The organism is Streptomyces sp. NPDC005262 (genome assembly GCF_042872425.1).
Classification (GTDB): Bacteria; Actinomycetota; Actinomycetes; order Streptomycetales; family Streptomycetaceae; genus Streptomyces.
Genome location: NZ_JBIAKK010000017.1, coordinates 1 through 113,259, shown reverse-complemented (window position 1 = coordinate 113,259; position 113,259 = coordinate 1). Strand labels below are relative to the sequence as shown.

The window sequence follows — 113,259 nt, the reverse complement described above, 5'->3', positions numbered from 1 at the left end:
TCGGTGCGCTGGACCGTGGTGACGGCCACGTTCTCCGGCTGTCCGGCACGGGCCGCATCGAGGTCGGGGTGCTCACCGGCCGGGGCCCAGCGGGTCTCCACGAGGGCGAGGTTCCCGGAGGGCGAAGTGATGGAGCGCCGCCGCTCGGCGCGCCATGCCTCCCAGTCCGCGGCGGGGTCGGTCGGCTGGTCCGGGACGGCGGCGTGGGACACGGCTTTACTCATTCGCGTAGACGGTCGGCGGCTGCCACACGTCGAATATCACGCTGCGTGAAGTTCAGCCCAAAGGACCTTCTTTATCTTTCATAAGGCAAGCTAATGTCAAATTCGAGCCACTGGCCGAGATGGGTCTGCCTGTTCCGGCAGGTCGGAGCCCAGAAAGCGCACCGTGCCACCCCCGGAAGGAGCATCCCGGGTTGCTCGGCATGCGACACGCGGTGCTCCGGAGCACGCTGGTCCTGAAGCTGCCTGTCCGCCCGACCGGCAGTCGGCCAGGAAAGGGGTGGCAGCCATGTTCGCGAGGCTGAGCACCTACCAGGGTTCACCGGTTCCTGCAGAGGGAGACCTGACGGCGAACTGGGAAGCGACTCTCCAGCAGATCCAGGAGGCTTCAGGCTTCCGCGGCGTGTTCTACCTCGTCGACCGGGCCTCGGGGAAGGCTGCGTCACTGACTCTGTGGGAGGACGAGGAGGCCATGCAGGCCAGCGAGGACAGTGCCGCCCGGCTCCGCGAGGAGGTTGCGCACAGGGAAGGTCAGCGCGTCGCCTCGGTCGAGCATTTCGAGGTGGGCTTCGGTCAGGTGGAGCCGTCGTAGTCAGCGCGTCAGGCGCTGACTACGACGCAGGGTCGCCGGACCGCCCTCACACAGGCCGCGCCCTGGCCGGGTCCGCTCGCGGTCACTCGGGATCCACTACCTCGCCGACGCAGCCGGCAAGCGGGGCTGAGCCATTCGTGTTGTGATCGAAGACAGGGAAACACGCCGGTCGAGGACGGGAGGACATCATGTCCGAGAAGCTGCTGGCCCGAGACATCATGACCGGTGGCGTGCAGTGCGTCGGCGCACACGAGTCGTTGCTCGAGGTGGCGAAGACGATGCGTGATCTGGGTGTCGGCTGCCTTCCCATCTGCGGAGACAACAACAGGCTCACCGGCTTGATCACCGACCGGGACATCGTCGTCAAGTGCTGCGCCGAGGGCATCGACCCGGCAACCGTGCAGGCCGGATCCCTCAATGCCAAGATCCACTGGATCGATGCCGAAGCGGACGCCGCCGATGTCCTGACGACCATGGAGCAACATCAGATCAAGCGACTGCCGGTGATCGACGTGAAGGGCGGCCACCGACTGGTCGGCATGATCACGGAGGCCGATCTCGCGAAGAACCTGAGCGATGAACAGATCGCTGAATTCGTGAGCTGCGTGTACGCGACCGCTCAGACGTAGCAGCTCAACTGCCGCCGCACCACAGGCTTCTCATGACGCGGGCGGTGCGTATGCTCTGCGCATGATCCAGGCGGTATTGCTAGACCTCGACGCAACTCTGCTCGACTACGGCACGCCCGCTTGGAGGGCGACTGTGCGGGCGGTGTGCGACGTACTGGCCGGGTCCGCCCCCGACCTCGATACCGACGCGCTCGACGACGCCTATACACGCCGCTATCTCGACCACATGCGGTCGGGCGGGGAGGGGGCACAGCACCCGCCCGGCCGGATCCCGGATGCCGATTCCATCTGGAGGGAGTGCTGGGGGCAGGCACTCGACGAGTGCGGGCACACCGAACTCGCCGGTCCTGCGACCGATGAATACAAGCGGCAGCGTCGTCGGCGCTACGTCCTGTTCGAAGACGTGGTGAACACGCTGAGTGAGTTGCGCAGCGCCGCGTACCGGCTGGGGCTCGTCACCAACGGCCCTGGCGACGCGCAGCGGGACAAGATCATGGCGACCGGGCTGGACAGGTTCCTGGACCTCACCGTGATCTCGGGCGAGGTAGCCGTGTCCAAGCCCGATCCGAGGATTTTCGAGATCACTCTCGAACGCATGGGTCTCGAGCCCGCCGATGTCTGCCACGTGGGCGACAGTCTGGTGACCGATGTCGGCGGAGCCCTCAACGCGGGCCTGGGTGCCTCGATATGGCTGAACCGTTCCCGCGTGGCGCGCGACCCCGTGCTGAGCCCGCCGTCACACGAGATCACTTCCCTTCACGAACTTCCTGCCCTGCTTCGAAAGGGTTCCGCCTGAGGGCTGTCCCGTCAATCCCTCTCCGGGCGGCCATCGCCCGGAGAGGGAGCAGGGAGATCAGGCGTGCGCTGCGGGGCGGGTGGGGCGCAGACGGGACTTGACGCCCACGAGCACGGCCGACAGCACCGCCCAGAGGGCGAGCGTGAGCAGCGGCGCTCCTGCGTGGGCACCGTCGAAGTAACTCAGATCGCTCACCGCCCGTACCGCCGCGCCGGGCGGCAACAGGGCGGAGACGGCACGGGCCGCGGCCGGCAACAGGTCTGAGCTGATGGTGGCGCCGCTGGTGGAGTTGCCGATCGTAAGCAGAAGCAACGTCGCCACCGGGACGCCGATGGGGCCGAGGTAGGTGCCGAGCAGCTTCGTGGTGAAGGCCGCCGCGGCCGCCAGCAGCGCCAGCGTGGCCGCCAGCGGGAAGAACGGGGCGGGCACCGCGTTCAGGACAGGGCCTGCGATGATCGCGGCAACGGCGCCGACCGCCACCGAGACGCCCGTGAGCAGCCAGAACCGGTGCCGCAGGTGGAGCACGTTCGCCAGGCCCAGCGCGTTCTGGGCCAGGACGAATCCGGCGAGGGTGACGCCGAACGACACGTAGAACCCGGCGAGACCCCGCCCGTCGAAGGGAGCGAGCGGCACCACGTCGGTCGTCGTGACCTGCTGGCCGGATCCCGCGGCGTACGCGGACACCACGCTCTTGACCGCGCCCGTGGTGGAGAGGCCGTTCGCCCCGGCCACCTCCAGGCTCAGCTGTCCGGCACCGTGGGAGCTCAGGGCAGCCACCACGTCGTGCCGTTCCACGGCCTGGCGGGCCGCGGCCGCGCTCACCGCGGGGTGTACGTCGACGCTGTCGCGGAGCGACAGCTCCATCTTGTGCGCGAGGGTGCTGCCCACGACGGCAACCGGCAGCTGATGCGGCTTCGGGTCGCGTTGCAGCCCGACGTAACAACTGATGAAGGCCGAGACGAGGACCAGGGCGATCACCGCGGGCTGCAGCAGCGTCCGCAGCGGCGGCCGACTGCTCGGGCCCGGGTGGCGCGGCGCGGACGCCTCGCCGGGGACGGAGCCGGGCGGTGCGGTCACTTCCTCACTGCGGGCGGAAGCGGGACCGGCGGTGGGTGTCATGAGGTAACTCCGGAGTTCTGAAAGATGATGGACCGCGCGAGGCCGCAGGGGCCCAGCCGCGTCAGGCGGCGGCCGACGGCGTGGCCAGGCTCTGGCCGACCTGGCGGTCGAGGTCGTCGGCGCGGATCTCGGCGAGTCCGTGCCGCAGACCGTCCAGGGCCCGGGTGGCCATCCAGATCGGGTCGATCTTCTGACCGGCGGGGACGTGGTCGGCCACGTCCATGAGGCCGACGTGCAGGGTGGATGCGGCGATGCCGTGCGGAGCGAGCTCCCGGCCGACCGAGCCGGTCGGCACCCAGGAGGCGGCCTCGGCCGCGGAGTGGGCCCCTTGCCCGGGCGGGTGGCCGCCGGTGACGGAGTCCTTCGGTCCCATGCTTCTCCCTGCGACGGCCGCAGCGGCCACCCTTCGTGAGCGCTGCGGACCAAAATAGATTTCACTAACAATCTAAACAGGGTCGTACGATAGATTGCAACCGACATCCAAGTGGAGGAGGTGGCCCGATGGGCCGCGTGTCACAGGCACAGGCACAGGAGAACCGGAAGCGCGTGGTCGCCAACGCCTCCAGGCTGTTCCGGGAACAGGGCACCGGCGTCAGCGTCGCGGACCTGATGAAGTCGGCCGGGATGACCCAGGGCGGCTTCTACAAGCAGTTCGCGTCGAAGGACGCGCTGGTCGGCGAGGCCACCGTGCACGCCTTCGCCCAGCTGGAGGCGCGCCGTGCGGCAGAGCTCGATGCGCACGACGGGCGGCGTGACGGCGCCCGTCGAGGTCTGATCGACTACTACCTGTCGCCCCGGCACCGCGACAACGCCGGCGGCGGCTGTCCCGCCGCCGCGCTCGCCGCCGACATGGCCCGGGACGCGGGTGACGCCGCCCACGACGTCTACATCGAGGGAGTACGCGACTTCGGCCGGTGGCTCGCCACCGACGACGAAGACGGCCTGGCCCGCCTGGCCACCCTGGTGGGTGCCCTCCTGCTGGCCCGCGCGACCCACGGCTCCCCCCTGTCCGACGAGATCCTCCACGCGGCCCACGCGGCCCTGGCGGACGACAGCTGATCCGCCGGGCCCCTTCACCCACCGAGACGGCGTTCGTCAGGGCCCCTCACCCGGGCGCGACATTTCGAAAATGCGCGTAACGACGCTTGCGCCCCCATGCTGGATGGGTGTGCACATGGCCCGTACGGAGAGGGGTGCCCGAGATGATCCGCCGCAAGTGTTCGGCCCTCGGCGCAGCACTGCTGACCGCCGGGGCCCTGGCCACGACGACGCCCGGGGCGGCTGCCGCCGAGAAGACATGCCCCTACACGTCCTCCATCGATCGTCCCGCGCTCACGCACGTGAGCACCGGTCCTTCCGTGAAGCAGGCTCAGTGTCTGAGCAACGTGTGGGGCGGCGTTCCGAAAGTCGCGGTCGACGGGGTGTTCGGCACCGCCACGGCGAAGAAGATCATCTGGATTCAGGGGTGCCACGGCCTGAGCAGGACCGGGGTCGTCGACCGGGACACCTGGCGGGTGCTCTACCACCCCGCGCTGGACTGCTACGACCCGTATCCGACGTGACCTGCCCAGGTTCGGCCGCGACGGCCGGCGCGGAGAATCGCGCGTAAAAAAGGGAGCTGGGCCGTCGGCGTGGCCCGCACACATGACCGGCCGATGGCCTCTCGCGCACCTGGAAGGTCGCGGGGCAGCCACCGGCCGGCGCATACACACGGTTGTCACACCGTGGGGTCGATGTCCCCGCTGCTCGCCTGCTTGCTCTGCTGCTTGAGCTCGCGGGCCTTGTCCTTCAGCCGCTGACGCTCCTGCGGGTCGGAGATACGCTCTGCGGCCTGTTCCATCTCCTGTGCCTTCTGGAGAAGTTGCTGGGCACGGGCACCGGACTCGCCTGCAACGCTCATGATCACTCCTTGGTGTCTTCGGGGAAGAGCGGGCCACACCAGCGAAGCAGCGCGCCTGTACCCGCGCATCTCGAAGGCTCACCCACCGTTATCCGCGCAGGCCGCGTACGCACATGAGGGTTCGAACCCATCCGCCGCCGAGGCGCAAGCGGCCGCCCATGGAAGCGGGTTGATCAGTACGAACGACTGCGCCTGTACGCCGGGCAACCGTTCCTGGGGCACCCGGCAGCTCGGTGTCGATCCTGACCTGGCCGCTGAGGCGGCGGTACGCCGGTGAGGTCCTCCGAGTGCGACCCGTCGCAGGCCATGGGCCGGCGTCTCCGCTACTGGCGCGGACGGTCGAACCAGTCTCTGGCGTCCCGTTTGGTCGAGAGGACGATCACGAGAGCGCCGGCTACGACGTCAACGCCCCACGCGCCGTTGTGCAGCTTCGCGCTGATGGCGGTGCCGGCGGTGATCAATGAGCCGACGAGAATCAATGAGCCGATGCCAACTGCGCCGATACGGACGCGGTGGCCGCCGGTGGTGAACTTCGCGGCGCTGACGATCGCGGCTGCGGCAAGCGCTCCGAACGGGAGCGCCGCGAGGAGGAGCAGGCCGATCACCACCTGCCCCATGGCACCGGTCTGCAGGGTGGCAGCAGCCCATACGAGCCACAGGGCGGCGACGATGTTTCCCGCACCCACGACGAGGAGCAGGGCGCGGGCGGACTTGACGGTGCCGGACATCCGGCTCATGCGGGTTCCTTCGAACGGGCTCGCGTGGGTGGCGGCGCTCAGGCGTCAGTCGGAAGTGGATCACGTCGTGGTGGCGAGTTCGACGAGGTGCCGAGATGTGCCGGCAGGATCGACGATCTGATGGAGGTGTGCGCCGGGCAGGTGTGCCACACGCCAGCCGCGTTCGCGCGCCTCGGCGGCAAGTTCGTCGTACGGAGGGCCGAACAGCAAGTAGGAGCAGGGATGGTCGTCCCAGCCGTCGGGGACCGGGACGTGCTGCTCGTAGTAGGAAAGCGGCAGGGTGGGCTGCTCCTCGCTGAAGGTCTGTCGCATCGCCGGATCGGAGAACATGGGCGCGACGTCTTCCTCGTCCCACCAGTCGGTCCAACGTGGAAGCCTGCCGTTCACGGCCATCGGGCCGAGAAACTCCAGCAATTCTGGTGAGGCGACAGGGGTCGCCCCCACCAGGGCCGGCAACGCGGCATCGACGAAGATCGAGCTGGTCACCGGATGGTCGAGGCCCGAGCGGATCGCCGGGAGAAACAAGCCTGCATTGCTGTGTGCCACCAGCGTGACAGGGCTGCCGGCCGGTCCCTGCCGGAGGTCGTCCCGGACGGCATCGACGATCCGGGGCCAGAACGGCGGAGCACCGGCGCCGATGCGCAGCAAGGACGGCACCTGTACCTGGTATCCCGCCACCGTCAGGAGTTCGGCCACGGGGCGCCAGGTCGAGGGGCCCACGGACGGACTGTGCACGAGAACGAAGATCGGCTTCATGTGACGATCCGGCCGTCCATGCCATCGGGGCCGCGACGGTGTCGGCCGACAGCAGAACGCTCGGCCTCGAAGAAGTTCACGTGCCGCGACGTAGCCGTTGCGACTCGATACGACGTTCGACGCTGAACACCTTCGCAGTCCGACGCGCCCGACGGTGCAGTCCATGGTGCAGCGGATGACCTCACGACGGGTCTTCCCCTCGGCGAACGGGGCTCGTAACCGCGGTGGACGTCGGCGAGTCGGCCGGCATCGATCGTGCGGGCTCGCCCTGCTCGGGTCTGGCGCCCGGGACCTGCCCCGGCCGGGGGATGTGATCCAGATAGGTCACGGTCAGGAACTTGATCTGGCGTGCGCTCACCGACACCAGTTGGTGATCGGTGAGCGGTCGGGAGGGCGCCCCGGCGTGAGACCGGTATTGCAGGGGAGCGACCAGGGCCAATTCGCGGTCACCCGTCTCCTCGGCCTGGTGTGCGAAGTGCTTGAGCACGCCGGCCAGATACGATCCGTCGACGAGTTCGCAGCCGACGTACGTGCACTTCGCCCCGGTGAGTGCCGGGTAACGGCCGAACAGCAGCCACCACGACGACTCGACCGACAGCGGGCCCGGACCGCGCGGCAGCAGCTGGGCGGCGGCGAGCGCGGCAGCGGACGCAGCGACGAGCAGTGCGCAGGACCACAGCGTCAACTGCCCGTAGTCGTAGCGCACATAGGCCCAGCCCTCGCGCACGAGGCGTCCGGTGTCGGGGGTGGGGCCGGGTGCCGCCGTACGGATCAGCGCGAATACCGCGAGGGCGATCCCGTCGAAAGCGAGGCTGGCCAGCACGACGCGGGTGGTCTCGCGGAACGCGGACGAGGTGCGCTCGGGCAGGCGCACGTCGCGGGCTGCCGCATAGATGAATCCCGGGACCAGGCAGACGACGAAGAGAGCCAGTCCGAGAAGGGAACTGGGCATGGCTCCTCAGCTCTCCGCGTCGTCCGTACGGTGCTCCCCCTGCCGCCCGGCACCGTCTGCCGTCGTGCTGTCGGACGCGCCGGCCGGTGCGTCAGGGATGCCGGAAGCCGGTGCAGGCAGTCCCACGCCGGCGATCACGGCCTGGCCGCCATGCTTGGGGCCGTTGAGGAGCTCCTCGCGTGGGCTGGTGAGCGGCCGCCGTCCGCGCGGCTTCGGTGACGGGGTGGAAGTGGTGGCGCCGGCTCCCGCGTCATCGCCCACCATCAGTGCCTCCTTGCGCATCATGCGAACGTGCCTACCGATCCTCTTTTTCGGCTCGTGAGCCGCAGTGCAGACCGTTGGACCTCACGGGCCGGTGTGGATGAAGGGTGTCCAGATCGCCAGTTCCATACCCGGCTGGGCACGCAGCTCCCGCACAGCGTAGTGGAGTGCGAGCGCGCATTCCTCGGATGCCAACTCACCTTTACTGGAGAGGGAGTTGTACAGATGGTCGGCGACGAAACCAGCGTAGCGGCCGAGCACCGTCCACATCGTGGCCACCACGTGGCGGTATCCGGCGAACTGGAGCGCGGCGGCGATGTGGATCGCCTCGTCGGGCTGACCGTAGCCGGTGAGCGCCGTACTGCAGCTGGACAGGAAGGCGAACTCCGCGTCGTCCAGACGCAGTCGGCCCAGATCGGCGACGGTCAGCGTCCCGTCGTGCAGTCGCAACCCGCTGTGCGAAGGGTCGAGAGGGTCCAGGTCACCGTGGCAGGTGATGTGTGCCCAGCTGTGGTCGCCCAGCGCTCGGCGCACGGCATCCCGAGTGGCCTCGGGGCCGACCATGACGCTGGTCCGGTCGGGAAAGAAGGCGCTCACGGCCTCGACGTCCTCTTCCGCGTCCGGGAGGGGTGGCCGACCAGGTGTCTCCGGCATCGCCACAAGCAGCATCCGGCGCCGCCCGGGCCGGGAAGACGGGCGCGTACGGGCCTTGATCAGGGCGCGCAGTGTCGGTGTGTAGGAGGATACGACCCGGTCCAGTACGCAGGCCCCCGGCCGGGGTCCGGGGTGGTAGCGGCCCGCGGCGTGGAACGGCAGGAAGGTCAGCGGGCCCGCAGGGCACCACCACACCCGCGGCCAGGCGCCTTCGGTCGGCTCGCCGGTGTGGCCGAGCGCGTCCAGGACGGGTTCGACGGCATCGTCCCACAGCCAGTTCAGGACGTCCCTCATCATCAGGCCGAGCAGGTCGAGTTGTCCGTCCGCGTCGCGCTCCATGTCAAGAGCCAGCAGCAGATCCACGTATTCGTGCGATTCGAGAGCGCTCATGTACGTGGTCACGCGTTGCTGCACGACGTCCGGACTGAGCTGCGGCAGAGGGATCACCGTCAGCCCGTCCGGGGTCAGCGCCAGGGCATCGCTTCGGCGTTCGGCGACATTGATCAGGACGACTGTGCCGTTCCGGGCGGCGGTGCGCAGGTGGGCGAAGCCGGGCGGGAGCAGGAAGTCTCCGCATCCGGGGACATGTCGTACCTCCTCGCACAGCGCGTCCCAGTCGCGGGCCAGGTCCGTGCGCAGGTCCGCATGGTCACCTGGGGTGTTCAGGCTCTTCGGTCCGGCGTCCAGGGCAAGCAGGCGGGTGCGCACCTGGTCCAGCCGTTCGGCGAGTTCGGGCGCCGTCCGGCGTACCGCGTCCAGGTCGGGATCGATGTCGAGGGACTGCCTCCACAGGATGGCTCGGCCGTGCTCCAGCAGTTCGACGGCCCGTTCCGGACGGCCGGCGTCCAGGGCCACGGCGGCGGCCTCCTGGGTAAGGGGTCCGATCCGGGTCAGGTGCCGCTCGCGGTCACGACGGCCGAGGCCGTGCCAGGCGATCAGGGGGACACAGGCCATCGCCTGTTCGTAGGCGGCCAGGGCGAGGGACGGTTCGGGGGCCTGCTCAGCCAGCTCACGCAGTACTGTCATACGCAACAGGGGCGAAGCCGTCGCCGCCTCAGCGGCCTCCCGCAGCGTTTCGGAGGCGGATGCCCGGTCGGCTGCCGCGGCCGGCCCGGGGCGCGCGTCGACCCCCTTGAGCAGCAGCCGTGCCCGCAGGTGCAGAAGCTGAGCTCGCTCCGGCCGCCCCGTGGGGCACTCCTCCAGAGCGTCGGCGACGCTGGTGAGCGCCGCTCGATGGTCTGCCCACCGTGAGGTCGCCGAGAAGCGGGCCGCCAGGGCGTCCGCCAGGTTCGCCAGCAGGCCCGGGCGGAAGCGGTGTCCGACGGGAACGCCGTCAACCGCCTCACGCAACAGGCTGATCGACATGTCGATGTCGTACGTCAGCAAATCGGTCTCATCGGCCGACATGCTGTACGAGCCGTCCAGGTCGAGCGGGGAGGCCAGCTCATGGAATTGGTTGCTGTGAGCCAGTGCCAGGTTCGACAGATAGGCGGGGCGCAGCGTATGGCGGGGCGGTATCGCCCGCACGGCCTGTCCACCTGTCTCGATCGCCTCGGCCAGGTCCATCAGGTCGCCGAAGTGGTCGAAACGCAACCGCAGGGCGATCCCGGCCAGGTGCAGCGCGGTGTGCCGTTCGTGTTCCGGAGCGGCCTGTGCGGCATCGCGGCTCAGCGTGACCGCTTCGTCGAGATCGGCACGCCCGCCGCGACGCAGGAATCGGTCGAGCCGCGCGGTCGCGAACCCGGTGAGAACGAAGTGGTCGACGTCGGCCGCAGCGGCCTCACGGTACGCGGCGATCGAGGCGTCGAGGTCACCGACGTCCCCGGAGACCGCCGCACGGGCCCGCAGCGCGTTACCCAGCTCGGCGTGGGTGCGAGCGCGCATCGGTGCGTCGGCAGGAAGGAGGGCGAGGGCTTCGTCGAGGGCCTCGACGGCGTGGTCCATGTCCGATGGTGAACCGGATGCTTCCCCGCGAAGTGTGAGCGCGTAGCCGAGGACGAGCAGCTGGGACGCACATTCGGCCATGCTGCGACCGTCCTCGGCCGACCGCTCCACGCCGTCCTGTGCCGTCCGGACAGCGAGGTCGAGGTCATTCGGATCCGGCTCCAGACGGAACCTGTCGCACAGGGCCTGCGCCAGCGTCGGGCCGATGGCGGACTCCCATCGCACGGAGAGCGAGGCATCGGCGTCGGCTGCGGCTTCGAGGAGAATCTCGTCGGCGGTGGCGATGGCGGCATCCAACTCGTCGCGGTCCCCGGTGTGATGGTAAGCCGCGTAGTGCACCTCCGACCGGCGGACCAGAAGCCGCATACGCGCCTCTGTCCTGTCCTCACGCTCCAGACACTCGCCGACTGTCCGGGCGGCCTCCTCGAGGTACCGGCCTTCCCCGTCGACGCGGTACAGGTCGAGCAGCGTGGCCGCGAGCAGCTGAGCGACTTCGGCCCCCATCCGTGCGGCCCCGGGCGCGGACGACGACGTGCCGTAGGCGGCCCGCAGGCTGAGCACGCAGTCGTCGAGGTCCTGTCGACGATGGTGTCCGAGGTAAAGCGCTCGGCAGGCGCTGCCGAGCATGTGGTGCGTCTGTGCCGCCTCGGGACTGCCTTGAGGGTGGACGGTGAGCAGGCGCCGCAGAACGGCCGCCGCCTCCTCGTGGTGACCGGCCAGAAGCAGAGCGGCGCCGAGATTCTGGGCGGGCGCGACCCACTCGGGGTCGTCCGGACCGAGGGGGGCCAGCCCTCGGTGGGCCTGGCGCAGCTCGGCCGACGCCGCCTCCAGGTCCTCCGGCCGGCCGTGCAGTTGATGGCGTCGTAAGAGGGCCCGGCCCAGGTAACCGCGCATCACGGCCGCCGTCACCGGGTCGTCGGGGGCATGCCGCACCGCGTCGCTCAGATCGGCGACAGCTCCGTCCAGGTCCTCAGCCCGGCCGAGCACTTCGTACAGCGCGCACAGCTGATGACCGCGCAGGCACCGGTAGACCACGCGGTCGGCGTGCGCGCCGGCCTCGACGGCCAGCACCTCGGCCTCGGTCAGGACCGCGATCGCCCAATACATCGCGTCCGGATCCCGTCTGTGCGAGGCATCGCGTGCGAGCGCCGCTGCCAGGGCCGTGTCCAGCTCCCGGGCGGCGGAACGGGCCGCGTACTGCTGCTCCATGAGCGGGGGCAGCACCGCATCAGGATCCAGGTCGCGCACCCGGAAGAACAGTCGCACAGCGGCGCCTGTCGCCTCCTCGTGTGCGTGCCCGGCAACCTCCAGACGCAGATACCAGTAGAACCAGGCCAGTACGGCGGCCGCCTCCAGATCCAGTCGAGGTGCCTGGGCCAACAGTTCCTCGGCGGCGGTCACTGCCACCGGGTCGGTCACCGCGTCGCGCGCGCCCTGCTCGTACCGGACGATCCGGCGCCGCAGCGTGGTGAGCCGATTCAGTTCCTGCATTCGGTTCCCCCGTGTCCCGGAACTTCCCTCAGACGCTAGCACCGGACATGACAGGACCGGGGCCGTCGCCGGCATCGCCCTCCGCCGCTTCGCGTCGCACCCGGCCCACGCCGGCGATCGCCGCGAGATGCCGCCGGATGCGCGGCCGCCCGAGTTGCACTCGGCCCGGCCGAGCTGACCGGACGGACGACTGTCCGGCTCACATACTCGGTCGAAACGGCCGACCGGAAAGCAGCAACACCACTGACACCGCCTCACCTCCACGGGCCAGTGGGGTGGTCCGTGGCGACACGGGCGGTCCGGGTCCGGGGGACCGGCTCCGGATCCGCGTCTAATCACATCCGAGAACAGAAACGCCGGGCACGGAGAGCGCTGACGGGCGCAGATCCCCGGGCCACGCCCCACAGCGCTTGAGGGAGACTGCCATGAGCGGCACGACGGCTTTGCCGACACCGTCCGGTCCCTACCTGGATGCAGGGCTGCTGCCCGCCGACTTCTACGCCTACGAGGAACTGCTGTCGGACAGCGAGCGGGAGAAGGTCGAGTCCCTTCGCGCGTTCCTCCGCACGCAGGTCGCCCCGATCGTCGACGACTGCTGGGCCCGGGCCGAGTTCCCCTTCCAGCTGGTCGAGAGCTTCGGGAAGCTCGGCTTGATGGACTGGGCCGACCCGGACTCCCCGGAATCCAGGCCGAGCAACCTCCTCGCGGGCTTCATCGCGCTGGAGCTGGCGCATGTCGACGCGTCCGTGGCGACGTTCGCCGGCGTGCACACAGGTCTGGCCATGGGCACCATCCTCACCTGCGGTTCCGACGAACAGAAGCGGCGATGGCTGCCGGCGATGAGCCGCTTCGAGAAGATCGGCGCCTTCGGGTTGACCGAGCCGCACGGCGGCTCAGACGTCGCCGGCGGCCTGCGGACGACCGCGCGCCGCGACGGCGACGTATGGATCCTCGACGGCGCGAAGCGGTGGATCGGAAACGCGACCTTCGCCGACCTGGTCGTCATCTGGGCCCGCGACGTCGAGACGAAGCACGTGCTGGGCTTCGTCGTGGAGAAGGACACCCCCGGGTTCACCGCGACGAAGATCGAGAACAAGATGGCGCTGCGGATCGTGCAGAACGCCGACATCGTGCTCGACGGCTGCCGCGTCCCGGAGGCCAACCGGCTGCAGAACGCGAACTCGTTCAAGGACACCGCCAAGATCCTGCGCCAGACGCGCAGCGGCGTGGCGTGGGAGGCGGTGGGAGTGATGTTCGGCGCCTACGAGATCGCCCTGCAGTACGCGAAGGTGCGCGAGCAGTTCGGGCGCCCGATCGGGAGCTTCCAGCTCGTGCAGGACCTGCTGGTGAAGATGCTCGGCAATGCCACGGCCTCGTGCGGGATGATGGCGCGCCTGGCCCAGTTGCAGGACGCCGGCGTGTACCGGGACGAGCAGTCCGCCCTGGCGAAGGCCTACTGCACCGTGCGGATGCGCGAGAACGTGGGGTGGGCGCGGGAACTGCTGGCCGGCAACGGCATCATCCTCGACTACAAGATCGGCCGATTCGTCGCCGATGCCGAGGCCATCTACTCGTACGAGGGCACGCGGGAGATCCAGACCCTGATCGTCGGACGTGCCGTGACCGGCGGCCTGAGCGCCTTCGTGAGGTGAAGAAGATGACCACGGAATCCGTCTTCACCGGCCTCAAGGTCCTCGACGCGTCGAGCTTCATCGCGGGACCGGCCGCAGCCACCGTGCTCTCCGACTTCGGAGCGGACGTCATCAAGATCGAGCCGCCGGGGACGGGCGATCCCCAGCGGCGGCTGAGCTCCGTGCCGCCCAGTCCCCGGGCGCAGGCCAACTACAGCTGGCACCTCGCCAACCGCAACAAGCGCGGCATGGTGATCGACCTGAAGTCGCCGTCGGCCACCACGGTCCTCAAGCGCCTCGTCGAGTGGGCCGATGTGGTGATCACCAACTTCCCGCACGGCACACGCGAGAAGCTGCACCTCGGCTACGAGGAGGTCGCGGGCTGGAACCCGCGGGTCGTGTACGCCGACATCACCGGCTTCGGCGACAGCGGCCCCGACGCCGGGCAGCCGGGCTTCGACCTGACCGCCGCCTGGTCGCGCAGCGGACTGCTGGCCTCCACCCGGGACGCGGGAGCCCCGCCGACGGTGCCGGTCTGGGGCAGCGGTGACTACATGTCGGCGGTCGCGATCTACGCGGCGATCGCGACCGCCCTGTACCGCCGTGAGCGCACGGGGCAAGGAGCGAGTGTCGGGACGTCGCTGCTTGCTGCGGGCGTCTGGGCCACGGGAACGCTCGTGGCCGGCGCACTCGCCGGCGGCACGCCGTTCGAGTTGCACGACCGGAGCGCGCCGGCGAACCCGCTGATCAACCCCTACCGGACCGCGGACGACGAGTGGTTCATGCTGGTCGCCTCTCCCCCGCACTGGCCGGGACTGGCGCGGGCCATCGGTCACCCCGAGCTGCTCGAGGACCCCCGTTTCGCGGACATCGAGGGCTTCGTCAAGAACTCCGCGGCGCTGAGCGAGCTGCTCGATGCCGAGTTCCGCACGCAGCCCTTCGCCCACTGGAAGGACGCCCTGGGCCGGGAACGCGTCACCTACAGCCTCATTCAGACGCCGGAGCAGGCCGCGCAGGACCCACAGCTGCGCGCGAACGACATCGTGGTGCCGCTGGAGGGAGTCAGCGGGCTGGAGGAAACCATCAGCAGTCCGGTCAACGTCCGAGGGGTGCCGAAGGTGCCGGCGAAGCGAGCGCCCGATCTGGGCGAGCACAACGACGAGATCCTCGCCGAGCTGGGATTCGGCCCCGCCGAGATCGCCGAGCTGCGCACCCAGGGAACGATCCCCGGCACGGCAGAAGGCACGGCGTCGCCATGAGCACGGCATCCGAAGCGTCCGACACGGTGCTCCACGAGCGCCGCGGCGGCGTACTGACCATCACCCTCAACCGTCCGGCGCAGAAGAACGCTGTGGACCACGAGGTCGCGGTGGGGCTCGCGTCGGCCTTGGATCTGCTCGACGCGGACCCGGAACTGTCGGTCGGCGTACTCACGGGTGCGGGCGGGGTGTTCAGCGCCGGCATGGACCTGAAGGCATTCGCCAAAGGTGAGCTGCCGGTGATCCCAGGCCGGGGTTTCGGCGGGCTCACCGAAACGACGGTGCGCAAGCCGTTGATCGCCGCGGTCGAGGGCTGGGCACTCGGCGGCGGCTTCGAGATGGTGCTCGCCTGCGACCTGATCGTGGCCGCGGAAGACGCCCGGTTCGGGCTTCCCGAGGTCACGCGCGGTCTCGTGGCGGCAGCGGGTGGGCTGGTCAGGCTGCCGCGCCGCCTTCCGTACCACGTGGCCGCACGCGTACTGCTCACCGGCGAGCCGCTGACCGCGGCCGAAGGCAAGGAGTACGGCCTCGTCGATGAGCTGACCCCACCCGGCGCCGCGCTGGACGCGGCCCGCGAGCTGGCGGGGCGCGTCGCGCGGAACGCACCGCTGGCGCTGGCGGCCGTCAAGGAGGTTCTGCGTGAGACGCAGGGCTTGAACGAGAGGGACGCCTTCACCCGCCAGGACGAGCTCACGAGCGGGCTGTTCTCCAGCGAGGACGCGCGGGAGGGCGCACAGGCGTTCGCCGAGAAGCGCGCCCCTGTCTGGCACGGCCGCTGAATCCGGCCAGGTCAGCCGCCCGCCTCCCGCACAGCCCCCGTCCGACTCCCAGGAGCAGTGACCAGCCATGAATGCACACAGACCCGTCCACCGCGTGGCAATCGTCGGCACCGGCACCATCGGTGCGAGCTGGGCGACGCATTTTCTCGTCCGAGGCTTCGACGTGGCGGCGACCGACCCCGCCCCCACCGCGGAGGCGGCCCTGCGTGCGTACGTGGATGCGGCCTGGGACGCGGCGGCCTCGATCGGGCTGGCGCCCGGAGCCTCGCCCGATCGCCTGAGCTTCACCACGGACCTGCGGCAGGCCGTCGCGGACGCCGATTTCGTACAGGAGAACGCGCCGGAGCGCCCGGAGCTCAAGGTCCCGTTGTTCGCCGACATCGACGACGCCACGCCGCCGGGCGCGATCATCGCGTCGAGTTCGTCGGGCATCACTATGAGCGTCATCCAGGCCGGCTGCCGGCGTCCGGAGCGGACCGTCATCGGCCATCCCTTCAATCCCCCGCACATCGTCCCGTTGGTCGAGGTCGTCGGCGGCACGAAGACCGCCCCGGAGACGATCCGGGACGCGATGTCGTTCTACGCCGCGATCGGCAAGAGGCCGATCCACCTCAAGAAGGAGCTTCCCGGGCACGTCGCCAACCGCATCCAGGCCGCGCTGTACCGCGAGGTCGTCCACCTGGTCCAGGAGGGGGTGCTCGACGTGGCGGACTCCGACGACGCGGTGTCCTGGGGACCGGGGCTCAGATGGGGCGTCATGGGCCCTCATCTGTTGTGGCATCTCGGCGGTGGGGAGGGTGGCATCGATCACTTCATGGACACCCTCATGCCTCGAATGGTGGCGTCCTGGCAGGAACTGGGCACGCCCGAGTTCACGCCCGAGCTCAAACAGAAGATCGTGGGTGGCGTCCTGGAGGAGGCGGCCGGCCACTCGGTCGATGAACTGGCCGCTCGGCGCGACGCGATGCTTTCGGCCCTGCTGGCCGTGCGCGCCCGGTACGACCCGTCCGGCCCGCCGGGCGCCGCAGCCGGTCGTCCGGCGAAGGAGGGACCGTGACGGGGGGCCGGGAGAAGCTTTTCGTGCTCGAGGCCAGCAGTGGCGGTCGGCTGTTCTGCGTGAACCCCGACGGTTCCGACAAGAAGGTTGTCGTCAGCGGGTGCAGGATCCCCGACGGGGTCGCCGTCGATGTCGTGGCCGGGCACATCTACTGGACGAACATGGGTCTTCCACCGGAGAACGACGGCTCGATCGAACGCGTGGACCTGGACGGAGGCAACCGGACGACGGTCGTCCCCAGCGGCGTCACGCATACGCCCAAGCAACTCCACCTGGAGACCGCCGGGCGGAAGCTGTACTGGGGTGACCGTGAGGGCATGCGCGTGATGCGCTGCGACCTCGACGGCTCGAACGTCGAAACCCTCGTGCAGACGGGCCAGGGGGAGGACGACCGTCGCGACGAGACCAGATGGTGCGTGGGAGTCGCCGTCGACCCTGTGGGCGGACATCTCTACTGGACACAGAAGGGCCCGAGTGACGCGGGGCTCGGGAAGATCCTGCGGGCCGGCCTGGACCTGCCCGCCGGGCAGAGAGCGGCCGAACGCGGCGACATCGAGGTTCTGTTCGAGGGGCTGCCGGAGCCGATCGACCTCGAACTCGACCTCACGGAGCGCACGCTGTACTGGACGGATCGCGGGGACCCGCCGCGGGGGAACAGTGTGAACCGTTCGCCGATGGACCCGCCGGGCGGCCGGCGTACGCCCGAGATCCTGTCGACCCACCTGATGGAAGGCATCGGCCTCGCCCTCGATCCGGACGACGGACGCATGTACGTGACCGACCTGGCCGGGAACGTGTACGCGGCCGATCTCGACGGATCGAACCGCAGGGAGATCCTCGTCCTGCAGGGGAACCTCACCGGCATCGCCCGTGCCGTGTTGCCGACCGGCACGAGGCTCTGACGTGATCTCTGACCTGTGGGGCAAGGTCCGGGCGGGCCGAGCCGGGGTGTTCCCTCAATTGCGGGCTGCCGATCGGTCCTGTAGCGAGCGACTTGCGGTGTGACCGCTCTCCCGCGGGCCGCGGCCTGCACCGCTCCGGCCGACGCCTGTTCGACTCCATTGCGGATGAGGGCATCATGCGGTCCTGTTCAGGTCACGGACCAGGTCGAGGGCCCGGCCGAGCGTGGCCAGCCGGGCGTCCAGCGTCTCGCCGGCGGGGTAGAGGCGGACGGTGTCGACCCCGGCGTCGCGCCATACCCCCAGCCGCTCGCGCACCATGTCCTCGGTGCCGATCAGCGTGGTGCCCAGCACCATCTCATCGGTGACCAGTCCGGCCGCCCCCTGCCGGTCCCCTGCCTGCCAGCGCTTCCGGACCTCGGCGGCCACCTCTGCCCAGCCCTGACGGCTGTAGGCGTCGTTGTAGAAGTTCTTACCGACGGAACCCATCCCGCCCAGGCTGAAGGCCAGTTCCTTCTTGCGGCCGGCCACGATCGCGCGCAACGCCTCCTCGTCCTCGGCGAAGGCCACCTCGGCGCCCTGGCAGATGTCGAGGTCGGCGCGCGGGCGGCCGGCAGTGGCCAGGCCCGCGTCCAGATGATCGAAGTAGGCCTTCTTCGCCCCTTCCGGTACGAAGCTGGTGCCCATCCAGCCGTCGGCGATCTCGCCGGTCAGTCGCAGCATCTTCGGTGAGAGGGTCGCCAGGTAGATCGGGATGTCGTGCTCGGCGCGCATCGACAGGCGCATGGGCTTCGCGTCCCCACCCGGCAGCGGGATCTGGAATTCCTGCCCGTCGTGGGAGAGTTTCTCGCCTGCCATCGCCTTCCGCACGATCTCGACGGTCTCCCGCATGCGCGACAGCGGGCGGGCGAACGGGACACCGTGGAGGCCCTCGATCACCTGCGGCCCTGACGGTCCCAGTCCCAGCACGAACCGCCCCTGGGAGATCTGCGACAAGGTGATCGCTGCTCGGGCGATGGCCATCGGCGTGCGGGTGCCGAGCTGGATGATCCCGGAGCCGAGCAGCAGGCGATCCGTCCGCGCGGCCAGGTACCCCAGCGGTGACGGCGCTTCCGAGCCCCATGCCTCGGCCACCCAGCAGATGTCCAGGCCGAGCTTCTCGGCCTCGGTCACGAAGTCCACCGTCTCCGGCCAATTGCCCCCGGACGCCTCGATCGTGGTCGACGTGCGCATCACGCATCCGCCTTTCCGGGGGCTTCGGCCAGCTTCTTGATCGCGTCGACAGTGATGCCCATGTTGTCCTCGAACTCCCGCATCCGCACGAAGACGATCTTCTGTTCCTTGTCCGGCATCCGGTCGATCGCGAAGGACAGGCCGGACCTGGCCGGTCCCATCCGCATCCACTGGCGCAGGAGTGTGCCGCCGTCCTGCGGTTCGAGGCTGAACCGCCAGAGCGCCGTGGGGTGTTCGGGGTCCTCCACCGCCCAGGCGAACACCTGCGGCGGCTGGTACTCCACGATGTAGGAGGTGGTGGCCCACTCCCCCAGTGCATCGTGCTTGCTCCGGCCCACGAAACGGGCCCCCGGCTCGGGACCGGTCGCCCCGTCCAGCCACTCCACCGACTGCAGTTCCGAGCTCATGCGCGGCATCAGCGCGATGTCGGACACCAACTCCCACACCCGCTCCTGCGGGGCGGCGATCCAGGCCTGCACCTCGGCCGTGGGTGTGTCCGCATAGCGCGCGCCCGTCCACTCCATGGCGCGACAACTCCCTTGTCAGTACCGAAGATCCCTGCAAAGAAAAGGGCCTGACCTCCAAAGTTGCGTAGATAGACTTACCTGTCAAGGCTTGGCGCGGTCTCTGCGGATCGCTTTGTCAGTCCGTGAACCGTTCCTGCACGTCCGGCCGTTCCGCCAGGTGCGGCGGATAGCCCGGGCCCAGCCGAGGGTGGGTGTTATCGGCGGTCATCGGCTCACCGCAGGCGGCACAGACCACTTCGGCGTGGCTTTCCTGTCCGCAGACGTCGTGGAAATGCGTCACCGGCGGGCCCTGCTCGCCTGCCAGCCAGCGGTCCCCCCACCGGCTCATCGCCAGCAGCACGGTGTAGAAGTCGCGCCCCTTCTCGGTGAGCACATAGTCGTGGCGCACCGGGTCGGTCTGGTAGGGCTGCTTGACCAGCAACCCCTCGTCCACCAGCCGCCGCAACCTGTCGTTGAGCGTGTTGCGCGCGATTCCCAGCGACTCCTGGAACGCGTCGAATCGTCGGATCCCGTAGAACGCCTCCCGCAGCACCAGCGGCGTCCACCAGTCCCCGAGGAGATCCATCGTGCGGGCCACCGAGCAGGGCCAGTGGGCAAAGGATGTCCGCCTCATGGGTGCCAGCATACGGTTCGTCTCGAAATGAAACCCAGCAGGCGGGACCAGCCGTGGCCGCGTCCGTCCCGTCCCGTCCCGACCCGCCCCGCCCCGCCCCGCCCCGCCCCGGCGAGATCACAAACTGGACTTTGATCCAGTACCGCCGCACGGGGCCGTGTTCGGTGTCACGGATGCCCTCGAGGACGCCACCCTGGTGCACGATCGTCCTCACCGAGGCAAGGTTGTCGACTTCGTGACCGGCCGAGCTCCGGGCGAGGAACCCTGATCGAATCGCCCCGGGTGGAACGTCACCCGACGCCGCGCGAGCCCCGAGCCGGGCGGACCGGCCGGGCGGATACTCTCCGTCGACGGGATACGCGGGCACCCCGCGACAGGAGGTGCGCGAACGCATGCAGACACCTGGCCACATCCGGCGCGGGCAGCTCCTCGCGTGGTTGCGTACCCACGATCCGGAGTTGGCCGCCACCCGCCGGGCCGCACGCACTGCACTGGTGATGCCCGCGCTGTTCGCATTCTGCAGCCAGGTGCTCCACTCGCCGACGATGGCTACCTTTGCAGCCTTCGGCTCGTTCTCGATGCTGCTGCTGGTGGACTTCACCGGCCCGATGGTGCAGCGCCTGCGTGCTCACCTGGGCCTCGCGATGGCCTGGGCAGTACTCATCTGCCTGAGCACACTCGTGGCCGACGAGACCTGGCTCGCGGTCATCACCACCGTCGTGGTCGGCTTCCTGGTGCTCTTCTCCGGCGTGGTCAGCTCCGTCCTCGCGGAGGCGACGACCGCTCTGCTGTTGGCCTTCGTCCTGCCGGTGGCATCGCCCGCACCACTGTCCCAGCTGCCCGAGCGACTCGCCGGAGCTGGCCTTGCGTCGGTCGGCGCCATGCTCGCGATCTCCCTCCTGTGGCCCCGGCCCGCCACCGACCCGCTGGGTCCGCACGCCGCCCGTGTCTGCCGGGCCGCCGCGGCACAACTGCGCGCCGACACCCACCGGCTGAGCGGAGAGCCTGACGCACCGAGCATCCGGCAGTGCATGGACACCGCCGACCAGACCGTTGCAGCGGCAGCCGACCTCCGTACCGCCTTCGACGCCACCCCCTATCGGCCCACCGGACTGTCCACCAGCTCCCGCGCCCTGGTCCGCCTGGTCGACGAACTCACCTGGCTGAGCACCATCGTGGCCGAGAGCGGTCCCCCGCATCGCGTCCCCTCCGCCTGCGATCCCGAGGCACACGCGGTTCGACGGGGTGCCGCCGCGGTCCTGGACCGGACAGCCGACCTGCTCGACGCACCGTACGACGCACCCACCGCCCTCCGAACCGCCGCGGTCGACCTGCACGCGGCCATGACCGCCATGGAACGCAGCGCGACCACCCGGCTGCCCATGCAACCGCCTGAACCTGGTGCGGAGTGGGAGTCCCACTCCTTCATCGAGGCCCTGGACCTGTCATTCCGCGCCCAGGAACTGGGCTTCGCAACCCTCCAGGTCGCAAACAACGTGGACCTGGCAGCGGCGGCCCAACGACGCAGCTGGCCGGATCAGCTCCTCGGCCGCGAACCCGGCGCCCTGACGGGGCCGCTGGCCTCGGCCCGCGAGCGGGCAGCCGCCCATCTCCGGCCGAACTCGGTCTGGCTGCACAACAGCCTCCGGGGAACGGTCGGCCTGGGCGTCGCGGTCGCGCTGGCCGACCTGACGAGCGTTCAGCACTCGTTCTGGGTCCTCCTCGGGACCCTCTCGGTGCTGCGCTCGAACGCGCTCAACACCGGGCAGAACGCGGCCCGCGCCTTGGGCGGCACGATCGCGGGCTCGCTCATCGGGGCCGGACTGCTGCATCTCATCGGCCACCACGGCACCCTGCTCTGGTTCCTGCTGCCCCTCGCCGTACTGATCGCCGGCATCGCCCCCTCGGTCATTTCCTTCGCCGCCGGCCAGGCGGCCTTCACCATCACCCTGGTGATCATGTTCAACATCGGCCAGAACCCGGACTGGCACATCGCACTGCTGCGGATCCAGGACATCGGCATCGGCTGTGCGGTCAGCGTCCTGGTGGGCCTGTTCTTCTGGCCGCGCGGCGCCGCCGCCGCCGTCGACCAGGCCCTCGCCGAGGCGTACGCGGACAGCGCGCGCTATCTGGCCGGGGCGGTGGATTACGCGGTCGGCCTCTGCGGTTCCGGTCCCGCACCGGCCGACACTCCGCTGCCGGAGAAGAGCCAGGCGGCCGCCGCCGCCCGAAGACTCGACGACGCCTTCCGCAGCTACCTCGCCGAACGCGGGCCGAAACGTATGCCGCTGGCGGACATGACCACCCTGGTCACCGGCGTCGTCGGACTGCGCCTCGCCGCCGACGCCGTGCTCGGACTATGGCGACGCGGCAGCGAACAGCCCATCGAGGCGGACCGGGCCGAAGCTCGCCTGGTGCTCCTGGAGGTCGCCGGTCGAGTGTCCGGCTGGTACCGCGACCTGGCGATCAGCCTCGTTCGGCACACCTCGCTCCCGGATCCGCTGCCACGCGATCCTGCCGCCGAGGCCCGGCTGGTCGACGCCCTCCGCCGCGACCTGCGTGACGAGAGCGGGCCGGCCACAGCCACAGCCGTCCGCATCGTCTGGACCGTCGATCACCTCGGCGTCGCCCGCCGCCTCCAGCCGACACTCGCGGCTGCGGCAACGCCGGGCAGGCCGTCCTGACTCAGGGAAGCCTCGCTCCGACGGCCCTTCCGAGCAGGCCGCGGATCGCCAGGTCATACCGTGCCCGCCCGAACAACCGCTCCGTCACACACCCTCGATCAGGCCTCCAGGGACGAGCGGGACACATCTCTGGCATTGTCCCGGTAGTCACGGCGAGGTATGCACCGCTCCGGTGCAGGGACCGCAGGAGGGAGGGCCGGATGAGTGGCGTCGGTCGCGGACAGGTACTGGTGGTGGACGACGATCCGGCGATCCGGCGTTCGCTGGAGCGGGGACTGCGGTTGGCCGGTTTCGTGGTAGCCCTTGCCGGGGGCGGGCGGCCTGCTCTGGCTCATCTGCGCCGGGAGACGACCGATGTGGTCGTCCTCGACATCTCCATGCCTGATCTCGACGGAATCCAGGTGTGCCGCGCCTTGCGCGAGGACGGCAGCGACCTGCCCGTGCTGATGCTGTCGGCGCTGGACGAGACGGCGGACCGCATCGCCGGGCTGCAGGCGGGTGGCGACGACTACCTGATCAAGCCGTTCTCGCTGCAGGAGTTGGTGCTGCGGCTCGATGCTCTGCTGCGCCGACGGCCGCCCAGGAACACGGACACGGTCCGCGTCGGCCGTCTGGTGCTGGAACCGGCCTCGCGTGAAGCACGGTTGGACACCGAGTTGCTGGCGCTGACCCGGCGGGAGTTCGAGCTGTTGGAGGTCCTCGCACGCAATGCGGGGATCGTACTCACCCGGGACCAGCTGCTGGAGCGTGTCTGGGGGTACGACGTCGAGGTGCGTACAGATGCCGTCGACACCTTCGTCAGCTATCTGCGGCGCAAGCTGGAGAGCGGCGGTCGGGCACGGATCATCCATACCGTGCGGGGAGTCGGTTTCGTCCTGCGCCTGGACAGCGGGGGTGGGAACGCGTGAAGCTGGCCACCCGCATTGCGCTCGCTGTCGGTGCCACCGTGCCGGTGTTGGTGCTGGCGGCGGGATGGCTGCTGCTCCTGCTGGTCGCCCACGACCTGCATGCCGAGCAGGACGCTCATCTACGGGAGCGCGCCGACGCAGCCGCCGTGAACGCCCGCCAGCTGTTGCGGGTCACTGCCGCCGACCGTCCCGCGGCGGTCGAGCAGGCCCGCGAACGGCAGTTGTACGCCTCCGGCCTGGATGTCGGTATCCGGCTGACCGGACCGCACGGCACCGTCTCGGGCGGTCCGCAGCCCGACGCCTCCGTGCCCCTGCCGACCCGTGCGCGGACGCCGGTCACCGTCGAGGACGGGGCCAGGAACTGGCGGGTGCTGTCGGTCCGCGTGCAGGGCTCGCGCCCCGGCGTCCACGGCACGCTGTGGCTGTTCTCCCCCGACACCGCGAGCAGGGACCAGCTGGCCCTCGTACGACGGCGCGTGGTGACCGTGGCGCTGCTGGCGGCCGTGACGTCCGGTCTGATGGCGTTGGCTGTCGCCACACGGGCCGGCCGCCCGCTGCGCCGACTGCAACAGCGCACCAGCGGCCTCGATCCGAGGGTGGACGCGGCGAGGCTCGACCACACACGGACCGGGGTGACCGAGGTCGACGACCTGGCGCGGACTCTGCAGACCGTGCTGGCCCGGTACGACGAACAAGCCGTACGGACCACGGAGGCCCTGACGACCGCCCGGTCGTTCGCCGCCGCCGCGGCTCATGAACTGCGCACCCCGCTGATGAGCATGCAGACGAACCTGGAGATCCTCGCGCAGCACCCGGACCTCGCGTCGGCGGACCGGAATGAGGTCCTGGGGGATCTCCAGGCCGAGCACGCTCGACTGCTGGGCCTGTTGGTGATGCTCAGGGAACTCGGACGGGGCGACCTGGTCGAGGCCGATTCCTTCGGCCCGGTGGACCTCACCGAAGTGATCGACGCCTCCGTGGCCGACGCCAGGCGCAGGTATCCCATGGCGGAGATCACTGTGCCGGTCATGCCGCGTCTGACTGTGCACGCATGGGAGCCCGGGGTGCGAACCATCATCGACAACCTCCTGGCCAATGCTCTGGTTCACGGACGGAGCGGGGACGGTCGCGCACGGGTGGAACTGGGCCTTCGTGCGGGCGGGCACCCCACGGGATCGACCGCCGTGCTGACGGTCGACGACCGTGGCCCCGGCATCCTTCCTTCGCAGCGCGATGCCGTGTTCCATCGCTTCGAGCGCGGCCCCGACAGCTCCGGCTCCGGACTCGGCCTGACCCTGGTCGCGCAACAGACCGCCCTTCACACAGGCCGCGTCCGGATCCAGGACTGCCCTGGCGGCCGGGGCACGCGGGTCGAGGTCCGGCTCCCCGTGCAGGACAGCGGGCAGACCGAGATCCCCTTGCCGGCGGAGCGGGACTGGCTGATCACAACCGCCGAGCGCCCACAAGGTTTCCACAAAGACGGCTCCTAACTTCTCCTCATGCGCGGGCAGATGGGCCCTGCGCCGCTTCCGGAGGAGACACCGTCATGAGGACCGCCAAGACCGCTGCCCTGGCTCTCACAGCCGTCGGCGCACTGCTCGCCGCCGCAGGCACGGCCTCGGCCGGCGGCGGAACGCCGGCGCCGGACGCCACGCCTGCCGGCGACGGAGCGCACATGCTGTGCAAGCGGGTACCGAAGATCGAGAAGCGCCTTGAACACGCCCTGAACCGCCTCGGCGCGGACGCGACGCGGCGCGGCTCCGTCGCCCGGCTGGCGAAGCGGGTGGAAAACGCGAAGACGGCCGGTCACACCGAGATCGAGACCTACCTCAACGACAAGCTCATGTTCCGCCGCTCCCTCGTTCCGACCCTCGAGAAGCGCCAGAAGGACCTGACCGCGGTCAAGACCTGGTGCAAGGCCGACAACAACAGGAGCGAGCAGTGATGGCCCGCAGCGCCGCCACCGCTGTCGCGGCCGCCCTCCTGCTTCTCATCGCGGTCACCGGCTGCGGTCGCAGTAGTGACGAGAAGGCCAGCGGCACCGCCGACCGCCCCGCGACCACCGGCCCCGCAGAGGTCACCCGCATGAAACGACTCGTGGATGCCGCCGAATCGGCCGCCGCCGCAGCGGAATCCGCAGTGGCAGAGGACGGCAAGGACTGACGTGACGCCGCCGCCCCCACACTGCTGCCGACAGTGCCGAGGCGGAGATCATCCGCCCGGACCCCCACCGCCCACTGCAAGGCGGCTGGAGAATGTCTCGCGCGTCGCCGGCCTGGGCTATCTCGGCATGCTCGCCGGCCCCGCCGTCATCGGACCGATGACGCATTTCATGCCGCTCAACCTGACTTTTCTGCTGCCTCTCGGGTTCTGCGTCGTGGCCGCGTGCTCAGCCCGCATACTCCGCTCGCCGCACACCGCTCCCGGCCGTCTGGAGGCCGAGGCCGCATGACCGCAACCAACCACGCGAGCCCGGCGCACAGGACACCCGGTGCCGCGGTGTATCCGGTGTCCTGACGACGTAGCGGGCGCAGCCCGAGCCGCGGCCCGGTGGGGGCCGGCTCCCCTGTCCCCGCCCGGCGAACTCGTCGCGTCACGGCACTAGGAAGTGATAGGTCCTCTCGCTACCCTCCGCGCATGATTTCCACGGTGGTCTGGGGTACGGGCAACGTCGGCCGCGCCGCGATCCGCGCCGTCGATGCCCATCCCGCGCTCGAGCTCACGGCCGTGCTGGTCCACAACCGGGACAAGGTGGGACGTGACGCGGGCCAGCTCGGTGGGCTCGGTCGTCCGCTGGGGGTCGTGACGAACGACGACATCGGTGCCGTGCTGGCCACCGGCCCCCGGGCCGTGGTGTACGCCGCGTCCGGCGACATCCGCCCCGACGACGCCCTCGCCGACATCAACAGGGCGATCCGGGCGGGGGCCGTTGTCGTCACCCCCGCGCTGTATGCCCTGTACGACCAGCTGGGCGCGCCGCCGGAGCTGCGGGATCCGGTGCTGGCGGCCATCGCGGAGGGTGGCGGTTCGCTGTTCGTCTCCGGTGTCGATCCCGGCTGGGGCAATGACGTACTCCCGTTGCTGATCAGCGGACTCGGCACCTTTGTGGACGCGATCCGCTGTCAGGAGATCTTCGACTACTCCACCTACGAACAGGAGGAATCGGTCCGGTACCTGGTCGGCATGGGCCAGCCGATGGACTACGAGCCACTGATGCTCGCGCCGACCGTCCCGACCATGGTGTGGGGTGGGCAGATACGGCTGATGGCCAGGGCCCTGGGAGCCGAACTCGAAGACATCCGGGAGACGTTGGTCCGACGCCCGCTCGACGCGACGGTGAGCACCAGGACGATGGGCACGTTCGAGGCCGGCACCCAGGGCGCGGTGCGATTCGAAGTGCAGGGCATCGTCGGCGGCGAACCCCGCATCGTCATCGAGCACATCACGCGCATTCACCCCTCCTGCGCACCGGACTGGCCGACGCCGCCCGACGGCGACGGCGCGCATCGAGTGATCATCGAGGGCCGCCCCCGCATCGAGGTCACGGTCGAGGCCACCGACGAGGGTGAGAACAGATCCGCGGGCGGGAACGCCACCGCGGTGGGCCGGCTCGTGAGCGCCATCGACTGGCTCGTGAACGCGGAACCAGGACTCTACGACGCTCTCGACGTCCCGCTGCGCCCCGCAGCCGGCAGGCTCGGAAGGAGACAACCATGAACATCGACATCCCCGAGGGCAAGGACGCGATCGAATACGTGTGGGGCGAGATGGTGCCCGGGATCGGGACCGCCGCATCGAACTTCTCGCTGGCGGTGTACGCCCATACGACCCTGGGACTGCGCGAGTTCGAAGCCGCGCGGTTGCGGATCGCCCAGATCAACGGGTGCGTCTTCTGTCTCGACTGGCGGACCGAACGGGACGGCCTGAAGGTCGAGGAGGATTTCGCCGACGCGGTGGCCCAGTGGCGTACCACCGACGTCTTCGACGACCGGACCCGGTTGGCCGCCGAATACGCCGAGCGGTACGCCCTCGATCACCACAACCTCGACGAAGCGTTCTGGTCCCGGATGAGCGCGCACTACAGCCAGCTCGAGGTCGTGGAGCTGAGCATGAGCATCGGGTCATGGCTGGCGTTCGGCCGGCTCAACCATGTGCTTGGCCTCGACACCGTGTGCGCGCTGCCCGGCCGTTGATCGTCACAGGTCGGTGGCGATGATCTTCTCGATGTTCCGTTCGGCAAGCGCGGTGATGGTGACGAACGGATTGACGCTGGTGTTGCCGGGGATCAGCGAGCCGTCGATGACGTACAGGCCGGAGTAGCCGTGCAGGCGGCCGTAGTTGTCGGTGGCCCGGTTCAGCACCGCGCCGCCGAGCGGGTGGTACGTGAGGTGGTCGCCCCAGATCTTGTAGGTACCGAAGAGATCGGTCCGGTAGATCGTCCCCTCCTTCTGGTTGATCCTGTCGAAGATCGTTCTGGCGGCGTCGATGGACGGCTGCTTCCAGGCGGTCTGCCAGTTCAGGTCGACCTTGCCCGTCGCGGCGTTCCAGGCGAACTCGGCCCGGTTCGGGTTCTTGGTGATGGACAGGTAGAACGAGGCGAACGTCTCGATCCCGGTAGGCAGCGGGGCGACCTCGGCGAACGCGCCACCGGCGGCCCAGTTGTCGATACCGCCCGTGGGAATGGAAGCCTGCAGGCTGCCGGTCGGGTCCCACAGGTGGTTGGCCCGGCCGCACATGACGTTGCCGTTGTCGCCCCACCCTTTGCCGATCTCGTCGTTCAGGCCGGGGAGCGCGCCGGTGGCCTTCAGCTTGACCAGCAGCTTGCTGGTGCCCACGCTGCCGGCCGCGAAGAACACCCGGTCCGCGGTCACGGTCTTGGTGGCCGTGGTGGCACCGCCGGTGTCGATCTGGTCGATGACGACCGTGTAGCCGCCGCCTGTCGCCGGTGCGACCGAAGTGACCTTGTGCAGTGGCGAGATGACGACCCTGCCGGTGGCCCTGATCCGGTCGATGTACGTCTTCTGCAGCGACTTCTTGCCGTAGTTGTTCCCGTACAGGATCTCGCCGGCCAGCGCCGACCTGGGAACGGTTCCGGCCTCTTCCTGCTTCATGTAGTCCCAGTCGTACACCGTGGGCACGAAGACGAACGGAAAGCCGGCACGCTGGGCGTGCTTACGCCCGACCCGGGCGTACTGATAGCACGCGGCGGTCTCGAACCAGGCGGGATCGATGGTGCCGACCCCGAGGCCGGCATTGGCGCGCGGGTAGTAGATCCCGTACATCTCGTCGGCGTCCACCGACGGGAGCACGGCTGCGAAGTTCTCGCGCTTGGGGGTGACGGCCATGCCACCGTTGACCAGCGAGCCGCCGCCGACGCCGCGCCCCTGGTAGACCGTGATCCCGCTGAACTCCTCGGCGTCGAGGATCCCGGTGCTGCGGGTGACGTCCTTGTCGATGGGGAAGCCGAGGAAGTTGCTGAGGGGCTGCTTGGTCCTGGTACGGAGCCAGTACGACCGGCTGTCCGGGGAGGTCGTGTTGGCGAAGATCTTGCCGTCCGGACCGGCGGTGTCCCAGGCCATGCCCATTTCGATCATGTGCACGTCCACGCCCGACCGGGCGAGACGCAGAGCGGCGACGGATCCGCCGTATCCGGTGCCGATCACGAGGGCCGGAACATGGGCCCCGGAGTCGATCGGAGCGGCTGCGGAGCCGGTCCCGGCCCGGGCCGGGGTGCTGTGACCCGCGAGGGCCACGGTACCTAAAATAGAACCGGTTCCTGTGATGAATCTTCGACGAGAAATGCCCTCGTGGCCTGCATCATGCATGGTAGAGTCACTCATGTGACACGCCTCACTCTCGACAGAGTGAAACTGGTTCTACTGCCGTTCGCGCGTCAAGTCACTACATACCCGTGGGTAACTTGTGCCGCTCGGGGCGCGCCCGGATACACCACGCCCTGCGCCGGCTGCGGACGACGGAACACCATGCCGGACACCGGCAACGACGCCGGGGTTTCGGTCGCGACCGGACCATGCCCCTGATCGGGCAGAGACGGGAACGGGTGGCGAGGCCCCCTCGGACCCTCGCCACCCGTCAATCCGGAACCGGCATCAACACAACTGCGTGTCAGTACGCCCCGAACACGTTGTCGATCGAACCGTACTTGGCCGCGGCGTAGTTGCACGCAGCCGTGATGTTGGCGACCGGGTCGTAGATGTCCATCGACGTGCCGGACACGTGGTAGGCCTTGAACGTGGGGTCGATGACCTGCAGGAGCCCCTTGGACGGCGTGCCCTTGGCGGCGTTCGAGTCCCAGTTGTTGATGGCCTTGGGGTTGCCCGAGGACTCGCGGATGATGTTGCGGTGGATGCCGTCGTAGCTGCCGGGGATGCCGTGCTGCGCCATGACAGCCAGCGACTCCTTGATCCAGCCATCGAGGTCGTTCGTGTAGGTCACGGGCTTCGTGGTGGCAGGAGCGGCACTGCTCGCGGCCGGCTTGGGGTCGGCGGCCGGGGCCTCGGCCTTGGCACCGATGGTCAGCTTCATGCCCGGGTGGATCAGGGCAGGGTTGGCTCCGATGACCTCGCGGTTGTCCTGGTACAGCTGCTGCCAGCCGCCCGTCACGGACTGCCCAGCGGCGATCTTGTAAAGGGTGTCACCGGCTATCACGGAATAGACGGTGGGCGCGGCCTTCGCGGCGGCAATTCCCTTTGCCGGGGCCGCAGCGGGCGCCACATTCTTCGTGACGGCGGCGACGGACTGCGCCGGCGCCGCGAAGGCGGTGGTCGCACCGATCACGGGGAGTGCGAGAGCGGCTCCGCCCGCGCTCACGGCGATGAAACCGCGAGTCAGCGAACTGGACTTACGACGACGGTGGTTACCCGTTGCGGGCATGGTGCATTCCTCTCCGTCGCCTACGAGGTGAGCTGTCGGGTTCAGGCTGGAGTTGCCTGGCCGTATGGGAATACGACTTCACCCCTAGCCGTTCCGGATACCGGATCGGCTGCTTACCTGGGTCCCCCGCTCCTGCCGTACGTGAGTGGTCGGATTCCCGGACGGCGGCAGGATTCGGCGTTCCATCCGGATTGACGGTGACCGTAAGCGAGAAACTCCGGCCGGAACAAGCCCCCACTTTTCGATCACAATTCATTTACAAGATCGAGTCGGGGGATTATTCGCAGTTCACCCTCGCCCGCGAAGCCAAATCTCTTGGCGCAGAAGGGAACCGGGCAGTACGCCGCCGCGTCCGCGGGCCCGGAAAGTGACTCTCACCACTTGGTCCGAAATGACCGATTTCCCCAGCAGGCAAGGTCTCGACCTGTGCAGGTCATTCATTCATCAGCAAAGAGAGCAATTCATCTCGATTGCCGAAATTCAGACATTCAAGACATTGGTGTGCTGCTGAGGGGTCTTCGACAGGTCGGGGCGGCGGGTGCCCCCTCCACGGGCGGCGGCAGCGTGTCACGCGTCTCGACCGGATGCGGCACACGAGGGGTCGCCCACCGGCCCGGTCCCGCAGGTTCACGCGAAGGACGCCCCCCACGGCGCGGGGGGTGCCGTACGCCATCGGAATGGCCGTCATGGTGCGCAAACGCCCCGACCACCCACCGGGGCCGTCCGGCAGCACAAGCCACGCGATGACGGCGGAGAGCCCGGGTGCTGATCACCGTGCCGCTGTCGCCGCGCAGCGTCGCCCGGCCACCGGCTCGCTGGATACCAGCCGTCCGGACGTGGCGCACCGTGATCGCCATCGCTCGGTCAGCTGTCGAAGGCTGCCGGATCGATCTTCTTCAGCTTCTCGGCAAGGCGGGCGGGATTCGCAAGATCTCTCTTCGTGCTCTTCGGACGAGTACCCCTCGGGCCCCTCCGGTTCGCAGAGGAAGCAGGAATCGGTCACACGGCAGGCCGCAGCAATACAGGAAGATCTTGGCCCGGCATTGCGGGACAGCCCTCATGACAGTCAGCGCCTCGGCTGCTCATACGAACCCGTCCTGATCCTGCGCATCGAAACCAGCGGTGCGCACGCCTGCTCCGAAAGCAGTACGGCAACGCCCCACTTGCCGCCCTGCGTTGATAATGCGATCACTGGAAGAAGGCGAAGTGGCCGCGGAGTCGAGAGGCGTGCATTCCACCACTCGATTCCTTCCACCCACAATCCAGTCCGACTCGACCGATTCCTCGGAGGGGACGCCGTGTTGAATCAGACCCTGCAGATCAGCATGAGTTCGCGCGCACCTCTTGGCGCCTGATGCGTTACCACGTTGCGCGGCCCTCGTAATCGATTCGGTCCGGCAAGAATTACGTCGCGCAACAGGTGCGTCGCGACGAAGTCGGGGAAAGATCCATTCCGGACCGATCGAATCAGCGAATGTCGTCTGAATCAGGATCAGATGCCCTCCGGATCGGCCATGTTCAGTGCATGAACGGGGAGCTGTACCGGTCGCGGCAGCCGCCAGGTGTCCTGCCGGGCCGCCACCACTTGCCACCCGGGCCCGGTTGCCCCAGGATCCGGACGACGTAAGGCTTCCGCCGAGGATCCGGATGCCTGATGATCTCTTTCCATGCGCATGCCAACGATTCATCGAAGATTCCGTCATCGGGCCTTGCTCTGGGCCGTCGCCGCGAGCCTGGCCCTCACCGCCACCTCAGGAGCTCCGGCCGGGGCGGACTCCCCGGCGCCCGGCCTGTCGCAAACCCTTGACCAGATTCTCGGCGACACCCGGCTGGACGGCGCTCAGGTCGGAGTCGTCGTCAGCGACGCCGAAACCGGGCAGACGCTCTACCAACGCAACGGCGACGGCCGCCTGGTACCCGCATCCAGTACCAAGCTTCTGACATCGACCGCGGCCATGGCGCTGCTCGGCCCCGACTACCGGTTCAGCACCGATGTACTCGCTGACGGCTCCCGTCACGGGTCCGTGGTCCAGGGCGACCTGTATCTTCGCGGCACCGGCGACCCCACGATGCTGGCCGAGGACTACGACCGGCTGGCCGCCACGATCGCCGCTTCGGGGATCCGCAGGATCACCGGCCGCCTGGTCGCTGACGACACCCGGTTCGACAGCAGCCGGCTCGGCGCGTCCTGGGCGGCCGACGACGAGTCCGCCTACTACTCGTCGCAGATCTCGCCGCTGACGGTGGCCCCGGACACCGACTACGACTCGGGCACCGTGCTCCTCTCGGTGACCCCGGGCTCCGCGCCCGGCGAAGCGCCCGCGGTGAAGATCACCCCGTCCAACGACTACGTCCGCATCGACAACCGTGCCACCACGGTCACCGCCGGTGAGAGTCGTACGGTCACCGTCGATCGCATGCACGGCAGCAACACCATCGTGGTCAGCGGCAAGATCCCCGTCCAGAGCGCACCCGCCACGTCGTGGACCAGTGTCTGGGAGCCCACAGGCTATGCGGCCGCCGTCTTCGCGAACGCGCTGGCCGCACACGGAGTGAAGGTGACCCGAGGGACGGTGGTGGGCAAGGCCGTTCCGCAGGGTGCCACGACTCTGGCCTCCCATCCGTCGATGCCGCTCAAGGATCTTCTGACGCCGTTTCTGAAGCTGTCCAACAACAACCATGCCGAGGTGCTGGTCAAGACCATCGGTTACGAGGTGAAGGGCAGCGGCACCTGGTCGGCCGGGCTGTCGGCGATCGCCGACCACCTGCGTACCCTCGGGTTGGACCCCGCCGCCCTGCGCCAGATGGACGGCTCCGGCCTGTCGAGGATGGACGCGGTGTCCACCCAGCAGTTCACCGAACTTCTGGTCGCCGTACGCCATCAACCGTGGTTCCAGGAGTGGTACGACGCCCTGCCGATCGCCTGCGTGTCCGACCGGATGACCGGCGGAACGCTGCGCTCTCGCATGTGCGGGACCTCGGCTGCGGGCAATCTCCACGGCAAGACCGGCTCGCTGACCGGTGTGTCGGGACTCTCCGGCTATGTCACGGACGCCGACGGCCGGAAGCTCGTCTTCAGCTTCGTCAGCAACAACTACGTCGCGAGCTCGGTCAAGAGCATCGAGGATGCGGTCGGAGCGGCGCTCGCCGGCTACAGCGTGAAGGGCGCCCGGCAACCGCAGGGTACGGCCCGGTCCGACCGTCCCTCGACCGATGCTCCCGCCGCCAAGGACGAGCAGTCCGGGCGCACCGACCTCGAATGCTCCTGGACGAAGCCTGTGAGCTGCTGAGCGACGGTCGGAGTGCTCCAGGACGGCGCACGGATCCGCGAGGCGCTGACCTGGTCCGGCCGGAGGTCGCCCGTGAGGGGCGGGGACCACCCCGCCCCTCACCTGGTGCGGTCGGCGGCCTCCCCGCGCGGCTCAGGTGTGCTCACCTCGGGTTTCAGGTCAGAAGGGGCCGTCGCCGCCTGTGCGAGTCGGCAGACTCCCACCGAAGGCCGACCGGATCAGCGGCCGAGCGCTGGGCGGCCCGGCAGGGAATACATCACAATGATCCAACATTCAATAAAACTATATGGCGCGGACCGCACGGGAGAATCGCATGGGACTTTCGACCTCGGGCGAAACGATGCCTGAGCTGGGACTCCTCGAAACCACTGGCATCCTGCGCCGACCAGGGGTGAGCCCGGAGCGGACCAGCTCGGGACTGGGCTGGGAGCACGTCTACGTCTCCACCCAGCGGGAACAGCCGTATCACGCCACATTCGAGGCTGCACCCACCCACCTGCTGATCCTGCACCTGGGCGGCCCGGTGACCGTCCGCCGCCGCATCAGCCGGTCGATGCGGGCCCAGCGCATCCCGGCCGGCGGGATCTTCCTCCATCCTGCGGGCCGTGCACTGGACGTGGAGCTGCAAGGCGGACTCGACACCGTCCATCTGTATCTCAGCGACTCGGTCCTGCAGGAAGCGCACGGTGGGGGCGGGACGGTGGAACTCGCCGAGGAGCTGGGCAGCTCCGATCCGCTGATCGAGCAGCTCGTCCTGGCACTGGACGGCGTCGTGCGGCTCCGGGAGCCCTCCGCCCGTACGTACGTGGATCACCTTGTGGGCACGCTCGCCGCTCAGCTCATCCGGGCACACGCGGCCGGCCGGCCGGTGGACCGCGGCGGCGCATCGTCGGGGCTGACGAGCCGGCAGCTCATGTCCGCACGTGAGTTGATGGAGACACGGATCTCCGAGCCGCTGCCCGTCGCCGAGCTCGCCTCGGCCACCGGTCTGAGCGCGAGCCAGTTCAGCAGACAGTTCAGGGCCAGCACCGGCAAATCACCCCACCAGTTCCTGCTCCAACTGCGGCTGGACCACGCACGTCGGCTGCTGCGCACCACGACGCTGCCCATCGCCGACCTGGCCGCCCACTGCGGCTTCTCCCATCAGGAGCACCTGACACGCGTGATGCGGGCCAAGCTGGGCACGACTCCCGCTGCCTTCCGTCGGGCCTGCTGACCTCCGATTCCGCGTCCCGCGCCGCCGCGTTCATTCCCCCCCGCCCACCGCGTGCGCCCCCGCGCCGCCTTCCGGTGTGGCTCAAACCCGTCCGCCGCCCCTCCCCCGGCCATGCCGCCGCGCCGATCCGGCAGAAGATACGCGCGAAACGTGCAGGAAACGGGATGTCCACCGCCCCGACACTCGGTGGCAGACATCCAAGGACCCACGGCACACGAAGGCGGAAAGCGATGAGGAACTTCGTCCACACCTCCCACCCCTCGCGGGTCATCTTCGGCGCCGGAACGGTCGGTCAGGTCCGCGACGAAGTCGAGCGGCTCGGACGTTCCCGAGTTCTGCTCCTGGCCGGCCCGGCGGTGGCCGAGGCCGCCGCCCGAGTGCGGGATGTCCTCGGGGAGCTCACCGTGGCGGAGTTCGACGGTGCCGCGATGCACACCCCGGTGGAGGTGACCGAGCGAGCGCTCGACGTACTCCGGGAGCACTCCGCCGACTGTCTGGTGGCTGTCGGCGGCGGTTCCACGACCGGGCTGGCCAAGGCACTGGCGCTGCGCACCGATCTTCCGCAGCTGATCCTTCCCACCACATACGCGGGCTCCGAGGTCACCCCCGTGCTGGGCGAGACGCAGGGCGGACGCAAGATCACACAGTCGTCGCCGGCGATTCTGCCCGAGACCGTCGTCTACGACGTCGAGTTCACCCGTGACCTGCCGGTGGGCATGTCGGTCACCAGCGGAGTCAACGCGCTGGCCCACGCCGTGGAGGCCTTGTACTCGCCGCAGGCGAACCCGGTGATCGACGGCATGGCGCTCGACGCGATCGGCAGGATCGCCCGCGCGCTGCCGGCTCTCGTCGCCGAGCCCTCCGACACCGCGGCACGCGCCGACCTTCTCCATGCGGCATGGCTGGCCGGTACCTGCCTCGCCTCCGTCGGCATGGGACTCCACCACAAGCTGTGCCACACGCTGGGCGGTTCGTTCGGCCTGCCGCACGCCGAAACACACACGGTGATCCTGCCGCACGCCATGGCGTACAACGCCCCTGCCGCCCGGGACGTCATGAACCGGATCGCCGAAGCGCTGGGCGTGACGGACGCCCCGAGCGGGGTGTTCGACCTGATCGCCTCCGTGGGAGGCCCCACCTCACTGGGCCGGCTGGGCATGGCGCAAGCGGATCTGCCGGAGGCCGCGCGGCTGGCCGTCGCCACGCCGTACCCGAACCCCCGGGAACTGACGTACCAGGGCATCGAAAGCCTGCTGCAGGATGCCTGGCGGGGCCGCCGTCCGGCATCTCCCGCGGTGCAGGCTCCCCCGGCACCCGGGGCGACTACGGACCTGGAACACCTGACCGAGCAGGTGGTGGCGAGCTTCGCCGACGCACCGGATCCGAGGGTCGGGCAGCTGCTCGGTGACCTCGTACGGCACCTGCACCACTTCGTGACGAGCAACGACGTCACCGAATCGGAGTGGCAGCACGCCGTCGACTTCCTGACCCGCACCGGGCAGATCTGCTCGAGCACCCGTCAGGAGTTCGTGCTGCTGTCCGACACGCTCGGCGTCTCCAGCATCGTCGACCTGCTGACCAATTCGCGCACCCCCGAGACCACACCGTCGGCGGTGCTCGGACCGTTCTACACGGACGGCCCGCCGGAGACCGCGCAGGGCGCCGACATCTCGCGGGGTGTCACCGGCACTCCGCTGTGGGCCGACATCCGCATCACCGACACGGAGGACCGCCCCCTGCCGGACGCCGTCGTGGATGTGTGGCAGGCCGACAAGGACGGTTTCTACGACGTCCAGCTGCCCGAGCACGAAGGCCCGGTACTGCGGGGGCGCCTGCGCACGGACGACGAGGGACGACTGCGCTTCTGGACGATCCTGCCGGCCGAGTATCCGATCCCGGACGACGGTCCGGTGGGGCAGATGCTCCAGGCCGTCAACCGTCATCCCTACCGTGCTCCCCACCTCCACTTCATGATCTCCGCACCCGGCCACCGGCGCCTGGTCACCCAGTTGTTCGTGAAGGGCGGCCCCTACCTGGACTCCGACACCGTGTTCGGCGTCAAGGAAGGCCTCGTCATCGACTTCGCGCCCCGCACCGGCCCGACCCCGGACGGCCGCGCCGTCGACGGGGAGTGGCGCAGCCTTCAGTTCACCTTCCGCATCGCCCGCGTCGCCGACGCACCGGCAAGCTGAGAGGAGCAGTCCCATGGAATCCACCCACGCCTACGACACCGACGTCCTTGTGGTCGGCAGCGGCCCCGCCGGCGGCTCCGCGGCCCTGCTTCTGGCCACTTACGGAATCCGCACCATGCTGGTCACCAAGTACGGCTGGCTGGCCAACACCCCCCGCGCGCACATCACCAATCAGCGCACCATGGAGGTGCTGCGCGACCTCGGCGTCGACGCCGAGGCCGCCGCGGCCGGAAGCCCCGCCGAGCTCATGGGCGACACCGTCCTGTGCACCGCCCTGGCCGGCGAGGAGATCGGCCGGATCCGCAGCTGGGGCACCGGCCCGCACGCGGCGACCGAGTACGGCGCCGCCAGCCCCGTGCAGATGATCGACCTTCCGCAGACCTATCTGGAACCGATCCTGGTGAAGAACGCCGCGGAGCGGGGCGCCAAGGTCCGTTTCGACACCGAGTTCCTCAGCCTGGAACAGGACGCCGACGGAGTCACCGCCCGGCTCCGGGACCGGCTGCGCGGAGACGAGTTCACCGTGCGTGCCCGCTATCTGATCGGTGCGGACGGCAGCCGCAGCAGTGTGGCCGAGCAGATCGGCCTGCCGATCGCCGGGCAGAGCGGCAAGGCCGGCAGCATGAACATCACCTTCAAGGCCGATCTCTCCCGGCACGTGGCCCACCGCCCGAGCGTTCTGTACTGGGTGATGCGTCCCGGCGCCCATATGGGCGGCATCGGCATGGGCCTGGTGCGCATGGTGCGGCCGTGGAACGAATGGCTGCTGGTGTGGGGATACGACATCGACCAGCCCCCGCCGGAGATGGACGAGGCGACCGCACGGGACATCGTCCACGACCTCATCGGCGACCGGGACATCCCCGTCGAGATCACGTCGAGCTCGCTGTGGACGGTCAACCACAGCTATGCCACGACCTACTCGTCCGGGCGTGTCTTCTGCGCCGGGGACGCGGTGCACCGGCACCCGCCGTCCAACGGCCTCGGTTCCAACACCTCGATCCAGGACTCGTACAACCTGGCCTGGAAGCTCGCCATGGTCATCCGTGGTCAGGCCGGGCCCGGGCTGCTGGACTCTTACACCGCGGAGCGGGCCCCGGTCGGCAAGCAGATCGTCGACCGCGCCAACCTCAGCCGCGACCAGTTCGGCCCGATCTTCCAGGCGCTCGGACTCGACGAGTACAGCGAGGAGGACGACATCGCGAACGGCCTCGCTGCATGCCGCGGCGAGACGGCCGACGGCACCAAGCGGCGGCAGGCGCTGGAGGAGGCCATCCAGCTGAAGAACTACGAGTTCAACGCCCACGGCGTCGAGATGAACCAGCGTTACGTCTCCTCCGCGGTCGTCCCGGACGGTGACGCCGGCGAGGTGTGGGCACGGGATCCGGAGTTGTTCCACCAGCCCTCGACCCGGCCGGGCGCGAAGGTTCCGCACGCCTGGCTCGTCGACGGCGACGGCGACCGGCTGTCCACGCTGGACATCGTCGGCAAGGGCGCCTTCACCGTGCTGACCGGGCTGTCCGGTGGCGTGTGGGAGGCCGCGGCGGACGATTGCGGGGACACCCTGGGGATTCCGCTGAAGTGCGTGCGCATCGGCTCCGAGAACAGCCGCGACGCCTACGGCGAGTGGCGCCGGGCATCGGGGACGGCCGAGGACGGTTGCGTGCTCGTCCGTCCGGACGGACACATCGCCTGGCGGTCCGCCCGGGCACCACAGGCCGGCTCCTCGGCCTCCGCCGAGCTGCTCGGCGCATTGAGGGCCGTACTCCAGTGCTGACGGCACGGACCAGGCACCACAAAGGATCATTCGAACCGAGGCTGACGCCGGTCCGGCGGTCTGCCGGACCCGAACGGAGTGCAGTGCACATGGACAAGGTGGTCGCCACCGCCGAGGAGGCGCTGGCCGGCGTCATGGACGGAGCATCGTTGGCCGTGGGCGGCTTCGGCCTCAGCGGTGTTCCCAACGTGCTGATCCAGGCGCTGTACGCGACCGGCGCGAGCGGACTCGGCGTGGTGTCGAACAACTGCGGTGTGGACGGCGGCGGCCTCGGCATCCTTCTCGCCGCGGGTCGCATCGCCCGTGTCACCGGCTCATACGTCGGCGACAACAAGGAGTTCGCCCGCCAGTATCTCTCGGGGGAACTGCTGGTCGAGCTGACGCCGCAGGGCACGCTCGCCGAGCGCCTGCGAGCCGGTGGCTGCGGCATCCCCGCGTTCTTCACCCCCGCCGGGGTCGGCACCCAGGTCGCCGACGGCGGCCTGCCCTGGCGTTACGCACCGGACGGCACCGTGGCAGTCGCCTCACCGCCCAAGGAAATACGCGAGTTCGACGGCCGGCGTCACGTGCTCGAGCACGGCATCACCACCGACTTCGCACTCGTCCGCGCCGCCAAGGGCGACCGGCACGGCAATCTCGTCTTCCACCGCTCGGCCCGCAACTTCAACCCGCTCGCCGCCATGGCCGGCCGCGTCACCGTCGCCGAGGTGGAGCAGCTGGTCGAGCCCGGCGAGCTGGACCCGGACGAGGTCCATCTCCCCGGCGTCTTCGTCCAGCGGGTGGTCGGACTGACTCCGGAGCAGGCCGAGGACAAGCAGATCGAACGGCGCACTGTCTCCGCGCCTCCGGTACGAGGGGCGGTGCGGCGCTGATGGCCTGGACCAGGGACGGGATGGCCGCACGCGCGGCGGCCGAGATCCAGGACGGCGACTACGTGAACCTCGGCATCGGTCTGCCCACGCTGGTACCCGAGCACATCGCCGAAGGGGTGCACGTGGTGCTCCAGTCGGAGAACGGCATCCTCGGCGTCGGCCCCTACCCGGCCGACGCGGATGTGGACCCGGACCTCATCAACGCGGGCAAGGAGACGGTCACGGTGCTGCCGGGAGCGAGCTTCTTCGACTCGTCACTGTCCTTCGGGATGATCCGGGGCGGTCACATCGACGCCGCGATCCTGGGGGCCATGCAGGTCTCCGCCGCCGGCGACCTCGCCAACTGGATGATCCCCGGAAAGATGGTGAAGGGCATGGGCGGTGCGATGGACCTCATCCACGGCGCCCGGCGGGTGATCGTCGTGATGGACCACTGCGCCAAGGACGGCAGCCCGAAGGTCGTCGAGACGTGCACCCTGCCTCTGACCGGCAGGGCATGCGTCGACCGCATCATCACCGACCTCGGAGTCCTGGACGTCACCGAGGACGGTCTCGTCCTCGTCGAAACGGCTCCCGGCGTCAGCACGGACGATGTCGTCAGCCGTACCGCCGCGCGGGTACGAGTGTCCGGCACCCTCGGCTGACCGCGGTCGGCCCATCCCCCTGATCGCCCGTCGGCCGAGGCTCCTGGACAGCGCCCCGGACCGGCGGGCCGGCACCACCCACCACCCGATCTCTCTCCACCACAAGGAGTCCCGATGAACGAGTACCTGCGGGACGTCTACGTCGTCGACGCCGTCCGTACCCCGATCGGCCGCTACGGCGGGGCGCTGTCCTCAGTGCGCCCCGACGACCTCGCCGCCGGCGTACTGCGTGGTCTGCTCGACCGTAGCCCTGCCCTGGACCCGGGCCTCATCGGCGACGTGCTTTTCGGAAACTCCAACGGCGCCGGGGAGGAGAACCGCGATGTCGCCCGCATGGCGGTACTGCTGGCCGGCCTGCCCGTCACGGTCCCCGGAGCCACCGTCAACCGGCTGTGCGGTTCGGGGATGGAGGCAGTCATCCAGGCCGCCCGTGCAGTGGCGCTCGGCGATGCCTCCATCGCGGTGGCAGGCGGCGTGGAGTCCATGAGCCGCGCACCATGGGTACTGCCCAAACCGGAACGGGGCTTCCCGGCGGGCAACCAGCAGCTGTACTCCACCACCCTGGGCTGGAGGATGATCAACCCGCGTATGCCCGAGGAGTGGACCATCCCGCTCGGCGAGAGCGCCGAGCTGATCGCCGAGAAGTACGGAATCACCCGCGAGGCCCAGGATGCCTTCGCACTCGCCAGTCACCGGCGGGCCTCGCAGGCGTGGAGGGACGGCGCCTACGACGCCGAGGTGGTTCCCGTCGACGGTGTCGACCTGTCCCGCGACGAGGGAATCCGGGACGACACGTCGCTCGATGCGCTGGCCCGCCTCAAGCCCGTCTTCCGTGAGGGCGGTACGGTCACGGCCGGCAACGCCTCGCCCCTCAACGACGGCGCTGCAGCCCTGCTGCTGGCCGACGAGGCCGGGCTGGCCGAGATCGGTCGTGAGCCGCTGGCCAGGATCCGGGCGAGCGCCGTGACCGGCATCGAGCCGCAGTACTTCGGTCTGGGCCCGGTCGATGCCATCCGCAAGGCCCTGACGAAGGCCGGGCGCGACTTCGGCGACCTGCACACCGTCGAGCTCAACGAGGCCTACGCCGCCCAGGCGTTGGGCTGCCTCGCGGCCCTGCCCGACCTCGACTCCGACGTCCTCAACACGAGGGGCGGAGCCATCGCCCTCGGACATCCCCTCGGAGCCTCCGGCGCCCGCATCACCGGAGCCGTCGCCCACCAGCTCGCCGAAGCGGGCTCGGGCACGGGTCTGGCCGCGCTGTGCATCGGTGTCGGGCAGGGTCTGGCCCTGATCCTGGAGCGCTGACTCGAGCCGTGCTGCCGGCGACCCGCGGCATCGCGGTGGCCGCGTCGTAGGCGCGGTGGGACATCCAGGTGAGGGCCGCGGTCACGGAGTCGTCACCCCCCCGGATGGCCGTACCTCATGGATCGATTCACATGAGATGGTTTCGGCCGCGTGTGCCACCGCGCCACCATCGAGGGACGTGTGGGCGTCGCTCCGCCCTCTCGACTCCGTGGCGTCTCGCGGTGCCGTCACCACCCCGCGGCGCTCTCCCCATTGGCTTTCATGCGCCCCCGGCGCGGCTCCCTCCCGGGCCGGCACACGCCACTCATATGCAGTGGGGCAGGACCACACACAGCTCATCCCCGCCCCGCTGGTCGGAACCGTGGGCAGGAATGAAACGGGCAGTTCGAGTGGCAGTCCGACGGTGGTCGGCTGAGACTGAGGCAACGGTTCAGGAAAACGGACAAAGAATCCCGGCCTCATGACTTCCGGACCACTCGATCCGGCCATCGAAAGCGCGCGTACAAGGCGCCGACCGTCGTGGCCGACGACTCCCGGAAGTTCCTCAAGGAGCTCGCATGGAGGAGAAATCCCTCGAAGTCCTGACGCCCGGGCCGAATGAATCTGCGATCGACGAGTGCAGGTACACCGACCCGGAGACCGGCATCGAGAGAGATCTCGCCGAGGTGCTCGCTGACGTCATGTGCGTCGAACGGGTGTCGGTCGACAGTCACTTCTTCGATGACCTCGGCGCCAACTCGTTGGTGATGGCCCACTTCTGCGCACGGGTCAGAAAGCGGACGGACCTCCCGTCGGCGTCGATGAAGGACATCTACCGGAACCCGACGATCCGAAGCCTGGCGACCGGGCTCGCGGAGGCCGCGCCCCCTGTCGAGTCGTCGGTCCCGGCGTCGAACGAGGTGGTGGCCCCGGCCGGCACGGTGCGGTACGCCCTCTGCGGAACGCTGCAGTTCCTGCTTTTCCTGGGGTATTCATTCCTCGCCGGACTTGTTGCCGACCTGGGCTACGCATGGGTCTCCGCCGGCTCGGATGTGATCGACATCTACCTGCGATCGTTCGTCTTCGGCGGCGCCGGCTTCGTCGGTCTGTGCACCTTCCCGATCGCGGCCAAATGGCTTCTCGTCGGCCGGTGGAAATCGCGCCAGTTCCCGGTCTGGGGACTGACGTATCTGCGTTTCTGGACCGTCAAGGTACTGATCCACGCCAACCCGATGATTTTCTTCGTCGGCAATCCCCTGTACGTGCTGTACCTGCGGGCCCTGGGCGCACGGATCGGCAAAGGGGTCACGATCCTCTCCCGCAACGTTCCGGTCTGCCCCGACCTGCTCACGATCGGCGCCGGCACAGTGATCCGCAAGGACTCGTACTTCCTCTGCTACCGGGCGCACGCCGGCCGTATCCAGACCGGCCGCGTCACCCTGGGCCGGGACGTGTTCATCGGTGAGAAGACCGTCCTCGACATCGACACATCGATGGGCGACGGGGCGCAGCTCGGCCACACGTCCACGCTGTACAGCGGCCAGGCGGTCCCGGGCGGTCAGCGCTGGCACGGATCCCCGGCACAGCTCACGCAGCACGACTACCTCAGGATCGGGCCGGCCAGGTGCAGCACGCTGCGCCGGGCGGGCTTCGGCCTTGTCACCGTGCTTCAGCTGTTCTTCCTCTACGTGCCGCTGGCAGTCGGGGGCGCCTACATGCTGGTGACTCTGGTTCCGGCCCTGCACAACCGGCTGGACCCGGGCACGATGGGTCTCACATCTCCGGATCTCTACATCGACGCGCTCATCCTTTCCCTGGTGCTGTTCTTCGGCTTCGTCGTCGTGGGTCTGGCCTTGTTGTTCACCGTTCCGCGCCTGCTGAACCTGGTCGTCGAGCCGGACAAGGTCTATCCGCTGTACGGGTTCCACTACTCGGCGCACCGGGCGATCGGGCGCATGACCAACATCAAGTTCTTCAAATGGCTGTTCGGTGACAGCTCCTACATCGTCCATTATTTGCGCGGCCTAGGGTACGACTTGTCCCGGGTCGAGCAGACCGGTTCGAACTTCGGCACGGAAGTGCAGCACGAGACCCCGTATCTGTGTTCCGTCGGCAGCGGGACGATGGTCGCCGACGGGCTCTCCATCGTGAACGCCGACTTCTCGAGCACGTCCTTCCGGGTGTCCCGGGCCTCGATCGGGCCGTACAACTTTCTCGGGAACAACATCGCCTATCCGTCAGGGGCCAGGACGGGTGAGAACTGTCTCCTTGCGACGAAGGTGATGGTTCCGCTCGACGGCGAGGTGCGCGAGGGGGTGGGCCTGCTCGGCTCGCCGTGCTTCGAGATTCCCCGGTCGGTCGAGCGCGACTCCCGGTTCGACCGTCTTCGGACCGGCGACGAGTTGCGGCGCAGCCTCGCCGCGAAGAACCGCTACAACATTCGCTCGATGGTGTTCTTCCTGCTCGTGCGGTGGCTGCACTTCTTCGTGCTCACGATGCTCGGCCTCGCGAACGCCGAACTGTACGACTCCTACGGGCATGTACTGATCGCCGTGTTCCTGGTGTCCAGTCTCGGGTTCACCGCTGTCTACTTCGTACTGGTGGAACGCGGTATCGCGGCATTCCGCGCCCTGCGACCGCAGTTGTGTTCCATCTACGACCCGTACTTCTGGTGGCACGAGCGCCTGTGGAAGGTGCCCGACACGTACCTCAACATCTTCAACGGCACCCCTTTCAAGAACGTGATCTGGCGGATGCTGGGTGTTCGGATCGGCAGCAGGGTCTTCGATGACGGCTGCTACTTGACCGAGCGGACGCTCACCACCATCGGGAGCGACTGCACACTCAATGCCGGAAGCAAGATCCAGTGTCACTCGCAGGAGGACGGCACCTTCAAGTCCGACCGCAGCACCATCGCCGCCGGCTGCACCCTCGGTGTGGGAGCCCACGTCCACTACGGCGTGACGATGGGCGACGGCGCGGTACTCGCCCCCGACTCCTTCCTCATGAAAGGCGAGGAGGTCCCACAGCACGCACGCTGGGGAGGAAACCCCGCCACGGAGATGCGCGATGCCCTTCATCAGCCCGAGGCACTGACGCGGAAGGGATAGCAGCGCCGCCCTTGTCGGCGCGAACGGCTCGGTGGCGACGGTGAATGGAGAGGGACGACCAGATGGGAATGCAAGTGCAGGCCGACCGGGAGTTCTGGCGCACCGTGCTCCTCGCCGGTGGATACACCGAAATGCCGCGGTGGACACTCGATCCGGTGACGGGCGTCGGCGAACACGAAAAGACGGTCCCGGACGAGGTCGTGTCAGCGTTGCGCCGGCTGGCCGAGGAACTGGCGGTGCCGCTCGACTCCGTGCTGCTGGCCGCGCACGCCAAGGTGCTTGCCGCGCTGTCCGGGGAGCGCGAGGTCGCGACCGGTTACGTCACCGTGGCGGCCGGCCGGCCACTGCCCTGCCGTCTGACGACCGACCCAGGCTCGTGGCGGACGCTGCTGCTGGACACCCATCGGGCCGCGTCGGATCTCTTGTCGCACAAGGACTTTCCGGTCGATGAGCTCAGGCGCGAACTGGGCCTGGCCGAACCGCCCGTCGAGACCGTGTTCGATCCGCACGGCTCGGACGGCGAAATCGCCGGCAACACCGTGCTGCGGGTGGGGTTTGCACGACGCGCCGGCAACTTCGTGCTGCGCCTGCGGTACCGGAAAGACGCGCTCGACGCGGACTGCGCCGTCAGGATCGCCGGTTACCACCTCACCGCGCTCACGCTCATCGCCGCCGATCCGGACGCCGAGCACGCGCGGCAGAGCCTGCTCTCCGCCGAGGAACTCCACTTCCAGCTCGAAGAACTCGCCGGTCCACGCCGGGAGCTGCCGGACCACCGGTTCCACGAGCTGTTCGAGCAGCGGGTGGCGGCTCACCCGGATGCCGTCGCGGCGGTGCACGGGGAGCAGCAGCTGACGTATCGGGAACTCAACGCGCGCGCCAACCAAGTGGGACGAGCCCTGCTGGCGCGGGGGCTGCGCCCCGAGGGTGTCGTCGCGGTGGTGACCGAGCGCAACCTGGACTGGATGGCCGCGGTCCTCGCTGTCTTCAAGGCCGGCGGCGTGTACCTGCCCATCGAGCCGCACTTCCCGGCCGATCGCGTCGCGACCATGCTCTCCCGTGCCGCATGCGGACTCGTGCTGACCGAACCCGGCAGCACCTCCACGCTCGACCAGGCTCTCGGCTCCCTGTCCGGAATCCAGAAGCTCTTCGTCGGCGCAGCCTACGAGGAGGACCATGCCGACGACGATCTGGGCCTCCGCGTCGCACCGGGCCAGCTCGCGTACATCTATTTCACCTCCGGCTCAACGGGTGAGCCCAAGGGCGCGATGTGCGAACACGCAGGCATGCTGAACCACCTCTACGCCAAGATCGACGACCTGGAGATCGGCGAGGGACAGGTGGTCGCCCAGACCGCACCCCAGTGTTTCGACATCTCGCTGTGGCAACTGGTGTCCGGGCTGCTGGTCGGGGGGCGGACCCTGCTGGTGGAGCAGGAGGTGATCCTGGACGTCCAGCGGTTCGTCGACAGGATCGTTGACGGCGGGGTCGCCGTCCTCCAGGTCGTACCCTCCTACCTGGACGTCGTCGTCTCCTGTCTGGAGCAGCACCCCCGCGAGCTGCCGGACCTGCGGTGCGTGTCGGTCACCGGCGAGGCGCTGAAGAGGGAACTCGCCCAGCGCTGGTTCGCCGCCCAGCCCGGGATCAAGCTGGTCAACGCCTACGGTCTGACCGAGACCTCGGACGACACCAACCACGAGGTCATGGACCGCGTGCCCGACGGGGACCGGATCCTGCTGGGTCCCGCGGTCAACAACGTGCACGTGTACGTCGTCGACGAGCATCTGAACCCGGTGCCGCTCGGCGCCCCCGGTCTGATCGTCTTCTCCGGCGTCTGCGTCGGCCGCGGATACGTCAACGACCCCGAGCGCACCCGACAGGCCTACCTCGCCGATCCGCACCGTAAGGGTGCCCGGCTGTACCGGGGCGGCGACTACGGCCGCTGGCAGCCCGGGGGCAAGCTGGAATTCCTCGGGCGCCGGGACAACCAGGTGAAGATTCGTGGCTTCCGGATCGAGATCGGCGAGATCGAGAACACGCTGTTGCGGGTGCCCGGTGTTCGCGATGGTGCGGTGGTGGTCACCGAGCGGGCCGACCGGAGCAAGCACCTGGTGGCGTTCTACTCCGGTCGGCGGCAACTCGAGGCCCGGGTCCTGCTGGACCGCCTCGGTGATTCGCTGCCCGAGTACATGGTGCCGTCGGCCTTCCACTGGCGGGAAAGTCTGCCGCTGACGGCCAACAGCAAGATCGACAGGAAGATTCTGCGGGCACTCGCCGGAGAACTCGGCGCCGTCCAGGACGAGTACCGCTCGCCCGACACGCCGACCGAACAGCAACTGGCGGCCGCATGGGCGAAGGTGCTCGGCATCCCGGAGAACCAGATCGGGCGGCGGGACCACTTCTTCGACCGGGGCGGCACGTCGCTGTCGGCGGTGAAGCTGGCGATCACCCTGGACCGTGCGGTGTCTCTCAAGGACATCACCCGGTACCCGGTCCTTGCCGATCTCGCCGGGCTGGTCGACGGCAGGTCCGAGCGGCGCTCCGGGCTGCTCCAGTCACTGTCGGAATCGAACGGTACGCAGCCCGCTGCCCTGGTGTGCTTCCCCTACGCCGGCGGCAATGCGGTGAACTTCCAGCCGATGGCCAGGGCACTGCGGGCCGGTGGCCCGGCGGTCCACGCCGTCGAGCTGCCCGGTCACGACATGGCTGCCGGGAACGAACCGTTCGCGCCGATGGCACAGGTGGTCGAACAGGTCGTCGGCGAGATCATCCGGCGTGGCCTGACCAAGGTCCTGCTGTGGGGCCATTCCTCGGGCACCGCGTTGGCCGTGGAGACGGCCAGAAAGCTGCAGGAGCGCGGGGTGGACGTCCAGCGGGTGTTCCTCGGCGCGCAGCTGCTCGGCAGCGCCGCCGACCGGCGCGCCACCGTCACGGAACTGGCCGGGCGAAGCGACGCCGAGATCGCCGCGTCGCTGAGCGCGGACGGCGGATACGCCGAGCTCGGTGAGCTGGATGCGCGGCACGCCGAGCACATCGGTGCCGCCTACCGGCACGACTGCGTGTCCGCACACCAGTATTTCGCCGACGCACTGGACAGTCCACCGGCGCCCAAGCTGTCCGCGCCGGTCACCGTGGTCATTGCCGCCGACGACCCGAGCGCAGCGGAGTACCCCCACCGGTACCGCGACTGGCAGCTCCTGGCCGAGCAGGTCGACCTGCACGAACTCGCCGACGGAGGCCACTACTTCCTGCGCACCCGTCCGGCCGAGGCGGCAGAAGCCGTGCTGCGCGCCGCAGATCTGTTCGCTTCTTCCTGAGTGGCAACTGAAAGGACATCGACATGTCGTTCCTGTCCACGGCGTCGCTGGTCGACGTGGAACGTGAACCCGGCAAACCCCCGCTGCTGCGGGCCGAAGCCGCCGGCGACGCGCTGAGCTGGGTGGCCGAGCACCGGGACGCGCTGCGCGCTGTCGTCGCCGAGCACGGTTCGGTCCTGGTCCGCGGCCTCGGGCTGCGCGACGCGGCCGGAACCGGCGCCGTCTTCTCGACGCTGGCCTCGGGTCTGATGACCGAGAAGGAGGTCTTCGCGCCCCGACGGACCTACTCCGACGGCGTGTACTCCTCATCGAAGTGGCCGCCGAACCAGCCGATGTGCATGCACCACGAACTGAGCTACACGCTCGAGTTCCCCGGCATGATGATGTTCGCGTGTCTCAACGCGCCCACCGACGGCGGAGCGACCGCGGTGGCCGACTCACAGGCCGTGCTCGACGCGCTGCCCGCCGAGTTGACCGAGCGCTTCGAGCGGGAGGGCTGGCTCCTCACCCGCAGCTACAACGACGAGATCGGGGCGACCGTCGCCGAGGCGTTCGGCACCGATGACCGTGGCGCCGTCGAGAGCTACTGCCGCGCCAACGCCATCACCTTCGAGTGGCAGCCCGACGGCGGACTGCGCACCAGACAGCGCCGCAGCGCCGTGGTGCGTCACCCGGTCACCGGTCGGCGCTGCTGGTTCAACCAGATCGCCTTCCTCAACGAGTGGACGACGGCCCCCGAGGTGCGCGAGTACCTGGTGGACCTCTACGGCGCCGACGGGCTGCCGTTCAATACCCGCTTCGGAAATGGTGACCCGATCGCGGAGGACGTCGTGCAGCTGATCAACAGCGTCTACGAGGCCGGCACCGCACGCGAGCCGTGGCAGGACGGCGACCTGATGCTCGTCGACAACATCCGCACCGCGCACAGCAGGGAGCCCTTCGAGGGACCGCGCGAAGTGCTCGTCGCCATGGCCGACCCGGTACATCTGACCGACTGCTCGCCGACCGTCGAGGTGACTGCAGGATGACCGCCGTCGCTTCCACCGCAACGGAGTCCGCTCCGTCCGCGCCGATCACCGCGCCACCGTTCGCGGTCATCTCCGGTGCCCAGGTCCAGCGCGCGCTGCACGGACGCGAGAAACGAATCGTGGAGTTGGTCGAGGCCACCTACCGGGTGCACGGCGCCGGTGATTCGGTGAACCCGCCGTCGTACTTCCTGCGTTTCCCCGACCGCCCGTCCTCCCGGATCATCGCGCTGCCCGCGTCGATCGGCGGGGAGGCACGGGTGGACGGCCTGAAGTGGATCTCCAGCTTCCCGGAGAACGTGACGGCCGGCATCCCGAGGGCCTCGGCCGTTCTGATCCTCAACGACCCTGACACCGGCTACCCGTTCGCCTGTCTGGAAAGCTCGATCATCAGCGCCACCAGGACGGCGGCGTCGGCCGCGTCGGCTGCCGACTGGCTCAGCCGCGACCGGCCGCGACCGACGCGTGTCGGGTTCTTCGGGGTGGGCCTGATCGCCCGCTACATCCACACCTTCCTGGCCGGCACCGGCTGGGCGTTCGACGAGATCGGCGTGCACGACCTGTCCGCCGACAGTGCGGCAGGCTTCCGGTGCTACCTGGAGCAGTCGGACACCACCGGCCGGATCACCGTGCACGACAGCGCCGAGCAGCTGATCCGCCACAGCGACCTGGTGGTCTTCGCGACCGTCGCCGGCCAGCCGCATGTCAGCGACCTGTCATGGTTCGCACACAATCCACTGGTGCTGCACGTGTCCCTGCGCGACCTCGCGCCGGAGATCCTGCTCGCCTCGACCAATATCGTCGATGACGTCGAGCACTGCCTGAAGGCCGACACGTCGCCGCATCTGGCCGAGCAGCTCACGGGCAACCGGGACTTCCTGCACGGCACGCTGGACGACGTGATGGCCGCGCGCGTGACGGTGCCGACGGACCGGCCGGTGGTGTTCTCGCCCTTCGGCCTCGGGGTGCTCGACCTCGCGGTGGGCAAGGACGTCTACGACGAAGTGGTCCGCAGCGGCGAATTGCACGTCGTCGACGACTTCTTCCACGAACTGAGCCGGTACGGATGAGCCGGCCGAGATCCCAGGAGGCCGGCACAGGGCCAGTCCCGGGAGAGATCCCCGGTCACGTCGCAGCAAGTCAGGACGCACGGAACAGCGGCCGCTGACACAGGGCCCTCCGGCTCGGTCGGACACGGGCTGCCGGCCGCGGCGAGAAGCCCGCCCACGGTCGGATGAACGTTCCGAAACTGCTCTGCGCCAGATGGAGGAGACCACGGTGCCCGTCATATCCGATCCCTACGCATTCAACGAAGAGAAGCTCTATGTCGACCTTCGGTCGGTCTTCGGGCACTCGCTCTACCTGAAGTGCGAGGGCTTCAACTTCGCCGGCTCGATCAAGTTGAAGGCCGCGACCGAGATGGTGGAGACCGCTGAGCAAGATGGAGTCCTGACGCCGAAATCGATCCTGGTCGAGTCCTCGTCCGGAAACCTCGGCGTAGCCCTGAGCATGATCGCGGCGAGCAAGGGATACCGGTTCCTGTGCGTGACGGACGCCCGCGGCAACCTGTCGACCAGGCTGATGATGGAGGCGTTGGGCAGCCAGGTGCACGTGATCGCCGACCAGGAGACCAACGGCGGCTTTCTCGGCGCGCGAATCGAGTACATCCGCGCGCTGTGCGCCTCCGACGACCGGTATGTGTGGCTCAGCCAGTACACCAATCCGAGCAACTGGAAGGCGCACTACCGCACGACGGCGCCGGAGATCGCCCGCCAGTTCCCGCGGCTGGACGTGCTGTTCGTCGGGGCCGGCACCACCGGAACCCTGATGGGCTGCGCACGCTACTTCCGGGAATGGCACCGCCCGGTGCGGATCATCGCGGTGGACAGCGTCGGCAGTGTGTCCTTCGGCGGTTCGCCGGGCCGCCGGATGATTCCGGGACTGGGGATGAGTATGCGACCGCCGCTGCTCGACGAGTCCTATGTGGACGAGGTGATACGTGTCGAGGAGGCGGACACCGTCCGTACCTGTCATCGTCTGGCCAGGCGCGGATTCCTGTTCGGCGGCTCCACCGGCACGGTGGTCAGCGGCGCGACGGACTGGTTGGCCCGCCATGACGCGCGCGAACTCACCGCGGTGGCCATCGGCCCGGACCTGGGCGAGCGCTACCTCGACACCATTTACCACACCAACTGGCTGGAGGACATCTACGGCGAGGACGTGCTCAACTCCCAAGAGGTGGCCGCCGGTTCCTGGGAAGGCTCCGCCGCGCCGGCGGCACGGTGGCGCCGGCGGCTCGACCTGCAGACCGGCGACCGAAACGGCGACCAGCACCATCAGCTCCAGGATCGTAAGACCTGACGTGCGGCCACGGCTCGTCCGCCGACGCAGTCATCCGTCACCACCGCGCTCTGAAGAACGGGAAGTCCGCCATGACCACTGACACACCCATGCAGCTCGGCATGATCGGGCTCGGCCGGATGGGCGCCAATCTCGTGCGCCGACTGATGCGTGACGGCCATCGCTGTGTCGTCTACGACCTCGACCGGGAGGCCGTACAGGAGCTGGAGAAGGAGGGGGCGACCGCGGCTTCCTCCCTCCACGACCTGGTCGACAAGCTGGAGAAGCCCAGAAACGTCTGGCTGATGCTCCCCGCCGGCGTGGTGCATTCGACACTGGACCAGTTGGCCGCCCTGCTCGACCCCGGTGACACCGTCATCGACGGCGGCAACTCGTACTACCGGGACGACATCACCCGAGCGAAGCAGCTCGCTCCGCACGGGATCCACTACGTCGACTGCGGGACCTCGGGCGGCGTCTGGGGCCTGGAGCGGGGCTACTGCCTGATGATCGGCGGCGAGGACGAGGCGGTAGCCCGGCTGGACCCCGTCTTCCGCGCCATCGCCCCTGGCACCGGGGACGCCGAACCCACCCCCGGCAGGACCCGGACCGACGGAACCGCATCCCAGGGCTATCTGCACTGCGGCCCGAGCGGCGCAGGCCACTTCGTGAAGATGGTCCACAACGGGGTCGAATACGGGATGATGGCCGCCATCGCCGAGGGGCTCGGCATCATCAAGCACGCGGACGCGGGCCTGCGTTCGCGCTCCGTCGACGCCGAGACCGCCCCGCTGCGCGAACCCGAGGCCTATCAGTACGAGATCGACGTGGCCGAGGTCGCCGAGGTGTGGCGCCGCGGCTCCGTCGTCGGCTCCTGGCTGGTCGACCTCGTGGCCGACGCGCTGTCCCGCTCGCCCGAACTCGATGATTTCGCCGGCCGGGTCTCCGACTCCGGAGAGGGCCGGTGGACGGTGGTCGCGGCCGTGGAGGAGAGCGTGCCGGCGCCCGTCATCAGCGCCGCGCTCATCGAGCGGTACGAATCGCGCGGGCTGGGCGAGTTCAGGGACAAGGTGCTGTCCGCGATGCGCGGCGAATTCGGCGGTCACGCCGAGAAGGCGCGGTGAACCATGACCAGCGGCCCCGGCTCCGAAAGCAGTGGTCCGGTCCCCGAAGACCACGTCATCGTGCTGTTCGGTGCGACCGGTGACCTCGCCCGGCGCAAGCTCCTGCCAGGACTGTTCCATCTCGCCAAGGCAGGGCTGCTGCCGGCCCGCTACCGGATCGTCGGCTCGGCACCGTCCCAGGCCGCGCTCAGCGACGACGACTTCCGCGAACGGGCCCGGGAGGCGACCGCCGAGTTCGGCAGATCGAAGCCGGAAGGCCCGGAGTGGCAGGAGTTCGAGAAAGCGCTGACATTCGGCGCGGCGGACTCCGACGACCCCGAGCCGCTCCTTTCCGCCGTGCGGAAGGCCGAGCAGGCCGTCGGAGGCCGGCCCCGCCGGCTGTTCCACCTCGCCGTGCCGCCGAATGCCTTCGCCTCCGTGATCGAGATGCTGGGCGCGACCGGCCTCGCCGAGAACGCCCGCGTCATCGTGGAGAAACCCTTCGGCACGGATCTCCCCTCGGCCCAGGCCCTCAACGCGACGATCCACTCCGTGTTCGACGAGTCCCGGATCTTCCGCATCGACCACTTCCTCGGCAAGGAGTCCGTGGACAACATCCTCGCCCTCCGGTTCGCCAACGGTCTCTTCGAGCCCATCTGGAACCGCGACCACCTCAGCCATGTGCAGATCGACGTGCCGGAGAAGATCGGGATCGAGGGCCGGGCACAGTTCTTCGAAGGCACCGGCACCTTCCGGGACATGATCGTCACTCACCTCTTCCAGCTCATGGGATTCTTGGCGATGGAGCCCCCGGCCGTACTCACGGCGAAGTCGCTGCGGGACGAGAAGGGAAAGGTCTTCCAGTCCATGCGGCACCTGGACCCGGCACAGGTCGTCCGTGGCCAGTACGAGGGGTACCGCGACGAGCCGGGTGTCGATCCCCGGTCGGACACCGAGACGTTCATCGCGCTGCGCGTCGAACTCGACAACTGGCGGTGGGCCGGTGTGCCCTTCTTCCTTCGTTCGGGCAAGTCGCTCCGAGAGGGAAGGCACGTCGTGACACTCGGATTCCGGGAACCGGCCCTGCGCATGTTCCCGCTGCCGGCGCAGGGCGGCTCAGAAGAAGCCCGGAACAACGAGCTCGTGATCGATTTCGACGACCCCGGCCGGATCGCCACCCGCTTCCTGGTGAAGGAGCCCGGCCCTGCCATGCGTCTGGAGGGGGCCGGGATGGTCTTCGACTACGGCGACTCCTTCAACTCGATGTACGCGCTCGAAGGATACGAACGCCTCATCCTGGACGCGATGTTGGGAGACCAGTCCCTGTTCACCCGCTCCGACGGGATCGAGCGTCTGTGGGAGGCATCCGCCCCGCTGCTGTCGAACCCGCCACCGGTCGAGCCGTACACCCCGGGCTCCTGGGGCCCCGAGTCGGTCGACCGGCTCATCGCTCCGTACCGCTGGAGTCTGCCCGTCCGCCGCTGACCGGCAACCGGCGCGGACGGACCGCACCCGTTACGGGCCGGCGGCGGCCTCGGCCGGACGACGCAACTCGGACAGGCGACTGCGGGCCTTCATACGGTCGTCGATGCAGTCCCGACACGCCTGTCATGGTGGCCCCGCGCACACCCGACCCGAGAACTATGGTCTCCCACCACATACGCCTCTGACCTGCCCGTTCCTACGGTGTGGCGACACGGAAACGTCCCCGCAACCGTCCGGAAGTGGTACCCATGGCCGCCTCGGCATCCGCTCCACCGACCACCCGCTCGCTCAAGCGCATCGTCGCCGCAAGCCTCATCGGGACCACCATCGAGTGGTACGACTTCTTTCTCTACGGGTCAGCAGCCGCTCTCGTCTTCCCCAAGCTGTTCTTCCCCGAGTCCGACCCGCTCGTCGGAACGCTCCTCTCCTTCCTCACCTACGCGGTCGGCTTCGCGGCCAGGCCGCTCGGTGCCCTGGTGTTCGGACACTACGGTGACCGGCTCGGCCGCAAGAAGCTGCTGGTGCTGAGTCTGCTGCTGATGGGTGGGGCGACCTTCGCCATCGGGCTGCTGCCGACGCATGCCACCGTCGGTGTCGCCGCTCCGGTACTGCTCACGGTCCTGCGACTGGTGCAGGGCTTCGCCCTCGGTGGTGAGTGGGGCGGGGCCGTGCTCCTCGTGTCGGAGCACGGGGACGCGAAGCGGCGTGGGTTCTGGGCCTCCTGGCCGCAGACCGGGGCGCCGGCCGGGCAGCTGCTCGCGACCGGGGTGCTCTCCGCGCTCACCGCGCTGCTGTCGGATTCCGCCTTCGGGTCCTGGGGCTGGCGCATCCCGTTCCTGCTCTCCGGTGTGCTCGTGATCGTCGGCTTGTGGATTCGTCTCTCTGTCGATGAATCACCGGTGTTCAAGGCCGCGCTGGCGCAGGCCGAGGCGCGCAAGGGGGCCGCCGCGGCGGCCGAGAAGATGCCGCTCGTCGCCGTGCTGCGGCACCACTGGCGGGATGTGCTCATCGCCATGGGGGCCCGGATGGCGGAGAACATCAGCTACTACGTGATCACGGCGTTCATCCTGGTGTACGCGACGACTGCCGCTGAGCTGAGCAAGCAGACGGCACTGAACGCCGTGCTCATCGCCTCCGCCATCCACTTCGCGGTCATCCCGGCGTGGGGCGCGCTGTCGGACCGGTTCGGCCGCAAGCCCATCTACCTGATCGGGGCGGTCGGTGTAGGGCTGTGGATGTTCCCGTTCTTCGCGCTGATCGACAGCCGCAGCTTCGGGAGCCTGCTGCTCGCCGTCACGGTCGGACTCATCTTCCACGGGGCGATGTACGCGCCGCAGGCGGCCTTCTTCTCGGAGATGTTCGCGACCCGCATGCGGTACTCGGGTGCGTCGATCGGTGCTCAGTTCTCGTCGGTCGCAGCCGGTGCCCCGGCGCCGCTCATCGCCACCGCGCTGCTCGAGAACTACCACAGCTCGACAATGATCTCGCTGTATGTGATCGCGGCGGCGCTCATCACCGTGCTGGCGGTCGTCTGTGCGAAGGAGACCCGGCACCGCGACCTCGAGAACATCGAGGCGGCACCGGAGCCGGACGCGTCCGCGGCGGTGGCGGCCGACGCCCGTACCGCATGAGCATCTGACTGTGTGAGTGATGGAATCGCCGGACGGGCTGAGTGGTCGAGCCCGTCCGGCGCCCGCATGAGCGGCTGCTGCTACTGCGTCACTGCTGTCCCGAGGGCTCGAACCAGGTGGGTTCGTCCGTGAGCGACTGCTTGATCCGCAGGAGCCCGAACTCGTTCAACGGCGGCAGGGCGTCGACCGGGAACCAGCCCACCTCCAGCGACTCGTCGTCGTTGACGCGCGCCTCGCCCCCGGTCGCCCGGCAGCGGAAGGTGACGTCCAGGAACTGGCACCGGTCGCCGTTCGCGTACTGCACGGGATCGAGCATCTGCGTGAGCACCACGCGCTCCGCCACGCAGTGCACGCCGGTCTCCTCGTACACCTCGCGGACCGCCGAGACGGCCGGCTGCTCCCCCGGTTCGCAGATGCCACCGACGACCGCCCATCTGCCGGTGTCGGAGCGTCTCCCGAGCAGCACCCGGCCCTCGTCGTCGAAGACCACGGCAGTCACGCCCGGCAGCAGGAGCAGCTGAGTACCGGCAGTGACACGGAGTTCGCGGATGAAGTCAGGAGTCGCCATGGGGACGACCATACGTGGCCCGCCCGGTACGGCTCACCGCCCGCGGCGGACCCGTACCGACCGGACGGCCACCCAACCCAGTCCCGCCACGGCGATCAGTGCGAGCAGCCCTTCGGGGAGCGTGCCCAGCCGGGTCGCGGGGGTCAGGGACGAGCGCAGCGGCACCTTGTCCACCAGCGCGTCCGGGGTGAACATCTTCGTCTGCTGGACGATCGTCCCGTCCGGGCGGATGATCGCGCTGACCCCGCTGGTGACGGGGACCACGACGGACCGGCTGTGCTCGACGGCCCGCACCCGGCTCATGGCCAGCTGCTGGTACGTCATCTCGCTCCGGCCGAAGGTGGCGTTGTTGCTGGGGACGGCGATCAGCTGGCTGCCGTGTTCGACGGTGTCCCGTACGGCATCGTCGAAAGCGGCTTCGTAGCAGGTGACGAGCCCCACCTGGGTGCCTGCCAGATCGAAGACGCCGACCTTCTTCCCCGGTCCGAAGTCGCGCTGCACCCGGTCGACGTCCGAGCTGAAGACGCGTGCGACGGAGCGCATTGGCATGTACTCGCCGAAGGGCTGGATGTGGCGCTTGTCGTACGTGGCGACGGGGCCGCCGTCCGGGTCCCACTGGATGAGGGTGTTGCGCAGTTTGCCGGTGTCGGGCTCGACGACCGCGCCGACGACGGTAGGGGCGTCGATCGCCTTCACGGCGTCGTCGATGACGATCCGCGCGTCCGCGTTGCGGTAGGGGTCGAGGTCGGAGGAGTTCTCCGGCCACAGGACGAAGTCGGGCTGCGGCACCTTGCCCGCCTTCACCTCGCGGGCGAGTTGTTCGGTCCGGCGTGCGTGGTTGTCGAGGACGGCGCGGCGCTGGGAGTTGAAGTCGAGTCCGAGGCGGGGCACATTGCCCTGGATCGCTGCGACGGTCGCGGTGCCGTCCTCCGCCGAGTCGTCGACGAGCGGCAGCGCGGCCAGCGCTCCGGCAAGGGGTACGAGTACCGCCGCGGCCGCGGCGGTGACCGCGGCTCGGGGGACCTGACCGGTGCTGCGGTACGTACGGAAGGAACGCACCGCTTCGAGGAGGCCGAAGCCGCACAGCACCACCGCGAACGAGAGCAACGGTGTGCCACCGACGGCCGCGAGCGGCAGGAACACACTGTCCGCCTGTCCGAACGCGATCTTGCCCCAGGGGAAACCGCCGAAGGGCACCCTGGCCCGGACCGCCTCGTCCAGCGTCCAGACGGCGGCGGCCCAGACCGGCCACCAGGCGAGCCGGGAGACGGCGGCGATCCCGATGCAGCCCACCGCGACGAACAGCGCTTCGGCGACGGCGAGCGCGAGCCATGGGACGGGGCCGACCTCCTCGCCCGTCCAGTGCAGCAGCGGCAGCATGAAGCCGAGGCCGGCGAGCAGGCCGAGGCAGAAACCGGCGCGCAACCGACGGCCGTGCAGGGTCCAGCCGAGCAGTGCGAAGCCGGGCAGAACCAGCCACCACAGAGGCCGGGGCGGGAAGCTCAGGTACAGCATCACCCCCGAGAGCACGGCCGCGGCAGGCCGTACGAGCCCCGGCAGGAGCCGTCTGCCCTCGGCCGGAGGGGTGGACTGCGGGTCGTCGACTGGGGTGATGGTGGCGCTCACCAGGCGGAGTCTACGGTGGTCGGCTGTGTGCGGGCAGTCCCGTGCCGTTGCCGGAACCCTCCCCGCCGGATCGTTCCTGCGCTTTTCCTCCACAAAGTCGCACCACTGCCGTTACCGTGTGCGCCAGTCCCCCGCCGACCGGTCGCATCCGGCCGTCGCGGACGGGACGGTCACAGTTCGGGGGGTCGGACGGATGACTGCACCGGCAGGCGGGTACGCGGCTCGGGAGCGCGGCAACGCGTCCGACGGAGCCGGAGCGGTGATTCTCGCCGCCTGCGCGATCTGGTCGTTGGTCAGCGCGGCCGGGCGGGAGACCAGGCCGGAGGGCGTGCTGCTGGCCCTGCTGGCCGTCGCGGCGGGCTTCGCCTGCGGGCGGATCTGCGGCACGCTGCTGCCGGTGGCCACCGCCACGGCCGCCGCCGTCGCCGCCCTCGTCGTGGCCCTCCTCTCACACAGCGGTGGCCTGCCCGGTGCCACCGCCGCCGTCGACATCGCGCCCGGTCACACCGGGGCGGCGGCCGCGCTGCTGGTCCTGGCTGCGGGCGCCGCCTGCTGCGCGGCCGCGGCGGCCCGGCGCGCCCCGTTGCGCCTCGCACTGCGTCTGCTCGCGTTCGGAACCGCCTGCGCCGCGCTGACCATGCGGTCTGTGGCCGGTTTCGTCGCCGCGCTCGGGGTGCTGCTCTGTTCGCTGGCCGCGGCGAGAATGCGTCGCAGGCTGCTCGGGCTCGCCGGGTTCGCACTGGCCACGGCGCTGGTCGTCGGTGCGTCATGGGCCGTGGCCGAGGAGGCGCTGCCCGACGGCCTGATGATCTCGCTGGAGGGCGAGCTCACCGGGAACCGCGTGCTTCTGTGGCAGGACGCGGTGACGCTCGCCAAGGAGCATCCGGTGCTGGGCGTCGGACCCGACCGGTTCGCCGAGCTGAGCCCGACCGCCCGGCAGACCCTGCGGTCCGACGGGAAGCCCCACTCGGCGCCACTGCAGCAGGCCGCCGAGCAGGGCGTGGTGGGGGTGACGCTGCTGGGTGCGGCCTTCGGCTGGCTGCTGTACGTGCTCTGGCGTTCTCCCCGCTCCACGGCAGTCGTCCTGACGGCGGGCGCCGCTCTCACCGCGCTGGCGGCCCTGGCCAGTGTCGGGAACGCACTGAGCTTTACGCCCGTGACGGCGGGCGCAGGACTGCTCGCGGGGCTGGCATCGGCCCGGCTGCCGATCGGGGACGGCAACGCCGCTTCGGACCCGGTGGGAGCGGCCGAGGGGACCCGTACGGAGGGTCACGAGGATGCGGGACGTTCCACGCGAGGGAAGCCGACTACGGCCGAACGGGGCTCGCGGGCGGATCACCCCCCGCTCTGACCGGTCGGGCCGGCCGAACCACTCAGGCTCTCACCCGTTCAGGCACCGGCCGCCGCGCCGGCCGCCGGCAGCTGGAGCTGCTCGCGGATGAACCGTACTCCCGCCTCCGCGTCGTCCACCGTGACCGTGAAGGTCCGGCCGTCGCCGAGCCTGAGCACCAGGCCCTCTCCCTTGCGTACCACCACGGCCGTGCCCTGCTCGGGGCGCCAGCGGTAACCCCAGCCGCCCCACTGGCGGGGGGTGACCCGGGGTACGAAATCCGCGCCCACCACGTGGGTGAGCAGGATCCGGCGGCGCGGCAGGCCCATGTGGCCGCAGCGCACTTCGAGGGCGTGCCCGTCGACCCGGACGGCCACGTTCACGAAGGCGAGCGTGCCGAACAGCATGAGGAGTCCGGCCGCCACGCAGCCGATCACCGACATCAGCAACGGGATGACGCCGGAGGTCCAGCTGGAGCTCACGGCGAGCTGAATGCCCAGGGCCGTGCAGGCCGCACCGGCGGCGGCGAGCACCCACTGGGCCTTGTTGGTGGCCCGGCCGGTCCAGACGGCGGGAGGCGTCTCGGCTCCGGCATGCGTCGGTTTTCGGGGGTGGTCCCTCATGGCAGCAGCGTACTCAGAATCCGGGCGGCCGCGACGGGTCCGACGGCCCTCACCGGGCCGCCGCAGGCTCAGCGGGCAGGGCTGACGGCGCCCAGCAGCAGGCCCTCGGCGTAGGCCAGGGCGGCGTCCGGCAGCTCGGCGGCGCGGCCGCTGAGGAGCACGGTGAGCGAGGTGGACGGTTCGGCCGAAGGAGCGGGTGCGGCGCCGATCCGGCGCAGCGCCTGGGCGGCGACGGCCCCGGCGGAGCCGTGCAGCGTGACGGGCGGCAGGCCGGGCTGCTGCACGGCGGCCCGGATCCGCTCGGCGACCAGTTCGTAGTGGGTACAGCCCAGAACTACGGCCCTGACGTCCGGTGGGGTGAGAGCGGCGGCCGCGGCGACGGCACGGTCGATCGCGGCTTCGTCCGCGTTCTGCACGGCGTCGGCGAGACCGGGGCACGGGACTTCGGTGACGGCGACCGAGCGGGCGAAGTCACCGATGAGTCCGCGCTGGTACGGGCTGCCCGTGGTCGCGGGGGTGGCCCAGATCGCGACGGGACCGCCACCGGCCGCGGCCGGCTTGATCGCGGGGACGGTGCCCACGACCGGCAGTGTGGGTTCCAGCTCGGCGCGCAGCGTCGGCAGGGCGTGTACGGAGGCGGTGTTGCAGGCGACGATCAGTGCGTCGGGCCGGTGGGCGGCGGCCGCGCGGGCCACTGCGAGCGCGCGGGCGGTCACGTCCTGCGGCGTACGAGGACCCCACGGCATGCCGTCGGGGTCGGAGGACAGCACCAGATCGGCGTCGGGCCGCAGCCGGCGTACCGCGGTGGCCGCCGCGAGCAGGCCGATTCCGGAGTCCATGAGCGCGATCTTCACCCGGTCACCATAGTCGACCGCCCTTGCGGTCTCGTCACAGTGGGGCAGACTGCGGCGAATGAGTGCCGTTGCCTGGATCGCCGTGGGTTCGCTGGCCGCGTGGGTGTGGCTGCTGCTGGGACAAGGGTTCTTCTGGCGGACCGATCAGCGGTTGCCGCGGCGTACGGCCCCGGACGGCTGGCCGTCGGTCGCGATCGTGGTGCCCGCCCGTGACGAGGCGGACATGCTGCCGGTGAGTCTGCCGTCGCTGCTGGCGCAGGACTATCCGGGGGCCGCGGAGGTCATCCTCGTCGACGACTGCAGCAAGGACGGCACGGGGGATCTTGCCCGTGCGCTGTCCGTGCGGTACGGCGGACTTCCGGTCACGGTGGTGTCGCCCGGGGAGCCCGAGCCGGGCTGGACGGGCAAACTGTGGGCCGTGCGGCACGGGATCTCCCTGGCACGGGCCCGGGAGCCGGCGCCGGAGTACCTGCTCCTGACGGATGCGGACATCGCGCATGAGCCGGACAGTCTGCGGGAGCTGGTCGCGGCTGCCCGCTCGGGCGGGTTCGATCTGGTCTCGCAGATGGCGCGACTGAGGGTGGCGAGTGCGTGGGAGCGTCTCGTCGTGCCTGCCTTCGTGTACTTCTTCGCGCAGCTCTATCCGTTCCGGTGGGTGAACCGGGCGACGGCGCGGACCGCTGCCGCGGCGGGCGGGTGCGTGCTGCTGCGGACCGGTGCCGCGGAGCGGGCACGGGTGCCGGAGTCGATCCGGCAGGCGGTGATCGACGACGTGTCGCTGGCACGCGCGGTGCGGCGCAGCGGCGGCCGGATCTGGCTGGGGCTCGCGGAGCGGGTGGACAGTGTGCGGCCGTATCCCCGGCTGGCGGATCTCTGGCGGATGGTCTCGCGGAGCGCGTACGCCCAGTTGCGGCACAGCCCGCTGCTGCTCGTCGGTACGGTGCTGGGCCTCGCGCTCGTCTATCTCGCACCGCCGGTCACGCTCGCGGCCGGGGTGCTGGGCGGGGACGCGTCGGCGGCGTGGGCGGGTGGCGCGGCGTGGGCGGTGATGGCCGGGACGTACATGCCGATGCTGGGTTTCTACCGGCAGTCGCTCTGGCTGGCCCCGCTGCTGCCGTTCACCGCCGTGCTCTACCTGCTGATGACGGTCGATTCGGCGTTGCAGCACTACCGGGGCCGCGGCGCGGCCTGGAAGGGGCGTACCTACGCCCGTCCGGAGGCCGCGCCGGACCGTTGAGCGGATGGTGGTACCGGCCCGCCGACGGTGGCGGGACCGGACGGCCCGGGGGTCATTTACGGCCGGGCGTCCAGTTCATCCCCCACCCGTAGGCGTAGTCGATCGTGCGCTGCGGGCTCACCCCGCGCTCGGGTACGAGATATCGGGCTTCGCGCTGCACGGTGAGGTCTCCCCCGTTGTTGGTGATGAGTGCGAGCGCGCAGACCGTCGAGGGGACGGTGCATTCGTCGAGCGAGAAGTCGATCGCGGCGCCGTGCTGCGGCTGCAGGGTGACGGTCGCGTGCAGATCGGCGAAACTCCGGGCGCCTTCATAGATGGTGACGAAGATCAGGACGCGGCGGAGCCGGTCCTTGTGATCGAGGTTGATGGTCAGGTTCTCGCCTGTGGAGACGGCGCCGGTGCGGTCGTCTCCGTCGAGATGGATATACGGGGGCTGCCCGATTGCGCCGAAGGCGTTTCCGAGCGCCTGGACAACTCCCTTCCTGCCGTCGGTCAGTTCGTAGAGGGCGCACAGATCAAGATCGAGGTCCGCGTGGTTGGCGATGGCTCTGCCGAGTTTGCTGCCCCAGCCCGTGAACTGTTTGCGCACCTGCCAGTTGAGATTGACGCGCATCGCTCCCGAAGTGCCGCCCTGCTTGGCGAGGGAGACCGAGGGCGCTTCCTTGGTGAGCGTCACCTTGGTCAGCCGGACGGGCTGCGCGACCGGCGGAGCGGCAGGGGGTGCCGGAGGTGCGGGTGACGCCATCGGGGCAGCAGGCGGCGACTGGGGGTGCTGCCCGGGGGGCGCCTGCGGCGGTGGCGGCAGGTCAACTCGTGTCGTCGCTCGGGGCGGCTGAGGCTGCTGCGCTTGCTGGGGATGTTGCGGTTCGTCGACGGAAATACCGAAGTCCGTGGCGAGACCTTCGAGACCGCTGCTGTACCCCTGGCCCACGGCACGGAATTTCCAGGCCCCCTGGCGCCGGTACAGCTCGCCGAGGATGAACGCGGTCTCCACCGTCGCGTCGGCACTGTCGAAGCGCGCGATCTCGGTGCCGTCCGACGCGTCCATGATCCGTACGTGGAGCCCCGTCACCTGCCCGAAGGTGCCACCGTCCGCCGAGGCGGCCAGGACGACGCGGTCGATGACGGGCTCCACCCGCCCCAGGTCCACCGCGAGGTTGTCCGTGACGCCGTCGGCCACGCTCCGTCTGCCCTCGTGACGTACCGCGCCCGAGTCGTGCACCGGCTGGTTGTAAAAGACGAAGTCCGCGTCGCTGCGCACCTTTCCCGACACGAGAAGGAGGGCCGATCCGTCCACGTCCGGTGCGCCCGGCGTGGTACGCCACCCCAATTCGACCCGCACGGCCTGAGCCGCCACCGGAACATTGGTTCCTTTTAGCATGGTCATGCTCGCCCCCATCGCGAGTACGGCTGCCGAAGTCTTTCCCGGGCCAACCTAATCCGCCCGCCCTCGCGGAGCCCACAGCGATGACCGACCCCGTCCGGCGATCTGCCGGTAACCCCCGGTGAACTCGCCCTTTACACGATTCCAACGCGCTCGGGCGCCCTTTTTTCCCAAGTTCGCTCGCATTGGGGATCCTGGTTCACTCACATCTCGTAAACCAACCCTCTTATCGGGCTCCCCAACCAGCACATCGTGGGCTTAACTTATGTTCCATGACCTCCCCCCGCTCCACCTACGGCGGCGGCTACTACGCCGCACCGTCGTTCCCCGACACTCCGATCTACGACTCCCTGGTCGCGGAGCGGGGTACCCCTCAGATCGCCCCGATCCGAGTGCCTGCCGCCTATGACAGCGGCAACAGCTACCTGCCGGCGCTCCCGGCGGCGCTCCCGGCCCTTCCCGCGGCACCTTCCCAGCCCAGCCCGTCCTACGGCTACCCGCAGCCGATGGCCGCGCAGCAGCAGGGTTACGCGCCGATGCAGCCGGCTCATCTGCAGCACGCCCCGACGCCCTACATCCCGCAGCAGCCGACCGGGATGCGTGGCGGCTATCAGACGCCTCAGCCCCAGCAGCAGCGCCCCGCGCCGGGTACCGGGTACGAGTCGATGCGCCCCGCGTCGCCGCGGCCCGCACCCACGCCTTCTCCGTACGAGGACCCGTACAACCGCCCGTACCAGGGCCGGGGGTACTGAGCCGGAGGGACGGAGCAAGGCGTACCGCGCCGGAGCGACCCGCCGCACACGGGCCTGTCCGGGGACCGGCAGGATGCGGGCACGCGTCCTCCCGCACTGCGTGCTGTGCCCATGCATCCAGACAGCGTTGCCGTCGAGCCATGGGGACTCGACGGCGACCACTGCCGGATGCCCACCGCCGCCGCGGACCGGGCCGTCACACCACGTGAGCAGCCGCGCACGGAATTGCCCGGCCGTCTCGTCACCACCTGATCACCGCGCACCGGTCGAGGGGGAACTCACCGGGGTCGCCCGTGCGTTGGACGGGGTGAAGTAGCTCTCTCTTCACTGCTCCAGCGCGCGAACTGTGCCGTATCAGGTTATGACGGATGCGGAAGGGGGTGCAGAACTGTGCGAGCGGTATCGGGAGTCTGGCGGTGGAGGCACAATCCCCTGCGCCGCGCCACCGACCGGCGCGAGGCATGGGTAGCTCTGGTCGCACTGCTGCTGATGGTGCTCGCGGCGCCGGCGCTCGGCTGGCTGTGCGGGGCGCTCACCGACGACGTCCTGCAGCAGTCGGTGCGGTTCCAGCAGACGCAGCGCCATGCCACGACGGCGGTCGTGGTGCGCCTTGCGCCGGGGGCCCGGCACTTGGTCACCGATCCCGAGGTGCCCTCGGAGCGTGCGACACAGACGTCGGTGCTGGCGCGCTGGAAGGCCCCGGACGGAACACACCTCAGGGGCAGGGTGGTGACTTCCTCCCGGGTCACGGAGCCCGGCGCCCGGGTGCAGATCTGGACGGATCCGCAGGGCCGCCCGGCGACGCGCCCCATGGACGCGGCGACGGCCCGCACGCATGCGGCGCTGGCCGGGTTCGGGGTGACGCTGGTCTGCGTCGGTCTGATCGAGACCGGGCGGCGTCTGGTCGTATGGGGCATGGTGCAACGGCGGTACGCGGAACTCGACCGGGCATGGGCGGAGGCCGGTCCGGACTGGGGCAGGACGGGCACCGGCAGCTGACGAGCTGCTGTTCGCGTCAACTCCCGCCCTCCGCGCGCGCTACGGTGGACCGGCCCGCCCGCCTCTTCGGCGGGCGGACCCGGAATGACCGCTGCCGAGAGACCGGTGGTCAGGGCATCGCACACGCACGAGGTGGGGGCACAGCAGCGCCATGGCACAGGGCACGGTCCAGGTGACGCACACCGGCACATCGCGGTGGCGGCGCCGCACTGGCGAATACGCCTCCCTCACCGCGGCCCTGGAGGCCGCGGCGGACGGTGATGTCCTCACCGTCGCGCCGGGCACCTACCGGGAGAATCTGGTCCTGCACCGCGCGGTGACGCTGCGCGGCCCGGAGGGCTCCGTCGGCTCCGTACGGATCGCGCCGGTCGACGGTGTACCGCTGACGCTCCGCGCCTCCGCCGTCGTCCAGGATCTGCATGTGGAGGGCCAGGACTCGGCGGCCCCCGCGCTCCTCATCGAGGACGGTGCTCCCGAACTGACGGATCTGCGGATCGTGACACGGTCCGCCGCGGGGATCGAGGTGCGCGGTGCGGCCCGCCCCACCGTGCGCCGTTGCACGGTCGACAACCCCGCCGGGGTCGGCATCGCCGTACTCGACGGTGCGGGCGGGGTGTTCGAGGAGTGCGAGATCGTCGCGGCCGGACAGGCCGGGGTCGCCGTGCGCGACGGCGCGCATCCGCGGCTGGAGCGCTGCCGCATCCATCACGCCTCCGGCGCCGGGCTGAGTGTCACCGGTGAGGGCAGCGCTCTGGAGGGGGTCGGCTGCGAGGTGTACGAGATCAAGGGCAGCGGAATACAGGTGACGGCCCGCGCCGCCGCCCATCTCACCGACTGCACGGTGCACCGCACTTCGTCGGACGGGGTCACGCTCGACACGGATGCGGTGCTGACGCTCGCCGACTGCGACATCCATGACATCCCGGAGAACGCGGTGGATCTGCGTTCCCGTTCGGTGCTCACGCTGACCCGGTCCACGGTGCGCCGCTTCGGCCGCAACGGCCTCTCCGTGTGGGACCCGGGTACCCGGGTCGACGCCAACCAGTGCGAGATCCACGACAGTACGGGTGACTACCCGGCGGTGTGGGTGAGCGACGGGGCGACCGTGATACTGGATTCCTGCCGGGTCCACGACGTGCCGGACGCGATCTTCGTCCTCGACCGGGGTTCACGCGCCGATGTCGTCGACAGCGATCTCACCCAGGTCCGCAACACGGCGGTGTCGGTGAGCGACGGGGCGACGGCGCAGCTCGACGACTGCCGGATCAGGGAGGCGTCGACCGGTGCCTGGTTCCGTGACCACGGCAGCGGCGGCACGCTGAACAATTGCACCATCGACGCGGCGCAGACCGGAGTCATCGTCACCAAGGGCGCCGATCCGACCATCGAGCGCTGCACGGTCACCTCGCCCGCCGAGGCCGGTTTCTATGTCTCGGCCGAGGGTCGCGGGACGTTCCACAGCTGCCGGGTCACCGGAAGCGACGGATACGGCTTCCATGTGATGGACGGCTGCCGTACGACGCTGACCCGATGCCGCACGGAGCGGTGTGCCCGCGGAGGCTACGAGTTCGCCGAAGGCGGCTCGCACGCCGACGGTCAGGGGGCGGGCCCGGTCGTGGAGGACTGCACCAGCGACGAGAGCGGGCTTCGCACTCCCCCTCCCCCGCCGCCCGCGGTGCTGACGGCGACCGAGGCGGCCCCCGGGGTGCTCGGTGCGGTACCCACGCAGCGTGCGGCCGTGGCCTCCGTCATCGACGTGCCCACCGAGCCGGTACGTACCTCGGGCGCCGTTCTCGGCGAACTGGACGCGCTGGTGGGCCTGGACAGCGTCAAGCGCGAGGTGCGGGCCCTCACGGACATGATCGAGGTGGGTCGCCGCCGTCTGGAGGCAGGGCTCAAAGCCGCTTCGGTGCGGCGCCATCTCGTCTTCACCGGCTCCCCCGGCACCGGCAAGACCACCGTGGCCCGGCTGTACGGCGAGATCCTCGCCTCGCTCGGCGTGCTGGAGCGCGGGCATCTCGTCGAGGTGTCCCGGGTCGATCTGGTCGGCGAACACATCGGCTCGACCGCCATCCGTACCCAGGAGGCCTTCGACCGGGCACGCGGTGGCGTGCTGTTCGTCGACGAGGCGTACGCCCTGTCACCCGAGGACTCGGGCCGGGACTTCGGCCGCGAGGCGATCGACACGCTGGTGAAGCTGATGGAGGACCACCGGGACGCGGTGGTCGTCATCGTCGCCGGCTACACCCACGAGATGGAGCGGTTCCTCAGCGTCAACCCTGGTGTGGCGTCCCGTTTCTCACGGACCATCACCTTCAGCGACTACGAGCCCGCCGAACTGCTGCGGATCGTCGGACAGCAGGCCGAGGAGCACGAGTACAGCCTGGCCGAGGGCACCGGGGACGCGCTGCTGAAGTACTTCACCGAGCTGCCCAAGGGCCCCGCGTTCGGCAACGGCCGCACGGCCCGGCAGACCTTCGAGTCGATGGTCGAGCGGCATGCGGGTCGGGTCGCCCAGCTCGCCGAGCCGAGCACGGACGACCTCACCCTGCTCTACCCGGAGGACCTGCCGGAACTCCCCTGAGCCTCGCCGGAGCCCCCGTCGGCCTGACGGGGCAGGAGCGGGCCGAGCCGGGCGAGCAGCGCGGCCCTCTCCTCGGCGAAGACCGGGTCGGCCTGGTAGTCCGAGTGACCCAGCACCGGTTCGGGCAGCGGGTGTTCGGGCGTACGCCCGTAGACCAGCGGGTCCCGCAGCGGCCCCCGGTCCACCTCGGGCCCGGAACCGTCGTCGAGCCGGACCCGGCCGCCGATCGGGTCGGTGGCCCGCCACAGATTGCGCCAGCAGTGCACGGAGCGGTGCAGTCCGTGCAGCGGTCCGGGACCGAAGTAGGCCGGGAACCAGCGCCCGTACAGCCGCTCGATCGGCGAACCGTAGGTCAGCAGGGCGACACGCTTCCGGGCCCCGGCGGGCAGCTGCCAGACTGCGGACGCGGCGAGGACGCTGCCCTGGGAATGGCCGGAGATGACGAGCCTGCCGCGGGTGCGGCCGGTCCAGCCGGACATCCGGGAAGCCAGATCGGGGACGGCGCGCTCGGCATAGCACGGCGGCGCGAAGGGGTGAGCGGCGCGCGGCCAGAACGTACCGACGTCCCAGAGGATGCCGATGGTGCGCCGGGCGGAAGCATCACGGTAGGCGCGCCGCCCCCAGGTGACGAAGAGCACGAAGCCGAAACCGACCATCCACGATCCGGTCGACTGTGCGGCTTCCGCCACCGACTCGATGAACGGGCCGGCACCGTCCAGCGCCAGTCCCGGCACCTCTCCGCTTGCCCACGCGCCGGCGACGGCCGCCGCGCCGAGCAGCAGGGTGGCGCCGGAGACCAGGCCGAGCAGCCCGGGCGCGGAGTCGGTCAGCGCGGCCATGACCCGGGTCCTGGCGATCTGCCGGGTGCGGGCGGTGTCCGGCCGCTTCTGCCCGTACTCCTGGTCGATCTCCGGCTCCAGGGCGCGGGCGGCGAGCCAGGTGCGTACGCCCAGCACGGCGACGGGGACCAGCAACAGCACCAGGAGCACGGGGATGACGGAGGCCTGCCAGCTGAGCAGCACCGGCGGCCCGTCGATGACGGAGGCCCGCCCCATGCCGGGAGTGCCCGGGCCGTCGAGCCAGTCGGCGACGCGCTGGGCGACCCCGCCGGTCATGACGCCGCCGAGAGCACAGGCGAGCATCGCGACCGCGGGTCCACCGAGTCCGTGCATGACCGTCCGCGGCTCGGGCGTCCGGCGGTACAGGCCGAGCGCCACCACCGTGAGGGCGACCACGAGGGCGCCCTGGCCGAGGGTGAGGACACGGAACGTGACGTCTCCGGGGAGCGAGCCCGCGGAGACCCAGCCGGGGCGGGACCAGGCGGCGTACATGACGGCGAGGACGAGCAGGGCGAGGGCGGCGCCCGGCAGGCAGCTGATGACGGCGCGGTCGAGCCGGTTGTCGATCCGCCGCTCGCTGCGGCCACGACGGCAGACCACCCAGAGCACAACGAGGGTGCCCAGCACGAGCATTGCCTCGATCAGCCGGCCGAGGAGGCCGGGCACGGGGCCGCTGACGGCGCGGTCGTGCCGGGCGGCGGCGCCCGCTACGGAGGCCGCCACGGTCAGGAACCCGGCGGCGGTGTGCGCGGCCCGCAGCCGGGCGACGAGCCGCCGGCCGTACCAGAAACCGGGGCGGCCGAGGGCGGGGCGGCCGACGGGGGCGGAGGTGGCATCGGTCCCGCCTGCGGAAAGGTCGGCGGGAACGTCGTCGGGACCGTCTTCGTCAGGAGCCTCATCGTCCGGCTCGGCGCCGGTGAGGGGGCGCTGCGACTCGTACGCGCTCCAGGACCGGTTGGACAGGAACCAGAGCAGTCCCACCAGCGCGGTGGGCACCAGGGCCGCGAGCGCGAGCCGGCGGCCCGGCTGCGACCACCAGCCACCCTGCGCCGTCGACAGGAAGCCGAGCCAGGACCGCCGGTTCGAGCAGTCGGGTACGCCCGCGCACTGCCAGGCCACCAGATCGAGCGCGACCTCGCAGGCTGCCGCGGTGAACAGCACGGTGAGGCTGAGGGCGACCAGCCGGACCAGCACGCCGTACAGCCGCACCGCGCGGGTACGGGCCTTGGCGGTGGGCCGCATCCAGTGGGCCAGGTTGACCACCATGAACGGGAGCAGCAGGAGCCAGAGCGCGCGGGAACCGTTGCCTGAGGTGAGGTTGGACCAGCAGTAGGCCTCCTCGATGGGCTGGTCGCGGTACCGCTCGGGGTGCTGCTCGGCGTCGACGTCCCCGGTGCGCCGGTAGATGGCCGCCGTCGCATCACCCGTGACCCGGGCGATACGCGGATCGTCGAGCATGTCCTGGGGAGTGGCTCCGCCGACGCCGTGGACGAGCAGTTCCAGCGCGGCCCCCTTGCTCTGCGGGGCCTGGGTGACAGGGGGCACGTGGGTGACTCGCTCTCTCGCTCTCGCGACGTTCTCGGCGGTGTGCTGATGCGCAGTCACCAGAATCGCGGAACAGCTGCCGAGGTGGCACCTGTCTCACCGAATCTCCCCAGTGCGGCGCCGGACGGAGCTGCGTGGCAGGATGACCCCGTCCGACAGACGGCCAGCCTGCTGCAGGCGAGAGGGAAGGACCGGACCCGGCGTTGAGCGAGAATCAGAACCTCCTCGCGGAGCAGCGGCGTGCCCTGATCCTCGACGAGGTGCGCAGGCGCGGAGGCGTGAGGGTCAATGAGCTGACCCGCAAGCTCAGCGTCTCCGACATGACCGTCCGCCGGGATCTGGACGCGCTGGCCCGTCAGGGTGTCATCGAGAAGGTGCACGGCGGTGCGGTGCCGGTCGTCGAGGCGAGCACGCACGAGCCCGGCTTCGAGGTGAAGTCGACGCTGGAGCTGACCGCCAAGGAGGACATCGCACGGGTGGCCGCGACCATGGCCGTGCCCGGCAGTGCGATCGCGCTCTCCGGTGGTACGACCACGTATGCGCTTGCCCAGCATCTGCTGGACGTACCTGAGCTGACGGTGGTGACGAACTCGGTGCGGGTCGCCGATGTATTCCACACCGCGCAGCGTTCCGCGGCGACGGGCGGACCGCGGGCCGGGGCCGCCACGGTGGTGCTCACCGGTGGGGTACGGACTCCGTCGGACTCCCTGGTCGGCCCGGTCGCCGATCAGGCGATCGGTTCGCTCCACTTCGATGTGCTGTTCCTCGGGGTGCACGGGATCTCGGTCGAGGCCGGGCTGTCGACGCCGAATCTGGCGGAGGCCGAGACCAACCGGCGCTTCGTGCACTCGGCGCGGCGGGTGGTGGTCGTCGCCGACCACACCAAGTGGGGCACGGTGGGCCTGAGTTCGTTCGCGACGCTGGAGCAGGTGGACACCCTCGTCACCGATTCCGGCCTGTCGGCGCAGGCCCGCGAGGAGATCGAGGAGCACCTGCCGGGCCTGGTGGTGGCGGGCGAGACCGCCGAGGACGAGCCGTCCGGCAGCTAGGGACCGGGCGACACGGGCCGAGCGATACGTTCCGCTCTGCGCGCGCCGCGGCCGTCACGTCCTAGGATCGTGTTGTGGCCGTCTTCCGGATCGAGCGATTCACTCCCCTTCCTGCCGCCGAGTCATGGCGCCGGGTGACCGACTGGGAACGGCACGCGGCGCAACTCCCGCTCACCCGGATCAGAGTCCGGCCGGGGCTCCCCACCGGAATCGGGACTGTCTTCGTGGCCCGCACGGGCGTGGGCCCGCTGGGGTTCGACGACCCGATGGAAGTGGTGCGCTGGGCGCCGCCCGCGGCCGGCCGGGCCGGGCTCTGCCGGCTGGAGAAGCGCGGCTCCGTGGTGCTGGGCCGGGCCTCGATCGACGTGTATCCGGCGGAGTGCGGATCCCATGTGGTGTGGGTGGAGGAGTTGCGCGTCCGGCTGCTGCCGCACTGGGGGGACGCCCTGCTCTCCGGTGCGGGCCGCCGGATCTTCCGCCGGGTGCTGGACGGTCTCCTGGACGGCCCTGAGCGGCGGTAGCTGCAGCACGCACCGGTGCGGACATCTGACGGTACGACAGATATGGTGTGACTCCTCGTGGACGGGGCGTGTCCGCGGCCGATCGCACGGGAGGTGCGTTCCATGGCACGTCGACTCCGCTCCGTGGACCTCGACTTCGTCCCGGTCGCTCCGCTGCGGCTGGTGTTCGCCGCGGAGGTGTCCGCACCTCCCGAGGTGGTGTACCGGGCGCTCGCCGAGGATGTCGAGGGCTGGCCCTCCTGGTTCACCGCGGTGACGGCCGCCCGCCCCACCGCGGCCGGTGCGGGCCGCGAGATCCGGCTGAAGGGCGGCACCCTGTTCCAGGAGACGGTTCTCGCCAAGGAGCCGGGCGAGCGGTACGCCTACCGGGTCGACGAGACCAACGCGCCCGCACTGCAAGCCCTGTTGGAGGAGTGGCGGCTCTCCCCGTCCGCGACCGGGACGGGCACGAGGGTGCAGTGGACGTTCGCCGCCGACGGACCGGCACCGTTCCGGTTCACCCTGCGGCTGGGCCGGGCCGGGCTGGCCCGGGCGTTCCGGGACGCGGTGCGCAATCTCGACGAGCGGCTCGCCGCCACCGCCGCCTGAAGACCCGGACGCGGGTGAGGGACGGGACTCAGCGGGGCCAGATGCCAGTGGCCAGGAAGCGCTCGATCGTGGCGGCGTACGGGGCGATGTCGAGGCCCTGTCCGGCGAGCCAGCCGTCGGAGTAGTACTTGTCGAGGTAGCGGTCGCCCGGGTCGCAGAGCAGCGTGACGACGCTGCCGGTCCGGCCCTGTTCCAGCATTTCGGCGACGAGCTTGAACGCGCTCCACAGCCCGGTGCCGGTGGAACCCCCGGCCTTGCGTCCGATGGCCTGCTCCAGGGCGCGCACCGTGGCGACGCTGGCCGCGTCCGGCACCTTCATCATCCGGTCGATGGCGCCGGGCACGAAGCTGGGTTCCATCCGGGGCCGGCCGATTCCTTCGATGCGTGAACCGCAGTCGCTGGTGGCGAGGGCGTTGTGCTGGGTCCAGCCGTCGAAGAAGCAGGAGTTCTCCGGGTCGGGCACGCAGATCCGCGTGTCGTACTGCATGTAGTGCACATAGCGGGCGATGGTCGCCGAGGTGCCGCCGGTACCGGCGGTGGCGACGATCCAGGTGGGTTCCGGGTAGCGCTCCAGCCTCAGCTGCTGGTAGATCGACTCGGCGATGTTGTTGTTGCCGCGCCAGTCGGTGGCCCGCTCGGCGTAGGTGAACTGGTCCATGTAGTGACCGCCGCTCTCGGCGGCGAGCCTGGCCGACTCCTCGTAGAGCTTCTGGGCGTCGTCGACGAAGTGGCACTGGCCGCCGTGGAATTCGATCAGCCGGCACTTCTCGGGGCTGGTCGTGCGCGGCATCACCGCGATGAACGGCACCCCGATCAGCTTCGCGAAGTACGCCTCCGAGACGGCAGTCGAACCGCTGGACGCCTCGATCACCGGCTTGCCCGGCCGGATCCAGCCGTTGCAGAGCCCGTAGAGGAAGAGTGAGCGGGCCAGCCGGTGCTTGAGGCTGCCCGTGGGGTGCGTCGACTCGTCCTTGAGATAGAGATCGATCCCCCATGCCTCGGGCAGCGGGAAGCGCAGCAGATGCGTGTCGGCGGAACGGTTCGCGTCGGCCTGGACCTTGCGCACGGCGTCATTCAGCCAGGCCCGGTACTCGTGGTCGGTGCGGTCGACGTCGACGGTCGCCACGACCTGGCCGTCAAGCCTGTGCCCATTGGTGCCCATCAGCACGCTCCTGCTCGTCGTCACCGGACTGCCGGACCCCCCGGACCCCCGGACTCTGCACCTCAACGATATGCCCCCTACCTGCACAAACATTGACTTTGGGGGTCCATAGCCCTGCCTTGGCCTCGGCGGCCCGGACGACTGCCGCCCACCCTGGCGCAATTGCGACATCCAACCCCGATACGGTCTGGTGCACCGGCCGGGCCACATGCAGACTTGCCGTCGGAAGCATGAGGAAGGCGAAGCAGTCATGACGGCAACGGAGTTCAGTGCGACGGGGGTACGGATCGAACGATGGGCCCGCTCGCTCACGAGAGCCGGGCAGGTGATCGTGAAGGACGGCCGGGTGGCTCTGCTGACCAGCTGCGGCCGAGAGATCGACAGCGCCCCGGTGGGGGTGGTCAGCGCGGGTCGGCCTTGGTTCGCGGGTACGGACTCGGCGGTGGCGCGATTCAACGGGACGCGCTACCGGTTGACGATGGGACAGCGCGACCACGGACGGGACCGAGCGGGTCCGTCGCACCGGTTCCTCGAGGCGCTGCGCAGTGCGGGCGCCCGACTGGACTGACATCGCGGGCCGACCTCGCACAGCCGAAATCACAGGGTCGACACGGTGGCACTGACGGAGTGGAGCCGTACGGACACCGTAAGTTGCGGAGCCGTTACCCCTGGGCGACATTGGACACACGTCACTCATGGTTCACCGGCGGTGACACTGCGATCCAGTCCGCCGGCCCGGGAACGGCAGCCGGCTCTCCGCCGACTCCGTTCCGCCGTCTTCTTCCGGACCTATTTCGGGGAGTCGCAGCCGTGATCAGCGAGCCAAGCAGGCACTGCACGGTGGAGCTGCAGGCCCTGCCGTCGCGGATCGGTCAGGTCCGCAGAATCATCTCGGCGCAATTGCGCTACTGGCATCTGGACCCTCTGATCGACCAGGCAGCGCTGGGCGTCACCGAACTGCTGACCAATGTCCACCGGCATGCACAGCCGGACAAGACGTGCACCGTAGAGATCGAGTTCCTGCTCGAACGACTGACTGTCTCCGTCCACGACCACGACCCGCGGCTGCCGACCGTGCGCGAGGCCGACGCGTCCAGCACGTCCGGGCGCGGGCTGGCCCTGATCGCCGCGGTCAGCGAGAGCTGGGGGGTCCGGCCGCGGGGCCGGGCCGGGAAGGTCGTCTGGTTCACCCTTCCGGCCCCTTCCCTGTTCGCCGTGCGGCCGCACTCGGTGTACGGGGCGACGACGGACGGTCCGTTCGGCGATGTCGACATCCCCTCCCTGGAGAGGGTGGCCCACACCGACGCCCGGTCCGCCGCGGTGGGCTGAGGGCTGTCGCGTAATCCCTGGCGGGCGCCTCGGAGCCTCGCTTGCGGATCTGAGATGCCGCGAGGAGCGGGGCGCCCGGAGGCGCTCCGCTCCTCGTGCGTCCCGCGGGCGTTCGTCTAATCGGTGGCGATGGCGCGGAGCACGTCCAGACGTGCCGCACGCCGCGCGGGTCGCCATCCGGCCAGGGCCCCGGCGGCGATCCCCACCAGGGCGACCATCAAGAGACGCTCCGGCGGCAACGCGAAGGCGAACGGGGCGTCACCCGCGCCTTCGGACGCCTTGACCAGCACCCAGCCGAGGAATCCGCCGAGCAGCAGGCCGCCCGCCGTGCCGAACGCGGCGACCAGGACGGACTCCCAGCGGACCATGGCCCGCAGCTGGCTCCGGGTCTGTCCGACCGCCCGCAACAGGCCCAGTTCCCTGGTGCGTTCATGGATGGCCAGGGTGAGGGTGTTGGTGATGCCGAGCAGCGCGATCAGTACCGCGAGCGCCAGCAGCGCGTAGACCAGCGTGAGCATCATGTCGATGGAGCCGGCCGAGGACTGCGCGTACTCACCACGGGTCTGTACATCCGGACTGCCGTACGCCGCCGCGGTCTTCTCGACGGCCGTCTTGCCGTCGGCGGTGGACACCCCGTCCTCGAACATCACGGCGACCAACGTGTCGGAGTCCTGCGCACGGTGCGGAGCCCACGCCTGTCGCGTGATCACATAGTTGCCCGCCAGCTCCGACCGGTCGTAGAGCGCGCGGACCGTGAAGGTCTGCTGCTTGCCGTCCGGGAAGGTGAGCCGGGCGGTGGAACCGGTGTGCAGATTCCTTTCGACAGCTTCGGTGCCGGACACGGCGATGCCGTTCGCGCCCAGTGCGTTCATCGATCCCCGGACCATGCCGAGGTCGAAGACCTTGGCCAGCGCGGCCGGGTCGGTGACGGTCAGGGCGCGTCCCGCCCCGTTCACCTCCGCCACACCCTTGCCGAGGCCGACCGCGGTGGCCACGACGGGCAGCCGGTCGACTGCGGGGGCGAGCCCGGGGCTGAGACCGCTGCCACCGGCGCCGAACGCGGGCGCGCTGATGGCGACATCACCGGCGAAGGAACGGTCCACCGTCCGGTTCATGGTGGCCTTCAGGGAGGCGCCGAAGACCGTGAAGAGCGAGACGACGGCAACACCGATCATCAGTGCGGTTGCGGTGGCGGCGGTCCGCTTCGGGCTGCGCAGGGCGTTGCGCCTGGCGAGTCCGCCGGTGACCCCGCGCAGCCGGTCGAGCGGCGCACCCAGGACCCGTACGGCGTACGGGGAGGCGACCGGACCGAGCACGACGAACGCGGCGAGCGCCAGGACCGCACCCGCGGCCGACAGCCGGAGGGACGGATCGGCCAGGATGCCGGTCGTGATCGCGCCGACGGAGGTGAGCAGCAGCGCGACGCCGGTGACGGCGCGGGTCCGGGAGGCCGCCGAGTCGTCGACGGCGGTCTCGCGCAGGGCCGCGAGCGGTGCGGTGCGTCCCGCGCGAACGGCAGGCAGGAGGGCGGAGCCGAGGCAGACGATGACGCCGACGGCGAGCGGCAGCAGCAGCGAGACACCGCCGATCACGAGCGCGCCCTCAGGAAACGGGAAGCCGACGGCGGGGAACAGCGCCTGCAGCCCGGCGGCGATGCCGATGCCGGCGGCCAGTCCCGCGGCGGACGCGATCACGCCGACGACGGCGGCCTCAACGAGAGTCGACCCGAGGATCTGTCGGCGAGAGGCACCGAGGGCGCGCAGCAGTGCGTTCTCCCTGGTGCGCTGGGCGACGACGATCGCGAACGTGTTGTGGATGGAGAAGGTCGCGACCAGCAGGACGATTCCGGAGAACACCAGCAGCAGCGTGGTGAACAGGCCGAGAAACGCGCCGGAGATCATGTTCTGGTTCTCCGTGGCGGCGGCCTGGCCGGTGATGGCCTCGGTGTCCTCGGGCAGCATCGGAGTCAGCGCGTCCACGAGCTCCTGCTGGCTGGTGCCGGGCCCGGCACGCACCAGGATGCCGGCGGCCTCGCCGGGTTTCGGCGTGAGGTACTTCTCGGCGTCGGCCTGCGTCATCCCGGTGTAGGTGACCTGGCCCATGCCGTCCTCGCCGCCGAAGGTGGCCAGGCCGACGACCGTGACACGCACGGGGTCGGGGGTACGCAGCACGGTCGTGTCACCGATCTTCAGCCCGCCCCTGTCGGCGGTCCCGCGGTTGATGACGACCTCACCGGACGCGGACGGGGCGCGCCCTTCGGCGAGTTCGTACGGGTTGAGCTCCGGGTCCTGGATCCAGTTGCCCGCGAGGGTGGGCGGGCCCTGGCCACCGACGGGTTTGCCTTCGGCGCCGAGCAGTTGGCCGGCGCCCTGGATGTCGACTGCCGCGGCGGCGACACCGGGTGTCTGTTCGATCTTCTTCACCAGGGTGGTGCTCACTGGCTGCCGGGTGCCCTCCCCCTCGCCGGACACCGTCACCACATCGGCGCTGCGGACGACCGCGTCGGTGCCGCTCGCAGCGTCGGCGAACATCGTGTCGAAGCTCGCCCGCAGGGTGTCGCCCATGACGAGCGTGCCCACGAGGAAGGCGACACCGAGCAGTACGGCAGTGAAGGTACCGGCGAACCGCCGCTTGTGGGCACGGAGCGAGGAGACACTGAGGCGCACAGAGGCGCGGGTGCTCGTCATGACGTCCCCGCCGTCGTGCCGGGTGTGAGGTCGAAGGCCTTGAGCCGGTCGAGCACGCGCTCCGCGGTGGGATCCGGCATCCGGTCGACGAGGCGTCCGTCGGCGAGGAAGACGACCTCGTCGGCGTGGGCGGCGGCGACCGGGTCATGGGTGACCATGACCACCGTACGGCTGGTGTGCCGGACGGTGCGGCCGAGGAGCCGCAGCACCTCCTGGCCGGAGCGGGAGTCGAGATTGCCGGTCGGTTCGTCGGCGAACACGACATCGGGGCGGCCCGCGAAGGCGCGGCCCACGGCGACCCGTTGCTGCTGCCCCCCGGAGAGTTCGCCGGGCCGGTGGTGCAGCCGGTCCCGCAGGCCCACGGTATCGATGAGGGCATCGATCCACTCCTGGTCACCGCGCTCGCCGGCCAGGTCCATGGGGAGGGTGATGTTCTCGGCGACCGTGAGGGTCGGGATCAGGTTGAAGGCCTGGAAGACGAAGCCGATGCGCTGCCGGCGCAGCAGAGTGAGCCTGCGGTCGTCGAGCACGCTGAGGTCGGTGTCACCGATGAGGGCGGCGCCGGAGGTGAGGGTGTCGAGTCCGGCGGCGCAGTGCATCAGGGTGGACTTGCCGCAGCCGGAGGGCCCCATGATCGCGGTGAAGCGGCCTGCCGGGAAGTCGACGCTCACCCCGTCCAGAGCCCTGACCTCGGTGTCGCCCGTCCCGTAGATCTTCACGGCGTCGACGACGCGGGCGGCGGTGGCGGTGGCGGTCGCGCTGACCGTGGTGGTCATGCGGCACCTCCCCGACCGGTGCGGCCGAACTGCTCGTCCAGCACGGAGAGCCGTCGCCAGTACTCGTCCTCGTCGATCTCTCCCGCCGCGAAACGACGGCCGAGCAGAGTGATGGGCGACTGTTCGCCGGGGAGACCTGGAGCGCCGTGAGCGGTGCGCAGGCTCCACGGACCGTACCGGCCGCCGCGCCGGCCGGTACGGCGCAGCACGGTGACGACGGTGACGACGACGGCCGCCCAGATCAGTGGGAAGAGGAGGATCCACGGTCCGGGTCCACCGGAGTACGCCAGGGTGTTCATCTCGGTCAGCTCCCTCGGTGCGAGGTTCTGTTGCGCTGTTGTTCTGTCGCTGACGAGCCTGGCTCCGGAAGGGGGTCCGAGTCGTCGTACGGCCAGCGGCCGTGTGCGTACCCCCGTAGGAGTACGCGGCCTCCGGGCAGCTGCTCCCGCTGACCGGACATGTTCCCTGGCGTTCTGTACCTACTAGTATGTACAGTGCGTTCATGAGCACTCCGGACCGTCTGATCGAAGCCACCCAGGAGCTCCTGTGGGAGCGCGGATACGTGGGCACCAGTCCGAAGGCCATCCAGCAGCACGCAGGCGCCGGCCAGGGCAGCATGTACCACCACTTCGCGGGCAAACCCGATCTGGCACTCGCCGCCATCGTGCGCACGGCGGCGGAGCTGCGGGCCGCCGCCGAACTGGTGCTGGGCGGCCCGGGATCGGCGTACGAACGGATCTCGGCGTACCTCCGGCGCGAGCGCGACGTGCTCCGCGGCTGCCCGGTCGGCCGGCTGACGATGGACCCGGACGTCATCGCCAGCGACAAGCTGCGCGCACCCGTCGACGAGACGATCGGCTGGCTGCGCGGACGGCTCCGTGAGATCGTCCAGCAGGGCCTGGACCAGGGCGAGTTCGACCGCTCGCTGAACCCGGACGAAATAGCGGCGACGGTGGTGGCGACGGTGCAGGGCGGCTATGTGCTGGCCCGCGCCTCGGGCTCCACCGCGGCCTTCGACGCGGGCGTCAGGGGCCTGCTCTCGCTGCTCGCCCCACGCACCGGCTCCGCCTGACCCCTCCCGCGCACCACTACTGCCTGAGGAGTACGCGATGCATGCCCTGCAGTACGAGATCACCCTGCCCGCCGACTACGACATGGGGATCATCCGCACCCGCGTCGCAACCAGGGGCCACCTCCTCGACACCTTCCCCGGCCTGGGCATCAAGGCATACCTGATACGCGAACACGGCGCGCACTCGCCGGTCAATCAGTACGCGCCGCTGTACCTGTGGACGGCGCCCGAGGGCATGAACGCGTTCCTCTGGGGACCCGGATTCCAGGGCGTCGTCGACGACTTCGGCCGTCCCGAGGTGCAGCACTGGGCCGGCCTGTCGTACGCGGAAGGCCCCGCGTCGGCCGCCCTCCCCCGCACGGCCACCCGCCACCGCGCGCCGATCCCGGCCTCGGTGGCCCCGGCGGACGCGGTCGAGGCCGCGCTGGAGGAGAGCGGGACCCGGGCGAAGGCCCCGGGCTCGGTCGCCACGGCGCTGGCTGTCGACCCCCGCCGCTGGGAGCTGCTCCACTTCACGCTCTGGGAGCACGACGCCCCCGAGGCGCCCGGAGAGCGCTACGAGGTGCTGCATCTGTCCACGCCGGAGCGCGATCGGCTCGGGGAGGGCAGGCAGTGGTAGCCACGGTTCGCACAGTCCTCGGCGACATCCCTGCGGGGGAGTTGGGCGTGTGCGACGCCCACGACCATCTCTTTCTGCGCAGCCCGGCCCTGCCGGGCCAGGAGCTGGGCGACCGCGAGCGAGCGGCCGGGCGGCTGCGCGACTTCCTGGCTCTCGGGGGCCGGTCGGTGGTGCAGTGGACGCCGTACGGGATGGGACGCGGGGCCGAAACGCTTGCGTCGCTGTCCCGTTCGACGGGCACGCATGTGGTGGCGGCCACCGGTCTGCATCAAGCAGCGCACTACACAAAGGAGTTGCTCGGCCGTGTCCGGGACGGCCTGGCCGACCTCTTCGTCACGGAGCTGACGACAGGCATCGGCACCACGGGCGTACGGGCGGGGCTGATCAAGGTCGCGGGCGCCTTCCACACCGTCGACGACCATGCCCGGCTCACCATGACAGCCGCCGCCCACGCCCACCGACGGACGGGCGCACCGATCGCGGTCCACCTGGAGCTGGGCACGGCGGCACTCGATGTGCTGGACCTGCTGTGCGGGGAGTTGGGAGTGGCTCCCCAGCATGTGGTCCTCGGCCACCTGGGCCGGTCGCCGGACGGCTTCACCCAGCGCGAGGCGGCGCGTGCGGGGGCCGTTCTCGCCTTCGACGGTCCGTCTCGGGCGAACCATGCGACGGACTGGCGTCTGCCGGAGGAGCTCGCGGCGCTGGCCGACGCGGGGTTCGGCGGACAGCTGCTGCTGGGTGGCGACACGACGGTGCCGGAGACGCCGGGGATGCCGCATCTGCTGCGCCGGTTGCGGCCTCAGCTCGAACGCACCCTGGGGAAGCAACTGTTGGACGCGATACTGATCGAGAATCCTGCGCGGGCGTTCGCGTTCGGGCCGACCGCGTGATCCTGCCGCGCGACCACTCCCGGCACGGCTACGAGCGTGCGGCTCCGGGGACCGCGGAGCAGCGGCACACGGGGCGCCCCGCCGGTTCAGGCCAGTGCGGCCAGCGGGTCGTCGAGCACCGGCTGCCAGGCCAGTTCGGCCGCGCCGACGAGGCTGTTGTGATCGAGCGTGCACGGCAGGATCGGCACACTGCCGCTGCGCCCCCACAGGCTGCGATCGGCGACGACGGCGCGCAGCCGCTCCGGGTCGGCGTCGAGCAGTGCGCGGTGCAGTCCGCCGAGGATGATCCGGTCCGGGTTGAGGATGTTGACGAGTCCGGCCAGTCCGAGGCCGAGCCGGTCGATCAGTTCGTCGGACGCGGCCCGTACCCCCGGGTCCTCGTACTCCGTGCGCAGCAAGTCGCTCGCCTGCTTGAGCAGTGACTCCTCGGGGCCCGGTTCGCGGCGGGCGGCGACGAGGAAGGCCAGCGGGTCGGTCTCGACGTCGAGGCAGCCGCGCCCGCCGCAGTGGCACGGACGCCCCTCGGGATTGACGGTGAGATGGCCGACCTCGAGGGCCAGCCCCGAACTTCCGGTGTGCAGGCGGCCGTCGAGGACGAGGGCGCCGCCGACGCCGCGATGGCCCGTGGCCACGCAGAGCAGATGCTGGGCTCCGCGGCCGGCGCCGTGCCGGTGCTCGGCCAGCGCGGCGAGGTTGACGTCGTTTCCGGTGAACGCGGGGCCGGGGATGCCGGCTTCACGTACACACGTGGCGAAGATCTCACGGACCTGGGAACCTGCCGGCCAGGCGATGTGCAGTGGGTTGAGAGCGGTGCCCTCCGGTTCGGCCACGGCGGACGGGACGGCCAGGCCCGCACCGACGCAGCGCAGCCCGCTGTCGCGCAGCAAGCGGGCGCATGCGTCGACGACTTCGCCCACGACCTGGGCCGGGTCCGATGTGACGGTGACGCAGCCGGGATCCGTGGCGACGAGCCGTCCGCCGAGCCCCACCAGCGCGGCACGGAACCCGTCGGCATGTACCTGCGCGGCGATGGCGACCGGGCCGGACTCGCGGACGGCCAGCCGGTGCGAAGGACGGCCCTGCGAGCCTGCCGCGGAACCGGGGCTTGAGTCGACGCGGATGAGACCGAGCGCCTCCAGCTCCGCGGCGACCGCACCGGCGGTCGCGCGGGTGACGCCGAGCTCAGAGGTGAGCACAGCGCGGGTGGGCGCGCGTCCTGTGTGGACCAGTTCCAGGGCGGGCCCGAGCGCGCTCCGGCCCCTCTCCAGCTTCGTCCGGGTGGTGGTCGCCTTGCCGTTCATGGGGGCGAGTCTCCCATGATCCGGAGCGACTGCCGACGCTCCGGTCGGGCGCTCCTGCCCGGGTGCTGCCACGGCGGCCGCCGTTCCGGCCCATGGCGGCCACCCCTCCTGCTCACCGCGATCACCTCTTCCCGTCACCGTCATCGCTCCTCCCGGTCGCCGTGATCGCACCTTTCGACCGGGTCGGCCCTGGCGGTCCGCCGTCTTGCATCCCTTGTCCACGGGCCCCTATGCTTCTTTTGTGCCGCAACTAAACAAACTGCGGACGGCCCTACCGGGGGGACCTGGCGGAGACACCGCCCCACCCTCGTCGGCCCGCCTCCGTACCGCGCTGACCGTGTTCTTCGCCCTCGACGGTTTCCTCTTCGCCGGCTGGGTGGTCCGTATCCCGGCCATCAAGCACCAGACCGGCGCCTCCGCATCCACCCTCGGCCTCGCCCTGCTCGGGGTCTCCGCCGGAGCCGTCATCACCATGATGCTCGCCGGGAGGCTGTGCAGGCGGTTCGGCAGCCATCCTCTGACGGTGGTCTGCGGAGTACTCCTCTCGCTCGCCATCGCCCTGCCCGCGCAGACGCATTCGGCCCTCGCGCTCGGTCTGGTCCTGCTGGTCTTCGGCGCCGCGTACGGCGCGATGAACGTCGCGATGAACAGCGCCGCGGTCGATCTGGTCGCCGGCCTGCGGCGCCCGGTGATGCCGAGCTTCCACGCCGCGTTCAGCCTCGGCGGCATGCTCGGCGCCGGGCTCGGCGGACTGGTCGCCAGTGGCCTCTCCCCCGCCACCCATCTCTTCATCCTCACCGGGGTCGGACTGCTGGTCACCGCCGCCGCCGGACCGACCCTGCTCCGGTACCCGGCTCCCCGGGCGGCGACCGCGGCGGACCCTGCCGGGCCGCCGCGCCGGATGGCCGGGCGGGCCCGCAACCTGGTCCTGCTGTTCGGCGTGATCGCGCTCTGCACCGCGTACGGGGAAGGGGCCCTGGCCGACTGGAGCGCGCTCCATCTGGCTCAGGACCTGCACGCCCGTCCGGGCGTCGCTGCCGCCGGATACTCGCTGTTCGCCCTGGCCATGACCGCGGGCAGGCTCACCGGCACCGCTCTGCTCGAACGGCTCGGCCAGACCCGCACGCTCGTCGCGGGCGGCGCGACGGGCGCGGCCGGAATGCTCCTCGGATCGCTGGCACCGACCACCTGGCTCGCCCTTCTCGGCTTCGCCGTCGCCGGACTCGGCCTGGCGAACATCTTCCCCGTCGCGGTCGGCCGGGCCGGCGAGCTGGCCGGCCCGAGCGGAGTCGCCGTCGCGTCGACGATCGGCTACGGCGGGATGCTGCTCGGACCGCCCGCCATCGGGTTCCTGGCCGACTGGTTCTCGCTGCCGCTGGCCCTCACGACGGTGGCGGTGCTCGCCGGTGCGGCGGCGGCGCTGGGGTACGCGGCACGGCATGCGACGGCCCGTGCCTGATCGCCGTGGACGGGACAGACCTCCGCTGCACGCACATGGGCCCGGTTGAGTACGAATGGTGCGCGGCGGGGGACGATCCCGTACCGCCCGTCCCCAGGTCGTCTGAGCCACTGGCATCATCTCCGCCATGGAGACCACGGACCACGTCAAGTCCCTCACGGACGCAGGACACTTGCTGGCCGGCGCGGCGGAGCAGGCCGGGCCAGGCGCTTCGGTGCCGACATGCCCGGGCTGGCAGGTGCGCAATCTGCTCCGGCACACCGGCATGGTGCACCGCTGGGCGACCGCTTACGTCGCCGAGGGGCACACCTCGTACCACCACGACGGGGGCGAACCCGATCTGGACGGCGGGGAGTTGCTCGACTGGTTCCGCGAAGGTCACGGCCTGCTGGTGAACGCGCTGGAGAGCGCCTCGGCCGACCTGGAGTGCTGGACCTTTCTGCCCGCGCCCTCCCCGCTGGCGTTCTGGGCACGGCGGCAGGCCCACGAGACGACGATTCACCGGGTGGACGCCGAGTCAGCGCGCGGCGGCCCGCTCTCGGGCGTGGCGGCCGGCCAGGCGCTGGACGGGATCGACGAGCTGCTGTTCGGGTTCCACGCCCGCCCGAAGAGCAGAGTGCGCACCGACGCACCGCGCACGCTGCGGATACGCGCCACGGACACGGGCGACGCATGGACCGTACGGCTCTCGCCGGAGCCGCCGCAGGCCGTACGCGAATCGGAGGCCGACACACATCGGGCAGGGTCCGTTGACTGCGAATTGAGTGGCACGGCCGAGGGGCTCTATCTGACGCTCTGGAACAGGCTGCCGCTCACCGCGGTCACGGTGACGGGTGACCGGGGACTGGCCCGCCTCTGGTGCGAGAACTCCGGAGTCACCTGGTCCTGACAGACGTACGGGAACGAGGAACCCTGCGGCGGCCGGTAGCCCCCTCAGCCGGTCGCGCCGTCCAGCATCCGGGCGAGCACCGACCGCTGCAGCGGCTTGACCTCGGCATGACGCGCCCGGCCTTTCGCCGTCAGCTCGACCCGGACTCCGCGCCGGTCCTCGCTGCACATCCCGCGACACACGAGCTCGTCCTTCTCCAGCCGCGCGATCAGGCGTGACAGCGCACTCTGGCTGAGATGGACCCGGGAGGCCAGCTCCTGTACGCGAAAGGCGGCGCCGCCGTCCTCCGCCGCGCTCTCCGCCAGGACGTCGAGCACCTCGAAGTCGCTGGCGCCGAGGCCGTGCCGGTGCAGCTCACGATCGAGCTCGCACAACGTCCTGGCATGCAGCGCAAGGATGTCCCGCCACTCGTCGACGAGCACCCGCTCGGGCTTGTTCGCTGCCATGACCGCACGTTAGCAGAGTTGGAGCCGTTTGTTGCATCGGAATTAAATGCACTTGCATTCAATGCATGTGCATGTACCTTCGTGGTCATGACCTCTCCGCTCAACGCCTCCGATTCCCATGCGCCTTGGAGCCCACGCCTGTGGGGCACCCTGCTCGTGCTCTGCGCCGCGATGTTCCTGGACGCGCTGGACGTCTCCATGGTCGGCGTCGCCCTGCCGTCCATCGCCGACGACCTCGATCTGACCACCTCGACCCTGCAGTGGATCGTCAGCGGGTACATCCTCGGCTACGGCGGACTGCTGCTCCTGGGCGGCCGCGCGGCCGATCTGCTCGGCAGGCGCCAGGTCTTCCTGATCGCGCTCGGCGTCTTCGCCCTCGCCTCGCTGCTCGGCGGATTCGTCGACTCCGGGCCGCTGCTGATCGCCAGCCGCTTCATCAAGGGGCTGAGCGCGGCGTTCACCGCACCGGCCGGGCTCTCGATCATCACCACGACGTTCAAGGAAGGGCCGCAGCGCAACCGCGCGCTGTCCATCTACACCACGTGCGCGGCCACCGGCTTCTCCATGGGCCTGGTGCTGTCCGGTCTGCTCACCCAGCTCTCCTGGCGCTGGACCATGCTGCTGCCCGCCCCCATCGCACTGATCGCCCTGGTGGCGGGGCTGCGGCTGATCCCGCACAGCGACCGGGAGGATACCCATCGCGGTTACGACCTGCCGGGCGCCGTCACCGGTACGGCCTCCATGCTGCTGCTGGTGTTCACTGTCGTCCAGGCCCCGGAGGCCGGCTGGACCTCCGCCCGGACCCTGCTGTCGTTCCTCGCCGTCGCCGTACTGCTGACCGTCTTCGTCACCATCGAACGACGCACCGCGAACCCGCTGATCCGGCTCGGTGTGCTGCGCTCCGGCAGCCAGGTCAGGGCGCAACTGGGCGCAGCTGCGTTCTTCGGCAGCTACGTCGGCTTCCAGTTCCTGGTCACCCAGTACATGCAGTCACTGCTCGGCTGGTCGGCCCTGCAGACCGCGCTGGCCTTCCTGCCCGCCGGGGTGCTGGTCGCGCTGTCGTCGACGAAGATCGGTGATGTGGTCGACCGGTTCGGGACGCCGCGTGTGATCGCGGCAGGCTTCACCTTCCTCGTCGTCGGCTACGGGCTCTTCCTGCGGATCACCCTCACACCGTCGTACGCGGCGGTCATCCTGCCCTCGATGCTGCTGCTGGGCGCGGCCTGCGCACTGACCTTCCCGTCGCTCAACATCCAGGCCACCAACGGGGTCGACGACGACGAACAGGGCATGGTGTCGGGCCTGCTGAACACCTCGATCCAGGTCGGCGGGGCGATCTTCCTGGCCGTCGTGACCGCGGTGATCACGGCGCACGGCAGCGGGGACGGTTCCTCGCAGGCGGTCCTCGACAGCTACCGGCCGGGTCTCGTGGTGGTGACGGCGATCGCGTTCGCCGGGCTGCTGATCACGCTGACCGGGCTGCGTCGCCGCAGGCCCGTGCAGCACTCCGTGCTGGTCGCGTCGTCCGAGGGCGACCGGGCCGCCGCCGAGGCATCGGCCGCCCAGCAGTCGGCCGCGCAGAAGGTGGCGGTCCGGGACTGACCGGCCCGGCACTGCCCCCCTTGGCTGACCGGCGAGGGGAACGGGGCGGTGGACGGCGAGGCATCCTTGTCCGTCGCCCACCGCCCCTGTGACACTTCGGACGTGGGACGCCGAAGTCAGGAAGACCGGGACGCCATGACCGTCGAGATCGGTTTCGCTCTGGTGAGCGCGGCCTTTCTGGCCGCGGCCGCGTTCGTGGCGGTCGCCATGACCACCGTGTACCTCGATCTGCCCCGTACGGCCGAACATGTGCTGGACCGGATCGGAGCCGTCGTCGCAGCCGTCGTCTTCATCGCCCGCCTCGTCGATGTGCTGTGGGGCTTTCCCCGCCGTGGCGGACGGCGTCCGGCCGGCACGGACGGCCCGCAGGCCCCGGCTCCGTCTCAGCCGAGCCAACCGGGGCGTACGAGCCCCGACTCATAGGCGAGCACCACGAGTTGGGCCCGGTCGCGAGCACCGAGCTTCACCATGGTGCGGCTGACATGGGTCTTGGCGGTGAGCGGGCTGACGACGAGTCGGCGGGCGATCTCCTCGTTGGTGAGGCCGATGCCGACCAGAGTCATCACTTCCCGTTCACGTTCGGTGAGTTCGCTCAGTCCCGTCGCAGCCGCAGGCTCCTTGGAGCGGGCCGCGAACTCGGCGATCAGCCGACGGGTGACCCCGGGCGAGAGCAGGGCGTCGCCGCCCACCACGGCCCGTACCGCCCGCAGCAGCTCCTCGGGCTCGGTGTCCTTGACCAGGAAGCCGGAGGCGCCGGAGCGGATCGCCTCGAAGACGTACTCGTCGAGCTCGAAGGTGGTGAGCATGACCACCTTGACGTCGTCGAGTTCCGGATCGCCGGTGATCGCGCGGGTGGCGGCGAGGCCGTCGAGATGCGGCATCCGGATGTCCATCAGCACGGTGTCCGGACGCAGTTCGCGCACCAGACGTACGGCCTCCTCGCCGTCGGCGGCCTCCCCCGCCACCTCGATGTCCGGCTGGGCGTCCAGCAGGGCGCGGAAACCGGCCCGGACCAACAGCTGGTCATCGGCGAGCAGTACCCGGATCACGGTGTCTCCTCCGTCGTGTCCTGCACAGTGTCCCCCGTCGTGTCCTGCCCGGGGTATCCCGTCGTGTTCCGTGTCGTGTCCTGCCCGGGGTCCCCCGTCGCGTCCGGGGCGGTGCCTTCCGGTGGCGCCGAACGCAGGGGGAGTTCGGCCCGCACCCGGAAGCCTCCGTCGGGCCGGGGGCCAGCTTCGATCGTGCCGCCCAGCGCGGCGGCCCGCTCACGCATCCCGGCCAGGCCGTTGCCGCTGCCTCCCGCGTCACCGCCGGTGGCGGGTCCGTCGTCGTCGATACGGAGCCCGATGCGGCCTGCCCCGTAACCGATCCGGACCCGCGCGCTGCGCGAGCCCGAATGCCGCACCACATTCGTCAGCGCCTCCTGCACGATCCGGAAGGCCGCCAGATCCGCACCGGGCGGGACGGCGTTCCGTACGCCGTCCGTCTCCACCGTGACGGTCAGTCCGGCACTCGCCGCCTGATCGACCAGCTCGGGCAGCCGGTCGAGGCCGGGCGCCGGGGCCCGGGGCGCGTCACCGGGGGTACGGAGCGTGTCGAGGACCTGACGGACCTCCCCGAGCGCCTCCTTGCTCGCCGCCTTGATCGTGGTGAGGGCCGTACGCGCCTGCTCGGGATCGGAGTCGAGCAGCGCGAGTCCGACGCCCGCCTGGACATTGATGACGGAGATGCTGTGAGCGAGCACGTCATGGAGCTCCCGGGCCATGCGCAGCCGCTCCTCGTCGGCCCGCCGTTTCTCCGCGGCGTCCCTCTCGGCCCGCTGTGCCGCCCACTGCTCACGGCGTACACGCACGAACTCCGCTGCCGCGACGATCGCCACCACCCAGGCGGCGACGCCCACTTCCTGCCCCCAAGGTGCGGCCGAGTCGCCGTTCGGCGGCAGCCAGCGGTAGAGCCAGTGGGCCACCAGCAGATGCCCCACCCACACCATCCCCACGGCCGACCAGGCGGCCCGCCGGTGCCCCGCGACAACGGCGCTGAAGCAACCGACGGCGACGGCCAGGAAGACCGGACCGTACGGGTAGCCGGCCCCGAGATAGACCGTGGCCGCGGCCGCGGAGACGAACACCGACAGGACGGGGCGGCGGTGGCGCAGCAGGAGCACGGCGACGGCGATGAAGAGCAGGGCCCGGGCGAAGAGGTCCAACGGCGCGCGCTCGCCGAGCTGGCCCCGGGCCGCGACGGTCGAGCCGATCATGACGATCGCACCGAGCAGGAGCGTGGACGGCCACGGCAGGCGGGCGGCGGACCGCGCGCTCCTCGGTGTCAGCCAGCGGGGCGGCCCGCCATGCTCCCACGGTCCGCCGGGGCCCGCGTGCATCCAGGACCGCCGTTGCGGCTGTCCGCCCTGCACCCGAGGGGGATCGCCGCTTCCGTGTGAGCGCTGCTCTTCCATACCGGCAACGCTAGACGGCGGGCCACGGCAGCGGCGTCAGCCGGGCGTGGTGATCACGCGTACTCCCAACGGAGTACACCGACGGCGCGGCTTGCGAGCGGGCGCGGGCAAAGAGCCGCGACGGGCTCAGGCACCGGTGCCCGGCTCACGACCGCCCCGGTCGCCGAGCAGTCCGACGTGACGCGCCAGTTCGCCGACGGCCTGCCGGAAGAAGGCCTCCCGCGCCTCGACCATCCGGTTGAACTGCCCGAAGGTCTCGAAGGAGATCAGCCCGAAGAGCTGCGACCATGCGGCCACGAGCGGGGGGACCACCGCCGGGGGAAGGTCGGGGGCGAAGTCGGCGGCCATCCGTTCGGCCTCGGAACGCAGTTCGGCGGCCAGCGGCGGCAGCGCGAGACCGTGCGTGCGGTAGGCGTCGCCGACGATCGCGATGAGGACGAGGCCGACGCGGGAGGCGGGGCCGACCGTCGCCTGGGGCGCGGTGTAACCGGGCACCGGCGAGCCGTAGATCAGACCGTACTCATGGGGGTGGGCGAGGGCCCAGTCGCGTACCGCGCAGGCGACCGCGGTCCAGCGGACGAGGTGGCGGGCGGAGGCGGACGGGTCTGCGCAGGATGCCCGGTCGGCGGCTTCGGCGGCCTCGCCCACGGCGTCGTACGCATCCACGATCAGGGCCGTGAGCAGCTCGTCGCGGCTGGGGAAGTAGCGGTAGAGCGCGGACGAGACCATGCCCAGTTCGCGGGCGACGGCGCGCAGCGAAAGTCTTGCGGCGCCGTCGGCTGCGAGCTGTTTCCTCGCCTCGTCCTTGATGGCGGCGGTGACTTCGATACGGGCCCGTTCCCTGGCTCCTCGGATGGTGCTCATGGCGATCAGTCTGCCATGAACCTGGAGCACCGACCAATAACGAGAGCGGCGCTCTTGCTTTTGAGCACCAAGCACGTGCACACTGATCTCAAGCGAGAGCAGTGCTCACACTTTTCGAAGGGGAATCTCGATGTCCGTGCACGTTCAGAAGCCCGGCTGGTTCACGGTCAACGTCTTCAACCGCACCGTCGCCTGGATCACCCGGCGCGGCATCAGCGTCTGGGGCTCGAGGGTCCTGGCGGTCCGCGGCCGCAAGAGCGGCGAGTGGCGCCGTACCCCGGTCAACCTCCTGACCGTGGACGGCCGGCAGTACCTCGTCGCGCCCCGTGGCCACGTCCAGTGGACGCACAACATGCGCGCGGCCGGCGGCGGCGAGCTCCACCTGGGCAGGAAGGTCGACGTCTTCACCGCCACCGAGGTTCCCGACGACGAGAAGCCCGAGCTGCTGCGCGCGTACCTCAAGCGGTGGAAGGCGGAGGTCGGCGTGTTCTTCGGCGGCGTCGGCCCGGACTCGTCCGTCGAGGAGCTGCGCCGCATCGCCCCCGACCACCCGGTCTTCCGGGTCACGATCGGGGCCTGACCGGCCGGAGTACCTGCGTCCGGCCAAGGACCGGGCCGGCCGCGCCGCGCGCCGTCCCGCCGGCCCGTCACCGAGGGCCTTCCAGAGCCCGTCCCGGCCGCCACGTACCGGCCGGCCCGCCCTTCCGGACCTTCCGGCTTCCCCGGACTCCGCCGGCCCCTCGGTCCGCCGGTGCGGAGACCCTGTCCCCCTGGTCCGTCTAGCGGTCCATCGCCGACAGGGCGCGCTGTGCCAGCGGATGCGTACGGACCAGCTCGGCCAGCGAAGTCGTCCCCCGGGTGATCCCGGCGAACGCCTTCCAGGCCGGGCGGATTCCCGTCAGGACCGCGTGCAGTATGCCCGGGCGGCGCTCGAAGAGCTTCAGCATGCGCCTGCCGACACCCATCTCGACGCCCAGTCCGGCCTTGATGGCGAACGCGTAGTTGAGCGCCTGGCGGCGGGCGTCCACCGCGTCGTGCGACTCCGCGATCCGGACCGCCCACTCACCGGCCAGCCGCCCCGAACGCAGCGCGAACGAGATGCCTTCACGGGTCCACGGCTCCAGCAGGCCCGCCGCGTCGCCGCAGACGAGCACCCGCCCGCGCGAGAGCGGCGAATCGTCGCTGCGGCAGCGCGTGAGATGACCGGAGGAAATCTTCGGCTCGAAACCGGCGAGGCCGAGCCGGGCGATGAAGTCCTCCAGATACCGCTTGGTCCCCGCGCCGTCACCGCGCGCCGAGATCACACCGACGGTCAGGGTGTCGCCCTTCGGGAACACCCAGCCGTAACTACCGGGCATCGGGCCCCAGTCGATGAGTACCCTCCCCGCCCAGTCCTCCGCGACCGTGGCCGGGACCGGGATCTCCGACTCCAGGCCGAGGTCCACCTGGTCGAGCTTCACCCCGACATGGGCCCCTATGCGTCCCGCGCTGCCGTCGGCGCCGACGACCGCACGGGCGAGGACCGTCTCGCCGCCGGACAGCACCACGGCGACCGTGCGCCGGTCCGGGACCGCGGCGCCGTGCTGCTCGACCCGTGTCACCGTCACTCCGGTCCGGAGTTCGGCACCCGCCTTCTGCGCCTCCTCGACCAGGCCCGCGTCGAACTCGGGCCGGTTGATGAGCCCGAAGAGCATCCGCTTGGAACGGCGCGTCCGCGCCAGCCTGCCGTTGAGCGAGAACGTCACCGCGTGGATCCGGTCCTGCAACGGCAGTTCGAACCCGGGCGGCAGCGCATCACGCGAGTACCCGATGATGCCGCCGCCGCAGGTCTTGTACCGGGGCAGTTCCGCCTTCTCCAGCAGCAATACCCGCCGGCCGGCAACTGCCGCCGCGTATGCCGCGGAGGCTCCGGCCGGTCCGGCGCCGACTACGACGACGTCCCACACGGACGACTCTTCCAGCTCACGTCCGGCGTCTGCGTTCTCGCTGCTCACGATGTGCTTCTGCTCCCGATCCCGACCAGTGGCCCACACTGCTCACGGCATCCTACGGCGCGTTGCGGCCGTCCTCCGCTGTGGGAGGATCGACCGTGCGTTCGCCATACATGCAACGCCGCACCCACGGCGTTCGTGCAGACGGATTCGTACACATAACGTCGCACCCACGAGGAGCGTGCCCATGACCGCCCATCCGATTTCCGAGACCGTCGCCTCGCTGATGCCCCGCGCCAAGGCGGAGCTGGCCGAGCTGGTGGCCTTCCAGTCGGTGGCGGATCCCGCGCAGTTCCCGAAGAGCGAATGCGAGGCGGCCGCCAACTGGGTCGCCGACGCACTGCGCGCCGAGGACTTCCAGGACGTCGCCCTGCTCGACACCCCCGACGGCACCCAGTCGGTCTACGGCTTCCTGCCCGGTCCGGCCGGTGCCCCGACCGTGCTGCTCTACGCGCACTACGACGTACAGCCGCCGCTCGACGAGTCCGCCTGGCTCTCCCCGCCGTTCGAGCTGAAGGAGCGCGACGGCCGCTGGTTCGGCCGCGGCGCGGCGGACTGCAAGGGCGGCTTCATCATGCACCTCCTCGCCCTGCGCGCGCTCAAGGCGAACGGCGGCGTACCGGTCTCCGTCAAGGTGATCGCCGAAGGCTCGGAGGAGCAGGGCACCGGCGGCCTGGAGCGGTACGCGGAGGCCCACCCCGATCTGCTGGCCGCGGACACCGTCGTCATCGGCGACACGGGCAACTTCCGGGTCGGTCTGCCGACGGTCACCGCGACACTGCGCGGGATGACGATGCTCCGCGTCACGCTCGACACCCTCGAAGGGAACCTGCACTCCGGACAGTTCGGCGGCGCCGCGCCCGACGCGCTGGCCGCGATGATCCACCTGCTGGCGTCGCTGCGCGCCGAGGACGGCACCACGACCGTCGACGGGCTCGCCACGGACGCCGACTGGGAGGGACTGCAGTACCCGGAGGCGGAGTTCCGCTCGGACGCGAAGGTGCTCGACGGCGTCGAGCTGATCGGCACGGGCACGGTCGCCGACCGCATCTGGGCCCGGCCGGCCGTCACCGTCATCGGCATCGACTGCCCGCCCGTGGTCGGCGCGACGCCATCGCTGCAGGCGACGGCGCGGGCGCAGATCAGCCTGCGGGTACCGCCGGGCCATGACGCCGCCGAAGCGACAAAGCTGCTGACCGCCCATCTGAAAGCGCATGCCCCGTGGGGTGCACGGGTGGCCGTCGAGCAGGTGGGCCAGGGCCAGCCGTTCCGCGCGGACATCTCCAGCCCGGCGTACACCTCGATGGCACAGGCCATGGAGACCGCCTACCCCGGCGAGAAGATGCAGTCGTCCGGCATGGGCGGCTCGATCCCGCTCTGCAACACCCTCGCGACGCTCTACCCGGAGGCGGAGATCCTGCTGATCGGCCTGAGCGAGCCGGAGGCCCAGATCCACGCGGTGAACGAGAGCGTGTCGCCCGAGGAGCTGGAGCGGCTGTCGGTCGCCGAGGCACTGTTCCTGCGGAACTACGCGGAGTCCAAGAAGGCCTGATCCCGCCTTGCTCCCGCCGGACCGGTACCGGCGGGAGCACTCCGCGGCGGTGTCGCGGACGTCAGCCGACCGGGACTCCCGCTTCCAGGTTGAGCACGGTCGACAGCTCGCGGGCCCGCAGGGCCCAGCGGAGCCGTTCGTACCGGACGGGTGGCAGCATCGTCGCGGCCTCCGCCTCGGTGACGAACCGCCAGCCGCGCAGTTCGGAGCCGGGCAGCCGCAGCCGGTCCGCTTCCTCGCGGCGCAGCAGGCCGCCGTCGAAGAGCAGCCGCAGCCCCCCGTACCCCGGCGGGTTCGGTGGCTCCCAGTCGACGACCAGCAGTTTCGGTATCCGGTCGAGCCGTATCCCTATCTCCTCGGCCACTTCCCGTATCCCGGCCTGGGCCGGTGCCTCGCCCGGCTCCACCACTCCCCCGGGGAACTCCCAGCCGGGCTTGTACGTGGGGTCGACGAGCAGGACCCGGTCGTGTTCATCGAAAAGCAGCACCCCGGCGGCGAGGGTCTCGGCGGTCGGCTCGGGCGTCTGCACGATCTCGCACGCGCCGACCGTTCCGATGCGTACGGCCTCGGCGATGCGCTCGGCCGTCTCCTGCGGGGTCAGTGTGCTGGTATCGATGGTGTGGGCGTCCGCGGTGATCCAGTCGAGGGCCGCCCGGTAGGGCTCGATGTGCTCGTAGGCCCACTGCCGTACGCGTTCGCTCGCTTCGGGGTCGTCCGGTACTTCATCACGACCGGCGATCCGCTGCCGCAGGATCGTTTCCTCAGGTGAGAGCAGCACGTGATGCACCGGAATGCGCCTGGAGGCAAGCCCTCCGAATATCTCGTCGCGGTACTCCTGCCGCAGCAACGTCATCGGCACCACGAGCACCCCCGGCAGCTCGGCGAGCAGAGCCGCTGCCGTGTCCACCACCATGCGCCGCCAGATCGGCAGATCCTGATAGTCGGTCACCTCGGCCAGTCTCTTCTGGGGCAGCAGGTACCTCAGCGCCCCGCCGATCAGTTCGGGGTCGTAGAAAGTACTGTTCGGGATCAGATCGATCAGTTCGCGCGCGGCGCTCGTCTTGCCCGCGCTGAACGCACCGTTGACCCAGACGATCACGGTTCCCCCTCTTCCGTAGCCCCCTGTGGCTTGCCCGCAACACCCTGCCGCGAAAACCCGACCGTGGCGATCCTGTTGCACGAACGGGGCCGCCGGAAGCCGTGGACGGGCGTCCCACTGTACGAGTCCGGACGTCCGCCCGGCCGTAACGACGACGGCGGGAGGTCGTTGGAGCCGTCGAGGGCAAGGGGGTTACACCGTGCGGCGCACAGTACTGGAGCGGTTCCCGGCGGGCGGTCCGCGGGGCAGCTGGCCTGCGGAGGAGTTCGCGGCAGCACGCCGTGTCGAGGGCATGGCGGCCGAGGTCGTGATGGACCTGGAGGAGGATGCGTTCCTGGTGGTCGTACCGCAGCAGTCGGCGGACCGGGGGCATTGATCCGGCTCGTGGAGGTCGCCAGGTCAGCGGGCCCGTCGGATGCCGCGGAAAGCGCCCGGCTGTCCGTGCGCAGCGGGCAGCCGGAGCTCAGGCCGCCGGCGACGTCGCCCTCAAACCTCGGAGAAGACGGAACGCGCGATGCGGAATCCCACGTCGTCGACCCGGAAGGTCGGGTGGCTTCGGCGCCGCACCGAGGCCCGGCAGCTCCAGTGCTCGTCGAACCACCCACCGCCGCGCAGCACCCGATAGGTGCCGTAGACCTCGGCGTCGTAGATGTCCCAGCACCACTCCCAGACGTTTCCCAGCATGTCGTGCAGACCCCACGCGTTGGGCTGCTTGCCGCCCACGTCGTGCATCCGCTCCTGCGAGTTGCCGCGATACCAGGCGATCTCGTCGAGCCGCCCGTACCGCGCATCGGCCGAACCGGAACGACACGCGTGCTCCCACTCGGCTTCGGTCGGTAGCCGGTATCCGTCGGCGGATGTGTCCCACTCGACGCTCTCGTCTTCGCCACGGACGCGGTAGGCGGGGGCCAGCCCCTCACGCCGGGACAAGGCGTTGCAGAAGCGGACCGCGTCCCACCACGAAACGCCCTCGACGGGCAACCGTTCGCCCTGCCCACTGCTCGGCCGTCGACCGGTGATCTGTGCGTACTGCGCCTGAGTGGTCGGGAACGCGGCCAGCAGGTAGGGCGAAAGATCGACCGACCAGCTCCGCTGCGTCCGCCGATCCGACAACGTCACGCGCCCCGGCGGGACGGCGATCATCTCGTTCTCCGCGTTCACGTCCATGTGCAGGCGATCATAGTGAGTCGTGGTCCAACGGCATTGGGTACAGTGGGTTGTGACAAAGCATCAGAATCCGATATGGAGAGCTCCACCCCTTGCTCGACCCCAGCGTCATCCCCGCGACGAAGTGACGCTGGAGCAGCAGGAACACCACGAGTATGTCGTTCAGCTACGGCCAGGTGGGGAGTAACGCCGGGTGCTGTTCCGGGCTGCCGTTTCCTCCTCGCCGATCACCTGAGCTGAACGGGTGATATCAGTGCGACGGCGAGTGCCGCCCCGGCACGACGGACCGGCTCCGCCGGTGCTGTGGACAACGGTGCCGTTCCGCATCGTCGTCCCCTTGTAGGGGGACAGGACTCCCCCGCGACGGAAACTCGGATGCGAGTACCGCACGACCGCCCCTAGGCTGCGCTGGCCCGGGAGGGCAAGGCGCCGTATCGACCGTCAGTGGATCGGAGATGCACGGGGTATGACCAGTCAACTGTTCGCGATCTGCTTCAATGCGACCCGGCCGTCGAGCCTGGCTCGGTTCTGGTCCGGGGTCCTGGGCTGGGAGCTGGCCGACGGTCCGGACGCCGACGTCGCGATCCTGCCCCCTGATGCCGCCGGGTTCCGCATCCGTTTCCTGCCGAGCCAGGAGCCGAAGATCGGCCAGAACCGGGCGCACTTCGACCTGACGAGCACCTCCCCGGAGGATCAGCAGCAGACGGTGACCAGGGCGCTGGAAAACGGCGGGAAACACATCGACGTGGGCCAACTCCCGGAAGATGGACATGTGGTGCTCGCCGATCCGGACGGCAACGAGTTCTGCGTCATCGAGGCGGGCAACAAGTTCCTCGCCGACACCGGCTTCATCGGAGCGCTGGCCTGCGACGGTACGCAGAAGGTCGGCTACTTCTGGAGCGAGGCGCTGCGGTGGCCGCTGGTCTGGGACCAGGACCAGGAGACCGCGATCCAATCGCCGAACGGCGGTACGAAGATCACATGGGGTGGTCCTCCGGTGGCGCCGAAGACAGGCACGAACAGGCTGTACTTCGAGCTGACGCTCCCCACCGACGCCGACTGGCAGGCAGAGGTCGACCGCCTGACCTCGCTCGGCGCGACGCGCACCGACACCGGCGAGGGCGACGGCGGCCGGGTGCTGATGCTCGACCCCGACGGCAACGAGTTCGCCGTACAGAAGCCCCGGTAGCGGGGCTGTCGTCGGGTGGACTGTGTTTCACCGGCGAACGCCCCCGAAACGCGCAGTCACTCGGCAGCCCACGTTGCAGACAGCGGTGGCCTCGCCGGCGTAGCCGAGCTGTACGACCACAGCCCCGAGCGATACAGGGCACACACCACCTGGCCGTCGCCATACGAGAACAGGGCCTACCGGCTCCATGCCGAAGCAACCGTTGTCCGATGACAAGCCCGCCGAGCGGAAGGCCGTCCCGAACTTCGTCGGTATGGGGCTCCGGTCCGCGCAGGACGCGGGGCGGCTGAGCCCCGCCACCGATAACCCGGTCGGCGGGGCTTCTTCCTGTCGGAGCTGGGTGATGACGAGGTTCCGCGAGTGCGGCACGGCCGCCAGGTGTCGCCCCTGGCCGGGATGAGCGCATGACCCTGTTGCAGGTCAGGTCCTACCCCTTGCTCGACCCCAGCGTCAGTCCCGCGATGAAGTGGCGCTGGAGCAGCAGGAAGACCACGAGCGTCGGCAGGGCGACGATCACCGAGCCCGCGGCCAGGAGGTTGTAGTCCGTGAAGAACTGCCCGCGAAGGTTATTGAGGGCCGAGGTGATGGGGAGCTTGTCGCCGTCGGAGACGAAGACCAGTGCCCAGAGGAAGTCGTTGTACATCCAGGTGAACTGAAGTGTGCCGAGCGCGGCGAGAGCCGGGCGGCACAGCGGCAGGGTGATGCGCCAGTACTGCGTCCATACGCCCGCGCCGTCGACGATGGCGGCCTCCAGGATCTCCTGCGGCAGTGTGCGCATGAAGTTGGCGAGGACGAAGACACAGAAGCCGATCTGGAAGCCGATCTGCACGACGACGACGGCCCAGTAGGAGTCGTACATCGTCATCGAGTCGGACATCCAGTACGGCAGCGGGATGCGGTTGAACACCACGTACAGCGGTGTCACGATCACCTGCTGCGGCAGCAGGTTCCCGGCCGTGAAAAGCATCAGCAGGACGATCCCGCCACGCATCTTCAGCCGGGCCAGCGCGAAGGCCACGAACGAGGCGAGGAAGAGGGTGACGAGTACCCCGGGGACAGCGATGATCATCGTGTTGACGAAGTACTTCGTCATCCCCGAGTCGGTGAACGCCTGCCGGTAGTAGTCGAACGAGAGATGCTTCGGCAGCGAGAAGTAGCCGTGCTCGGAGGTTTCTTCGTACGGCCGCAGCGAGGCGTACACCGCGAGCAGCAGCGGGGCGAGGAACGCGAGCGAGACCGTCATCAGGAAGGCGTGCACCCCGAGCCGGCCGGGGCGGATCCTGCGGCGCCCGACTGCGGGTGCCGAAGGCGCGGGCTGTGCGGCGGGTCGGGCGGGAGCGGTGTCGACGGTCATCGGTTCTTCTCCCCTCGGAGCTCCTGGACCAGGTACGTCACGACGAATCCGAGGGAGACGGTCAGCAGGACTACGGCGATGGCGGAGCCGAAACCGACCCGGCTGGCCTCGCCGATGATGTTGTCGGTGACGAGCACCGAGAGCAGTTCGAGTCCGTTGCGGCCGTGATTGACGGCGTACACGATGTCGAAGGCGCGCAGGGACTCGATGACGGTGATGACGCCGACGATGACGTTGACCGGCCGCAGTGTGGGAAAGACGATGCGGAAGAAGGTCTGGGCCTCGCTCGCTCCGTCGATGGCGGCGGCTTCCTTCAGCGAGGGGTCGACGGCCTTGAGCCCGGCGAGGTAGAGGATCATCACATAGCCGGTGTGCCGCCAGGCCGCGGCGAGCAGGACCATCCAGATGTTGAGGTCCGGGTCACCGAGCCAGTCGGTCGGCGACTTGGTGTCCCCGATGATCGCGTTGAGGGCGCCCTGGTCACGGGAGAAGATGAGCTGCGCGATGAAGCCGACCACGGCGAGCGACAGCACGACGGGCATGTACAGCGTCGACTGGTAGAAGCGGCTGAACCGCACCCCCCGGTCGATGAGTACGGCGAGGAGCAGTCCGAACGGCGCGGCGACGAGGCCGAGGAAGGCCAGCCAGAGCAGGTTGTGCCGGGCGGCGGGCCAGAACTGCGGGTAGTTGGTGAAGAGGTTCGCGTAATTCTGCGTGCCGACCCACTTGATGTCGCCGATGCCGTCCCAGCTGGTGAAGGAGAGCACGACGGAGGCGAGGGTCGGGCCCCACACGACGGCGATGTCGAGCAGGACCGGTATGCCGAGCAGCAGACCGATGACGACGAGGTCGCGGCCGGAGAATCGCCGCGGGCCCCGTCGTTCGGTTCGCCGCGCCGAGAGGAACGACACGGTCGGTACTCCAGGTTCAGTCGGAGGCGAAGATGGTCTTCTTCTGCCGCTCGATGCCGTTGACCAGACCGTCCACATCGTTCGGGTTGCTGATGAACTGCTGGATGGCCGGGATCATGACGGTCGAGGCGAAGTCCGGCCGGGTGTCACGGTCCAGGAACTGCGAGATCTGCTTCGCGCCGGAGACGAGCTCCACGGCCTTCTTCTGCAGCGCCGAGTACTGGGAGATGTCCGCCTGGTCGTTGACCGCGATGTTGTTGGGGTCACTCTTGAGGTAGATGTCCTCGGCCTTCCCGGTGGCCAGCCACTTCAGGAGGTCCTTGGCGCTCTCCACGTTCTTCTTGTTCTTGAGGTTCTTGGACTTCTTCGCCAGCAGGAAGCCGTCGATGGGGGCCTCGACGGCGTCCTGGCCGTGCTCCGGGTTGATGACCGGGAACGGGAAGAAGTCGATGTCCTCCTGCTCGCCCTTCGGGAACTGGGCGCCGGGGTGCGGCAGGCCGAAGACCGCCATGCCGGCTTCCTTCTTCTGCAGGCTGGTGGCGGCCTCCTGCCAGGTGCGCCCGTTGGCGCCCTGCTGGCAGTACGGGAGGAGACGTCGCCAGGTGTCGAAGACCTCCTTGACCCGCTTGTCCGTCCAGGCTGCCTCGCCGGCCATCAGGCTCTTGTGGAACTCGTAGCCGTTGGTCCGCATGTTGATGTAGTCGAAGGTGCCCATCGCGGGCCAGCCGTCCTTGTCGCAGAACGCGATGGGGTCGAGCTTGTCCTTCTTCATCTGCTTGGCGAGCGCCACGTACTCGTCCAGCGTCTTGGGCGCCTGGTAGCCGCGGTCGGTGAAGAGGCTCTTACGGTGGAAGACGGCCCACGGGTAGTAGTAGTACGGCGTGAGGTACTGCTTGCCGTCCTCACCGGTGGACTGGGCCTTCAGCGCGTCCGAGAAGCCCTCGTAGTGCTGCCAGTTGTCGCTGATGTCGTACAGCAGACCCTTCTTGGCGAAGAACTGCATCCGGTAGCCGGCGAACCACATGAAGACATCGTCCGGATTGCCCTGCAGGTACTTGTTGATGTTCTCCTGGAAGGTGTTGTGGTCGACGGTGTTCACCGCGATCTTGCGGCCACCGGACTGCGCCTCGTACGCCTTGAACGCATCGGCGAACGCCTTCTTCGGAATGGGGTCGGACGAATTCGACCCCATGTGGATCGTCTTGCCGTCGCCACCGGGGCCACTGCCGCATGCGGTGAGCAGCGAAGGCAGCGTGATCGCGCCCGCACCGACTGCCGCGCCCCGCAACAGACTTCGCCGGGACATCCGATGTCCTGCCACACTGCCCGGCACGCCTGAACTGTCGTACGAAGAGTGCGCCATGACCCCCTCCTCCGGGATGCCAACCCAACACAACCGAACGTGCGATTGGATCTCACCTCCAAGCCAAGGTGCCGTCAAGGGTTTTGACGAGATACCGAACAACCGTTACCGCTCCCCTTCCAACAGACTTCAACACGCCCTAACGTAATCGCGCGTTACTGGCGTGCACATGACGCCATCCGATCCGGCACGAGTATGGAGGAACGTAACGATGCGTCATCTTCCAACCCGTACAACCCGCACCAGCCACAGAAGAGTCATCGGAGCGCTGACGGCCGGGCTGCTCTGTACGGCAGGGGCAACCGCTCCCGCCGTGGCGGACTCACCGGCTCCGGCCCCTGTCACGACGGCCGGCCCGCGGTCCGGCAACGGTCTCGCGCTCACCCCGCCGATGGGGTTCAACAACTGGAACTCGACCCACTGCAGGTCGGAGTTCAACGAGTCGATGGTCAAGGGCATCGCCGACATCTTCGTCGAGAAGGGCCTCAAGGACGCCGGCTACCAGTACGTCAACCTCGACGACTGCTGGGCGAAGCCGCAGCGCAACGCGGACGGCAAGCTGGAGGCCGACCCGGTGCGCTTCCCGAACGGCATCAAGGCCGTCGCGGACTACGTCCACTCCAAGGGGCTCAAGCTCGGCATCTACACCAGCGCCGGCACCAAGACGTGCGACAGCGTCGGCCTGCCGGGTGCGCTGGGCCATGAGTACAGCGACGCGCAGCAGTTCGCGGACTGGGGCGTCGACTATCTCAAGTACGACAACTGCAACAACCAGGGCGTCGATGCGAAGCTGCGCTACACGACCATGCGTGACGCACTGGAGGCCACCGGCCGTCCCATCGTCTACAGCATCTGCGAGTGGGGCCAGAACAAGCCCTGGGAGTGGGCCGCCGACGTCGGCAATCTCTGGCGCACGACAGGCGACATCAGTGACAGCTGGGGCAGCATGCTGTCGATCATGAAGCAGAACCTGCCGCTCGCCTCCGCCGCGGGACCGGGGCACTGGAACGACCCCGACATGCTCGAGGTCGGCAACGGCGGAATGACGGACACCGAGTACCGCACCCACTTCTCCATGTGGTCCGTGATGGCAGCGCCGCTGCTGATCGGCTCCGATCTGCGCAAGGCGACGCCGGAGACCTTCGAGATCCTCTCCAACCGAGAGGTCATCACTGTCGATCAGGACCCGCTGGGCAAGCAGGGCACTGTGCTCTCCTCCACCGACGGACGGTGGGTCGTCGCCAAGGAGATGCAGGACGGCAGCCGGGTCGTGGCGCTCTTCAACGAGTCCGGGAGCGCTCAGCGCATCTCGACGACCGCCGAGGCGGCGGGGCTGCCGCAGGCCGCCGCGTACACGATGCGCGACCTTTGGGAGCACACGACGTACAACACGGCAGGCACCATCTCGGCGACCGTCCCGGCACACGGCACGGTCCTGCTGCGCGTCGCCGCCGACCGCAAGTGGGCCGCGCATCCGCCCGCCGTGGAACTTGGCCTGAACGGCAGCCCGTTGGTGCAGGCGGGCCGCGCCGCGCCGCTGACGACGACGGTCACCGATCTGGGCCGTACACCCGCCGAGAGGGTCTCCGCGGCGCTCACCGGCCCATCGGGCTGGAAGATCAAGGCGCTGTCGCCGACCGGGTCCGCGACCGTGCCGACCGGCACGGCGCTGACCACACGCTGGCAGGTGACGCCCCCCGCGGGAACGGCCACCGGTACGTACGATCTGACGCTCTCGGCGCAGTACCGCTCACCGGTCGGGACGCGTGTCCGGTCCTCGGTCCCGTTCCAGGCCCATGTGGTGGTGGCGCCACCGGCAGGCAGCAGCTATCTCAGCGATCTGCCGCAGCTCTCCGCCTCCAACGGCTGGGGACCGGTCGAGAAGGACACCAGCAACGGTGAGAGCAACGCGGGCGACGGCAATCCGCTGACCGTCGGCGGCACGGTCTTCGCCAAGGGCCTCGGGGTGCACGCGCAGAGCGCCGTCGAGTTCTACGCGGCCGGCGCGTGCAGCGTCGTGACCGCGCAGGTCGGCGTCGACGACGAGAAGGGTGCCAAGGGCACCGTGGCGTTCGAGATCTGGGCGGACGGCACGAAGGTGGCCTCGACCGGGGTTCTGACCAATGCGATGGCCGCGCAGCCGATCACCGCGGATGTGAGCGGTGCGCAGGTGGTACGTCTGGTGGTCACCGACGGCGGGGACGGCGTCGACTCCGACCACGCGGACTGGGCGGACCTGCGGATGGGGTGCTGAGCAGAACCGGGTACTGAGCCGGGTCGGCAGCCGCGCCCGGGCCGGTGCCGGTCCGGACCTCGTCCGGGCCTGGTGCCGGGCCCGGGCCCGGCACCAGGTCCGGTACGGGCGCGCAGGTCGGGCGCAGGTGCCAGGTCCGGCACGAATGCGCAGAGGCGGCGCGGGCGCCAGGTCCGGAACGCGTGCCGGGCAGGCACACCGTACGGGCCTGGCGTCACGACGGCCCGGATGCCGGTCGCGGTCCGGCCCGGACGCGGCCGAGCTGCACGGTGCCGACGACGGTGGTGAGGACGGGTAGTCGTCGTCGGTCCGCCGGTCGCGTCCTCAGCGCCCCCCGCGGTCGAGGGCGGCGACCTCACGTACGGCCTCGGCGATGGCCGGGAAGTCCTTCTTGAGGAGCGCACCGTGGTTGCTGGCGACCTTCGCGCCGATCCGGATGTTCGGGTTGCGGGCGGTCACGGCATCGAGGCTGGTGCGAATCCGTTCCTGCTCGTCACCACGGCTTCCGAAGGACGTCCCCGAAGCGACCACGTAGCGCACCGGGACGGTGATGTCGTCCAGCACGGGACCCAGCTCGCGTTCGCGGGAGAGCCTGCCGAGCTCGATGTTGCTGTTCGCCTGCTGTTCGGCGGTCATCCGCGGGGCCAGGCCCGTCGGGCGCAGCAGCGGCAGGAACCAGCTCATCCGCCGGAACAGTTTCCGGATTCGCTGCTCCATGGCCTCGTCGAGCCAGTCGTACGGGAATGCGCCGTCGACCAGCACCGCGCCCAAGGCACGCTCCGGGTTCCGGGCGGCCCAGTGCGCCCCGACGAACGCCCCGTAGGACCAGCCCACCACCAACGCCCGGTCCACACCCCTGGCCGCGAGAACGGCATCGACGTCCCGGACGGCGGCCTCGAAGGAATAGTCTGCCGAACGCTTCGATCTGCCACGGGCCCGCTCGTCGTAGGTGATGTGCCGCCACTCCGCCCCCAGTTCAGCGATGACCCGCCGCCAGTACCCCTGAGTGGCGAACTGGCCGTTGAGGTAGAGCACAGGGATACCGGGACCGCCGGTATCGGTGACGGCCAGGGCCGAATCGTCGACCGGCACCATGCCGGTCCACTTCGAACTCGTCGAGGAAGTGCTGTTCTTCGTCATGTGTTCCACCTGATCGCGTTAGGGGTCTTGTACGACTTCTCCAGGCCCTGCACGTGGATCACGGGCCCCCTCGGGACGGACGGCCGTGTCCTCGGCGACGACCGAGGGGATCTCGATCGCGTTTGGCACAGCCGGACGGTCCTGGCTCTGTTCCTTCAGAGGCTGCGGGCGGTGATGTCGCCGTGGGAGGTGGTGGCACGGATGTCGAGTTCGGCGGCGCCATCGTTCTTGAGGGCGTTGCTGACACGGCCGTGGTCGGTGCCGGCGTCCAGGGCGGCCGAGACGCCGGCGGCGGCGGCGACCGAGATGTCGCCGGACCGGGTGTTCAGCACGACCGTGCCACCCACGGCCTCGGCGATCCGGATGTCGCCCCTTGCGGTGCTGATCTCCGCAGGGCCGCCCAGGCGGCCGACCGAGACGTCACCGTCGAGCACAGTGAGGCGGACGCTCGCGGCCTCGTCGAGCTCGACCGAGCCCTGCGCGCCCTCGAAAGCGACGTCGCCCAGCCGTCCGACACCCCGGAACTCGGCGCCGGCCGCCTTGGCCTCGACGCGCGAGCCGGCGGGCAGCTGGACGGTCACCTCGACGGACCCGGAAGAGCCGAGCAACTGGCTCTTCGCCTCCGGGGCCGCGATACGCAGGACGCCGTCTCCGTATTCGACCGAGATCTGCTCCGCCGCCTTCACGTCGCGGCCCTTCGAGGCGGTCGCGGGCAGGACCTCGACGGTGGTGTCGGCCCGGTCGGCGGCGATGAAACGGATGCGTCCCGCGGGGATGTCCAGGACGGCGGAGATCGGGACGGGGGTCTCGAACTTCTGCATCATTCTCTCCCGTGCTCGTTCGCTGTTTCTGACACCGGAAACGCTACGTTGCTTTCCATAATCAGACAACGCCTTCGTTGCGCAGAACTTATATCTACGCAGGTAGAGGCCGATAAACTGTTGCAACGACCTCACGCGTAACGCAACGACAGCCGTGCCAATCATTGCAATGGATGAGAAGTGAACGCTATAGTGAGGGGACCAGGGACCGTCACGAGGATCACCGAGGAGATCGCGATGCCGGGAGGCAGACTCACTCAGCAGGAACGCCAGCAGATCGCGCTGGGGCTGGCCGACAGCCTCCCTTACGCCGAGATCGCCCGACGCCTCGACCGTCCGACCTCGACGATCACGCGTGAAGTGATGCGCAACGGCGGCCCCACCGCCTACCGCGCCGACCTGGCCCACCGCGCCACCGAACGCCGCGCCCACCGCCGCAGGCCCGCCTCCTCCAGAGGGCCGGAATCGGTCCCCCAGGCGCACGGACGCGACGCCGAGGCCGTGGCCGAGTACGAGGAGACGTTCACCACCGTCCTCATGGCTTCGGGCCTGACGAAGATGGCGGCCCGGGTGCTGACCTGTCTGTTCACCACCGACGCAGGCAGCCTCACCGCGTCCCAGCTAGCCCAGCGCCTCCAGGTCAGCCCGGCGTCCATCTCCAAGTCGATCGCCTTCCTGGAGAGCCAGAGCCTCGTCCGCCGGGAACGCGACGAACGCCGCCGCGACCGTTACGTCGTCGACGACGAGCTCTTCTACCAGGCGACGATCGCCAGCGCCCGAGCCAACGACCAGCTCGTCGAAACCGCACGCCAAGGCGTCGCCGTCCTCGGCCCCCACACCCCCGCCGCCACCCGCCTGGAGAACATCGCCCGCTTCCTCGACTTCATCAGCGAAAGCATCACCCGCGCCGCCGAACAGGCCCGCGAAGTCCTCCACACCAAACCTGGGACAACCTCGAACGATACCGCCCCGCCAAGTCAGGACCACGGATAGACAGCCGGCTCGATCGTCACAGCCATGAGACGAAGCCCGGCTGCGCTCTCGGGGGAACACGGGAAGACTTCACGGGCGTCCGGCCGCTGATGCTCCGGCACTTGCCCAACAGGACCGACGTTCGCTTCGCGCCGGTCCTCGGTCGGATGTTCCTCGACCCCCGGTCCGCCTACGGCGGCGACGGCATCCGCCCACGGCCGCGATCGTTCTCATCGATGTCCGCGGTACCGATGGTTCCCGAGGCCGGTCGACGTCGCGCGATTCGGCAGCCGGAACCGCCCGGCCGCCGGCCCGGGTTCAGCCGCTCAGCACCGCCGCGGCTGCCGTCCCGCCAGGCCTGACCGACGATGCGGCGGCCGCCGCGCCAACCAGGCCGGCGTCCGTGCCCATCACCGCGGGAGCCACCGTGAGCTGCTGCACGAAGGAGAGCGTGGCGTAGTTGCGCAGGGCGTGGCGCAGCGGGGCGAAGAGGACCTCGCCCGCGCCCGCCACTCCCCCGCCGATCACAGCGATGTCGATTTCGACGAGCGTTGCGGTGGCGGCGATTCCGGCGGCCAGCGCCTGGGCGGCGCGCTCGAACGACGCGATGGCGACCGGATGTCCCGCCTGGGCGGCGGCGGCCACGGCGGCGGCTGTGGCGTCGCCGTCCGGGCCGGGCTGCCAGCCACCCTGGAGGGCGCGTCGCGCGATGTTCGGTCCGCTGGCGATCCGCTCGACGCAGCCACGCGAACCGCACGGGCACAGGTCGCCGTCCAGATCCACACTGATGTGACCGATGTGACCGGCATTGCCGGTGGGGCCCGGGTGAAGCTTGCCGCCGAGGACCAGACCGCCGCCCACCCCGGTCGACACGACGAGGCACAGCGCGTTGTCATAACCGCGCGCCGCACCCAGCCAGTGTTCGGCAGCGGTCATCGCGACCCCGTCGCCGACCAGCTCGACGGGCAGCCCGCCGACGGCCTTCCGTACCCGCTCCACCAGCGGGAAGTCGCGCCAGCCGGGCACGTTGACGGGGCTGACCGTACCCGCCGAAGCATCCACCGGGCCGGCGCTGCCGATGCCGACGGCGGTCGCCCGCCCCCACAGCGGCGAAGCGGTCAGCTCGGCCAGCACGTCGGCCACCGCACCCATCACCGTCTCGCCGCTCTCCCGTGCGGGCGTCGGCCGCTGCGCCCGTACGAGAAGCGCACCGGTGCCGTCCACCAGGGCGCCGGCGATCTTGGTGCCGCCGATGTCGAGCGCGGCGACGAGGTCGGTATGCATCGGTGTGGGCTCCGGATGGGTGAGGGGGTGGGACCTGCATCTTCAGTAAATGGTCTGCATAGTCTCCATTCAGCTGACAACGTTGTCCAGGGCCTATGCTCGACGCCACAGCCTCCGGCCCGCTCCGCAGCACCGACTGCGGGCCCGCCGGACAGCCCCGCACCCGACGACAGGACAGCGCACCGTGGCAGAGACCGCCCGTCATCACGAGCCCCGTTACGGCAACCGGCCGACCATGAAGGATGTCGCCGCCCGCGCCGGAGTGGGCCTCAAGACGGTCTCCCGCGTGGTCAACAGCGAGCCCGGAGTCACGCCCGACACGGAGCGCCGGGTGCAGGAAGCGATCGAGGCGCTCGGTTTCCGCCGCAACGACAGCGCGCGGGTGCTCCGCAAGGGCCGCACCGCCTCCATCGGCCTGGTCCTCGAGGATCTCGCCGACCCCTTCTACGGGCCGCTGAGCCGCGCCGTGGAAGAAGTGGCACGCGCGCACGGAGCCCTGCTCATCAACGGGTCGAGCGCGGAGGACCCGGAGCGCGAGCAGGAACTCGTGCTCGCGCTGTGCGCCCGCCGGGTGGACGGACTGATCGTGATCCCGGCCGGTGACGACCACCGCTATCTGGAACCGGAGATAAAGGCGGGCATCGCGACCGTCTTCGTGGACCGGCCGGCCGGCCGGATCGACGCCGACATCGTCCTCTCCGACAGCTTCGGCGGCGCCCGGGAGGGTGTCGAGCATCTGATCGCGCACGGCCACCGCCGGATCGGATTCATCGGTGACCAGCCCCGGATCCACACCGCCACCGAGCGGCTGCGCGGCTATCACGCCGCGATGGTGGACGCCGGGATCACGGTCCAGGACTCCTGGGTCTCCCTCGGCTCCACCGACCCCGCACGGGTCCGGGCGGCGGCCGAGGCGATGCTCTCCGGCCCCGAACCCGTCACCGCCCTGTTCGCCGGCAACAACCGTGTGACGGTCACGGCAGTACGTGTGCTGGCGGACCGGGAACGCCCGGTCGCCCTGGTCGGCTTCGACGACATCGAGCTCGCCGACCTGCTGGGCATCACGGTCATCTCCCAGGACGCCGCAGCCGTGGGACGCACGGCGGCCGAGCACCTCTTCCGCCGGCTGGACGGCGCCGACGACGCACCGGCTCGGGTGGAACTGCCGACGTCACTCATCGCCCGCGGCTCCGGCGAACTGCCGCCTGCCTGAGCCGGGGCGTCCACGGACAGGGCTCGATCAGCTTCCCGCGGACGCGGCGGCGGCGCGTCCGTGACGGACGTACGTGGAGGGCCGAGCGTCCGGCCGGTGTGCGGTGGCCGGGTCCGCGTTCCCGGTCCGTCAGCCCCTGCTGAGGCGTCCCAGCGCCAACTGCGCGAGGAGCGCTGCCGCGTCACCCAGCACGGAGTCGTCGAAGAGGGCTTCCGGGGAGTGGTTGTAAGGGGCTGTGGTGGGGTCGAGATCGGCAGGACAGGCGCCCAGCATCAGATAGGCGGAAGGGACGTGCTGACCGATGAAGGCGAAGTCCTCGGCCCCGGCGATCGGGTTCGGCAGCTCGAAGTAGCGGTCGGCTCCGAACAGTTGGCTCGCCGTCTCGGCTGCGTATGCCGCCTCGCCGGGATCGTTGACGGTGACCGGATAGCCCTCGTCGACGACTGCTTCCACGGTCATCCCGTGTGCCTCCCCGACGCCGCGTACGACCCGGGGTGCTTCCTCGTGCGCACGGGCCCGCGCCTCGGCGGAGAAGGACCGGATGGTCGCGGAGAACACGGCCTCGTCGGGAATGACGTTGTGGGTGGTACCCGCGTGGAAGCTGCCGACGGTCACGACGACCGGGTCGAAGGCGTCGAAGCGGCGGGTCACCATGGTCTGCAGTGCTGTTACGGCTTCGCAGGCGGCCGGGATCGGGTCCAGGGCGCTGTGCGGACTGGACCCGTGCCCGCCGCGCCCGCGCACGGTCACGTCGAGGGCGTCGGCGGCGGCCAGGATCGGTCCGGAGCGGGTGCCGACGACACCGTGCGGCAGCTGCGCGGACGCGACATGGAGGGCGTATGCGGCCACCGGCCTGGCGCCCGCGGCATCGAGCACACCTTCGTCGACCATGACCCGGGCCCCGGCGTCACCTTCCTCACCGGGCTGAAACATGAACACCACGGTTCCGGCCAGTGTGTCGCGCCGCTCGGCGAGCAGCCGTACGGCGCCGACCAGTCCGGCGGTGTGCAGGTCGTGGCCGCAGGCGTGCATCACGCCGGGGATCTCGGAGGCGTACGGCAGCCCGCTCGTCTCCTGCACCGGCAGCGCGTCCATGTCGCCGCGGAGCAGCACCACCGGACCGGGCAGCGCGCCGCGCAGCACGGCCGTGACCGAGGCGAGCTGTTTGCCGAGGGTGATCTCCAGTTGCAGCCCGTCCAGCGCTGCCAGTACTTTCGCCTGCGTCAGCGGCAGTTCCAGGCCGATTTCGGGCTCCCGGTGCAAGGCGCGGCGCAGCGCGACCAGTTCGGGCAGGAGCGCGGCGGCGGATCCACGGAGGTCGGCGGGGCGGCAAGCTGCATCGGTCATGGCGTCTCCTCGCGAGTCGGTTCCCCTATCCTCACCGTTTTCGGCTCCCGTGCCACCCGGTCCTCACAAGGCGACGACCGGTATGGCCGAGGAGCTCTGCGTAAACCGCTTGTCGTCTCCGTCGCACGGTCATCAGGATTGCGCCATGCCTGCCTTCTCCGCCGCTGACGGAACCGAACTCGCCTATCACCTCGTGGGTGAAGGCGAGCCACTGCTCGTCCTGCCCGGTGGCCCCATGCGCGCCTCCGCCTACCTCGGCGATCTGGGTGGGCTGTCGAGCCGACGCCGACTGGTCATGCTCGACCTGCGGGGCACGGGCGACTCAGGCATCCCCGCCGACCCGGCCACCTACCGCGTCGACCGGCAGGTGGCCGATGTGGAGGCCTTCCGCGAACACCTCGGTCTGGACCGCGTGGACGTGCTGGCGCATTCCGCCGGTGGCGATCTCGCGATCCTCCACGCGGCCCGGCATCCCCGGCGCGTCCGGACCCTTACGCTGATCACCGCCCGTGCGCGTGCCCTCGGAGTCGACTTCACCGAGGAGCACCGTCGCGAAGCCGCCGCTCAGCGCACGGCCGAACCGTGGTTCAAGACCGCGCGGGACGCGTACGAGGCCGTCCGGGCAGGCTCCGCCACCGACGCCGACTGGGATGCCATCGCCCCGTTCTTCTACGGGCGTTGGGACGCGGCCGCCCGGGCCCACGCAGCAGCCGACGTCGAGCAGAGCAACTACGAGGCCGCGGACATCTACGCGTCCGACGGCGCCTTCGCCCCTGCCGCGGCCCGTGACGCCGTCGCCACGCTGGACGCCCGGGTGCTGATCCTTGCGGGCGAGCTGGACAGTGGTCCGCTTCCTCGCGTCGCGGCCACCGTCGCGGGCTTGTTCCCCAAGGCCGAACTCGCCGTCCAGCCGGGCGCCGGCCACTTCCCGTGGCTCGACGATCCCTTCCGCTTCAGCGGGACCGTCGAGACCTTCCTGCGGGGCTGACGGTACGGGCCGGTGCCCACGCCGTCCGGAGGGCGGGTTGCGGCACGGGCCCGAACCACACGGGTCGGTGCAGCTAAGGGCTGTCCCGTAATCCCTGGCGGGCGCACGACGACAGCTGCGGCACCTCGCTGTGTTGTCGGAACGCCCGAATACGACCGGTATGAGGACGCCCCTCCGTCTTGCGATGCAACGCATCTGACGCCGCACGCCGATCCACCAGGGATTACGGGACACCCCTTAGGGCGCCGTCACAGTCAGTCCCCCGCGTCGCGGCGAGGCGAAGGCGTCGAGGTCGGCCCGGGTGAGCCCCGTCAGGCGGGCGACCTCGGCGGTGTCCAGGGCACCGCAGTCGATGCCGCGCAGCAGGTAGCCACTGAGGGCCTTGGCGGTGGCGGGCTCGTCCATCACGTCGCCGCCCGCCTTGGCCACATATGCGGCGAGTCGGGCCGCGGCCTGTTCCAATCCCTCGCGGTAGAAGGTGTAGACAGCCGCGTAGCGGGTCGGCAGGTGGCCCGGGTGCATGTCCCAGCCCTGGTAGTAGGCGCGGGCCAGGGCGCGGCGGGTGAGGCCGTAGTGGAGTCGCCAGGCCTCGTGGACCTGGTGGGTGGGGCCGACAGGAAGGACGTTGGTCGAACCGTCGGAGACGCGCACGCCGGTGCCTGCGGCGGCCACCTGCATGACGGCCTTGGCGTGGTCAGCGGCCGGGTGGTCGCTCGCCTGGTAGGCGGCGCTGACGCCGACACAGGCGCTGTAGTCGAAGGTGCCGTAGTGCAGGCCGGTCGCACGGCCGCACGCGGCGTCGATCATACGGGCCACGGCGGCGGTGCCGTCGGCGGCCAGGATCGACTGGCTGGTCTCGATCTGGATCTCGAAGCCGAGCCGGCCCGACGGCAGACCGTGGGCCTGTTCGAAGGCTTCGAGGAGCCGGACGAAGGCGGTGACCTGTTCGGGGTACGTCACCTTGGGAAGGGTGAGGACCAGGCCTTCGGGGAGGCCGCCCGCCCGCATGAGGCCGGTGAGGAAGATGTCCGTGGTGCGGATGCCCCGGTCGCGTACGGCAGCCTCCATGCACTTCATCCGGATGCCCATGTACGGGGCCGCCGTGCCGTTCTCGTACGCCTCCGAGATCAGCCGGGCGGCTCGGGCGGCCGCCTCGTCCTCCTCGGCATCGGGCCGGGGTCCGTAGCCGTCCTCGAAGTCGATGCGCAGGTCCTCGACGGGCTCGCGGCCCAACTTGGCGCGTACGCGGTCGTGGACAGGCGCGGCAAGCTCCTCCGGGATTCCGAGGACGGCTGCGAGCGAGGCCGCGTCGGGGGCATGCTCGTCGAGGGCCTTGAGCGCCTGGTCGCCCCAGGAGCGGATGGTGCCGGCGGTGAAGACGTCGCCGGGGACATAGACCGTGTGGACGGGCTGGCGGGTGCCGGGGTCTCCCGGGTAGCGGCGGGCGAGCTCGGCATCCACTGCGGTGAGGGAGGCACTGATCTCCTCGCTGACCGCACCGGCGAGGCTCGTTGCCACCTTCTCCTGCTGACCCATTTTCGGCACCCTCCACACTCGCACTGTTTCCGCTTCCCGGAATCAGTAATCCGTATAGTGAAGTTATAAGGCTGTCGGACCTGCGTCAATGGTGATCGGAAACGGTCCGGGGCCGCGCGGTGAGAACACACCACGCGGCCCCGGACCGTCGAGAACGGGCACAAACCCCTCGGAGGATCAGCCCTTGCGGGTGTTGACTTCGTCGGTGAGCTGGGGGACGACCTGGAAGAGGTCGCCGACGACGCCGTAGTCGACGAGGTCGAAGATCGGGGCCTCGGAGTCCTTGTTGATCGCGACGATGGTCTTCGAGGTCTGCATCCCGGCCCGGTGCTGGATCGCGCCGGAGATACCGGACGCGATGTACAGCTGCGGGGACACGGACTTGCCGGTCTGGCCGACCTGGTTGGAGTGCGGGTACCAGCCGGCGTCGACCGCGGCACGCGAGGCACCGACCGCCGCACCCAGCGAGTCCGCGAGCGCCTCGATGATCGCGAAGTTCTCCGCACCGTTGACACCCCGGCCACCGGAGACCACGATCGCCGCCTCGGTCAGCTCCGGACGCCCGGTCGACTCACGCGGGGTCCGCGACAGCACCTTCGTGCCGGTCGCCTGCGCCGAGAAACTCACCGCCAGGGACTCCACCGCACCCGCAGCCGGGGCCGCCTCGACCGGCGCCGAGTTCGGCTTCACCGTGATGACCGGAACACCCCTGGAAACACGGGACTTCGTGGTGAACGACGCCGCGAACGCGGACTGCGTCGCCACCGGACCCCGCTCCCCGGCCTCCAGATCCACAGCGTCCGTGATGATCCCGGAACCGATCCGGACCGCCAGACGCGCCGCGATCTCCTTACCCTCGGCCGACGACGGCACCAGCACCGCGACCGGCGACACCGCCTCCACCGCGGCCTGCAGCGCATCCACCTTCGGCACGACCAGATAATCGGCGAACTCAGCCGCGTCCGCGGTCAGCACCTTGACCGCGCCGTGTTCGGCGAGCGCGGGAGCGGTGGCCTCGGCACCGGCACCCAACGCGACAGCGACCGGCTCACCCACCCGACGCGCCAGCGTCAAAAGCTCCAGCGTGGGCTTGCGGACAGCACCGTCCACATGATCGACATAGACGAGAACTTCAGCCATGGGACTTCAATCTCCTGCAACTAACGAAGGGAACGAGGAACGGACCGAACAGCCGGCTCTAGATGA

99 protein-coding genes, 1 pseudogene and 1 riboswitch (1 of these 101 only partly in view) are annotated in these 113,259 nt (G+C 69.8%); of the genes and pseudogenes, 59 read left to right on the top strand and 41 right to left on the bottom strand.

The window, feature by feature from the left end; genetic code table 11:
* Positions 1–224, bottom strand: the 5' end (the start) of a protein-coding gene (locus tag ACFYP5_RS31520) for a DUF1684 domain-containing protein (RefSeq protein WP_389042222.1). Its footprint begins 514 nt before the window's first position; 224 of the gene's 738 nt are visible here — the first part of the coding sequence; its start codon is at positions 222–224; the stop codon falls past the left edge of the window.
* Positions 225–510: 286 nt separating this feature from the next.
* Between ACFYP5_RS31520 and ACFYP5_RS31515 the strand changes: the two genes are divergently transcribed.
* The 3 genes from ACFYP5_RS31515 to ACFYP5_RS31505 all read left to right on the top strand — a co-directional run bounded on the left by ACFYP5_RS31515 (position 511) and on the right by ACFYP5_RS31505 (position 2,238).
* The gene (locus ACFYP5_RS31515) at positions 511–813 is read left to right on the top strand and encodes a hypothetical protein (protein ID WP_389042220.1); all 303 of its coding nucleotides are present in this window, start codon (positions 511–513) and stop codon (positions 811–813) included.
* A gap of 188 nt (positions 814–1,001) precedes the next feature.
* The gene (locus tag ACFYP5_RS31510; RefSeq protein WP_389042218.1) at positions 1,002–1,442 is read left to right on the top strand and encodes a CBS domain-containing protein; all 441 of its coding nucleotides are present in this window, start codon (positions 1,002–1,004) and stop codon (positions 1,440–1,442) included.
* A 61-nt stretch (positions 1,443–1,503) separates the two neighbouring features.
* Positions 1,504–2,238, top strand: coding sequence for an HAD family hydrolase (locus ACFYP5_RS31505; protein ID WP_389042217.1), 735 nt, complete (start codon positions 1,504–1,506; stop codon positions 2,236–2,238).
* Between the two features lie 57 nt (positions 2,239–2,295).
* On the opposite strand, the gene ACFYP5_RS31500 is transcribed toward ACFYP5_RS31505, so the two are convergent.
* Complete coding sequence (locus tag ACFYP5_RS31500; RefSeq protein ID WP_389042215.1) at positions 2,296–3,357, bottom strand: hypothetical protein; 1,062 nt, start codon at positions 3,355–3,357, stop codon at positions 2,296–2,298.
* 61 nt (positions 3,358–3,418) lie between these two features.
* Positions 3,419–3,730 carry a hypothetical protein gene (locus tag ACFYP5_RS31495; protein ID WP_389042213.1) on the bottom strand — a complete coding sequence of 104 codons (312 nt, stop codon included), beginning with the start codon at positions 3,728–3,730 and terminating at the stop codon, positions 3,419–3,421.
* 128 nt (positions 3,731–3,858) lie between these two features.
* On the opposite strand from ACFYP5_RS31495, the gene ACFYP5_RS31490 reads away from it, so the two are divergent.
* Both ACFYP5_RS31490 and ACFYP5_RS31485 read left to right on the top strand, forming a co-directional pair.
* Positions 3,859–4,416: a TetR/AcrR family transcriptional regulator gene (locus ACFYP5_RS31490; protein WP_389042212.1), complete on the top strand. Its 558-nt coding sequence runs from the start codon at positions 3,859–3,861 to the stop codon at positions 4,414–4,416.
* A gap of 143 nt (positions 4,417–4,559) precedes the next feature.
* Positions 4,560–4,919, top strand: a complete 360-nt coding sequence (locus ACFYP5_RS31485) for a peptidoglycan-binding protein (protein WP_389042321.1) — start codon at positions 4,560–4,562, stop codon at positions 4,917–4,919.
* A 155-nt stretch (positions 4,920–5,074) separates the two neighbouring features.
* Here ACFYP5_RS31485 and ACFYP5_RS31480 read toward each other — a convergent pair whose 3' ends face one another.
* The 6 genes from ACFYP5_RS31480 to ACFYP5_RS31455 all read right to left on the bottom strand — a co-directional run bounded on the left by ACFYP5_RS31480 (position 5,075) and on the right by ACFYP5_RS31455 (position 12,052).
* Positions 5,075–5,257, bottom strand: a complete 183-nt coding sequence (locus ACFYP5_RS31480; RefSeq protein ID WP_352267134.1) for a DUF6381 family protein — start codon at positions 5,255–5,257, stop codon at positions 5,075–5,077.
* Positions 5,258–5,580: 323 nt separating this feature from the next.
* The gene (locus ACFYP5_RS31475) at positions 5,581–5,994 is read right to left on the bottom strand and encodes a hypothetical protein (protein WP_389042210.1); all 414 of its coding nucleotides are present in this window, start codon (positions 5,992–5,994) and stop codon (positions 5,581–5,583) included.
* A 60-nt stretch (positions 5,995–6,054) separates the two neighbouring features.
* Positions 6,055–6,714, bottom strand: a complete 660-nt coding sequence (locus ACFYP5_RS31470; RefSeq protein ID WP_389042209.1) for an alpha/beta hydrolase — start codon at positions 6,712–6,714, stop codon at positions 6,055–6,057.
* A gap of 217 nt (positions 6,715–6,931) precedes the next feature.
* A complete protein-coding gene (locus tag ACFYP5_RS31465; RefSeq protein WP_389042207.1) occupies positions 6,932–7,702 on the bottom strand; it encodes a DUF6338 family protein in 771 nt (256 codons plus the stop codon).
* A 6-nt stretch (positions 7,703–7,708) separates the two neighbouring features.
* A complete protein-coding gene (locus ACFYP5_RS31460; protein ID WP_389042205.1) occupies positions 7,709–7,987 on the bottom strand; it encodes a hypothetical protein in 279 nt (92 codons plus the stop codon).
* 60 nt (positions 7,988–8,047) lie between these two features.
* The gene (locus tag ACFYP5_RS31455) at positions 8,048–12,052 is read right to left on the bottom strand and encodes a CHAT domain-containing protein (RefSeq protein ID WP_389042203.1); all 4,005 of its coding nucleotides are present in this window, start codon (positions 12,050–12,052) and stop codon (positions 8,048–8,050) included.
* 425 nt (positions 12,053–12,477) lie between these two features.
* Here ACFYP5_RS31455 and ACFYP5_RS31450 point away from each other — a divergent pair, with 425 nt between their 5' ends.
* From ACFYP5_RS31450 to ACFYP5_RS31430, 5 genes are all read left to right on the top strand, one after another.
* Positions 12,478–13,704 (top strand): acyl-CoA dehydrogenase family protein, encoded by a 1,227-nt coding sequence (locus ACFYP5_RS31450; RefSeq protein WP_389042202.1) that lies wholly within the window; start codon positions 12,478–12,480, stop codon positions 13,702–13,704.
* A gap of 5 nt (positions 13,705–13,709) precedes the next feature.
* Positions 13,710–14,942 (top strand): CaiB/BaiF CoA transferase family protein, encoded by a 1,233-nt coding sequence (locus tag ACFYP5_RS31445; RefSeq protein ID WP_389042200.1) that lies wholly within the window; start codon positions 13,710–13,712, stop codon positions 14,940–14,942.
* Entirely contained in the window at positions 14,939–15,721 is a 783-nt protein-coding gene (locus tag ACFYP5_RS31440; RefSeq protein ID WP_389042198.1) for a crotonase/enoyl-CoA hydratase family protein, read from the top strand. Before ACFYP5_RS31445 ends, ACFYP5_RS31440 begins: the two co-directional genes overlap by 4 nt.
* Before the next feature lie 67 nt (positions 15,722–15,788).
* Positions 15,789–16,778, top strand: coding sequence for a 3-hydroxyacyl-CoA dehydrogenase NAD-binding domain-containing protein (locus ACFYP5_RS31435; protein ID WP_389042196.1), 990 nt, complete (start codon positions 15,789–15,791; stop codon positions 16,776–16,778).
* The gene (locus ACFYP5_RS31430) at positions 16,775–17,680 is read left to right on the top strand and encodes a 3-hydroxyacyl-CoA dehydrogenase (protein WP_389042194.1); all 906 of its coding nucleotides are present in this window, start codon (positions 16,775–16,777) and stop codon (positions 17,678–17,680) included. Before ACFYP5_RS31435 ends, ACFYP5_RS31430 begins: the two co-directional genes overlap by 4 nt.
* A 174-nt stretch (positions 17,681–17,854) precedes the next feature.
* Here the strand turns inward: ACFYP5_RS31430 and ACFYP5_RS31425 are convergent, their stop codons facing one another.
* The 3 genes from ACFYP5_RS31425 to ACFYP5_RS31415 form a co-directional block, all read right to left on the bottom strand.
* Positions 17,855–18,910: an LLM class flavin-dependent oxidoreductase gene (locus ACFYP5_RS31425; RefSeq protein ID WP_389042192.1), complete on the bottom strand. Its 1,056-nt coding sequence runs from the start codon at positions 18,908–18,910 to the stop codon at positions 17,855–17,857.
* Complete coding sequence (locus ACFYP5_RS31420; RefSeq protein ID WP_389042190.1) at positions 18,910–19,434, bottom strand: SRPBCC family protein; 525 nt, start codon at positions 19,432–19,434, stop codon at positions 18,910–18,912. Before ACFYP5_RS31420 ends, ACFYP5_RS31425 begins: the two co-directional genes overlap by 1 nt.
* A gap of 118 nt (positions 19,435–19,552) precedes the next feature.
* A complete protein-coding gene (locus ACFYP5_RS31415) occupies positions 19,553–20,050 on the bottom strand; it encodes a winged helix-turn-helix transcriptional regulator (RefSeq protein WP_389042188.1) in 498 nt (165 codons plus the stop codon).
* 392 nt (positions 20,051–20,442) lie between these two features.
* On the opposite strand from ACFYP5_RS31415, the gene ACFYP5_RS31410 reads away from it, so the two are divergent.
* The 8 genes and pseudogenes from ACFYP5_RS31410 (at position 20,443) to ACFYP5_RS31375 (ending at position 27,835) form a co-directional block, all read left to right on the top strand.
* Positions 20,443–22,734 (top strand): FUSC family protein, encoded by a 2,292-nt coding sequence (locus ACFYP5_RS31410; protein ID WP_389042187.1) that lies wholly within the window; start codon positions 20,443–20,445, stop codon positions 22,732–22,734.
* Positions 22,735–22,934: 200 nt separating this feature from the next.
* Positions 22,935–23,642: a response regulator transcription factor gene (locus ACFYP5_RS31405; protein ID WP_389042185.1), complete on the top strand. Its 708-nt coding sequence runs from the start codon at positions 22,935–22,937 to the stop codon at positions 23,640–23,642.
* A complete protein-coding gene (locus tag ACFYP5_RS31400) occupies positions 23,639–25,132 on the top strand; it encodes a sensor histidine kinase (RefSeq protein ID WP_389042183.1) in 1,494 nt (497 codons plus the stop codon). Before ACFYP5_RS31405 ends, ACFYP5_RS31400 begins: the two co-directional genes overlap by 4 nt.
* A gap of 56 nt (positions 25,133–25,188) precedes the next feature.
* Positions 25,189–25,587, top strand: coding sequence for a hypothetical protein (locus tag ACFYP5_RS31395; protein WP_389042182.1), 399 nt, complete (start codon positions 25,189–25,191; stop codon positions 25,585–25,587).
* On the top strand, positions 25,587–25,805 hold the full coding sequence (locus ACFYP5_RS31390) for a hypothetical protein (protein WP_389042180.1): 219 nt from the start codon (positions 25,587–25,589) through the stop codon (positions 25,803–25,805). The genes ACFYP5_RS31395 and ACFYP5_RS31390 overlap by 1 nt, the downstream gene beginning before the upstream one ends.
* Before the next feature lie 91 nt (positions 25,806–25,896).
* Positions 25,897–26,094: pseudogene (locus tag ACFYP5_RS31385) on the top strand (MFS transporter); the annotation flags it as partial.
* 185 nt (positions 26,095–26,279) lie between these two features.
* The gene (locus ACFYP5_RS31380; protein WP_389042179.1) at positions 26,280–27,359 is read left to right on the top strand and encodes a dihydrodipicolinate reductase; all 1,080 of its coding nucleotides are present in this window, start codon (positions 26,280–26,282) and stop codon (positions 27,357–27,359) included.
* Positions 27,356–27,835 (top strand): carboxymuconolactone decarboxylase family protein, encoded by a 480-nt coding sequence (locus ACFYP5_RS31375; RefSeq protein WP_389042177.1) that lies wholly within the window; start codon positions 27,356–27,358, stop codon positions 27,833–27,835. The genes ACFYP5_RS31380 and ACFYP5_RS31375 overlap by 4 nt, the downstream gene beginning before the upstream one ends.
* A 3-nt stretch (positions 27,836–27,838) precedes the next feature.
* Here the strand turns inward: ACFYP5_RS31375 and ACFYP5_RS31370 are convergent, their stop codons facing one another.
* Both ACFYP5_RS31370 and ACFYP5_RS31365 read right to left on the bottom strand, forming a co-directional pair.
* Positions 27,839–29,482, bottom strand: a complete 1,644-nt coding sequence (locus tag ACFYP5_RS31370) for a GMC oxidoreductase (RefSeq protein WP_389042175.1) — start codon at positions 29,480–29,482, stop codon at positions 27,839–27,841.
* Between the two features lie 286 nt (positions 29,483–29,768).
* Positions 29,769–30,536, bottom strand: a complete 768-nt coding sequence (locus tag ACFYP5_RS31365) for a transglycosylase SLT domain-containing protein (RefSeq protein WP_389042174.1) — start codon at positions 30,534–30,536, stop codon at positions 29,769–29,771.
* A gap of 4 nt (positions 30,537–30,540) precedes the next feature.
* Positions 30,541–30,726, bottom strand: a riboswitch (cyclic di-AMP (ydaO/yuaA leader).
* A 1,519-nt stretch (positions 30,727–32,245) separates the two neighbouring features.
* Here ACFYP5_RS31365 and dacB point away from each other — a divergent pair.
* The 15 genes from dacB (at position 32,246) to ACFYP5_RS31290 (ending at position 55,822) form a co-directional block, all read left to right on the top strand.
* Positions 32,246–33,826, top strand: a complete 1,581-nt coding sequence (dacB, locus tag ACFYP5_RS31360; RefSeq protein ID WP_389042172.1) for a D-alanyl-D-alanine carboxypeptidase/D-alanyl-D-alanine-endopeptidase — start codon at positions 32,246–32,248, stop codon at positions 33,824–33,826.
* A gap of 313 nt (positions 33,827–34,139) precedes the next feature.
* On the top strand, positions 34,140–35,042 hold the full coding sequence (locus ACFYP5_RS31355) for a helix-turn-helix domain-containing protein (protein ID WP_389042170.1): 903 nt from the start codon (positions 34,140–34,142) through the stop codon (positions 35,040–35,042).
* Between the two features lie 230 nt (positions 35,043–35,272).
* Positions 35,273–37,234 carry a maleylacetate reductase and hydroxyquinol 1,2-dioxygenase domain-containing protein gene (locus ACFYP5_RS31350; RefSeq protein WP_389042168.1) on the top strand — a complete coding sequence of 654 codons (1,962 nt, stop codon included), beginning with the start codon at positions 35,273–35,275 and terminating at the stop codon, positions 37,232–37,234.
* A 13-nt stretch (positions 37,235–37,247) separates the two neighbouring features.
* Positions 37,248–39,011: an FAD-dependent oxidoreductase gene (locus ACFYP5_RS31345; protein ID WP_389042167.1), complete on the top strand. Its 1,764-nt coding sequence runs from the start codon at positions 37,248–37,250 to the stop codon at positions 39,009–39,011.
* A gap of 89 nt (positions 39,012–39,100) precedes the next feature.
* Positions 39,101–39,883, top strand: coding sequence for a CoA transferase subunit A (locus ACFYP5_RS31340; RefSeq protein ID WP_389042165.1), 783 nt, complete (start codon positions 39,101–39,103; stop codon positions 39,881–39,883).
* A complete protein-coding gene (locus tag ACFYP5_RS31335; protein ID WP_389042163.1) occupies positions 39,883–40,527 on the top strand; it encodes a CoA transferase subunit B in 645 nt (214 codons plus the stop codon). Before ACFYP5_RS31340 ends, ACFYP5_RS31335 begins: the two co-directional genes overlap by 1 nt.
* 114 nt (positions 40,528–40,641) lie before the next feature.
* Positions 40,642–41,832, top strand: a complete 1,191-nt coding sequence (locus tag ACFYP5_RS31330) for a thiolase family protein (protein ID WP_389042162.1) — start codon at positions 40,642–40,644, stop codon at positions 41,830–41,832.
* Positions 41,833–42,389: 557 nt separating this feature from the next.
* A complete protein-coding gene (locus ACFYP5_RS31325; RefSeq protein ID WP_389042160.1) occupies positions 42,390–44,921 on the top strand; it encodes a Pls/PosA family non-ribosomal peptide synthetase in 2,532 nt (843 codons plus the stop codon).
* A gap of 62 nt (positions 44,922–44,983) precedes the next feature.
* Positions 44,984–48,238: an amino acid adenylation domain-containing protein gene (locus tag ACFYP5_RS31320; RefSeq protein ID WP_389042158.1), complete on the top strand. Its 3,255-nt coding sequence runs from the start codon at positions 44,984–44,986 to the stop codon at positions 48,236–48,238.
* 23 nt (positions 48,239–48,261) lie between these two features.
* A complete protein-coding gene (locus ACFYP5_RS31315) occupies positions 48,262–49,266 on the top strand; it encodes a TauD/TfdA family dioxygenase (protein ID WP_389042156.1) in 1,005 nt (334 codons plus the stop codon).
* Positions 49,263–50,333, top strand: a complete 1,071-nt coding sequence (sbnB, locus tag ACFYP5_RS31310; RefSeq protein ID WP_389042155.1) for a 2,3-diaminopropionate biosynthesis protein SbnB — start codon at positions 49,263–49,265, stop codon at positions 50,331–50,333. The genes ACFYP5_RS31315 and sbnB overlap by 4 nt, the downstream gene beginning before the upstream one ends.
* A gap of 208 nt (positions 50,334–50,541) precedes the next feature.
* Entirely contained in the window at positions 50,542–51,624 is a 1,083-nt protein-coding gene (sbnA, locus tag ACFYP5_RS31305) for a 2,3-diaminopropionate biosynthesis protein SbnA (protein WP_389042153.1), read from the top strand.
* A 71-nt stretch (positions 51,625–51,695) separates the two neighbouring features.
* The gene (gene gnd, locus ACFYP5_RS31300; RefSeq protein ID WP_389042151.1) at positions 51,696–52,727 is read left to right on the top strand and encodes a phosphogluconate dehydrogenase (NAD(+)-dependent, decarboxylating); all 1,032 of its coding nucleotides are present in this window, start codon (positions 51,696–51,698) and stop codon (positions 52,725–52,727) included.
* A gap of 3 nt (positions 52,728–52,730) precedes the next feature.
* Positions 52,731–54,191 (top strand): glucose-6-phosphate dehydrogenase, encoded by a 1,461-nt coding sequence (gene zwf, locus ACFYP5_RS31295; protein ID WP_389042149.1) that lies wholly within the window; start codon positions 52,731–52,733, stop codon positions 54,189–54,191.
* Between the two features lie 248 nt (positions 54,192–54,439).
* Entirely contained in the window at positions 54,440–55,822 is a 1,383-nt protein-coding gene (locus tag ACFYP5_RS31290; RefSeq protein WP_389042147.1) for an MFS transporter, read from the top strand.
* Positions 55,823–55,910: 88 nt separating this feature from the next.
* Here ACFYP5_RS31290 and ACFYP5_RS31285 read toward each other — a convergent pair whose 3' ends face one another.
* Both ACFYP5_RS31285 and lnt read right to left on the bottom strand, forming a co-directional pair.
* Positions 55,911–56,390: an NUDIX domain-containing protein gene (locus tag ACFYP5_RS31285; RefSeq protein WP_389042146.1), complete on the bottom strand. Its 480-nt coding sequence runs from the start codon at positions 56,388–56,390 to the stop codon at positions 55,911–55,913.
* Positions 56,391–56,423: 33 nt separating this feature from the next.
* Positions 56,424–58,016, bottom strand: coding sequence for an apolipoprotein N-acyltransferase (lnt, locus tag ACFYP5_RS31280; protein WP_389042144.1), 1,593 nt, complete (start codon positions 58,014–58,016; stop codon positions 56,424–56,426).
* Positions 58,017–58,209: 193 nt separating this feature from the next.
* Here lnt and ACFYP5_RS31275 point away from each other — a divergent pair, with 193 nt between their 5' ends.
* Entirely contained in the window at positions 58,210–59,367 is a 1,158-nt protein-coding gene (locus tag ACFYP5_RS31275) for an O-antigen ligase family protein (protein WP_389042142.1), read from the top strand.
* Between the two features lie 38 nt (positions 59,368–59,405).
* Here the strand turns inward: ACFYP5_RS31275 and ACFYP5_RS31270 are convergent, their stop codons facing one another.
* Together ACFYP5_RS31270 and ACFYP5_RS31265 are read right to left on the bottom strand one after the other, a co-directional pair.
* Positions 59,406–59,969, bottom strand: coding sequence for a hypothetical protein (locus ACFYP5_RS31270; RefSeq protein ID WP_389042141.1), 564 nt, complete (start codon positions 59,967–59,969; stop codon positions 59,406–59,408).
* 68 nt (positions 59,970–60,037) lie between these two features.
* Entirely contained in the window at positions 60,038–60,823 is a 786-nt protein-coding gene (locus ACFYP5_RS31265) for a glutamate racemase (protein WP_389042139.1), read from the bottom strand.
* Between the two features lie 58 nt (positions 60,824–60,881).
* Between ACFYP5_RS31265 and ACFYP5_RS31260 the strand changes: the two genes are divergently transcribed.
* The gene (locus ACFYP5_RS31260) at positions 60,882–62,060 is read left to right on the top strand and encodes a glycosyltransferase (RefSeq protein ID WP_389042137.1); all 1,179 of its coding nucleotides are present in this window, start codon (positions 60,882–60,884) and stop codon (positions 62,058–62,060) included.
* Between the two features lie 52 nt (positions 62,061–62,112).
* Here ACFYP5_RS31260 and ACFYP5_RS31255 read toward each other — a convergent pair whose 3' ends face one another.
* The gene (locus ACFYP5_RS31255) at positions 62,113–63,459 is read right to left on the bottom strand and encodes a TerD family protein (protein ID WP_389042136.1); all 1,347 of its coding nucleotides are present in this window, start codon (positions 63,457–63,459) and stop codon (positions 62,113–62,115) included.
* Between the two features lie 257 nt (positions 63,460–63,716).
* Between ACFYP5_RS31255 and ACFYP5_RS31250 the strand changes: the two genes are divergently transcribed.
* From ACFYP5_RS31250 to ACFYP5_RS31235, 4 genes are all read left to right on the top strand, one after another.
* Positions 63,717–64,196 (top strand): DUF6643 family protein, encoded by a 480-nt coding sequence (locus tag ACFYP5_RS31250; RefSeq protein WP_389042135.1) that lies wholly within the window; start codon positions 63,717–63,719, stop codon positions 64,194–64,196.
* Positions 64,197–64,307: 111 nt separating this feature from the next.
* The gene (locus tag ACFYP5_RS31245) at positions 64,308–64,448 is read left to right on the top strand and encodes a hypothetical protein (protein WP_389042134.1); all 141 of its coding nucleotides are present in this window, start codon (positions 64,308–64,310) and stop codon (positions 64,446–64,448) included.
* A gap of 138 nt (positions 64,449–64,586) precedes the next feature.
* A complete protein-coding gene (locus ACFYP5_RS31240) occupies positions 64,587–65,195 on the top strand; it encodes a hypothetical protein (RefSeq protein WP_389042133.1) in 609 nt (202 codons plus the stop codon).
* Between the two features lie 151 nt (positions 65,196–65,346).
* Positions 65,347–67,779: a right-handed parallel beta-helix repeat-containing protein gene (locus tag ACFYP5_RS31235; RefSeq protein ID WP_389042132.1), complete on the top strand. Its 2,433-nt coding sequence runs from the start codon at positions 65,347–65,349 to the stop codon at positions 67,777–67,779.
* Here ACFYP5_RS31235 and ACFYP5_RS31230 read toward each other — a convergent pair.
* Positions 67,749–70,076, bottom strand: coding sequence for a hypothetical protein (locus ACFYP5_RS31230; RefSeq protein WP_389042320.1), 2,328 nt, complete (start codon positions 70,074–70,076; stop codon positions 67,749–67,751). The genes ACFYP5_RS31235 and ACFYP5_RS31230 overlap by 31 nt on opposite strands.
* Before the next feature lie 290 nt (positions 70,077–70,366).
* Here ACFYP5_RS31230 and ACFYP5_RS31225 point away from each other — a divergent pair, with 290 nt between their 5' ends.
* The 3 genes from ACFYP5_RS31225 (at position 70,367) to ACFYP5_RS31215 (ending at position 72,321) form a co-directional block, all read left to right on the top strand.
* Entirely contained in the window at positions 70,367–71,212 is an 846-nt protein-coding gene (locus ACFYP5_RS31225; RefSeq protein ID WP_388741554.1) for a DeoR/GlpR family DNA-binding transcription regulator, read from the top strand.
* A gap of 74 nt (positions 71,213–71,286) precedes the next feature.
* On the top strand, positions 71,287–71,733 hold the full coding sequence (locus ACFYP5_RS31220) for an SRPBCC family protein (RefSeq protein WP_389042131.1): 447 nt from the start codon (positions 71,287–71,289) through the stop codon (positions 71,731–71,733).
* 102 nt (positions 71,734–71,835) lie between these two features.
* Entirely contained in the window at positions 71,836–72,321 is a 486-nt protein-coding gene (locus ACFYP5_RS31215; protein WP_389042130.1) for an SRPBCC family protein, read from the top strand.
* A gap of 28 nt (positions 72,322–72,349) precedes the next feature.
* On the opposite strand, the gene ACFYP5_RS31210 is transcribed toward ACFYP5_RS31215, so the two are convergent.
* Complete coding sequence (locus tag ACFYP5_RS31210) at positions 72,350–73,483, bottom strand: PLP-dependent cysteine synthase family protein (RefSeq protein ID WP_389042129.1); 1,134 nt, start codon at positions 73,481–73,483, stop codon at positions 72,350–72,352.
* 250 nt (positions 73,484–73,733) lie between these two features.
* On the opposite strand from ACFYP5_RS31210, the gene ACFYP5_RS31205 reads away from it, so the two are divergent.
* Positions 73,734–74,051 (top strand): hypothetical protein, encoded by a 318-nt coding sequence (locus ACFYP5_RS31205; RefSeq protein WP_389042128.1) that lies wholly within the window; start codon positions 73,734–73,736, stop codon positions 74,049–74,051.
* A 242-nt stretch (positions 74,052–74,293) separates the two neighbouring features.
* Positions 74,294–74,812: an ATP-binding protein gene (locus ACFYP5_RS31200; RefSeq protein ID WP_389042127.1), complete on the top strand. Its 519-nt coding sequence runs from the start codon at positions 74,294–74,296 to the stop codon at positions 74,810–74,812.
* A 116-nt stretch (positions 74,813–74,928) separates the two neighbouring features.
* On the opposite strand, the gene ACFYP5_RS31195 is transcribed toward ACFYP5_RS31200, so the two are convergent.
* The 3 genes from ACFYP5_RS31195 to ACFYP5_RS31185 are packed head-to-tail and all read right to left on the bottom strand — an operon-like array spanning position 74,929 to position 78,574.
* Positions 74,929–77,499, bottom strand: coding sequence for an ABC transporter permease (locus ACFYP5_RS31195; RefSeq protein ID WP_389042126.1), 2,571 nt, complete (start codon positions 77,497–77,499; stop codon positions 74,929–74,931).
* Positions 77,496–78,275, bottom strand: coding sequence for an ABC transporter ATP-binding protein (locus tag ACFYP5_RS31190; RefSeq protein WP_389042125.1), 780 nt, complete (start codon positions 78,273–78,275; stop codon positions 77,496–77,498). Before ACFYP5_RS31190 ends, ACFYP5_RS31195 begins: the two co-directional genes overlap by 4 nt.
* Positions 78,272–78,574: an SHOCT domain-containing protein gene (locus tag ACFYP5_RS31185; RefSeq protein WP_389042124.1), complete on the bottom strand. Its 303-nt coding sequence runs from the start codon at positions 78,572–78,574 to the stop codon at positions 78,272–78,274. The genes ACFYP5_RS31190 and ACFYP5_RS31185 overlap by 4 nt, the downstream gene beginning before the upstream one ends.
* A 203-nt stretch (positions 78,575–78,777) precedes the next feature.
* Here ACFYP5_RS31185 and ACFYP5_RS31180 point away from each other — a divergent pair, with 203 nt between their 5' ends.
* From ACFYP5_RS31180 to ACFYP5_RS31170, 3 genes are read left to right on the top strand one after another with little or no spacing between them, the layout of a single operon-like run.
* On the top strand, positions 78,778–79,347 hold the full coding sequence (locus ACFYP5_RS31180) for a TetR/AcrR family transcriptional regulator (RefSeq protein ID WP_389042123.1): 570 nt from the start codon (positions 78,778–78,780) through the stop codon (positions 79,345–79,347).
* Between the two features lie 37 nt (positions 79,348–79,384).
* A complete protein-coding gene (locus tag ACFYP5_RS31175; protein ID WP_389042122.1) occupies positions 79,385–79,966 on the top strand; it encodes a DUF4865 family protein in 582 nt (193 codons plus the stop codon).
* Positions 79,960–80,856, top strand: a complete 897-nt coding sequence (locus tag ACFYP5_RS31170) for a phosphotriesterase (protein WP_389042121.1) — start codon at positions 79,960–79,962, stop codon at positions 80,854–80,856. Before ACFYP5_RS31175 ends, ACFYP5_RS31170 begins: the two co-directional genes overlap by 7 nt.
* Positions 80,857–80,942: 86 nt before the next feature.
* Here ACFYP5_RS31170 and ACFYP5_RS31165 read toward each other — a convergent pair whose 3' ends face one another.
* Positions 80,943–82,157, bottom strand: a complete 1,215-nt coding sequence (locus tag ACFYP5_RS31165; protein ID WP_389042120.1) for an ROK family protein — start codon at positions 82,155–82,157, stop codon at positions 80,943–80,945.
* A 241-nt stretch (positions 82,158–82,398) separates the two neighbouring features.
* Here ACFYP5_RS31165 and ACFYP5_RS31160 point away from each other — a divergent pair, with 241 nt between their 5' ends.
* Together ACFYP5_RS31160 and ACFYP5_RS31155 are read left to right on the top strand one after the other, a co-directional pair.
* Positions 82,399–83,616, top strand: coding sequence for an MFS transporter (locus ACFYP5_RS31160; RefSeq protein ID WP_389042119.1), 1,218 nt, complete (start codon positions 82,399–82,401; stop codon positions 83,614–83,616).
* Between the two features lie 127 nt (positions 83,617–83,743).
* On the top strand, positions 83,744–84,505 hold the full coding sequence (locus ACFYP5_RS31155) for a maleylpyruvate isomerase family mycothiol-dependent enzyme (RefSeq protein WP_389042118.1): 762 nt from the start codon (positions 83,744–83,746) through the stop codon (positions 84,503–84,505).
* Between the two features lie 44 nt (positions 84,506–84,549).
* Here the strand turns inward: ACFYP5_RS31155 and ACFYP5_RS31150 are convergent, their stop codons facing one another.
* Positions 84,550–84,951 (bottom strand): MarR family winged helix-turn-helix transcriptional regulator, encoded by a 402-nt coding sequence (locus ACFYP5_RS31150; RefSeq protein WP_389042117.1) that lies wholly within the window; start codon positions 84,949–84,951, stop codon positions 84,550–84,552.
* Between the two features lie 87 nt (positions 84,952–85,038).
* On the opposite strand from ACFYP5_RS31150, the gene ACFYP5_RS31145 reads away from it, so the two are divergent.
* A complete protein-coding gene (locus ACFYP5_RS31145; protein WP_389042116.1) occupies positions 85,039–86,553 on the top strand; it encodes an MFS transporter in 1,515 nt (504 codons plus the stop codon).
* A gap of 102 nt (positions 86,554–86,655) precedes the next feature.
* Positions 86,656–86,976 (top strand): DUF6332 family protein, encoded by a 321-nt coding sequence (locus ACFYP5_RS31140; RefSeq protein ID WP_389042115.1) that lies wholly within the window; start codon positions 86,656–86,658, stop codon positions 86,974–86,976.
* Here the strand turns inward: ACFYP5_RS31140 and ACFYP5_RS31135 are convergent.
* The 3 genes from ACFYP5_RS31135 to ACFYP5_RS31125 all read right to left on the bottom strand — a co-directional run bounded on the left by ACFYP5_RS31135 (position 86,937) and on the right by ACFYP5_RS31125 (position 89,872).
* Positions 86,937–87,602, bottom strand: coding sequence for a response regulator (locus tag ACFYP5_RS31135; RefSeq protein ID WP_389042114.1), 666 nt, complete (start codon positions 87,600–87,602; stop codon positions 86,937–86,939). The two genes, ACFYP5_RS31140 and ACFYP5_RS31135, sit on opposite strands and share 40 nt — an antisense overlap.
* Positions 87,599–89,008, bottom strand: coding sequence for a sensor histidine kinase (locus ACFYP5_RS31130; RefSeq protein WP_389042113.1), 1,410 nt, complete (start codon positions 89,006–89,008; stop codon positions 87,599–87,601). Before ACFYP5_RS31130 ends, ACFYP5_RS31135 begins: the two co-directional genes overlap by 4 nt.
* A 126-nt stretch (positions 89,009–89,134) precedes the next feature.
* Positions 89,135–89,872 carry a TetR/AcrR family transcriptional regulator gene (locus ACFYP5_RS31125; RefSeq protein WP_389042112.1) on the bottom strand — a complete coding sequence of 246 codons (738 nt, stop codon included), beginning with the start codon at positions 89,870–89,872 and terminating at the stop codon, positions 89,135–89,137.
* 130 nt (positions 89,873–90,002) lie between these two features.
* Here ACFYP5_RS31125 and ACFYP5_RS31120 point away from each other — a divergent pair, with 130 nt between their 5' ends.
* A complete protein-coding gene (locus tag ACFYP5_RS31120; protein WP_389042111.1) occupies positions 90,003–90,452 on the top strand; it encodes a nitroreductase family deazaflavin-dependent oxidoreductase in 450 nt (149 codons plus the stop codon).
* A 199-nt stretch (positions 90,453–90,651) separates the two neighbouring features.
* On the opposite strand, the gene ACFYP5_RS31115 is transcribed toward ACFYP5_RS31120, so the two are convergent.
* Entirely contained in the window at positions 90,652–91,866 is a 1,215-nt protein-coding gene (locus ACFYP5_RS31115) for a geranylgeranyl reductase family protein (protein ID WP_389042110.1), read from the bottom strand.
* 184 nt (positions 91,867–92,050) lie between these two features.
* On the opposite strand from ACFYP5_RS31115, the gene ACFYP5_RS31110 reads away from it, so the two are divergent.
* Positions 92,051–93,415, top strand: a complete 1,365-nt coding sequence (locus ACFYP5_RS31110) for a dipeptidase (protein WP_389042109.1) — start codon at positions 92,051–92,053, stop codon at positions 93,413–93,415.
* 61 nt (positions 93,416–93,476) lie between these two features.
* On the opposite strand, the gene ACFYP5_RS31105 is transcribed toward ACFYP5_RS31110, so the two are convergent.
* Positions 93,477–94,514 carry an NUDIX domain-containing protein gene (locus ACFYP5_RS31105; RefSeq protein ID WP_389042108.1) on the bottom strand — a complete coding sequence of 346 codons (1,038 nt, stop codon included), beginning with the start codon at positions 94,512–94,514 and terminating at the stop codon, positions 93,477–93,479.
* A 199-nt stretch (positions 94,515–94,713) separates the two neighbouring features.
* Here ACFYP5_RS31105 and ACFYP5_RS31100 point away from each other — a divergent pair, with 199 nt between their 5' ends.
* Positions 94,714–94,890, top strand: coding sequence for a hypothetical protein (locus ACFYP5_RS31100; RefSeq protein ID WP_107063570.1), 177 nt, complete (start codon positions 94,714–94,716; stop codon positions 94,888–94,890).
* Between the two features lie 110 nt (positions 94,891–95,000).
* Here the strand turns inward: ACFYP5_RS31100 and ACFYP5_RS31095 are convergent, their stop codons facing one another.
* Entirely contained in the window at positions 95,001–95,681 is a 681-nt protein-coding gene (locus tag ACFYP5_RS31095) for a formylglycine-generating enzyme family protein (protein ID WP_389042107.1), read from the bottom strand.
* A gap of 466 nt (positions 95,682–96,147) precedes the next feature.
* Between ACFYP5_RS31095 and ACFYP5_RS31090 the strand changes: the two genes are divergently transcribed.
* Complete coding sequence (locus ACFYP5_RS31090) at positions 96,148–96,870, top strand: VOC family protein (RefSeq protein ID WP_389042106.1); 723 nt, start codon at positions 96,148–96,150, stop codon at positions 96,868–96,870.
* Positions 96,871–97,297: 427 nt separating this feature from the next.
* On the opposite strand, the gene ACFYP5_RS31085 is transcribed toward ACFYP5_RS31090, so the two are convergent.
* The 3 genes from ACFYP5_RS31085 to ACFYP5_RS31075 are packed head-to-tail and all read right to left on the bottom strand — an operon-like array spanning position 97,298 to position 100,441.
* Complete coding sequence (locus ACFYP5_RS31085; RefSeq protein ID WP_389042105.1) at positions 97,298–98,224, bottom strand: carbohydrate ABC transporter permease; 927 nt, start codon at positions 98,222–98,224, stop codon at positions 97,298–97,300.
* Entirely contained in the window at positions 98,221–99,135 is a 915-nt protein-coding gene (locus ACFYP5_RS31080) for a sugar ABC transporter permease (RefSeq protein ID WP_356498515.1), read from the bottom strand. Before ACFYP5_RS31080 ends, ACFYP5_RS31085 begins: the two co-directional genes overlap by 4 nt.
* 16 nt (positions 99,136–99,151) lie before the next feature.
* Complete coding sequence (locus ACFYP5_RS31075) at positions 99,152–100,441, bottom strand: ABC transporter substrate-binding protein (RefSeq protein WP_389042104.1); 1,290 nt, start codon at positions 100,439–100,441, stop codon at positions 99,152–99,154.
* 268 nt (positions 100,442–100,709) lie between these two features.
* Here ACFYP5_RS31075 and ACFYP5_RS31070 point away from each other — a divergent pair, with 268 nt between their 5' ends.
* Positions 100,710–102,752 (top strand): NPCBM/NEW2 domain-containing protein, encoded by a 2,043-nt coding sequence (locus ACFYP5_RS31070; protein ID WP_389042103.1) that lies wholly within the window; start codon positions 100,710–100,712, stop codon positions 102,750–102,752.
* A gap of 324 nt (positions 102,753–103,076) precedes the next feature.
* On the opposite strand, the gene ACFYP5_RS31065 is transcribed toward ACFYP5_RS31070, so the two are convergent.
* Positions 103,077–103,892 carry an alpha/beta fold hydrolase gene (locus ACFYP5_RS31065; protein ID WP_389042102.1) on the bottom strand — a complete coding sequence of 272 codons (816 nt, stop codon included), beginning with the start codon at positions 103,890–103,892 and terminating at the stop codon, positions 103,077–103,079.
* 155 nt (positions 103,893–104,047) lie between these two features.
* On the bottom strand, positions 104,048–104,713 hold the full coding sequence (locus ACFYP5_RS31060; protein ID WP_389042318.1) for a DUF4097 family beta strand repeat-containing protein: 666 nt from the start codon (positions 104,711–104,713) through the stop codon (positions 104,048–104,050).
* Between the two features lie 237 nt (positions 104,714–104,950).
* Here ACFYP5_RS31060 and ACFYP5_RS31055 point away from each other — a divergent pair, with 237 nt between their 5' ends.
* On the top strand, positions 104,951–105,706 hold the full coding sequence (locus tag ACFYP5_RS31055; RefSeq protein WP_389042101.1) for a helix-turn-helix domain-containing protein: 756 nt from the start codon (positions 104,951–104,953) through the stop codon (positions 105,704–105,706).
* Between the two features lie 297 nt (positions 105,707–106,003).
* On the opposite strand, the gene ACFYP5_RS31050 is transcribed toward ACFYP5_RS31055, so the two are convergent.
* Positions 106,004–106,969 carry an ROK family protein gene (locus ACFYP5_RS31050; RefSeq protein WP_389042100.1) on the bottom strand — a complete coding sequence of 322 codons (966 nt, stop codon included), beginning with the start codon at positions 106,967–106,969 and terminating at the stop codon, positions 106,004–106,006.
* 184 nt (positions 106,970–107,153) lie between these two features.
* On the opposite strand from ACFYP5_RS31050, the gene ACFYP5_RS31045 reads away from it, so the two are divergent.
* Positions 107,154–108,182 carry a LacI family DNA-binding transcriptional regulator gene (locus ACFYP5_RS31045; RefSeq protein WP_389042099.1) on the top strand — a complete coding sequence of 343 codons (1,029 nt, stop codon included), beginning with the start codon at positions 107,154–107,156 and terminating at the stop codon, positions 108,180–108,182.
* A 129-nt stretch (positions 108,183–108,311) separates the two neighbouring features.
* Here ACFYP5_RS31045 and ACFYP5_RS31040 read toward each other — a convergent pair whose 3' ends face one another.
* A complete protein-coding gene (locus ACFYP5_RS31040; protein ID WP_389042098.1) occupies positions 108,312–109,529 on the bottom strand; it encodes a M20 family metallopeptidase in 1,218 nt (405 codons plus the stop codon).
* Between the two features lie 145 nt (positions 109,530–109,674).
* On the opposite strand from ACFYP5_RS31040, the gene ACFYP5_RS31035 reads away from it, so the two are divergent.
* The gene (locus ACFYP5_RS31035) at positions 109,675–110,517 is read left to right on the top strand and encodes an alpha/beta fold hydrolase (protein ID WP_389042097.1); all 843 of its coding nucleotides are present in this window, start codon (positions 109,675–109,677) and stop codon (positions 110,515–110,517) included.
* 237 nt (positions 110,518–110,754) lie between these two features.
* On the opposite strand, the gene ACFYP5_RS31030 is transcribed toward ACFYP5_RS31035, so the two are convergent.
* A complete protein-coding gene (locus ACFYP5_RS31030; protein ID WP_389042096.1) occupies positions 110,755–112,053 on the bottom strand; it encodes a DUF6986 family protein in 1,299 nt (432 codons plus the stop codon).
* 177 nt (positions 112,054–112,230) lie between these two features.
* Complete coding sequence (locus tag ACFYP5_RS31025) at positions 112,231–113,193, bottom strand: electron transfer flavoprotein subunit alpha/FixB family protein (RefSeq protein WP_389042095.1); 963 nt, start codon at positions 113,191–113,193, stop codon at positions 112,231–112,233.
* Positions 113,194–113,259 lie beyond the last annotated feature (66 nt).

What these genes read in the sequence shown, in the direction of transcription:
- ACFYP5_RS31515 (WP_389042220.1), top strand. Translation starts at nt 511, where the DNA reads ATGTTCGCGAGGCTGAGCACCTACCAGGGTTCACCGGTTCCTGCAGAG.
- ACFYP5_RS31510 (WP_389042218.1), top strand. Translation starts at nt 1,002, where the DNA reads ATGTCCGAGAAGCTGCTGGCCCGAGACATCATGACCGGTGGCGTGCAG.
- ACFYP5_RS31505 (WP_389042217.1), top strand. Translation starts at nt 1,504, where the DNA reads ATGATCCAGGCGGTATTGCTAGACCTCGACGCAACTCTGCTCGACTAC.
- ACFYP5_RS31500 (WP_389042215.1), bottom strand. Translation starts at nt 3,357, where the DNA reads ATGACACCCACCGCCGGTCCCGCTTCCGCCCGCAGTGAGGAAGTGACC.
- ACFYP5_RS31495 (WP_389042213.1), bottom strand. Translation starts at nt 3,730, where the DNA reads ATGGGACCGAAGGACTCCGTCACCGGCGGCCACCCGCCCGGGCAAGGG.
- ACFYP5_RS31490 (WP_389042212.1), top strand. Translation starts at nt 3,859, where the DNA reads ATGGGCCGCGTGTCACAGGCACAGGCACAGGAGAACCGGAAGCGCGTG.
- ACFYP5_RS31485 (WP_389042321.1), top strand. Translation starts at nt 4,560, where the DNA reads ATGATCCGCCGCAAGTGTTCGGCCCTCGGCGCAGCACTGCTGACCGCC.
- ACFYP5_RS31480 (WP_352267134.1), bottom strand. Translation starts at nt 5,257, where the DNA reads ATGAGCGTTGCAGGCGAGTCCGGTGCCCGTGCCCAGCAACTTCTCCAG.
- ACFYP5_RS31475 (WP_389042210.1), bottom strand. Translation starts at nt 5,994, where the DNA reads ATGAGCCGGATGTCCGGCACCGTCAAGTCCGCCCGCGCCCTGCTCCTC.
- ACFYP5_RS31465 (WP_389042207.1), bottom strand. Translation starts at nt 7,702, where the DNA reads ATGCCCAGTTCCCTTCTCGGACTGGCTCTCTTCGTCGTCTGCCTGGTC.
- ACFYP5_RS31460 (WP_389042205.1), bottom strand. Translation starts at nt 7,987, where the DNA reads ATGATGCGCAAGGAGGCACTGATGGTGGGCGATGACGCGGGAGCCGGC.
- ACFYP5_RS31455 (WP_389042203.1), bottom strand. Translation starts at nt 12,052, where the DNA reads ATGCAGGAACTGAATCGGCTCACCACGCTGCGGCGCCGGATCGTCCGG.
- ACFYP5_RS31450 (WP_389042202.1), top strand. Translation starts at nt 12,478, where the DNA reads ATGAGCGGCACGACGGCTTTGCCGACACCGTCCGGTCCCTACCTGGAT.
- ACFYP5_RS31445 (WP_389042200.1), top strand. Translation starts at nt 13,710, where the DNA reads ATGACCACGGAATCCGTCTTCACCGGCCTCAAGGTCCTCGACGCGTCG.
- ACFYP5_RS31440 (WP_389042198.1), top strand. Translation starts at nt 14,939, where the DNA reads ATGAGCACGGCATCCGAAGCGTCCGACACGGTGCTCCACGAGCGCCGC.
- ACFYP5_RS31435 (WP_389042196.1), top strand. Translation starts at nt 15,789, where the DNA reads ATGAATGCACACAGACCCGTCCACCGCGTGGCAATCGTCGGCACCGGC.
- ACFYP5_RS31425 (WP_389042192.1), bottom strand. Translation starts at nt 18,910, where the DNA reads ATGCGCACGTCGACCACGATCGAGGCGTCCGGGGGCAATTGGCCGGAG.
- ACFYP5_RS31420 (WP_389042190.1), bottom strand. Translation starts at nt 19,434, where the DNA reads ATGGAGTGGACGGGCGCGCGCTATGCGGACACACCCACGGCCGAGGTG.
- ACFYP5_RS31415 (WP_389042188.1), bottom strand. Translation starts at nt 20,050, where the DNA reads ATGAGGCGGACATCCTTTGCCCACTGGCCCTGCTCGGTGGCCCGCACG.
- ACFYP5_RS31410 (WP_389042187.1), top strand. Translation starts at nt 20,443, where the DNA reads ATGCAGACACCTGGCCACATCCGGCGCGGGCAGCTCCTCGCGTGGTTG.
- ACFYP5_RS31405 (WP_389042185.1), top strand. Translation starts at nt 22,935, where the DNA reads ATGAGTGGCGTCGGTCGCGGACAGGTACTGGTGGTGGACGACGATCCG.
- ACFYP5_RS31395 (WP_389042182.1), top strand. Translation starts at nt 25,189, where the DNA reads ATGAGGACCGCCAAGACCGCTGCCCTGGCTCTCACAGCCGTCGGCGCA.
- ACFYP5_RS31390 (WP_389042180.1), top strand. Translation starts at nt 25,587, where the DNA reads ATGGCCCGCAGCGCCGCCACCGCTGTCGCGGCCGCCCTCCTGCTTCTC.
- ACFYP5_RS31380 (WP_389042179.1), top strand. Translation starts at nt 26,280, where the DNA reads ATGATTTCCACGGTGGTCTGGGGTACGGGCAACGTCGGCCGCGCCGCG.
- ACFYP5_RS31375 (WP_389042177.1), top strand. Translation starts at nt 27,356, where the DNA reads ATGAACATCGACATCCCCGAGGGCAAGGACGCGATCGAATACGTGTGG.
- ACFYP5_RS31370 (WP_389042175.1), bottom strand. Translation starts at nt 29,482, where the DNA reads ATGAGTGACTCTACCATGCATGATGCAGGCCACGAGGGCATTTCTCGT.
- ACFYP5_RS31365 (WP_389042174.1), bottom strand. Translation starts at nt 30,536, where the DNA reads ATGCCCGCAACGGGTAACCACCGTCGTCGTAAGTCCAGTTCGCTGACT.
- ACFYP5_RS31355 (WP_389042170.1), top strand. Translation starts at nt 34,140, where the DNA reads ATGGGACTTTCGACCTCGGGCGAAACGATGCCTGAGCTGGGACTCCTC.
- ACFYP5_RS31350 (WP_389042168.1), top strand. Translation starts at nt 35,273, where the DNA reads ATGAGGAACTTCGTCCACACCTCCCACCCCTCGCGGGTCATCTTCGGC.
- ACFYP5_RS31345 (WP_389042167.1), top strand. Translation starts at nt 37,248, where the DNA reads ATGGAATCCACCCACGCCTACGACACCGACGTCCTTGTGGTCGGCAGC.
- ACFYP5_RS31340 (WP_389042165.1), top strand. Translation starts at nt 39,101, where the DNA reads ATGGACAAGGTGGTCGCCACCGCCGAGGAGGCGCTGGCCGGCGTCATG.
- ACFYP5_RS31335 (WP_389042163.1), top strand. Translation starts at nt 39,883, where the DNA reads ATGGCCTGGACCAGGGACGGGATGGCCGCACGCGCGGCGGCCGAGATC.
- ACFYP5_RS31330 (WP_389042162.1), top strand. Translation starts at nt 40,642, where the DNA reads ATGAACGAGTACCTGCGGGACGTCTACGTCGTCGACGCCGTCCGTACC.
- ACFYP5_RS31325 (WP_389042160.1), top strand. Translation starts at nt 42,390, where the DNA reads ATGGAGGAGAAATCCCTCGAAGTCCTGACGCCCGGGCCGAATGAATCT.
- ACFYP5_RS31320 (WP_389042158.1), top strand. Translation starts at nt 44,984, where the DNA reads ATGGGAATGCAAGTGCAGGCCGACCGGGAGTTCTGGCGCACCGTGCTC.
- ACFYP5_RS31315 (WP_389042156.1), top strand. Translation starts at nt 48,262, where the DNA reads ATGTCGTTCCTGTCCACGGCGTCGCTGGTCGACGTGGAACGTGAACCC.
- sbnB (WP_389042155.1), top strand. Translation starts at nt 49,263, where the DNA reads ATGACCGCCGTCGCTTCCACCGCAACGGAGTCCGCTCCGTCCGCGCCG.
- gnd (WP_389042151.1), top strand. Translation starts at nt 51,696, where the DNA reads ATGACCACTGACACACCCATGCAGCTCGGCATGATCGGGCTCGGCCGG.
- zwf (WP_389042149.1), top strand. Translation starts at nt 52,731, where the DNA reads ATGACCAGCGGCCCCGGCTCCGAAAGCAGTGGTCCGGTCCCCGAAGAC.
- ACFYP5_RS31290 (WP_389042147.1), top strand. Translation starts at nt 54,440, where the DNA reads ATGGCCGCCTCGGCATCCGCTCCACCGACCACCCGCTCGCTCAAGCGC.
- ACFYP5_RS31285 (WP_389042146.1), bottom strand. Translation starts at nt 56,390, where the DNA reads ATGGCGACTCCTGACTTCATCCGCGAACTCCGTGTCACTGCCGGTACT.
- ACFYP5_RS31275 (WP_389042142.1), top strand. Translation starts at nt 58,210, where the DNA reads ATGACTGCACCGGCAGGCGGGTACGCGGCTCGGGAGCGCGGCAACGCG.
- ACFYP5_RS31270 (WP_389042141.1), bottom strand. Translation starts at nt 59,969, where the DNA reads ATGAGGGACCACCCCCGAAAACCGACGCATGCCGGAGCCGAGACGCCT.
- ACFYP5_RS31260 (WP_389042137.1), top strand. Translation starts at nt 60,882, where the DNA reads ATGAGTGCCGTTGCCTGGATCGCCGTGGGTTCGCTGGCCGCGTGGGTG.
- ACFYP5_RS31255 (WP_389042136.1), bottom strand. Translation starts at nt 63,459, where the DNA reads ATGGGGGCGAGCATGACCATGCTAAAAGGAACCAATGTTCCGGTGGCG.
- ACFYP5_RS31250 (WP_389042135.1), top strand. Translation starts at nt 63,717, where the DNA reads ATGACCTCCCCCCGCTCCACCTACGGCGGCGGCTACTACGCCGCACCG.
- ACFYP5_RS31245 (WP_389042134.1), top strand. Translation starts at nt 64,308, where the DNA reads ATGCATCCAGACAGCGTTGCCGTCGAGCCATGGGGACTCGACGGCGAC.
- ACFYP5_RS31235 (WP_389042132.1), top strand. Translation starts at nt 65,347, where the DNA reads ATGGCACAGGGCACGGTCCAGGTGACGCACACCGGCACATCGCGGTGG.
- ACFYP5_RS31230 (WP_389042320.1), bottom strand. Translation starts at nt 70,076, where the DNA reads ATGCTCGACGATCCGCGTATCGCCCGGGTCACGGGTGATGCGACGGCG.
- ACFYP5_RS31215 (WP_389042130.1), top strand. Translation starts at nt 71,836, where the DNA reads ATGGCACGTCGACTCCGCTCCGTGGACCTCGACTTCGTCCCGGTCGCT.
- ACFYP5_RS31210 (WP_389042129.1), bottom strand. Translation starts at nt 73,483, where the DNA reads ATGGGCACCAATGGGCACAGGCTTGACGGCCAGGTCGTGGCGACCGTC.
- ACFYP5_RS31205 (WP_389042128.1), top strand. Translation starts at nt 73,734, where the DNA reads ATGACGGCAACGGAGTTCAGTGCGACGGGGGTACGGATCGAACGATGG.
- ACFYP5_RS31195 (WP_389042126.1), bottom strand. Translation starts at nt 77,499, where the DNA reads ATGACGAGCACCCGCGCCTCTGTGCGCCTCAGTGTCTCCTCGCTCCGT.
- ACFYP5_RS31190 (WP_389042125.1), bottom strand. Translation starts at nt 78,275, where the DNA reads ATGACCACCACGGTCAGCGCGACCGCCACCGCCACCGCCGCCCGCGTC.
- ACFYP5_RS31185 (WP_389042124.1), bottom strand. Translation starts at nt 78,574, where the DNA reads ATGAACACCCTGGCGTACTCCGGTGGACCCGGACCGTGGATCCTCCTC.
- ACFYP5_RS31180 (WP_389042123.1), top strand. Translation starts at nt 78,778, where the DNA reads ATGAGCACTCCGGACCGTCTGATCGAAGCCACCCAGGAGCTCCTGTGG.
- ACFYP5_RS31175 (WP_389042122.1), top strand. Translation starts at nt 79,385, where the DNA reads ATGCATGCCCTGCAGTACGAGATCACCCTGCCCGCCGACTACGACATG.
- ACFYP5_RS31165 (WP_389042120.1), bottom strand. Translation starts at nt 82,157, where the DNA reads ATGAACGGCAAGGCGACCACCACCCGGACGAAGCTGGAGAGGGGCCGG.
- ACFYP5_RS31155 (WP_389042118.1), top strand. Translation starts at nt 83,744, where the DNA reads ATGGAGACCACGGACCACGTCAAGTCCCTCACGGACGCAGGACACTTG.
- ACFYP5_RS31150 (WP_389042117.1), bottom strand. Translation starts at nt 84,951, where the DNA reads ATGGCAGCGAACAAGCCCGAGCGGGTGCTCGTCGACGAGTGGCGGGAC.
- ACFYP5_RS31145 (WP_389042116.1), top strand. Translation starts at nt 85,039, where the DNA reads ATGACCTCTCCGCTCAACGCCTCCGATTCCCATGCGCCTTGGAGCCCA.
- ACFYP5_RS31130 (WP_389042113.1), bottom strand. Translation starts at nt 89,008, where the DNA reads ATGGAAGAGCAGCGCTCACACGGAAGCGGCGATCCCCCTCGGGTGCAG.
- ACFYP5_RS31125 (WP_389042112.1), bottom strand. Translation starts at nt 89,872, where the DNA reads ATGAGCACCATCCGAGGAGCCAGGGAACGGGCCCGTATCGAAGTCACC.
- ACFYP5_RS31120 (WP_389042111.1), top strand. Translation starts at nt 90,003, where the DNA reads ATGTCCGTGCACGTTCAGAAGCCCGGCTGGTTCACGGTCAACGTCTTC.
- ACFYP5_RS31110 (WP_389042109.1), top strand. Translation starts at nt 92,051, where the DNA reads ATGACCGCCCATCCGATTTCCGAGACCGTCGCCTCGCTGATGCCCCGC.
- ACFYP5_RS31095 (WP_389042107.1), bottom strand. Translation starts at nt 95,681, where the DNA reads ATGGACGTGAACGCGGAGAACGAGATGATCGCCGTCCCGCCGGGGCGC.
- ACFYP5_RS31090 (WP_389042106.1), top strand. Translation starts at nt 96,148, where the DNA reads ATGACCAGTCAACTGTTCGCGATCTGCTTCAATGCGACCCGGCCGTCG.
- ACFYP5_RS31085 (WP_389042105.1), bottom strand. Translation starts at nt 98,224, where the DNA reads ATGACCGTCGACACCGCTCCCGCCCGACCCGCCGCACAGCCCGCGCCT.
- ACFYP5_RS31075 (WP_389042104.1), bottom strand. Translation starts at nt 100,441, where the DNA reads ATGTCCCGGCGAAGTCTGTTGCGGGGCGCGGCAGTCGGTGCGGGCGCG.
- ACFYP5_RS31070 (WP_389042103.1), top strand. Translation starts at nt 100,710, where the DNA reads ATGCGTCATCTTCCAACCCGTACAACCCGCACCAGCCACAGAAGAGTC.
- ACFYP5_RS31065 (WP_389042102.1), bottom strand. Translation starts at nt 103,892, where the DNA reads ATGACGAAGAACAGCACTTCCTCGACGAGTTCGAAGTGGACCGGCATG.
- ACFYP5_RS31060 (WP_389042318.1), bottom strand. Translation starts at nt 104,713, where the DNA reads ATGCAGAAGTTCGAGACCCCCGTCCCGATCTCCGCCGTCCTGGACATC.
- ACFYP5_RS31055 (WP_389042101.1), top strand. Translation starts at nt 104,951, where the DNA reads ATGCCGGGAGGCAGACTCACTCAGCAGGAACGCCAGCAGATCGCGCTG.
- ACFYP5_RS31050 (WP_389042100.1), bottom strand. Translation starts at nt 106,969, where the DNA reads ATGCATACCGACCTCGTCGCCGCGCTCGACATCGGCGGCACCAAGATC.
- ACFYP5_RS31040 (WP_389042098.1), bottom strand. Translation starts at nt 109,529, where the DNA reads ATGACCGATGCAGCTTGCCGCCCCGCCGACCTCCGTGGATCCGCCGCC.
- ACFYP5_RS31035 (WP_389042097.1), top strand. Translation starts at nt 109,675, where the DNA reads ATGCCTGCCTTCTCCGCCGCTGACGGAACCGAACTCGCCTATCACCTC.
- ACFYP5_RS31030 (WP_389042096.1), bottom strand. Translation starts at nt 112,053, where the DNA reads ATGGGTCAGCAGGAGAAGGTGGCAACGAGCCTCGCCGGTGCGGTCAGC.
- ACFYP5_RS31025 (WP_389042095.1), bottom strand. Translation starts at nt 113,193, where the DNA reads ATGGCTGAAGTTCTCGTCTATGTCGATCATGTGGACGGTGCTGTCCGC.